The following is a 113,777-nucleotide window of genomic DNA, read 5'->3' as shown; positions in this document are numbered from 1 at the left end:
GTGCAGGATGAAAATGTCGACGTTCTCGCAATGCTTGCAGCCTTCGATGGCCGCCGAACCGGTGTCGCCGGAGGTGGCACCGACGATCACGACCCGCTCGCCACGCTTTTGCAGCACGTAGTCCAGCAGGCGACCGAGCAGTTGCAGGGCGAAGTCCTTGAACGCCAGGGTCGGGCCGTGGAACAGCTCCATGACCCATTCGTTACCGTTGAGCTGACGCAGCGGTGCGATGGCGTTGTGGGAGAAGACGCCATAGGTCTCTTCCAGGATTTTTTTGAAATCGGCGTCCGGGATGCTGCCGGTGACAAACGGGCGCATGACCCGGAACGCCAGCTCGTGATACGGCAGGCCGGCCCAGGAAGCGATTTCTTCCTGGGTGAAACGCGGCAGGTTTTCCGGCACATAGAGGCCGCCGTCCGTGGCCAGGCCGGCCAGGAGGACATCTTCGAAATTCAGGGCCGGTGCCTGGCCGCGGGTGCTGATATAGCGCATAGGGGCAAACCTTCGGTTTGAGCTTCAAGCTGTAAGCCACAAGCTGCAAGTAAAAGCGGGGCTGCTTTTAACTTGTAGCTCGCAGCTTGTAGCTTGTAGCTGCTTTAGTTCAAATGTTCAACGCGGATACGGACCACCGGCCCAACGACACCTTGCAACGCTTCCAGCGCCGCGATCGCGTCGTTGATGCGCTGCTCGACCACACGGTGGGTCAGCAGGATCATCGGCACCAGGCCGTCGTGTTCCTCGACTTCCTTCTGCATGATCGACTCGATGTTGATGCCGCGCTCCGAAAGGATGCTCGCCACTTGGGCCAGCACGCCCGGATGGTCCTTGGCCTGGATGCGCAGGTAGTAGGAGCTTTCGCACGCCTCGATCGGAAGAATCGGGTGGGCCGACAACGAGTCCGGCTGGAAGGCCAGGTGCGGCACACGATTTTCCGGGTCGGAGGTCATGGCGCGAACCACGTCCACCAGGTCGGCAATGACCGAAGAAGCGGTCGGTTCCATGCCCGCGCCAGCGCCGTAAAACAAGGTCGAGCCGGAGGCATCGCCGTTGACCATCACCGCGTTCATCACGCCGTTGACGTTGGCGATCAAGCGGTCAGCCGGGATCAGGGTCGGGTGCACGCGCAGCTCGATGCCATTGGCGGTGCTGCGTGCCACGCCCAGGTGCTTGATGCGGTAGCCCAAGGCTTCGGCGTAGTTCACGTCAGCGGTGGTCAGCTTGGTGATGCCTTCGGTGTACGCTTTGTCGAACTGCAGCGGAATGCCGAACGCAATGGACGCCAGGATCGTCAGCTTGTGCGCGGCGTCGATGCCTTCCACGTCGAACGTCGGATCAGCCTCTGCGTAGCCCAGGGCCTGGGCTTCGGCGAGCACGTCTTCGAAGGTGCGACCCTTCTCGCGCATCTCGGTGAGGATGAAGTTGCCGGTGCCATTGATGATCCCCGCGACCCAGTTGATGCGGTTGGCCGACAGGCCTTCGCGGATCGCCTTGATCACCGGGATACCACCGGCCACGGCGGCTTCAAACGCCACGATCACACCCTTCTCACGGGCCTTGGCGAAAATTTCATTACCGTGAACAGCGATAAGCGCCTTGTTCGCGGTGACCACATGCTTGCCATTCTCGATGGCCTTGAGTACCAGCTCGCGGGCAACGGTGTAGCCGCCCACCAGCTCTATGACGATGTCGATCTCAGGGTTCGTGGCCACTTCGAAGACATCGTTGGTAATCGCAATACCGGTCGTCTGGAACTGAGGCTTTGGCGTGCGCATGGCAATTTGTGCCACTTCGATCCCACGCCCGGCACGACGAGAAATTTCCTCGGCGTTGCGCTGAAGTACGTTGAAGGTGCCGCCACCGACGGTACCTAACCCACAGATGCCTACTTTGACCGGATTCACTCTTGACTCCCCATGAAACGGCCGACGCAAGGTCGGCCGTGAAATACAGCCGCGCAGCAACGCGACTCTGTGTTTAACGGCCCGACGAAAGTTTTCGCCGAGCCGTGATCTTCAAAAGCGGATCGCCCATGATCATTTCGCGCTCAAGGCCAGTTTGGCCACTTGTGGCGCCGGCTGGTAGCCCGGAATTACCTGGCCGTCGGCCAAAACGATGGCCGGCGTGCCGTTCACACCGATGGACTGGCCAAGGGCGAATTGCTTGGAAACCGGATTCTCGCACTGGGCGGCCTTGATTTCCTTGCCGTCGACCATCTTGTCCATGGCCGCTTTCTTGTCCTTGGAGCACCAGACCGCCTGCAACTGCTCATCACCCGGCGAGCCCAGGCCCTGGCGCGGGAACGCCACATAACGCACTTCGATGCCACGCTTGTTCAGCTCAGGCACTTCGGCGTGCAGCTTGTGGCAATACGGGCAGGTGGTGTCGGTGAACACGGTGATGTGGGACTTGGTTTCGCCGATCGCCGGATAGACCACGGTTTCAGCGACCGGAATGCCGTTGATCAACTTGGAAATACCCTGGCGCTCGGTCAGCTCGGTGAGGTTGACCGGCTTGCCGTCCTTGAGCGCGAACAGGTTGCCCTGGACGATGTACTGGCCGTCGGCACTGGCGTAAAGCACGCGGCTGCCCTTGAGCTTGACCTCATACAGGCCGGCCATGGGGCTGGCCGAAATGGTGTCGATCGGCACGTCGAGCTGAAGGTTTTCCAGGCTCTTGCGGATAGCCTTGTCGGCCGCGTCGTCGGCGATGGCAAAGGTACTGGCCAACGCAATGGCGGCGGCGGTGAACATCTGGATCAAACGCATGGGGACTCCTGAGGCGAACAAATGAGACGGGAAACGCCGACCCGCAGATTCGGGTTCCAACCGCCCACTGTGCAAACCGACAAAGCCTACCACATAAGGCTGGCGTGGCCGAATGCCGCTGACGCACGACAACACACAACGAACAGTTATCAAAATCCTGTGGCGAGGGAGCTTGCTCCCGCTCGGCTGCGCAGCAGCCGCAAATGGAACTCTCTTTTTTGGAAAGCAGTGGCGTCTGTAACAGGGGCGCTTCGCGCCCAGCGGGAGCAAGCTCCCTCGCCACAAAAACGGAGCACCGTTCAGCCACGGGGATGATGCTTGGCATGCAAGTCCTGCAACCGTGCCCGAGCCACATGGGTGTAGATTTGGGTGGTGGACAGGTCGCTATGGCCGAGCAGCATCTGCACCACCCGCAGGTCGGCACCGTGGTTGAGCAGGTGCGTGGCGAAGGCGTGGCGCAAGGTGTGGGGCGAGAGGGATTTGTTGATCCCGGCCACCTTGGCCTGGTGCTTGATGCGGTGCCAGAAGGTCTGGCGGGTCATCTGTTCGCCGCGCAGGCTGGGAAACAGCACATCGCTGGGACGCCCGCCCAGCAGTTCATGACGGGCGTCGCGCATGTAGCGCTCGACCCAGACAATCGCCTCCTCGCCCATCGGCACCAGGCGCTCCTTGCTGCCCTTGCCCATCACCCGCAATACGCCCTGGCGCAGGTTCACCTGCTCCAGGGTCAAGCTGATCAACTCGGTGACGCGCAGGCCGCAGGCATACAGGACTTCCAACATGGCCCGGTCGCGCTGACCGATGGCCTCGCTGAGGTCGGGTGCCGCCAGCAGCGCCTCCACATCGGCTTCCGACAGGGACTTGGGCAGCGGACGCCCCAGTTGCGGCATTTCCACGCGCAAGGTCGGGTCTACCGCAATCAATTTTTCCCGCAGCAAATAGCGATAGAAGCCACGCAGACCGGAGAGAAATCGCGCAGTCGAACGTGGTTTGTAGTTCTGCTCCAGGCGCCACGCCAAATGATCGAGGATCAACTCCCGGCCAGCAGTGACCAGTTCCAGGTGGTTTTCCTGCAACCAGCCGTTGAACAACGCCAGGTCGCTGCGGTAGGCACCGCGGGTGTTATCGGACAGCCCCTTCTCCAGCCACAGGGCGTCGAGAAACTGGTCTATCAGCGGATGATCGATGGCTGGCATAAAGACTCTTGAAGGATGCGGGCACACACGGCATCGAAATGGAAAATTAAGCTATGCAGGGTGCTCAAAGCGCAAATCGCAGGCAACAAAAAAGCAGCCCGCAGGCTGCTTTTTTTTGCATCGGAAGCTGGACTTAAGCCAGTTTTTCCTTGATGCGAGCTGCTTTACCCGACAGGTCACGCAGGTAGTACAGCTTGGCTTTACGTACGTCACCGCGACGCTTGACAGCCATGCTGTCGATTTGCGGGCTGTAGGTCTGGAAAGTACGCTCTACGCCAACACCGTTGGAGATTTTACGAACGGTGAATGCACTGTTCACGCCGCGGTTACGCTTGGCGATAACGACGCCTTCGAACGCTTGCAGACGGGAACGGTCGCCTTCCTTCACTTTCACCTGGACGACAATGGTGTCGCCTGGGGCAAAGGTAGGGATTTCTTTGGTCATCTGCTCTGCTTCGAGTGCAAGGATGATTTTGTTAGTCATGCTGTGCTCCTAAGGCAAGTCGTCGGACTCACCATCGATACGTTGTTAACTATCGTCCCGCTCGCGGATGTATTCCTCGAGCAGCTTCTTCTCTTCTCCAGAAAGCGAGCGGCTTTCCAGAAGATCGGCGCGTCGTTCGTAGGTCCGACCAAGGGACTGCTGCAAACGCCAACGCCGGATGTGCGCGTGGTTGCCACTTAGCAACACGTCGGGAACACGCTGATCCGCATACACCTCCGGTCGGGTGTAGTGCGGGCAATCCAGCAGACCATCCGTAAAGGAATCTTCCTCAGCGGAATCTGCATGCCCTAAAGCTCCAGGCAGCAGTCGTGTAACCGCATCGATCAGGACCATCGCCGGCAGCTCGCCGCCAGACAATACATAGTCGCCAATCGACCACTCTTCATCGACATGAGCTTCAATGAAACGCTCGTCAATGCCTTCATAACGGCCGGCAATCAGGATCAATGCATCCGAATTCGCCAGCTCGCGTACCGCCGACTGAGTCAGCTGGCGGCCTTGGGGCGACAGGTAGATCACCTTCGCACCCTCCCCGGCTGCCGTCCTGGCCTGAACCAGCGCATCTTCCAGGGGCTTGATTTTCATCACCATGCCCGGACCACCGCCAAACGGGCGATCGTCCACAGTGTGATGCCGATCCGTGGTGTAGTCCCGCGGATTCCAACAGGTGAGCTGCAACAGCTCCTGTTTCACCGCGCGGCTGGTTATGCCGTACTCGCTGATGGCGGAAAACATCTCGGGAAACAGCGTGATGACTTCAACGCGCAAATTAGCCACGTTTAGAAATCCGCATCCCATTCCACCTTCATCTCGCCTGCGGCAAGGTCGACGGCCAACACGCATTGCTCCGTATAGGGCAACAGGCGTTCGCGATCATCCAGGCTGCCGACGCAAGGCTTGACCACCATGACATCGTTCGAACCGGTCTCGAGCAGGTGATCGATTTTCCCGAGCAATTGCCCGAGGTGGTCAATGACCTTCAGACCCACCAGCTGGTACCAGTAGTACTCGCCGTCGGTCAGTTCAGGGAACAGGTTGCGCGGCACGCAGATCTCATAACCGGCCAGAAGACGCGCTTCTTCACGATCATCGAGACCCTTGAGCTTTGCGACCAGGAACTTGTCGTTCCCGCGTCCGCTGACCAGCTCCACCTGTTTCACGCTACCTTCGCACTTGAGCGTCCAGGTTTTGTAGTCCAACAGGTTCTTGATCGGATCAGTAAAGGAATACACCTTCACTTCGCCGCGAACGCCATGTACAGAATAGATCTTGCCGACAACGATCAAATCACCGGCATCTTTTGGCGTCGCGTTCATATTGCTCAGGCCGCGGCCTTAGCCGATTCCTTCAACAACTGAGCAACGCGCTCAGAAGGTTGTGCACCAACGCTCAGCCAGTAGGCTACGCGCTCTTGGTTCACGGACAGACGAACTTCCTGACCACGGGCAACAGGGTTGAAGAAACCAACCTGCTCCTTGTGGGAACCGTCACGCGGGTTGCGGCTGTCGGTTACGGTCAGGTGGTAAAACGGGCGCTTTTTGGAGCCGCCAAGGGCAAGACGGATTGTTAGCATGTGAACATCGTTCCTGTAGTCGGTGCTGCAAATCTAAATGCACAGCGGGCATAGGTGCCCGAAAGGCCGCATATTCTAAGGAATATCCGGACTTTTGCAAATGTCTTTTTCCGGCGCCTGGCGCCATGCGATCAAGATTTGCCATAGAGCCGTCATGAAAAACGGCAGGTCAGCTCCCGCGTAGCGCGGGTTTGCTGGAGATCCCCGCATCCGTGCGGGGCAACGCCGGCATGACAGCCGGCGCAGATTCTTTACATTTTCGGCATGCCGCCGCCGGGCAACATGCCGCCCATGCCGCGCATCATCTTGGCCATCCCGCCCTTGGCGGAGAATTTCTTCATCATCTTCTGCATCTGCTTGTGCTGCTTGATCAAGCGACCGATGTCCTGCACCTGGGTGCCGGAACCCATGGCGATACGGCGCTTGCGCGAACCGCTGATCAGCTCAGGGTCGCGGCGCTCGGCCGGGGTCATGGAGTTGATGATGGCTTCCATCTGCTTGAACTGCTTTTCAGCCGCGCCCTGGGCGTTGCCCATCTGCGCCAGGTTCACGCCACCGATGTTCGGCAGTTTGTCCATGAGGCCGCCAAGGCCGCCCATGTTCTTCATTTGTTGCAGCTGGTCGCGGAAGTCTTCGAGGTCGAAGCCCTTGCCCTTCTTCAGTTTCTTGGCCAGCTTGTCGGCCTTGTCCTTGTCGAGGGTCTGCTCGGCCTGTTCGATCAGGCTGAGCACGTCGCCCATGCCGAGGATGCGCGAGGCGATACGCTCGGGGTGGAACGGCTCGAGCGCTTCGCTCTTCTCGCCCATGCCGATGAACTTGATCGGCTTGCCAGTGATGGCACGCACCGACAGCGCGGCACCGCCACGGGCGTCACCGTCGACCTTGGTCAGGATCACGCCGGTCAGCGGCAGCGCATCACCAAATGCCTTGGCGGTGTTGGCCGCGTCCTGGCCGGTCATGGCATCGACCACGAACAGGGTTTCCACCGGGTTGATCGCGGCATGCAGCGCCTTGATCTCACCCATCATCTCTTCATCGATGTGCAGGCGACCGGCGGTATCGACGATGACCACGTCGATGAATTTCAGTTTTGCTTCTTTAATAGCCGCCTGGGCGATGTCCACCGGCTTCTGGCTCAGGTCGGACGGGAAGAACGTCACGCCGATGTCGTTGGCCAGGGTTTCCAGCTGCTTGATCGCCGCCGGACGGTAGATGTCCGCCGACACCACCATCACCGATTTCTTCTTGCGCTCCTTAAGGAAGCGCGCCAGCTTGCCGGCTGTCGTGGTCTTGCCCGCGCCCTGCAGGCCGGCCATCAGCACCACCGCTGGCGGTACGGCGCTCAGGTTGAGGTCTTCGTTGGCGGCGCCCATCAGGCTTTCGAGCTCGGCCTGGACGATCTTCACGAACGCCTGGCCCGGCGTCAGGCTGCGCGACACTTCGGTGCCGACGGCGCGTTCCTTGACCGAATTGACGAAGTCCTTGACCACCGGCAGGGCGACGTCGGCTTCGAGCAACGCCATGCGCACTTCGCGCAGGGTGTCTTTGATGTTGTCCTCGGTCAGTTTCGCCTTGCCGGTGACATGGCGCAGCGTCTGCGAGAGACGGTCGGTTAGGTTTTCAAACATGCGCGATCCTTTCAGGCCCAGATGAGACCGGGATAATGGCGGCCCAGACCGTGAAAAATGTGCTCGGCGAGCCTGCGGCGTGGGCAGGTCGCGGATTATAGCGAAGAAGCGTGCGGCGTACACCTTGCAGTAGTCTTTCGTGTAGAGGGGGTTCTATGCCAAACTCAGCGCCTTTCGGGCTTGCCTAACAGGATTTATGCTCCCCTTGTCACCCAGCTTGCTTGCCACCCTCGCCGCCGCTTGCCTTTATGCCGCTGCGACCCTCTATCAAGGCACCCGCCTGGCCACTGGCGCCAAGGCGAACAAACGCCTGCTGGTCACGCTTGGCGTGCTGGCCGTGCTCGGCCACGCGGCCAGCCTTTATACCCACCTGATGACGCCGATCGGCCTGGGCCTGGACTTTTTCAACGCCGCCAGCCTGATCGCCGTCGCCGTGATCGCCCTGACGCTGCTGGCCTGCTCGCGTATCCCGGTGGAAAACCTGCTGGTGCTGCTGTTCCCGCTGGGGCTGGCCACGGTGCTGCTGGCGCAGTTCGCGCCGTCGGGCACGGTGCAAATCATCGACGAAGAGCCGGGCATCCTCGCCCACATCCTGCTATCGATCCTCGCCTACGGCCTGTTCACCATCGCGGTGTTCCAGGCCCTGTTGCTGCTGGTGCAGGATCACCAGCTCAAGCACAAGCACCCGTCCGGGCTGATCCGCAACTTCCCGCCGCTGCAAACCATGGAGAGCCTGCTGTTCGGTTTCCTCTGGGCCGGCTGGACCCTGCTGTCGCTGTCGCTGATCTCCGGCTGGTTGTTCGTCGAGAACCTGTTCGCCCAGCACCTGGTGCACAAGACCCTGCTGGCCTGCCTGGCATGGGTCGTGTTCAGCGTGCTGTTGTGGGGCCGCAACCGCCTCGGCTGGCGTGGGCACAAAGCGATTCGCTGGACCCTGGCCGGTTTCTGCCTGCTGATGCTGGCGTACTTCGGCAGCAAGCTGGTCCGTGAATACATCCTGCATATCTGACGGACGGCCCTGATGGATACGTTGCCTGTAGCGCCGTTGTTCGCCGTGCTGGTGGTGCTGATCCTCTGGTCGGCCCTGTTCACGGCCATCGAAGCCGCCCAGCAGCACCTGCTGGCCCAGCGCACAGCCTCGCGCGCCAACGACAAACCGCTGGCGGCGCTGACCTTCCCGTTGCCCAGCCTGATCCTGTGCAATACCCTCTGTCGCGCCCTGGCCGTGGTCATCGGCACGTTGCTGGCGATTTTTACCTGGCTGGAAAACGGCCCGTGGGTCGCCTGGCTCGGCACCAGCGCCGCCCTGCTGGTGTTTGCCGACTACCTGCCGCGCACTTTGGCCAGCCGCCAGCCCGACGCGGTGCTGGCACTGGGCAATACCTTGCTAGGCATACCGCTGAAGATCCTCTATCCGTTTGCCTGGTTGTTGAATGGCGCCAGCCAGTTGTTGCTGCGCCCTTTCGCTCGCAAGCCCGGCATGGTGCAGCAGAGCGACGACGAAATGCCCGCGCCATCGCGTAGCGAGCAGGAATCCGAGCACGGCAGCGGCCGGCTGCATCCGATTTCCGGCATTCACGCCCTGGACAACATCACCGTCAACGATATCCTCGTGCCCCGCAGCGAGGTCGATGGGATCAACCTCGACGACCCCATTGGCGAGATCATCGAACAGTTGCGCCTGAACCGGCGTACCCGCCTGCCGGTATTCCACAGTGACATCAACCAGGTCGAAGCGGTGCTCAACACCCGCCAGATCCGTCATTTGCTGGCGGACGCGAGCCTGACCCAGGAAGCGCTGCTGACGGCCTCCCACGAGCCTTACTTCGTGCCCGAAAGCACGCCACTGCAACTGCAATTGCTGAATTTCCACAAGCAGCAGCGGCGCCTGGGCATGGTGGTGGACGAATACGGCGAAGTGCTGGGCATCGTCACCCTGGAAGACATCCTCGAAGAAATCGTCGGCGAATTCGAGAGCGAGCACAGCCTCGACAATCCCCACGTCCATCCCCAGCCCGATGGCCGCCTGATGATCGATGGCGCGGCGTCGATTCGTGAATTGAACAGGACCCTGGGTTGGCATCTGCCTTGCGACGGCCCCAAGACCCTCAACGGTCTGGTGACCGAAGCCCTGGAAACCATCCCCGAAAGCCCGGTATGCCTGAAAATCGGCCGTTACCGGCTGGAAATCATCGAGACCGTGGACAACCGCGTCAGCCAGGTGCTGGCGTGGCATAACAGCTCGGTGCCCACGGTTTCCTGAGTCCCCCGCTTGGACCAGGTACAGGTTGCCCCTGTGGCGAGGGAGCTTGCTCCCGCTGGGCTGCGTGTAGGAGCTGCCGAAGGCTGCGATCTTTTGATCTTGATCTTTCACTCCCGACTCAATTGTCTGGGACAAGATCGCAGCCTCGTTGCACTCGACAGCTCCTACACAGCTCCGACAGCGCAGCCCAGCGGGAGCAAGCTCCCTCGCCACAAAAAGCTCATCGCAAGCGCAGATATTGTGTGCCAGCGCTCTTGTTGATTCGTTAGCCCCCTTCCTATACTCAACCCGCTTACCCAGCCCCGCCCGAACCCCGTGCCTACCCCGCATCCGGCCGGTTCCGGCCAGACCATCGGCAAAATCCGCATCAGCCCTGGGACTGTTCCTACCCGAAACAGCGACGGGATACCCGCCCACATCCCTGGGGGTTCGACCATAATAATTCGCTCCAACGGAGCACATGACTGTCAGGGATAATCGCATGACGACCGCTACCTGCAACGAGGCTGTGCCTGCCCAGCCGACCAACTCGGCCACCCGCGTGGCGACCGCGAGTTTCATCGGCACCGCCATCGAGTTCTACGATTTCTACGTCTACGCCACCGCGGCGGCCTTGGTGATCGGGCCGGTGTTCTTCCCGCAAACCTCAGGCACGGCACAAATGCTGTCGTCCTTCCTGACGTTCGGCATCGCCTTCCTCGCCCGCCCGCTGGGTTCGGCGCTGTTCGGCCATTTCGGCGACCGGATCGGGCGCAAGTCCACGCTGGTGGCATCCTTGCTGCTGATGGGCGTGTGCACCACGCTCATTGGCGTGCTGCCCGGCTACGCCAGCATTGGCGCCTGGGCGCCGATATTGCTGTGCGTGCTGCGTTTCGGCCAGGGCCTGGGGTTGGGTGGCGAATGGGGCGGCGCGGCGCTGCTTGCCACCGAGAATGCGCCCAAGGGCAAACGCGCGTGGTTCGGCATGTTCCCCCAACTGGGGCCCTCCATCGGCTTCCTGGCGGCCAACGGGCTGTTCCTGACCCTGGCCATGAGCCTGGACGACGAGCAGTTCCGTGACTGGGGCTGGCGGATTCCGTTCCTGCTCAGTGCCGTACTGGTGATCGTCGGCCTCTATGTGCGGCTCAAGCTCCATGAAACCCCGGTGTTCGCCAATGCCGTGGCTCGCCAGGAGCGGGTCAAGGTGCCGTTGGTCGAGCTGTTCAGCCAATACTGGGCGCCGACGCTGCTGGGCGCGGCGGCGATGGTGGTGTGTTACGCGCTGTTCTACATCTCGACGGTGTTTTCCCTGAGCTACGGCGTGTCCACCCTCGGCTACAGCCGCGAGACGTTCCTGGGCCTGCTGTGCTTTGCCGTGCTGTTCATGGCCGCTGCTACTCCATTGTCCGCCTGGGCCAGCGACCGCTACGGCCGCAAACCGATCCTGATCATCGGCGGCCTGATGGCGATTGCCTCGGGCTTCCTCATGGAACCCTTGCTGACCCACGGTTCCACGGGCGGCGTGGCGCTGTTCCTGTGCATCGAGCTGTTCCTGATGGGGGTGACCTTCGCCCCGATGGGCGCCTTGTTGCCGGAGCTGTTTCCGACCCACGTACGGTATACCGGCGCCTCGGCGGCCTACAACCTGGGCGGCATCGTCGGCGCCTCGGCCGCGCCATTCTTCGCCCAGAAACTGGTGGCGATGGGCGGCTTGAGTTATGTCGGGGGCTATGTTTCAGCGGCGGCGCTGCTCAGCGTCATCGCCGTGTTGTGCTTGAAGGAAACGCGTCATAACGACTTGAACCGGGTCGCCTGACGCGCCTCCCGCAGGAGCTGCCGCAGGCTGCGATCTTTTGATCTTTCGCTTGAGACTCAAGCGTCAGGGGAAAGATCGCAGCCTCGCTTCGCTCGGCAGCTCCTACAGGGCAAAACCAGCCAATGAAATAACCGTTAACAATCCCCCACCATTGAAACCACCCCCCACCTGCCCCATCTAAGACCCATACCCCATTGCGCAGGTGCCCCATGAGCGACCAGCACTCTACTGAAGCCACTCACGAATACGCTGACTCCGAACACATCGAACACACCTCCTCCGGTACTGGCCTGGCCCTGCCCGGCCAGAACCTGCCGGACAAGGTCTACATCATCCCCATCCACAATCGCCCGTTCTTCCCGGCTCAAGTATTGCCGGTCATCGTCAATGAAGAACCGTGGGCCGAGACCTTGGAGCTGGTGGCCAAGTCCGAACATCATTCCCTGGCGCTGTTCTTCATGGACACGCCCCAGGAGGACCCGCGCCATTTCGATACGTCGAAACTGCCGCTGTACGGCACGCTGGTGAAGGTGCACCACGCCAGCCGGGAAGGCGGCAAACTGCAATTCGTCGCCCAGGGCCTGACCCGCGTACGCATCCGCACCTGGCTCAAGCACCATCGCCCACCGTACCTGGTGGAAGTCGAATACCCGCACCAGCCGAGCGAGCCGACCGACGAGGTCAAGGCCTACGGCATGGCGCTGATCAACGCGATCAAGGAACTGCTGCCGCTCAATCCGCTGTACAGCGAAGAGCTGAAGAACTACCTCAACCGCTTCAGCCCCAACGATCCTTCGCCGCTCACCGACTTTGCCGCCGCGCTCACCTCTGCCACCGGCAATGAGCTGCAGGAAGTGCTCGACTGCGTGCCCATGCTCAAGCGCATGGAGAAAGTGCTGCCGATGCTGCGCAAGGAAGTCGAAGTGGCGCGGTTGCAGAAAGAGATTTCCGCCGAGGTCAATAACAAGATCGGCGAACATCAGCGCCAGTTCTTCCTCAAGGAGCAGCTCAAGGTCATCCAGCAGGAACTGGGGCTGACCAAGGACGACCGCAGCGCCGACCTCGAACAGTTCGAGCAGCGACTGGAAGGCAAAGTGTTGCCTGCCCAAGCACAGAAGCGTATCGAAGAGGAGATGAACAAACTCTCGATCCTGGAAACCGGCTCGCCGGAATACGCCGTCACCCGCAATTACCTGGACTGGGCGACCTCGGTGCCATGGGGCGTGTATGGCCAGGACAAGCTCGACCTCAAGCATGCGCGCAAGGTGCTCGACCAGCACCACGCCGGCCTGGACGACATCAAGGACCGCATCCTCGAATTCCTCGCCGTCGGCGCCTACAAAGGCGAGATCAGCGGTTCCATCGTGCTGCTGGTGGGCCCGCCGGGTGTGGGCAAGACCAGTGTCGGCAAGTCCATCGCCGAATCCCTGGGCCGGCCGTTCTACCGCTTCAGCGTTGGCGGCATGCGCGATGAAGCCGAGATCAAGGGCCATCGGCGCACCTACATCGGCGCCCAGCCGGGCAAGCTGGTGCAGGCGCTCAAGGATGTCGAAGTGATGAACCCGGTGATCATGCTCGACGAAATCGACAAGATGGGCCAGAGCTACCAGGGCGACCCGGCCTCGGCCTTGCTGGAAACCCTCGACCCGGAACAGAACGTCGAATTCCTCGACCACTACCTGGACCTGCGCCTGGACCTGTCGAAAGTGCTCTTCGTGTGCACTGCCAACACCCTGGACTCGATCCCCGGCCCGCTGCTGGATCGGATGGAAGTAATCCGCCTGTCGGGCTACATCACCGAAGAAAAAGTCGCCATCGCCAAGCGCCACCTGTGGCCCAAGCAATTGGCCAAGGCCGGTGTGTCCAAGGGCAGCCTGAGCATCAACGACAGCGCCCTCAAGGCCCTGATCGACGGTTACGCCCGTGAGGCCGGGGTGCGACAGCTGGAGAAACAGCTGGGCAAACTGGTGCGCAAGGCGGTGATGAAGCTGATCGAAGAGCCGAAAGCGGTGATCAAGCTCGGGCCGAAGGATCTGGAGGCGTCCCTGGGCAAACCGGTGTTCCGCAACGAACAGGTGTTGTCCGGCGTCGGGGTGATCACCGGCCTGGCCTGGACCAGCATGGGCGGCGCGACCTTGCCGATCGAAGCGACGCGCATCCACACCCTCAATCGCGGCTTCAAGCTGACCGGGCAACTCGGTGAAGTGATGAAGGAGTCGGCGGAGATCGCCCACAGCTACGTCAGTTCGCACCTGAAGCAATTTGGCGGTGATCCGAAGTTCTTTGACGAAGCCTTCGTTCACCTGCACGTACCGGAAGGCGCCACGCCCAAGGACGGCCCGAGCGCCGGCGTCACCATGGCCAGCGCCTTGCTGTCCCTGGCCCGCAACCAGTCGCCGAAAAAAGGCGTGGCCATGACCGGCGAACTGACCCTCACCGGGCACGTCCTGCCGATTGGCGGCGTGCGCGAGAAGGTCATTGCGGCGCGCCGGCAGAAAATCAACGAACTGATCCTGCCGGAAGCCAACCGGGGCAACTTCGAAGAGCTGCCGGACTACCTCAAGGAAGGGGTCACGGTGCACTTTGCCAAGCGGTTTGCGGATGTGGCGAAGGTGTTGTTCTGATAGTCCTGTAGCGCCTGTGCTGCCGCCATCGCGAGCAGGCTCGCTCCCACAGAGGATTTGTGTTGTTCACAACATTTGTGATCCACACCACATCCCTGTGGGAGCGAGCCTGCTCGCGATGAGGCCCTCACAAACAACACATGCCCGCCTGACACACCCAGTAGCATCTTCGGTTATGCTCGCCGTTCGTCGTAAATGCCGGAGCCCTTATGTCCCTCACTCGCCTGCTCGTCCCCCTCAGCCTCGCCCTGCTGGGCGCCTGCGCCACGCAAACCAGCAACAACGTGACCGTGGAAAAACTGAGCCAGTGTCCGGTCAGGCTCAATAACGGACAGAACCTGATCCTGAGCTTGCCCAGCAACCCCAGCACCGGTTATCGCTGGGCGATCCAGGACTCGGCCGGCGGTGTGTTGAAAGGCTTGGGGCCGGAGGTCTATCGCAACCCGGAAGACGCCGGCATCGTTGGCGCAGCCGGTGTCTCGACCTGGCGCTTCCAGGCGTTCAACGCCGGCACCGGGCGCTTGCGCCTGACGTATCAACAGCCCTGGGCACCGGAAGTGCCGCCGGTGGAAACCTTCGACTGCGCCATCGCGGTGAACTGACCGTGGGTTGGCTGATCCTCGCACTGATGGGTGCGGCCACCTACCTGTACGGCCTGGCCATGCACGCCACGCTGCTGTGCCTGCTGGTCAAGCCCATGCCAGTGCTGGCCCTGCTCGGCTGGCTGCACGATGCGCCGCCCAGCGACTATCGGCGCTGGATCAGCCTCGGGCTGATTTTTTCCTTGGTGGGCGATGTATTGCTGGCCTGGCCGGGGGACCTGTTCGTGTTCGGCCTTGGCGCGTTTCTGCTGGCACACCTGGCCTACCTGAAAGCCTACCTCAGCGACTGCCGCCGCCCGGCGCAGCTCCCATTGGCCCTGGCCTTGGGCATCGGCGCGGTGCTGCTGGGGATTCTGGTCTCGAACGGTCTAGGACCATTGCTGGTGCCGGTGGTGATTTATGGCCTGGCCATCAGCGCCATGCTCTGGCGGGCGTTGGCGCGGCTGGGCACCGACGTGCCCAAGCGTTCGGCCTGGCTGGCCGCCGCCGGGGCGCTGGCGTTTGTGTTTTCCGACAGCCTGATCGGCATCAACCGGTTCGTGCAGCCTTTCCATGCCGCGCCCTACCTGATCATCATCAGTTACTGGCTGGGCCAATGGGGCATTACAGCGTCGGCGTTCCCGCAAAAGCAGCGCTAAACAGAGATTAAATGTGGGAGCGAGCTTGCTCGCGATAGCGGTGCGTCAGTCAGCATCTGCATCAACTGACGGACCGCTATCGCGAGCAAGCTCGCTCCCACAGGTTTTTTGGTTAAAATGCCGGCCTTTTCACCACCCATGCCGCTGGAACCGCCGTGAGCAAAGACCCTGATCGCCTATTCGCCCAACCCCTGGCCCAAGTGCCGGACTTCGCCTTCAACGAGGACGTGGTGCGGGTGTTTCCGGACATGATCAAGCGTTCGGTGCCGGGTTACCCGACCATCGTCGAAAACCTCGGCGTGCTCGCCGCGCAATTCGCCCAGCCCAATAGCGTGCTCTACGACCTGGGCTCATCCCTGGGCGCCGTGACCCAGGCCCTGCGCCGGCATGTGCGCACCGACGGTTGCCGGGTGATCGCGGTGGATAACTCGGCGGCCATGGTCGAGCGCTGCCGTGAATACCTCAACGGCCAGGACTCGATGTTCCAGGAGTTGCTGCCGGTGGAAGTGATCGAAGGCGACATCCTCGCCCTGGCGTTTCAGCCAGCCTCGGTGGTGGCACTGAATTTCACCCTGCAATTCATCGCGCCGGACCAGCGCACCGCACTGTTGAGTCGCATTCGCCAGTCCCTGCTGCCGGGCGGCGCCCTGATCCTGTCGGAGAAGTTACGCTTCAACGATGCCGAGGAACACGCCCTGCTGACCGACCTGCACGTGGCGTTCAAGCGCGCCAACGGCTACAGCGAGTTGGAAATTGCCCAGAAACGCAGCGCCATCGAAAACGTCATGAAGCCCGACAGCCTCGAAGAACACCGCGAGCGCCTGTTGGCGGCCGGGTTCTCGAAAGTCGTGCCGTGGTTCCAGTGTCTTAACTTCGCCTCGTTGATTGCCCTGCCATGATCGATCTGTCCCCCCTCGCCCGCCATCTGGCCGGCACGCCCCTGGCCAATTGGGCCGCGACGCTGCAGACGCAACTCGATAGCAAGATGGAAAAGGGCCACGGCGACCTGGAGCGCTGGCAAAGCGCGCTCGATGCGCTGCCGGTTTTGCAGCCCACCACGATTGACCTGCTGAACGGGCTGACGCTCGACGCCGATTGTTCCGACGAAACCCGGGCGCAAATGCGTACCGCGTTGATGGGCCTGTCGCCCTGGCGAAAAGGGCCTTTCGACCTGTTTGGCGTGCACGTGGACACCGAATGGCGCTCGGACTGGAAGTGGTCGCGGGTGGCCCCGCACCTGGATCTCAAGGGCAAGCGCATCCTCGACGTGGGCTGCGGCAACGGCTACTACATGTGGCGCATGCTCGGTGCCGGGGCGGACACGGTGATCGGCGTCGACCCCAATTGGCTGTTCTTCTGCCAGTTCCAGGCGGTACAGCGCTACCTGTCGCAGCCCAACGCCTGGCATTTGCCATTCCCCTTCGAGGCCCTGCCACCAGAGCTGGAAGGCTTCGACACAGTGTTTTCCATGGGCGTCTTCTACCACCGTCGCTCGCCGATCGAACACTTGCTCGCCTTGAAGGATTGTTTGGTCAAGGGCGGCGAACTGGTGCTGGAAACCCTGGTGATCGAAGGCGACGAACACCAGGTGCTGGTGCCCGAGGACCGCTACGCGCAGATGCGCAATGTGTGGTTCCTGCCGTCGGTCCCGGCCCTGGAACGCTGGCTGCGCCGCGCCGGGTTCAGCGACGTGCGTTGCGTGGACGTGAGCCTGACGACCGTGGAAGAACAGCGCAGCACCGAGTGGATGAAATATCAGTCCCTGAGCGACTTCCTCGACCCCGCCGATCACAGCAAGACAGTCGAAGGACTGCCGGCGCCGATGCGGGCGGTGATCGTGGCGCGCAAATAAACAGCCCAAGCCCTCTGTGGGAGAGCAACCTGCTCACTTAAGGGCTGCCAATCATTGTGGCGAGGGCGCTTGCTCCCGCTCGGCTCTGTAGGAGCTGGCGAAGCCTGCGATCTTTTGATCTTTGGCTTGAGACTCAAGTGCCTGGGGAAAGATCGCAGCCTCGCTTCGCTCGACAGCTCCTACAGGCGCAGCCCAGCGGGAGCAAGCTCCCTCGCCACAAGGGTATGTGTTCAACCTTGCGATTTGGCTCTTCGGGCCTTGAAGAACTCACTCAACACGGTGCTGCATTCCTCCGCCAGCACCCCACCCTCGAACAGCACCCGATGGTTCAGGAAACCCTGGCTGAAAAACTGCCCCTGGCTCTGCACGATGCCGGCCTTGGGCTCCAGGGCGCCGTAGACGACCCGGGCGATGCGCGAGTGGACGATGAGGCCGGCGCACATGCTGCACGGTTCCAGCGTCACATACAGCGTGCTGCCGGGCAGGCGATAGTTGCTCACGGCCTGGGCGGCGGCGCGGATGGCGACCATTTCCGCGTGGGCGCTGGGGTCGTGGCCGCTGATCGGGCAGTTGAAGCCGCGCCCGATGATCTCCCCGTCTTGCACCAGCACCGCGCCCACCGGCACTTCGCCCAGGGCGGCGCCTTGGGCGGCGAGGGCCAGGGCTTCGCGCATGAAATCCTGGTCACGGCTGCGGTCGATGATCCTGGCGGGGCGAATCTGGCGCATCACGCCACCTCGATGGCGGCCATCAGGCCGGTTTCCATATGGTCGATCACATGGCAGTGGAACATCCACACGCCAGGATTATCCGCCACCAGCGCCACCTGCGCCCGCTCGTTCTTGCCCAGCAAATAAGTGTCGGTGAAATACGGCACGACCTTGTGCCGGTTCGACGCGATCACCTTGAAGCTCATGCCGTGCAAATGGATCGGATGCTGGTACTGGGTCATGTTCTTCAATTCGAAAATGTAGCTCTGGCCTTTCTTCAGCGTGGCGATCGGCCGGTCGGCGCAGGTCTTGTCAGTGATGTCCCAGGCCTTGCCGTTGATCTGCCACAGGCTCGGCGGCTTGCCGTTGTCGACATTGACCGACACCGAGCCGACCCATTCGAAATTGAAGTTGAGTTTCTCGGCATTGGCCAGGTCCGGCTCGGACACCGGGTTGGCTGGCAGTGCCGGTGGCCACTGGGTCGGTGCGTCAGTGTTGGGCACCGAACGCAAGGTCCCCAGGCGCACCGGGCCATTGCGCAACGACAACTCTTCACCGGCCGGCGGCGCCTTGATCGCCAGGCAAATGCGCATGCCCGGGCCAAGCCAGTATTCCTTGCCCAACGGGCGCGGCTCGATGGGGTTGCCGTCCAGTGCATAGATCTGCGCTTCAACGCCGGGGATGTTGATGCGATAAGTCAGGGTGTTGTCGAGGTTGAGCAAGCGCACCCGGGTGATCTGTCCGGCCGGCAGGTCAATCACCGCCTGTGGCACACCGTTGATGGTCGCCAGTCGCCCGGCCGTACCGCCACGCGCCGCCTCGCGAGGAATGCTGAACGCGACGAACTCACCCTGCTCATCCACATGCCAGCTCTTGAGGCTCAGGGTCTGCTCGTATTTGAAACCGGTGGGCTCACGCTCTTCGATGATCAACGGCCCCACCAGCCCACGCCCGAGCTCTTCGCTGCTGTTGACGTGGGGGTGATACCAATAGCTGCCAGCGTCCGGCACGCGGAATTTGTAATCGAAATACTCGCCCGGCAGCACCGGCAGTTGCGAGACGTACGGCACGCCGTCCATCTCCAGCGGCAAACGGATCCCGTGCCAGTGAATGGTGGTGGCGACCGGCAGGTGATTGATGAAGCGAACCCGCAACCATTCGCCCTGGCGCACCCGCAGCTCGGTGCCCGGCGCCGAGGGGCCGAACGCCCAGGCCTGGGTCTTGTACCCGGCCACCAACTCGACATCCAGGGGCGCGGCGATCAATTCATAGTCGTGACCGGCCTCGGCGTCGGCCCTCTTGCCCAGCCAGTACCGCGACGCGCCGCCAGCCCCCACACCAACGACAACAAGACCGGCCAGGCCACCGAGTATTTGGCGACGGGTAAAGGACATGAACGCAACCACCTATTGAATCCGCGCGAACCGTTGGGCCCGCAAAAGGCGAATACGATACACCCGCAGATGAGAAACGGTAAGGAAACCAAGATGAAAAAAACGTGTGGTGATCATTTCCCGACAAAAGAATGAATCGAGCGGTCAGCCCTGCAAGCCGGTGATCAGATGCACCACCCCGTTGTCCAGCGTCATCACCCCCGTCACACCGGCGACGCTCAGCCCGGCCCGATCGATCCGCGCCATATCCAGCAGCTCCACCCGCAGTCGCGTCAACGCGACGGGCTGATGAGACTTGAGGTTTTCCGCGCCGCCCAACGCAGCAATGATCGCCGGCGCCAGCCCATCGAACGTTGCCGGCCGCTTGGGTTCTTCCGGTACCAGGTCCGGGGTCAGGGATTTCCAGAAGGCCTGTTGTAGTTTGTCGAACATGTTCAAAGCTCCATGACTAGGGTGGCCGGGTTGGCTGTGGATGAGTGAGTACGCAGGAGGTCACGCACCTGCTCCGCGCTGTCCTGGCCCAAGGCCTCTTGAGCCAGCGTGCGGCACTCGCTCAGGTTCCATTGACGCACGCAGGCCTTGATCGCCGGAATCAGCGGCACACTGACCGAGAGTTCATCCACGCCCAACCCCAGCAACAACGGCACCGCCAGCGGTTCCGATGCCAGCGCGCCACACACCCCGACCCATTTGCCGTGAACGCGAGCGGCTTCAACCGTACGGGCTATCAGGCGCAATACCGAGGGATGCAGGCTGTCGGCCTGGCTGGCCAGACGCGGGTGGTCACGGTCCATGGCCAGGGTGTATTGGGTCAGGTCGTTGGTGCCGATGGAGAAGAAATCCACCTCTGGGGCAAACAGGTCGGCCATCAGCGCTGCCGCGGGCACTTCGATCATGATGCCCAGCTTCGGCGCCTGCTTGAGTCCCAGGTGGCGGACCTCTTCGTCCAGCATCTGCCGCGCCAGGCGCAGCTCCGCCAGTTGCGTGACCATGGGCAACATGATGTGCAGCCGCGCCAGCTCCGAACAGACGAGAATGGCCCGGAACTGTTCACGCAACAACTGCGGTCGCTCCAGGCACAGGCGAATGCCGCGCATGCCGAGGAATGGATTGGCCTCATGAGCCATCGGTACATAGGCCAGCGGCTTGTCGCCGCCCACGTCCAGGGTGCGAACCACCAGATTGCGCTCAGGCCCCAGTACTCGGGCGACGGCGCTGTACAGGGCTGCTTGCTCGTCGTGGCCAGGTGGGTGCGTGCGATCCAGGTAGAGCAGTTCGGAGCGCAACAGTCCCACGCCTTCACCTCCCAGGGTCATGGCCTGCTCCACGTCCCGCAGCGACCCGACATTGGCACTGACTTCGACGCGATGGCCATCCAGGGTCCTAGCCGCCAGGGCCGACTGTTCGAGGTCACGCTGATGTCGCTGGCGCTGCCGGTCACCCGCGGCCTGGCGTTGCTCGATCAGGGTTTGATCCGGATTCACGTGCAGTTCGCCGCTGTCGGCGTCCAGCAACACCCGGGTGCCGTTATCCAGGGTCAGCACGGCTTGCGCCACGCCACACAACGAGGGCAGGCCCAGCGCACGGGCCAGGATCGCGACATGGCTGGTGGCACCGCCGCCCACGGTGACGAAACCGGCGATGCGTGAGGTGTCGAGGTTGGCGGTCTGGGACGGCGTCAGTTGCTCGGCCACCAGGATCGCCTGTTCGGGCAGGCTCCAGGCGTTGTCCTGCACGCCCAGGATCAGCTTGAGCACCCGCTGCCCGACATCGGCCAGGTCCGTTGCGCGTTCGGCCAGCAAAGCGCTGCCCAACTGTTGGAACAGCGTAGCGCTCGCCTCGGTGGCGGTTCTCCACGCGAATGCGGCGCTCTTGCCCTCGGCGATCAAGGCTTGGGCCTGCTCCAGCAAGGTGGGGTCTTCCAGCAACTCTTGATGGGCGCGAAAAATCTGTGCCTGGACACTGCCCGTCGCCTCGTCCTGCAATGCTTTCAAGGCTTGGATCGCCTGCTCCAGCGCTTGATCGAGGGTCGCCTGCTCGGCCTCGATGCCGACGCCCGCCTCCTCGATGTCCAAGACCTGGGAGGCGATCTGGACCACTTCGCCAAACGCCGAGCCGGGCGACGCGCAGACACCCCGCAGCAGGCCAGGCAGCGACGGTTCGACGGCGATGGCCGGCTCCGGCGCCAGCGACGCTTGTACCGTTTCGCCGCATCCCGATAGCAGCAAGTGTTCCAACGCCTCGATGGCCTGCCCGGCCTGGGGGCCGGCGGCGCTGATTTGCACGCTGTCGCCCTTGGCCGTCTGCAACGCCATGATTGCGACCAGGGATTTGGCGTTGGCGCTGGCTTGCTGCTTATGCAGTTGGACAGTGGCCTCGAACCCCTTGGCCGCCTGGGCAAACATCGCGGCAGGACGGGCATGCAGGCCACTTTCATTGGGCACGATCAGCGGCCGGGAAAACAGCACCGAGCCCTGCTGCGCCTCATCGACCGCCCCCTGTTCACCTGAGCGCACCTGCAACAACGGCGCGCCGTTCTCGATGCAAGTGGCCTCGTCCACGAGCAGGCTGAAAGGTTCGCCACTGACCACCAGCATCAGCGTCAACAGACTGCGCGCATGCAGGGCGATGTAGTCGGCATCGAAATCGATCAGCGGCTGGCCGGCCTCGACCCGCTGCCCCAGGGTCACCCGCGAGGTGAAGCCCTTGCCCGCCAGATTGACCGTGTCCAAGCCAATGTGCATCAGCACCTGGACGCCGTTGTCAGCGGTGACACTCACCGCATGGGCGCTGTCCTGAAGCGTGCCGATGACACCGGACAGCGGTGCACAAAGGGTCTGCGAGGTCGGATCGATGCAAATGCCATCCCCCACTACTCGGCTGGAGAAGACCGGATCCGGCACGCTGTCCAAGGGCATCAAGACCCCGGACAGCGGTGCGAGCAATTGCAAAGGTTGCGTTGTGTTCATGAGACTTCACCTGCTGCTGTCTGTTCTTTTTGGCATCGCGGGCACGCAGAGATCAGCGACCCGCGCTACACGGGTCATTTCCACCAGTATTCGACCTGCAGACCCACGTTGGAGCCATGTCGCGCACCGCCAAATGCACCGGTGTCCGACAGCGCCGAGCCGGCGGCCAGTTCATTGGCGGCACGCTTGGCCGCCGCGTTCCAACTGGCGTAGGTGTAATAAAGCCGTACTTCCGGACGTGCCCAGAATTCCGGTCCCTTGGGCGACCAAGTGGGGGCAAAGGTGAATTTGCTCAGCTTGCGTGTTCCATCGCTGGCCTGCACCTGGTCGTGGCCCAGTTCGGCCACCAACTTGAATTGATCAGTGATGGCATACGCCGGGCGAACCCCCAACGACAGCCAGTCCTGGTCGGCGCCATCGGGGCGGATGTCCTTCTGGTACACCGCCTGCACCTGCCCGCCGAAACGCGGCGTGACCTGCCAATCGAAAAACTCCACCAGACGATAGCTCTTGTTGCTGTCGTCCAGCCCGGTGTCGCCGGTATAACCCAGCCCGGTGCCGGGGCCCTCGCCATACTGCAAGGCCAGTTTATTCTTGCCGCCCAGGAAGTCCTGCTGCACATGCTGGGCGGTCAGGGCCCAACCGCGATGGGCGTCACGACGGTTCGCCCGGTCGATGAAACTCAGGCCAAATTCCAACTCGCCGCCAGGGTTGGTCCTGAAACCGGCGACGTTGAAGTCATGCCGGTTGACCGGGTCTTTCTGGTAGAGGTTGTCCTTGCGCGAGAAGGCGTAGCTGTATTTCAAGCCGCCGATCAGCACGTCCTCGATCCCGCCACCGGTAGCACTCTGGTTCCAGTAGTAGAAATCCGAAATATGGATGTCGTTACGTTTGTAGTAACGCCGACCGGCCCACAACGATCCGCCGTTCAGGCTGGGCATGTTCGACCATTGGGCATACATCTGCGGCATGCGCGCCGCGCCGTTTTCATCCTGGAAAGTCGGTGTGCGGTCATAGCGGTTGTACAGCGATGCCATGCCATCCACGCTCAACACCGAGCCATCGTCGAGGGTGAACAGATCCTGGCGCAGCTCCAATTCCCCGTACTGCTCGCATTCATTGCCCAACCTATATTTGGTCTGCGCCCCCGGCAACTGGAAGCAGGATTGGGAACGGCCATTGGTCGCACTGCCGACGCCGCTGCGCAGATAACCGGAAAACTCCAGCGCCTGAACCGGGAACGGCAGCGCCAGGCAGATACAGGACGCGGCCAGGCCACGGTTTATTATTGTTTTCATACGCCTCTCCATTGTTTCTTATTGTTGTTTGCTCCATGAACTCCCCCTTGGTTGCCGTTTGGCTGACGACAAAGGGCCCACGATGCGTCTGGCGCAACGTGTTCGCTGTCAGGCATTGCCTGGGGCAGGGGAAGTTTTTTCTTCAGTCGCTCAGGTGCAGCACGAACGACTCGTAGGGCCGCAGATGCAGCCGTCGGTATCGGTGTTCGCCAGCCTCGTAGTTGCCGATCACCCAGCGTTGTTTCGTGTCATGGGTGAGGATCCCTTCAGGCAGCTCCACCTCGCAGTCGCCCCCATAAAAATGGCTGACCACCAGCAGCCGCTCCCCCTGCCCTTCGCGCAAGTACGCCCACACGTGCGGGTGTTCGGGCAATAGCAGGCGGTAGACACCGTCCTGGATCAGGGCTTCGCTGCGGCGCAGAGCGATCAGTTGACGGTAGTAATGCAGCACCGAGGTCGCGTCTTTTTGTTGTTGCTCGACATTGATGAAAGCGGCGTTGGCCGGCACGCCAATCCAGGGCTCGACCCGGCTGAAACCCGCGTTCGGCCCGGCACTCCATTGCATCGGCGTGCGCCCGTTGTCACGGGACTTCTGCATGATCGGCGCCATGGCCTCGGCTTCAGATATTCCGGCGTTGCGCTTGAGGCGATAGATATTCAGGGTTTCCACATCACGGTATTGCTCGATGTGCTCGAAGCCCGGATTGGTCATACCCAGTTCCTCGCCCTGGTACACGAATGGCGTGCCCTGGAGAAAGTGCAACGCCGTGGCGAGCATCTTCGCCGAAGGCACGCGGTACTCACCGTCATCACCGAACCGCGACACCACCCGCGGCTGGTCATGGTTACACCAGAACAGCGCATTCCAACCGTCACCGGCCTGCATGCCGACTTGCCAGTCGGACAGGATGCGTTTGAGTTCGAAAAAATCGAAGTCGGCCCGCACCCACTTTTGCAGGTTCGGATAATCCACCTTCAGGTGATGGAAATTGAAGGTCATCGACAGCTCGCGGGAAGCCGGGCACGAATAGCGAACACAGTGCTCAAGGCTGGTGGACGACATCTCGCCGACGTTGATCAGGTCGAAACCCTCGAAGACTTCCCGGTGCATTTCCTGCAAGTAGCGGTGCACGTTGGGACCGTCGGTATAGAAACGCCGTCCGTCCGTGTGATCGTCAGGGAAGTCGGCCGGCTTGGAGATCAGGTTGATCACATCGAGACGAAAGCCCCCAACCCCCATGTCCCGCCAGAAACGCATCATCTGGAACACTTCGGCGCGGACCTGGGGGTTGTCCCAGTTCAGGTCGGCCTGGGTATGGTCGAACAGATGCAGGTAATACTGGCCGGTCTGCGCTTCGTACTCCCAGGCCGAGCCGCCGAACTTGGACTCCCAGGTGTTCGGCTGGTCCCGCCAGATATAGAAATCGCGGTACGGGTTGTCGAGGCTGCTGCGGGCGGCCTGGAACCAGGGGTGCTCGATGGAGGTGTGATTGACCACGATATCGAGCATCAGCTTGATGCCGCGCTTGCGCGCCTCGGTGATCAACAATTCGCAATCGGCCATGGTGCCGTAGCTGGGGTCTATGGCGTAGTAATCGCTGATGTCGTAGCCATTGTCCCGTTGCGGCGAACGCAGGAACGGTGTCAGCCACAGGTAATCCACACCCAGCCAGTGCAAGTAGTCGAGCTTGTCCACCACCCCCAGCAGATCACCGGTGGCCTGGCCGCCATGGCTGTAGAAACTCTTGGGATAGATCTGGTAGATCACCGAGCGTTGCCAGTCTTGCATGTGCGTTTCCTTCAATCTGTTTTGTACCGGCCTCACAGGCCTCATCGCGGGCGAGCCCGGCTCCCACAGGGCTTAGGCCACCCGATACCCCGGTCGGACGATCTTCATGCTCAACGCGCAGGTCAGGGCAAAGGGCACGCTCATGGCGATGACCATGCCGATCACGAACATCGGTATGTAGTCCGGCACAATGGAAATGAAACCCGGCAGCCCGCCCACGCCAATCGCCGAGGCCTTGATCTTGTTCAGCGACAGGAAAATGCAACCCAGGGCCGAGCCGGCCAGGGCGCAATAGAAGGGGAATTTGTAGCGCAGGTTGACCCCGAACATTGCCGGTTCGGTGATGCCGAAATAAGCGGAAATCGCAGAGGTGGACGCCATGCTCTTGTCCCGCGCATTGCGGGTCATGTAGAACACCGCCAGCGCCGCGCTGCCCTGGGCCAGGTTGGACATGACGATCATTGGCCAGATGAAGGTGCCGCCCTGGGTCGAGATCAACTGCAGGTCCACCGCCAGGAACATGTGGTGCATGCCGGTCACCACCAGCGGCGCATAGAGCAGGCCGAAAATCGCCCCGCCAATCACCGGTGCCAGGTCGAACAGCGCCACCATGCCTTCGGTGATCAGAATGCCCAGGTGCCGGGTGACCGGACCGATGATGGCGAGGGCCAGCACACCGGTGATCACAATGGTGGTGATGGGAATCACCAGCAGTTGGATGGCGTTGGGCACCCGGGCCCGCAACCATCGCTCGATCACACTCATGACATAGGCCGCCAGCAGGATCGGCAGGATCTGCCCCTGATAGCCGACTTTCTCGATCCGGAACCAGCCGAAGATGTCGAAGTACGGCAGGCTCTGGCCTTCCAGCCCCGCCACGGCCTTGCCGTAGTTCCAGGCGTTGAGCAGGTCCGGGTGGACGAGCATCAGGCCCAGCACGATGCCGAGGATTTCACTGCCGCCGAAACGCTTGGCCGCCGACCAGCCCACCAGGGCCGGGAGAAAGACGAAGGAAGTATTGGCCATCAGGTTGATCAGGCTCCAGACGCCGTCCAGGTTCGGATAGGCATCGAGCAACGTCTGCCCGGCAATGAACATGCCCTTGGCGCCCAGCAGGTTGTTGACGCCCATCAGCAGGCCGGCGATCACCAGCGCGGGCAGGATGGGCATGAACACATCGGAGAGCACCCGCACCAGGCGCTGCATGCCGTTGCCCTTCTGCGCGCCCTGGCGCTTGACGTCGGCGATGGTCGCGGCGGCCAGGCCGGTCAGTTCGCGCAGGGCGGCATAGACCTTTTCCACCTCGCCCGGGCCAATGACCACCTGGAACAGGCCACCGGTGAAAAACGAACCCTTGACCAGGTCGATCTGGTTCAGCGTGGCACTGTCCACCCGAGCCGCGTCCTTGAGGGACAGGCGCAGGCGCGTCACGCAGTGGGCGGCCTGCTCGATATTGTCGACGCCACCCAAGCTTTGCAGCAGCTCGCTGGCGATTCTGGAGTAATCGTGGCTCATGCTTTTTTCTTCCGCGTCATTCTTGTTATTGAGAGTCGACAGCACGTGGAAGAGAAAGTACTCGTCTGTACGAGTTAAATCAACAACTCGTACAGACGAGTTATGTTTTTGTTTATGATGAGCCCCCGAAATACCGGGAAACGTCCTACGCTCCTGTCGTCAAACGATGACAGCCGAATGGACAATCTCCCACTTGGCCCGTAAGGTTCCGCCCCGGTGAACAGCGCGGTACAGAGCCCTATCCATGAGTAAATACAACCAGATCTACAACGATCTGCTGACCAGCATTACCACCGAACGCCTGGAGCGAGGCGCCCGCCTGCCCTCCGAAACCGAACTGATGGACAGCTACCAGGCCAGTCGTGGCACGGTGCGCAAGGCCATCGAACAACTCCAGGAGCGCGGCTTCGCCCAGAAGATCCACGGCAAGGGCACCTTCGTCCTGTCCACCCAACCCATCGAATTCCAGCTCGGCGGCATCGTCAGCTTCCAGGAGACCTACCCGCGCCTGGGCAACGATGTCAGTACCGAAGTGGTCGAGTTCAGCCAGTTACCGTTGGAAGGTGCCTTGCTCGAGCACATCAAGGCCCCCGCCGGCAGCCAGGTCACTCGCATCAAGCGGGTCCGACGAATCGATGGCAAGCGCGTGATCCTGGACATCAACTATTTCGTCAGCGACGTGATCCCCGGCCTGACCCGCGACATCGCCGTGCAGTCGATCTACGCCTTCATCGAACAGACCCTGCAACTGCAAATCGCCTACGCCCAGCGCACCATCGAAGCGGTCCGCTGCGGCAAGGACGACCTGCAGCACCTGGACCTCGACCGCCAGAGCCACGTCATCGTCGTCAGCAACCAGACCTTTCTCCAGGACGGCCGGCAGTTCGAGTACACCGAATCGCGGCATACCCTGGATAAGTTTTATTTTTCGGATGTGGCGCGGCGTTGAATACAGAAAGCCGTGTGGATACATTTCGGCCCATCCCCCTACCTGTTGCAGCGCGGGCATTCCAGAAATGATGTCGTGCATCTGATCTTGTAGCTAACGGTTAAGGTTGTAAAAAAACGATTAGATAACAAGAGTCGCGCACAAAAACGATTACTCCTGCCAACCGGCTCGTCAAACTGAGGAGAGGCTGAGCATGACTATCACCCAACCAAAGCGTCCAACTCTTCGGAAGCCATGCCAGGTAACCGTCGACCTTCTTTCGCAACGTTGACCTGCAGCGCCACCTGGGCCACATCCAACACATTCTTGGTAAGCGAATAGCTGCCCTTGGCCTGCAGCCAGGTCAGCACGTCCGCCAAATGCCAGATAGAAGCACTCCCCTCGTGCACCGGTGTCGGGAAGCTACCTGGATGGGCCAACATCAGCTTGCGCATGTTCTGCCGGGACACACCTACGATCTCGGCGACATCGGTCAGCCCAACCAAATCAGGCGCAACCTCGATCAATTTGGCCGACGGCACCGCGCGATGGACGTCGGCCAGAGCGCTAAGCACTGCCTTGACCGCATCAGGAGCCTCGCGCGTGAACTCAAGCGCCAGCCGTCCCGGTTGCCCGATACCCACCAAGGCATCGTCGCAACCCGCTTCTCCCAGCCGCTCGACCAGTTCATCCATGGCACAGCCATCGTCAGCGAGCTGATATTTCAAGGTAAAAATATATTCCATAGTTCTATTCCTCAGCATCGTCATCAGCATCGCGCTGGTTGCGATGCGCAGTGCAATTGTCCACGACGCGTCGCAATGCTCGCGCATGGTTGCCAGGGTTCTTCGGCGTGCTCCATATCGAGGTGATGCAGAACTCGCCACACCGGCATTCCACCTCTTTGTACGGGCAATAAACCCGCCCCCAGGCGTGACTGCCGCCAACGTCTACGCGCCACCCCTGCCCTTCGGCATACCTAAGCGTTTCTTCGATTTCTTTCTTCGGGTGCGTTGGACGAATCATCCGTGATCTCCAGTATTCGCATAACCAGCCAGGTTGTCAAATGACAACCTTACTCTTTCTTTCAAACGACGCTCTGCCCAGCGGGGTCACGTTTGCCCGGTCGCAGCATGGATACAGGGGGCACGAGGCGCATTACTTGGCACGCGACAGCATTTCGCGAGGCATGCCGGCGAAATTCCCGCAGGGCTTCGCCGTCCGATGATAAGCATTTCTCGGTGCCCGTTGAGGCGAGGAATCGTAGCGAAAGGTGACTGAACCGCCAGGCGACATTCACTAGCAGGGAGCGAAGGACAAACGTGGGCAAGCCAGGGACAACGATAGGGAATTGGCGAGTCGCAGACGGGCACAGACCGCTTGGAGCCGCCCCTACCCCTGTGGCGAGGGAGCTTGCTCCCGCTGGGATGCGCAGCAGCCCCAACCCCTCATCGCGGAGTGTCAGGTTGATCCTGCCCGCTTGGATTGGGGGCGCTTCGCACCCCAGCGGGAGCAAGCTTCCTCGCCACGGTTTTGTGTTTGGCTGGCAATGACGCGAGCCTTTCAAGTCTCATCACGTCAGTGACAAAGTGCTGATCCAGCAATTGAAGGGTCTGGAAGCCAATCGCGTGCGGGCGCGGACCGACTATAAGGAGGTGCCAGCACGCTTGGATTACGCATTGGCCCCGCTCGGTCGCAGTTTGGCCGAGGCAATCGTCCCGCTGTGCGCCTGGTAAGCCGAGAACGCGGCACAAATGGCAAGCATCTTCGCCAAACGCGATGCTTTTCCCTAGAAATCGCCAGACCCAAAAAGCAAAAAGAAAAAAGCCCGCAATTAAGCGGGCTTCAGGGTGTCTTGCTAGTGGCTACCGGTCAGCGCCGGACGCCCCATCACTCCCACTCAATCGTCGCCGGCGGCTTGCTCGACACGTCATACGTGACGCGGGAGATGCCTTCGATTTCGTTGATGATCCGCCCGGAAACGGTTTCCAGCAGCTCGTACGGCAGGTGTGCCCAGCGAGCGGTCATGAAGTCGATGGTTTCCACGGCACGCAGGGCCACGACCCAGGCGTAACGACGGCCATCGCCGACCACGCCCACCGATTTCACCGGTTGGAACACCACGAAGGCCTGGCTGACCTTGTGGTACCAGTCGGCCTTGCGCAGTTCTTCGATGAAGATGTGGTCGGCGCGACGCAGCAGGTCGGCGTATTCCTTCTTCACTTCGCCGAGGATCCGCACGCCCAGGCCCGGGCCCGGGAATGGGTGGCGGTAGACCATGTCGTAGGGCAGGCCCAGTTCCAGGCCGAGGCGACGCACTTCGTCCTTGAACAATTCGCGCAGCGGTTCGACCAGCTTGAGGTTCATTTCCTCCGGCAGGCCACCGACGTTGTGGTGGGACTTGATCACGTGGGCCTTGCCGCTCTTGGCGCCGGCCGACTCGATCACGTCGGGGTAGATGGTGCCCTGGGCCAGGTACTTGATGTTGTCCAGCTTGCAGGATTCGGCATCGAACACGTCGATGAAGGTGCGGCCGATGATCTTGCGCTTCTTCTCCGGGTCGGACTCGCCAGCCAGGTTGTTCAGGAACTGCTCTTCGGCGTTGGCGCGGATCACCTTGACGCCCATGTTCTCGGCGAACATGGCCATCACTTGCTCGCCTTCGTGCAGGCGCAGCAGGCCGTTGTCGACGAAGACGCAGGTCAACTGGTCGCCGATGGCCTTGTGCAGCAATGCGGCAACCACCGAGGAGTCAACGCCGCCAGACAGGCCCAGCAGCACGTTGTCGGTGCCAACCTGGGCGCGGACCTGGGCGATGGCATCTTCGGCGATTTTCGACGGGGTCCACAGGGCTTCGCACCCGCAGATGTCGAGGATGAAGCGCGACAGGATGCGGCCGCCCTGCTTGGTGTGGGTCACTTCAGGGTGGAACTGCACGCCGTAGTAGCGGCGATCGTCGTTGAACATGCCGGCGATCGGGCAGCTCGGGGTGCTGGCCAGGATGTGGAAGTCTTCCGGCATCTTGGTGACCTTGTCACCGTGGCTCATCCACACGTCCAGGCCGAACAGGCCGTCGGCGTCGACGTGGTCCTCGATGCCGTCCAACAGGCGGCTCTTGCCGACCACGTCGACGCGGGCGTAACCGAACTCACGCAGGTCCGAACCTTCGACCTTGCCGCCCAGCTGTTCAGCCATGGTCTGCATGCCGTAGCAGATACCGAAGACCGGCACACCCAGGTCGAACACGGCTTGCGGGCAGCGCGGGCTGTCGGCTTCGTGCACGGACTCGGGGCCGCCGGCGAGGATGACGCCTTTCGGAGCGAATTCGCGAATCGCTTCGTCATCCATGTCGAACGGATGCAGTTCGCAGTACACGCCGATTTCACGCACGCGGCGGGCGATCAGCTGGGTGTACTGGGAACCGAAGTCGAGGATCAGGATGCGGTGAGCGTGAATGTCGAGGGCCATGACTCATTCTCATGTAGGGAATCAGAAACAACTCGGGGCTGAATGAACAGCCCCGGTGATTTAACGTTTTGCTGGAGGCCTTAACCTACGCGGTAGTTCGGCGCTTCCTTGGTGATCTGCACGTCGTGGACATGGGACTCGGCCATGCCGGCGCCGGTGATCCGCACGAATTCCGGCTTGGTGCGCATCTCTTCGATGTCAGCGCTGCCGGTGTAGCCCATGGAAGAACGCAGGCCGCCCATCAGTTGATGGATGATGGCGCTCAGGGTGCCTTTGTACGGCACGCGACCTTCGATGCCTTCCGGCACCAGCTTCTCGGCACCCGCGGAGGAGTCCTGGAAGTAACGGTCGGAAGAGCCCTGGGCCTGGGACATGGCGCCCAGCGAACCCATGCCGCGGTAAGCCTTGTAGCTACGGCCCTGGAACAGCTCGATCTCGCCCGGCGCTTCTTCGGTACCGGCGAACATCGAACCCATCATCACGCAGTAGGCACCGGCGACGATGGCCTTGGACAGGTCACCGGAGAAACGGATACCGCCGTCGGCGATCAACGGCACGCCAGTGCCTTCAAGGGCGGCGGCGACGTTGGCGATGGCGCTGATCTGCGGCACGCCGACACCGGCGACGATGCGGGTGGTGCAGATCGAGCCAGGACCGATACCGACCTTGACCGCGTCGGCGCCGGCGTCGGCCAGGGCCTTGGCGGCTTCGCCGGTGGCGATGTTGCCGCCGATCACCTGCACGTCTGGGAAGTTCTGCTTGACCCAGCGAACGCGGTCGATCACGCCTTTGGAGTGACCGTGGGCGGTGTCGACCACCACCACGTCAACGCCGGCATTGACCAGGGCGGCGACGCGGTCGCCGGTGTCCTTGCCGGTGCCGACCGCTGCGCCGACGCGCAGACGACCTTGGTCATCCTTGCTCGCCAGTGGGTAGGCCTTGGCTTTTTCGATATCGTTGACGGTCATCATGCCCTTGAGGGCGAATTTGTCGTCGACGATCAGCACGCGCTCGATGCGGTGCTTGTGCAGCAACTCACGGACGTCGTCCTTGCTGGTGCCTTCCTTGACCGTGACCAGGCGCTCTTTAGGCGTCATCACTTGCCGGACGGAAGCATCCAGGCGGTTCTCGAAACGCACGTCGCGGGAGGTGACGATGCCGACCAGGTCGCCATCGTGCAGCACCGGAACGCCGGAGATGTTGTGCATGCGGGTCAGTTCGAACAGATCCCGGACCGTGGCGTCAGCCTCGATGGTGATCGGATCCTTGACCACGCCAGCCTCGAACCGCTTGACCTTGCGCACTTCGGCGGCCTGCTGTTCGATGGTCATGTTCTTGTGGATGATACCGATACCGCCTTCCTGGGCCATGGCAATGGCCAGACGGGCTTCGGTCACGGTGTCCATGGCGGCGGAAACCAGGGGGATATTCAGTTCGATGCCACGGGTGAGACGGGTTTTGAGACTGACTTCGTTAGGCAGTACCTCGGAATAACCGGGCACTAGGAGAATGTCGTCGAAGGTCAGAGCTTCTTGGCTGATACGCAGCATCGCGGGGGCTCCCGAGCGGGAAAATGGAAGCGCGCCATTATACTCATGCACCCCGTCTGGCTCAATGTAAAACTCTGTCTATTATTGGCGGGGTGATTGACGGGCTAAATCACTCCACGCCCATCTAAGCTCAGAACCTGTTTAGAGCTGGGACAGGCTGGCTTTTGTGGCGAGGGAGCTTGCTCCCGCTGGGCTGCGAAGCGGCCCCGGCTTTTTGGCGATTGCTGCGCAACCGAGCGGGAGCAAGCTCCCTCGCCACCGGGGTGTGTTCCTCTCTACAGCGGCTGTTTCTCGCTACAATTCCACCTTCACCCAACTCACCGGCTGATCGAGCCAATCGGCGAATTCGTCAAGAAAGTCCTGCTTGAACCCCGCCTCCAGCCAGTTATTGAAGATGAACCCCAGGTTGGAAAAACCGCAGGGCTGCAGGAACAGGAAACCGTTGATGTCATCTTCATGACCGCATTCGGGGCAGGTGAAGTTGTCGGTGCGCGCCGGCATCCAGTCTTCCAGGCTTTCGAACAGCGCCTCGCCAACCTCCCTGCGACACTCGGCGCAACCGGCTTCTTCGAGAAAGCCCTTGGCCGGCGTATAGATGCAGCGCTTGGTGATGATCTCCAGGCCATTGATCGATTCGCCGAACGGCAAGGCTTCGGGGTGCATGACCACCGCGCGGGCACCGGGGGCAATGGCGTGGGCCATGCGATTGCCGGTGCGTCCGCAGGTGGTCAGTTGTTCTTCGACGATATTCTTGCGCACCAACCAGCGCACGATCGCCCGGGCCCGAGGCTCGTGGACCGGCAAGGTGGAAATTTTCGGGACGATGATGCTTTGCGAGTTCATGGCGAGGCCTGGAGGTTTCCCTGGCGGATCTTATAAAGGGCCGGCAGCTTAATCCCTGGCTGGGCCAGGTCAAGCACTCAGGTAGCGTCCGATCAACGCGAGGCCACTGGCGAGCACCAGCCAGGTGACCAACCGCACGAACGCCTCGCGCGACAACCTCATGGTCAGGCGACGCCCCACCCACAACCCCAGCGCCATGGCCGGCAACAAACACAGCGCCAGTACCAACAAGGGTAGCTCGGCATACACGCCGGCGATGATAAACAGGCTCAAGCGCACCACGGTGCTGCAACTGATCAAGGCACTTTGCGTGGCCCGGGCCGGGTCCTTGGGCAAGCGGCTGTTCAGGTAGATGGCATATAAAAAGCCGCCACTGCCAAACAACGCGCCGAACATCCCGCCCACGGTGCCCATCGGAAACGCCCACAACGAAGACAGCTGCGTCGGCCGGGTCTTTATCAACAGGCTATAGATGGCATAGCTGCTGATGAACAGCCCCATCAACAGCAACAACAGGTCGGACTTGAGGTTGAGCAGGAAAATCACCCCCAGGGTGCAGCCCACTGCCATGCACGGCAGCAACCGCAGCAGTTCCGGCCGGGACACGTCCCGACGCGATGGCAACAGGTTGCCAAACGCCGCGACGAAATCGAGCAAGACCAGCAGCGGGACGATTTTCGACAGTGGCATGAACAGCAGCAGGATAGGCGCGGCCACCAACGCTGTGCCGAACCCGGCGATGCCGAACACGATGTAGGCCAGGGCAATGGCCAGGCCGATCACCAGCCAATCCAGGGGAGCAAATGCCCACTGGCCCAACCACGACAGAAGATTCATCCAGCACTTCCTTGATGAGGAGAGCGGGGACTTTAGCCAGATGCCGGGGGTTACATCCAGCACTTATGGTGACTGATCCACCGCTATCGCGAGCAGGCAACTCGGTCTAATTATTTGCACACATGGAGATTCACCAACAAATGCCCTTATCATGCCGCCCATGATTAAAGATCCCTTTGCCCGACTGGGCCTGGACCGCGAGGTCCTGACTGTCAGCCAGCTCAACGGCCGTGCGCGGGTGTTGCTCGAAGACGTGTTCAGCAACATCTGGGTCGAGGGCGAGATCTCCAACCTCGCCCGCCCCGCCTCCGGCCATGTGTATTTCACCCTCAAGGACAGCGGCGCCCAGGTGCGTTGCGCGCTGTTCCGGCAGAACGCCGCGCGGGTGCGCCAAGCCTTGAAGGACGGGCTGGCCGTGAAAGTGCGCGGCAAGGTCTCGCTGTTCGAAGGCCGTGGCGACTATCAACTGATCCTCGACACCGTGGAACCGGCCGGCGATGGCGCCCTGCGCCTGGCCTTCGATGCCCTGAAGGAAAAACTCAGCGCCGAAGGCCTGTTCAGTGCCGAGCGCAAGGTGCCGCTGCCAGCCCATCCGCAACGCATCGGCATCATCAGCTCGCCCACCGGCGCGGTGATCCGCGACATCATCAGCGTGTTCCGCCGCCGCGCGCCGCAGATATCCCTGACCTTGATTCCCACCGCCGTGCAAGGCCGCGAAGCCACCGCGCAAATCGTCCGCGCCCTGAAACTGGCCGATGCCCGTGGCTTCGATGCGCTGATCCTGGCCCGGGGCGGCGGTTCGTTGGAGGACCTGTGGTGCTTCAACGAAGAGGCCGTGGCCCGGGCAGTGGATGCCTGCGTCACGCCGATCGTCAGCGCCGTGGGCCATGAAACCGACGTGTCCATCAGCGATTTCGTCGCCGACGTCCGCGCCCCGACTCCGTCCGCCGCCGCCGAGCTGCTGGCGCCGGATGTCGGCGACCTGGTGCGCCGGGTCGAAAGCCTGCACCGGCGACTGGTGATGCGCATGCGCGACCGGCTGATGCGCGATCAACTGCGCCTCGAAGGTCTGACCCGGCGCCTGCGTCATCCCGGCGAACGCCTGCGCCAGCAAGCCCAGCGCCTCGACGACCTGGACATGCGCATGCGCCGGGCCTTCGAACGCAGCCTCAACACCCGCCGCGAACGCCTGATCCGCCTGGAAACCCGCCTGGCCGGGCAGCATCCGGGCCGCCAACTGGCGATGTTGCGCCAGCGCCTGGACAGCCTGGCCGAGCGCTTGCCCCGAGCCATGCGCGAAGGGCTCAAGACGCGACGTGTGCAATTGCACAACCAGATGCAGACGCTGCACATTGTCAGCCCCCTGGCGACCCTCGGTCGCGGCTACAGCATTTTGCTCGACGAACGCGGCCATGCGATTCGCAGCGCCGGGCAAACCCAGACCGGCCAGCGCCTGACCGCCAAGCTCGGCGAAGGCGAACTGCTGGTGCGGGTCGAAGACAATCACCTGACGCCGGTCACCCTTTCTTTACTGGATTGATTCATGCCGCGATTTCTCGCTCCCCTTCTGTTGCTGTGCCTGACCTTCAATGCCCACGCCGACAGCTACATCACCCGCCTGTTGAACAAACCCGTGCCCGGCGGCGTGGCCGTGGTGGACCTCGGCAGCGCGGCCCAGGCGCCGAAAGCCAGCTACCAGGGCAAACCGGTGCTGGTGGTCAAGGAACAGCAAAACTGGCTGGCGATTGTTGGCATCCCGCTGACGGTCCAGCCCGGCACCCAGCAGATCAGCAGCGGCGGCAGCACCCAGCCCTTCGTGGTCGGCTACAAGAAGTACCCCGAGCAACACATCACCCTGAAGAACAAACGCCAGGTCAATCCGAACCCGGCGGACCTCAAGCGCATCGACGCCGAGCTGGCGGTGCAACTGAAGGCCTACCGCAGCTTCAGCCCGAACATCCCCAGCAACCTGTTGCTGGACAAACCGGTCGACGGCCCGCTGTCGAGCAAGTTCGGCGTGCGCCGCTTCTTCAACGGCGAAGAGCGCAACCCCCACGCCGGCCTGGACTTCGCCGTGCCCGCCGGCACGCCGATCAAGACCCCGGCCGCCGGCAAGGTGATCCTCACCGGCAGTTACTTTTTCAACGGCAATACCGTGTTCGTCGACCATGGCCAGGGCTTTATCAGCATGTTCTGCCACATGTCGAAGATCGACGTGAAGGTCGGCCAGCAACTGGCCCGGGGCACCGTGGTAGGCAAGGTCGGCGCCACCGGTCGCGCGACCGGGCCGCACATGCACTGGAATATCAGCTTGAATGATGCGCGGGTGGATCCGGCGATTTTCATCGGGGCGTTTCAACCCTGAGTTTTTGTGGTGAGGCTACTGGCCTCATCGCGAGCAGGCTCGCTCCCACATGGGGATCCGTTGTGAAAACAACAGTTGCAACCACCGGAGATCCCCTGTGGGAGCGAGCTTGCTCGCGATGACGGCAGTCGCATCACCACCTCCTGCGGATTGCCAAGCTAAAAACATCGACGCAATTTCCAGGAACCTAATCTCGAACATGCGCGATTAAATCCCGCAAATCATTTCCAAAACAGAACTTCTCCCAATTTTTTCCGACTGCTTGCAACCCCCCGTCCACGCGGTTAGGGTTGAATCATGAAAACCTCTCACACCCTCATCCAGCTTCGCCAGCACCGCAGCCTGTGCCTCGTCAGTGCACGACTGCCGGGCTGAATCGCGGCACCTCGTCCCGGCTGTGAAGCCACCCCATTCGAACCACCGGCAGGCCGCCTTTTTCCGGCCACGACAATAAGGATTTCCTCATGAGCATGCTCAAAGACCCGTCTTCGAAATACCGCGCCTTCCCGACCATCAACCTGCCGGATCGCACCTGGCCGTCGAAGACCATCACCGCCGCGCCGATCTGGTGCAGCTCCGACCTGCGCGACGGTAACCAGTCGCTGATCGAGCCGATGGACGCGGTCAAGAAGCTGCGTTTCTGGAAAACCCTCGTTGCAGTGGGCGTGAAAGAAATCGAAGCCTCGTTCCCAGCCGCTTCCCAGACCGACTTCGACTTCGTACGCACCCTCATCGAGGAAGGCCACATCCCGGACGACACCACCATCCAGGTGCTGACCCAGGCCCGTGAAGACCTGATCGCCCGCACGTTCGAATCCCTGCGTGGCGCGAAAAAGGCCATCGTCCACCTGTACAACGCCACCTGCCCGTCGTTCCGCCGCATCGTGTTCAACCAGGACAAGGAAGGCGTGAAGGAAATCGCGGTGAACGCGGCCAAGCTGTTCGTCAAATACGCCGCCCAGCAGCCGGAAACCCAGTGGCAGTTCGAATACTCGCCAGAAACCTTCAGCGCCACTGAGCTGGAATTCGCCAAGGAAGTCTGCGACGCCGTGATCGAGGTCTGGAACCCGACGCCTGAGCGCAAGGTGATCCTCAACCTGCCCGCCACCGTGGAAGTTGCCACCCCGAACATCTACGCCGACCAGATCGAGTGGTTCCACCGCAACATCACCCGTCGTGACAGCGTGCTCATCAGCCTGCACACCCACAACGACCGTGGCACCGGCGTGGCCGCCACCGAGCTGGGCCTGATGGCCGGCGCCGACCGTGTCGAAGGCTGCCTGTTCGGCAACGGCGAACGCACCGGTAACGTCGACCTGGTGACCGTTGCATTGAACCTCTACACCCAGGGCATCAACCCTGAACTGGACTTCTCCGACATCGACGGCGTGCGCAAAGTGGTCGAGGAATGCAACCAGATCCCGGTGCACCCGCGTCATCCGTACGTCGGCGACCTGGTTCACACCGCGTTCTCCGGATCGCACCAGGATGCGATCCGCAAAGGTTTCGCCCAGCAGAAATCGGACACCCTGTGGGAAGTGCCGTACCTGCCGATCGACCCGGCCGATATCGGTCGCAGCTACGAGGCGGTGATTCGCGTGAACAGCCAGTCGGGCAAGGGCGGTATCGCCTACCTGCTGGAACAGGAATACGGCATCAGCCTGCCGCGTCGCATGCAGATCGAGTTCAGCCAGGTGGTGCAGCGCGAAACCGATCGCCTGGGCCTGGAAATGACTGCTCAACAGATCCACGCCCTGCTCCAGCGTGAATACCTGCAAGCCAACACCCCGTATGCGCTGGTCAGCCATCGCCTGCAGGAAGAAAACGGCAACAGCGCCGTGGAAGTGGAAGTGGCGAGCAAGGGCCAGGGCGAGACCAACCTGCACTGGCGCGGCAGAGGCAACGGCGCCCTAGAAGCGCTGGTGGCCGGGCTGCCGATTCCGGTGGAGATCATGGACTACAACGAACACGCCATCGGCGCCGGCACCAATGCCAAGGCGGCGGCGTACATCGAACTGCGGGTCAATGGCGAGCGTGCGGTGCATGGCGTGGGTATCGATGAAAACATCACCACCGCCAGCTTCAAGGCGCTGTTCAGTGCGCTGAACCGGTCGCTGAGCCAGCCGGAAGCCAAGGCAGCCTGATCCCAGGCTGAAATGCAAAAAGGCCCTGGGGTGTGAACCCTGGGGCCTTTTTGTTTGGCGGATGATTTTGTGTTGCCTGGCTGGGCCTCATCGCGAGCAGGCTCGCTCCCACACTGGTCGGCATGATGCAAAACCCTGTGGGAGCGCGCTTGCTCGCGATAGCGGCCTGTCAGGCAACCAAAATGTCAGGCATGGGTATCGATCGAAACAGTGATCGCCTGCAACAGCGCGGCCTGCAAGGTCTGCAAAGTCGCCTGGGTCGCCATGATCTGAATCTGGATCGCCGTCGTTTCCTGGGCTTTCTGCTCCTCATCGGCCCGGCTTTGCTGGACCTGGGCCAACTGGGCTTGCTGTTCGGCCAGCAGCTTCTCGGTCCGCTCGATCTGTTTCTTCAACTGTTCGATGACGTCGCTGCCGCTGCTACCTCCCACGCCAGCGATACTCGCGCCGCCGGTGTCGGCTTCCAGTTTCTTGTCCTTGTCTTCGCCGGTCTCGGTCGATGTCACTGGACTGACCGCTTTTTCTTCTTCAGCTCCCCGGATGGAGACTTTAGGGGCTGACGACAGGTAAGGGTTTATGGTCGTTGCGCTGATGCTGGTCATAGGGACTCCTCCTTGGCTGACCCGTTATCGGCACGCAACACCATTTCTTAAGGGCTGAATCGTTTCAATTAGTGAATTCGAAGCGGTCGGCGTCCAGGTTCGCCGGAAACCGCGTGCGATAGGCCGCCAGGTCCGCCGCGCTCAAACACACCTTGAACACACCATCGGCTTCGCCGGCGCTGAGCAAGGTTTCACCCTGGAAGTCCAGCACCTGGCTGTCACCGGTGTAGGCGAAGCCCTTGCCATCGGTGCCGACGCGGTTGACCGCCGCCACGTAGCATAGATTTTCGATGGCCCTGGCCGGCAGCAGCCGATTCCAGTGCTGACGCCGCGCCCCGGGCCAGTTGGCGGTATACAGCAGCAGGTCGGTGTCCTCGGCATCGCGGCTCCACACAGGGAAGCGCAGGTCGTAGCAAATCAACGGGCGAATCCGCCAGCCCTTGAGCTCGAACAGTACTTGTCGTTCGCCCGGCGTGAAGTGGTTGTGTTCACCGGCCATGCGAAACAGGTGACGCTTGTCGTAATGCAGCACTTCACCGTCCGGGCGCGCCCACAGCAGGCGATTGCGATGGCTGCCGTCGCCGGCCTGGACGATCACGCTACCCGTGATGACCGCGTCCAGCTTCGCTGCCTGGGCCTTGAGCCATTGGCGCGTCGGGCCGTTCTCCGGCTCCGCCAGGGTTTCGGACTCCATGGAAAAACCGGTGGTGAACATTTCCGGGAGGATGATCAAGTCAGCCCCCCGCGCCTGTTCGAGCAGCGCTTCGAAATGTTCCAGGTTGGCCTCGCGGTCGTGCCAGGCCAGGGTGGTCTGGACCAGGGCAATGTCGAGGTCCGGTAATGTGCTCAAATCACGCATAGTTTTTCCGCCGCTTCGCGCAGCGTCTCCTCGCGTTTGGCAAAGCACAGGCGCACCAGGCGCTGGCCTCGTGGTGGGTCCTGGTAGAACACCGAGATCGGAATCGTCGCCACGCCATGCTCGCGGGTCATCCACAGCGCCATGTCGACGTCGTTCAGGTCCGGGCGAATCTGCGAGTAATCCACCAGCTGGAAATACGTGCCGGTCACGCGCTTGAAGCTGAACCGCGACGGGGCCAGCAGATCGCAGAACAGGTCGCGCTTGGCCTGGTAGAAGTCCGGCAGTTCGTCGACGTGTTCCGGATGCTCGGCCATGAAGTCGGCCAGGGCGTACTGCAACGGCGTCACGCCGCAGAAGCTGACGTACTGGTGCACCTTGCGCAGCTCTGCCGTCAGGGCCGCTGGCGCCACTACGTAGCCGGTTTTCCAGCCGGTGACGTGGTAGGTCTTGCCGAACGAGCTGACGACGAAGGCACGACGGTACAGCTCCTCATGGGCGAGGACGCTGGCATGAGCGACGCCGTCGAATACCAGGTGCTCGTAGACCTCATCGCTGACCAGGTAGATGTCACGGTCGCGAATCAGCGCCGCCAACTGGTCCAGTTCGGCGCGGCTGATCAGGGCGCCGCTGGGGTTGTGCGGCGAGTTGAGGATGATCATGCGCGTGCGCGGGCTCAGGGCTTCGCCGAGCTTCTCGAAGTCGATGGCGAAATCATCCAGGCCCAATGGCACGTGCACGCAACGCCCACCGGCCAATTGCACGGAAGGCTCGTAGCTGTCGTAGCTGGGGTCGAAGACGATCACTTCGTCGCCGCTGTGGACCACCGCCGCGATGGCGCAGAAAATCGCTTGGGTCGCGCCAGGGGTCACGGTGACTTCCTGGTCGGCATCAACGTGGGCGCCGTAGCAGCGGGCGATCTTCGCCGCGATCTGCTGGCGCAGCGCCGGCAGGCCGGTCATGGGCGAGTACTGGTTATGACCTTGGGCGATGTGCCGGCCGACCGCATCGCGCAGGGCCTGCGGGCCATCGAAATCGGGAAAGCCCTGGGACAGGTTCAACGCGCCCGTCTGCGCGGCGAGGCGGGACATCTGGGTGAAAATCGTGATGCCGACGTTCGGCAACTTGCTGGTGATCATGGAGGGTCCCTGCTCTGCACCCGGCTCTGGTGCGGCGCGGGAGAGTTCGAGGATAGCCCAATCGCCGGGCATGAAAAAGGGTGCCACAAGGGCACCCTTTTCTTGTCACCGAATCGCCACAAAAGCTCTTCCGGACAGCAGGCCCGATCAGCGCTTGTCGCGGCGCTTCTTGTCGGCCTTCTTGTGGTGCGACATCAAGCGGCGCTTCTTGTTGACCTGGCGGTCGGTGAGCGTGTTCTTGTTGCCTTCGTACGGGTTCTCGCCGCCCTTGAACTCGATGCGGATCGGCGTGCCGACCAGCTTCAGGACGCGACGGTAGGTGTTCTCCAGGTAGCGAACGTACGACTTGGGCACCTTCTCGATCTGGTTACCGTGGATCACGATAATCGGCGGGTTGGCGCCGCCCAAGTGGGCGTAGCGCAGCTTGATCCGGCGGTTGTTGACCATCGGCGGCGCGTGCTCGCCCACCGCATCTTCGAGGATCTGGGTCAGGCGGTTGGTCGGCCAGCGGGTCACCGCCGACTTGAACGAGTTTTGCACCGAAGCGTAGAGGTTGCCCACGCCTGTGCCGTGCAAGGCCGAGATGAAGTGGATGTCGGCGAAGTCGACGAAGAACAGCCGGCGCTGCAATTCAACCTTGACGAAATCCCGCTCGCTCGGCGTCATGCCGTCCCACTTGTTGATCGCGATGACCAGCGCTCGACCGGCTTCCAGGGCAAAGCCCAGCAGGTTCAGGTCGTGGTCGACCACACCCTCGCGGGCGTCCATCACGAAGATCACCACGTTGGCGTCTTTGATCGCCTGCAAGGTCTTGACCACGGAGAACTTTTCAACTTCTTCGTGGATCTTGCCGCGCTTGCGCACACCGGCGGTGTCGATCAGCGTGTACTTCTCTTCGTTACGCTCGAAGGGAATGTAGATGCTGTCGCGGGTGGTGCCAGGCTGGTCGTAGACGATGACCCGGTCTTCGCCGAGCATGCGGTTGACCAGGGTCGACTTGCCCACGTTCGGGCGGCCGATGATGGCGATCTTGATCCCGTCTTTTTCGCTCGGGCCCGGAATGCGCTTGGCTTCCTCGCCTTCGGCAACAATCTCTTCCTCGCCCTCTTCCGGCTCTTCCGCGTCGTCCTTGGGGAAACTCTCCAGAGCAATTTCCAGCATCTGGGTGATGCCACGCCCGTGAGCACCGGCGATCGGGATCGCCTGGCCCATGCCCAACGGCGCGAACTCGGCGCGGGCCATGTCCGGGTCGATGTTGTCGACCTTGTTGGCGACCACGTAGGAGCGCTTGTTACGCTTGCGCAAATGCTCGGCGATCATCTGGTCGGCGGCGGTAAAACCGGCCTTGGCGTCTACCAGGAACAGCACCACATCGGCTTCTTCAATGGCGAGCAGCGACTGCTCGGCCATTTTTTCATCCATGCCGTGTTCATCACCGGAGATGCCGCCGGTGTCGACCAGAATATAGGTACGCCCTTGCCACTTGGCCTCACCGTATTGGCGATCACGGGTCAGACCGGACAAGTCGCCGACAATGGCGTCGCGAGTCCTGGTCAGGCGGTTGAACAAGGTGGACTTGCCGACGTTCGGTCGGCCCACCAGGGCGATTACGGGAACCATGCGGCTCTCCACTTCGTTATTTCAGAAAATACAAAAGCCGCTGCGAGGCAGCGGCTGGTGCTCGGGGGCCATTCTGTAGGAGTGAGCTTGCTCGCGATAGCGGTAGTCCAGTGACATGGATATCGACTGATCCAACGCTTTCGCGAGCAAGCTCGCTCCCACATGAATGAAGCCGCTTGGGAATTAACCCAAGCATAGTCTTACTTGATGGTCAGGGCTTCCAGTTTGCCGCTGTTGCCATACACATAGATCATGTTGCCCACCACCAGCGGACGGGCACGCAGGCCGTCGCTGTCGATGCGCTCACGGCCGACGAAACGACCGTCCACCTGACTGAGCAGGTGCAGGTAACCTTCCAGGTCACCCACTGCGACGTAGCTGGAGAACACCTCCGGGGCCGACAGTTGACGACGGGCCAGGGAATCGTTGCTCCACAATGCGGTGGTGGAACGCTCGTCAACGCCTTCGACGGTACCCGAGGACAGGCTCACGTAGACGCTGCCAAAACCCTGGGCGACACCGGCGTAGCTGGACGCATCGCGCTGCCACAGCGGACGACCGCTTTCCAGGTCCAGTGCCGCGACGCGGCCTTGGTAGCTGGCGACGTACAGCGTACCGCCGGACAGCAGCAAGCCGCCGTCGATGTCGACCACACGCTCCAGTTCCGAACGACCTTGCGGGATCGCTACGCGCTGCTCCCACACCGGCACGCCGTTGGAAATATCCAAGGCGACCACTTTACCGGTCGACAAGCCAGCCACCGCCAGGCGGTTGGTGACGATCGGCGCGCTGGTGCCGCGCAGGGTCAGGACCGCCGGGGTGCTGTCGTACAGCCAGCGCTGGTTGCCGGTGGCGGCATCCAGGCCAATCAGACGGTCGTCCTGGGTCTGCACCACCACCACGTCACCGTTGGTAGCGGGCGGTGCGAGCACTTCGCTGGTCACGCGGGCGCGCCATTTTTCTTCACCGCTGCTCGCGTCCAGGGCGACGATCTCGCCCTTGAGCGTGCCGATCATGACCAGTCCGTAACCCACGCCAACGGCGCCGGAAACCGGCAGTTCAAGATCCTTTTCCCATTTGACGTCGCCGTTGGTGCGGTCCATCGCCATCACCACGCCGGTAACGTCGCCTGCATAGATGGTGTCGCCATCGATGGCCGGCACCAGCATATTGTAGGTTTCACCCTGGCCATCGCCGATGGAACGGCTCCACTGCTTCTGCAGCACGACTTCTTCTTTGAAGTCGGTCAGTTCGGCCGGCGGCAGTTCTTTCTTGCTGTTGCTGCTGCAACCCGCGGCCAGAATGGCCAGGGCCAGCAATGCTGCATGTTTCCAACGGATCACGTCACGCATCCCCTTTGGCCAGGTCGTCCAGCTTGATTTGCAGGCCACCGACTGCGGCTTCATCCGACAGCGCAGCCTTGGCTTTTTGGTAGGCCGCATGGGCCTCATCGGCACGGCCCAGCTGTACCAGCAGGTCGCCCTTGAGTTCTTCGCGGGTCGCCAGGAACGCCTTGTCGGCATCACCGTCGAGCAGCTTCAAGGCGTCTTCGGCCTTGTTCTGTGCAGCCAGCACCTGGGCCAGGCGCTGACGCGCCACTTCGCCCAGGGTCGGGTTGACCGGTTTGTCGACGATGCCTTTGAGCTCGGCGGCCGCGTCGTCCAGCTTGCCGCTGTCCACCGCCACCTTGGCCACGAACAGGCGACCGTACTGCGCGTAGGCAGTGCCGGCGAATTCCTTGTCGAGCTTGCCGGCCAGGTCCGCCACGCGGGCCGCGTCAGGCTTGCCGTCCGGGGTCAGGGTGGTTTCCAGCAATTGCTGGTAGAGCACCGAGGCGCCTTGCGACTGGTTGCTCTGGTATTTCTGGTAGGCCTGCCAGCCGAACACGATGACCAGCGCCAACAGGCCGCCAGTGACCAGCGGCTTGCCGTTGCGCGTCCACCAGTCCTTCAAATCCGCCAGCTGTTCATCTTCGGTACTCGACACCCCAATACTCCTTAATCGCTAAATCGGCTGTTTGACAGCTTCAACCCTGCACGACGCAGGTGGCCAGGTGTGCAGCAAGCGCATCCCAGGCAATGCTTTGTTGTTCGCCCTGGCCACGCAGGGGTTTGAAACCTACCACTTGTTGGGCCAGTTCGTCGTCACCGAGGATCAATGCGTACAGCGCACCGCTCTTGTCGGCCTTCTTGAATTGGCTCTTGAAGCTGCCGGCGCCGGCGTTGATCTGCAGGCGCAGGTTGGGCAACTGGTCACGGATCCGCTCGCTCAACGACAGGGCTGCCAGCTCGGCGGCCTCGCCAAAGGCGCACAGGTAGACGTCGACCTGACGGGACAGCTCTTCGGGAACCTTGTCCAAGGCTTCAAGCATCAGCACCAGGCGCTCGATGCCCATGGCAAAACCCACGCCCGGGGTCGGCTTGCCGCCCATCTGCTCAACCAGCCCGTCGTAGCGGCCGCCGGCACACACGGTGCCCTGGGCGCCGAGTTTGTCGGTGACCCACTCGAAGACGGTCTTGCTGTAGTAATCCAGGCCGCGCACCAACTTGGGGTTGATCACGTAAGGAATGCCCACGGCGTCGAGGCGCGCCTTCAGCCCTTCGAAGTGGGCACGGGATTCGTCGTCGAGGTAGTCGGCCATTTTCGGCGCGTCCACCAGGACCGCTTGGGTCTCGGCATTCTTGGTGTCGAGCACGCGCAGCGGGTTGGTCTTCAGGCGGCGCTGGCTGTCTTCGTCGAGCTTGTCCAGGTGGGCGGACAGAAACTCCACCAACGCTTCACGGTAGCGGCCACGGGACTCGCTGGTGCCCAGGCTGTTGAGCTCGAGCTTGACCGCATCACGCAGCCCCAACTCGCCCCACAGACGCCAGGTCATGACGATCAGTTCGGCGTCGATGTCCGGGCCGTCGAGGTTGAACACTTCCAGGCCAATCTGGTGGAACTGGCGATAACGGCCTTTCTGCGGGCGTTCGTGACGGAACATCGGGCCGATGTACCAGAGTTTCTGCACCTGGCCGCCGCCGGTGATGCCGTGTTCGAGCACCGCACGGACGCAAGCCGCCGTGCCTTCGGGGCGCAGGGTCAGGGAATCGCCGTTGCGGTCGTCGAAGGTGTACATCTCTTTTTCGACGATGTCGGTCACTTCGCCGATGGAGCGCTTGAACAGCTCGGTGAACTCGACGATCGGCATGCGGATCTGCCGGTAGCCGTAGTTATCCAGCAGACGCGCCACGGTGCCCTCGAAATAACGCCACAGGGGCGTCTGGTCGGGCAGGATGTCGTTCATGCCACGAATGGCTTGCAGAGACTTGCTCACGTGTATTCCTTAATCTTTCGACTTAACCGCGCGCGATGACCGCTGCGTCGGCTTCGACCTTTTCGGCCGCTTTCTGGCGAATCAGCCGTTCCAGCTCATCCACCAGATTGTCATTCGTCAGTTTCTGCGACGGCTTGCCGTCGATGTAAATCAGGTTCGGTGTACCGCCAGTCAGGCCGATATGGGCCTCCTTGGCTTCGCCTGGCCCGTTGACCACGCAACCGATCACCGCGACATCCAGCGGCACCAGCAGGTCTTCGAGGCGCCCTTCCAGTTCGTTCATGGTCTTGACCACATCGAAGTTCTGCCGCGAGCAGCTCGGGCAGGCGATGAAGTTGATGCCACGGGAACGCAGGTGCAGGGACTTGAGAATGTCGTAGCCGACTTTCACTTCCTCGACCGGGTCAGCCGCCAACGAGATGCGGATGGTATCGCCAATCCCTTCGGCGAGCAGCATACCGAGGCCGACGGCGGATTTCACCGTGCCCGAACGCAACCCACCGGCTTCGGTAATGCCCAGGTGCAGCGGCTGGACGATTTCCTTGGCCAGCAAGCGGTAGGCTTCGACGGCCATGAACACGTCGGAGGCCTTCACGCTGACCTTGAAGTCCTGGAAATTCAGGCGTTCGAGGTGCTCCACATGGCGCAGGGCCGACTCCACCAGCGCCGCCGGGGTCGGTTCGCCGTATTTCTTTTGCAGGTCTTTTTCCAGGGAACCGGCGTTCACGCCGATGCGGATCGGGATACCCCGGTCGCGAGCGGCATCCACCACGGCACGTACACGGTCTTCGCGACCGATGTTGCCCGGGTTGATGCGCAGGCAATCCACACCCAACTCGGCCACGCGCAGGGCGATGCGGTAGTCGAAGTGGATGTCGGCGACCAAGGGGACCTTGACCAGTTGCTTGATCTTGCCGAACGCCTCGGCGGCGTCCATGTCCGGCACCGATACCCGCACGATGTCGACACCGGCGGCTTCCAGGCGGTTGATCTGCGCGACCGTGGCGGCCACGTCATTGGTGTCGCTGTTGGTCATGCTCTGCACAGCGATTGGCGCATCGCCGCCCACGGGCACGTTACCGACCCAGATTTTCCGGGATTCGCGACGCTTGATTGGAGATTCGCCGTGCATGACTTATTGACCCAACTTCAGGCGAGCGGTCTCGCCACTGGTGAACGGAGCGATGTCGACCGGTTGGCCGTTGTAGCTGACCTGCGCGCCACGGGCATAACCCAGGCGTACGGCAAACGGTGGCTTGCCGTTGATGGAGGCGCTGTCGCCCTTGCGCTTGAGGCCGCTGAACAACACTTTGCCGTTGCCGTCGGTGATCTGCGTCCAGCAATCGGCGACAAACTGGATCTGGACCTGGCCTTCACCCGCGACGGGCGCCGGGGCCGGAGCGGTCGGGACGACTGGAGCGGTTGGCGCGGCGTGGGTCGCAGGCGCGGCCACGGTCGGTGCCGGCGTGCTCGGTGCGGCCGGTGCCGTGGCAATCGGTGCGCTGCCGGTGTTCGGGGCAGCCGGAGCGGTCGGGGCTGGGGCGGGAACAGCCGGCTCGGCACCCGCCTGGGCATCGGCGGCGTCCGGGCTTTGTGGCAACGCCAGGGCGGTTTCGCCTTCGGCCTGACCTTCGACGACGGCCTGGTCTTCCGGCTCGTCCAGCGGATGGATCTGGGTGGTGCCGTCGGCGCCCTCGACCTCCACGTGCTCAGGGTTCATGGCGACCGGCTCCTTGTTGCGCAAGGAAGCCTGATCCTGCCACCAGACAAAACCGCCACCAATCACCGCGATGAGTAGCAACAGGCTGACGATTCGCAAAATGGTGTGGGACACGCGAACCGGCTCCTCGATGCGCCCCAGGCTGTGCACGTTGCTGCCCTGGGCATCGGAGCCGGTGTATTGATCGAATTGCTGAACCAGCACGGTCTGGTCCATGCCAAGCAACTTGGCATAGGCGCGGATGTAGCCGCGGGCGAAGGTGTGCCCAGGCAGCTTGTCGAACGCGCCCGCTTCCAGGTTACCCAGGGAAGCCACGGTGAGATTGAGCTTGAGGGCCACTTCGGCCAGCGACCAACCATTGCTTTCGCGGGCTTGACGCAGGGTCTCACCGGGATTTACGCGAGTCGCTGCTACAACTTCGGGATGCGCCGCTTTCATCATTGCTCCGACAGGTATTGCTGATATTCCGGCGTACCGGGATAGAGTCTTTTGAGTTGCAAGCCGTAGCTTGCAGCTTTGTCGCGATCTTCAAACACATGTGCCAGCCGAACGCCGAGCAATAGACTACGTGCATTTTGCTCACTCAGCAGGCTAAAACGCTCGTAGTAGTCACGCGCGGGCACATAATGCCTGTCTTCGTACGACAACTCAGCCATTTCCAGCAGCGCCCGCGGTTGCTGGCGGTTGAGCCGCAGCGCCTTTTCCAGTTGCTGGCGGGCCAGGTCACGCTGGCCGAGCTGCGCGGCCGTCATGCCGAGGTTTTCGAAAACCCGCGAACGCTCAGGGTAAAGGGTATCGGCGGCAGCCTGCTCGAAGCGCTCGTAGGCTTCCTTGTAGCGTTTCTGCTCGAAAAGAAAGCTGCCGTAGTTGTTCAGGATCCGTGCGTCCTGGGGCCGACCAGACAGCGCCTTGCGAAAATGCTGGTCGGCCAGCTCAGGCTCCATCTCGGCCTGGAACACCAAGGCCAGGGCCGCGTTGGCATCCGGGTCGGAATCGTCCAGCTCCAGGGCTTTCTTGAGCGGCACCTTGGCCCGCTCGGTCATGCCCTGCTGCAGGTAGCCGATGCCCAGTTGCACATAGGCCACACGTGCCTCGTCGCGCCCTTTGCTGGTCTTCATCGGGTTGTAGTCACCCGACAGGACACAACCGGAACAAAGGCCGGCCAACAGCAAAACGAGCGCGAAGCGCAGGGACATAGAGTTCCTCTCTTAGTGACTGTTCGCAGCGTTCTGCACCGCATCGTCCGCGGCGTTCAACTCACGCACGGCAATGTAGCGTTCGCTGCGACGGGTGCGATCCAGCACCTGTCCTACCAATTGGCCACAGGCGGCGTCGATGTCTTCGCCGCGGGTGGTGCGCACGGTGACGTTGAAGCCAGCGTGGTGAAGCTGATCCTGGAAGCGACGAATCGCGTTGTTGCTCGGACGCTCGTAACCGGAATGCGGGAACGGGTTGAACGGGATCAGGTTGATCTTGCACGGGATGTTCTTGAGCAGCTCGATCATCTCGACCGCGTGCTCGACCTTGTCGTTCACATCCTTGAGCAGCGTGTACTCGATGGTCAGCACGCGCTTTTCGCCCAGGGACGACATGTAGCGCTGGCACGACTCGAGCAGCATCTTAAGCGGATATTTCTTGTTGATCGGCACCAATTGGTTACGCAATGCGTCATTGGGTGCGTGCAGCGACAACGCCAGGGAGACGTCGATGTGCTTGGCCAGCTCATCGATCATCGGCACCACGCCGGAGGTGGACAGGGTCACGCGGCGCTTGGAGATGCCGTAGCCCAGGTCATCCATCATCAGGTGCATGGCGGAGACGACGTTGTCGAAGTTCAGCAGCGGCTCGCCCATGCCCATCATCACCACGTTGGTGATGGCACGGTCGACGGTCGCCGGGACGCTGCCAAAGGATTTGTTGGCAATCCACACCTGGCCGATCACTTCGGCGGCGGTGAGGTTGCTATTGAAGCCTTGCTTGCCGGTGGAGCAGAAACTGCAATCCAGGGCACAGCCTGCCTGGGACGAAACGCACAAGGTGCCGCGCTTGCCCTGGGGAATGTAGACGGTCTCGACGCAACTGCCGGACGCCACGCGCACCACCCATTTGCGGGTGCCGTCGCTGGAAATGTCCTGGCTGACCACTTCGGGGCCGCGAATCTCGGCAACAGCCTTGAGCTTTTCGCGCAGGGCCTTGCCGACATTCGTCATGGCATCGAAGTCGTCGACGCCAAAGTGGTGAATCCATTTCATCACCTGGCCGGCACGGAAACGCTTCTCCCCGATCGAGTCGAAGAATTTCTCCATTTCCGGCTGGGTCAGGCCCAACAGGTTGGTTTTGCCGTTCGATGTAGTCATGGATTCACCTTCACTCAAAAGCCTGGGCTTAGCGAGTGGTTACTTCAGTAGCGGAGAAAAAGTAAGCGATTTCGCGAGCAGCGGCGGCTTCGGAGTCCGAACCGTGGACGGCGTTGGCGTCGATGGATTCAGCGAAGTCAGCACGGATGGTGCCGGCAGCAGCTTCTTTAGGGTTGGTAGCGCCCATCAGCTCACGGTTGCGAGCGATGGCGTTTTCGCCTTCCAGCACCTGAACGACAACCGGACCGGAAGTCATGAAGGCAACCAGCTCACCGAAGAAACCGCGCTCGCTGTGCTCAGCGTAGAAGCCTTCGGCTTCGGCTTTGGACAGTTGCTTCATTTTCGAAGCTACAACGCGCAGGCCAGCGTCTTCGAAGCGGGTAACGATCTTGCCGATCACGTTTTTAGCAACGGCGTCAGGCTTGATGATGGAGAAAGTACGTTGAACAGCCATGGTGTAACTCCAGAAACGGTAATTTGCGAAAAATTAAACCCGCGAATTATACGCGGGTTCTTGGGTATTGCCTAACTGCGTAAGGGAGGCTTCAGTCCTGCTCTTCTTTCCAGGCAGTCTGGATCGCTTCAAGGACCTTTTCACCGCCGCGATCCCGCTCGTCGTCAAACCCCGGCAAAGCCATGACCAGGTCACGCAATGCCACAAAGTTCACCGAATAGGGATCCACATCCGGATGACCGTCGGCCAACAGGATAGCGATTTCTTGTACATCAACCCATTTAAGGCCCATGACAGTTCCTTGAATCAGTGCGGCGCTTCAGCCGCATGGTTAAGCGAATATTTCGGGATTTCGACGGTCAGGTCTTCAGTGCCGACGATGGCTTGGCAACCCAGGCGCGATTGCGCTTCCAGGCCCCAGGCGCGATCGAGGAAATCTTCCTCCAGATCGTCCGCTTCTTCCAGCGAATCAAACCCTTCACGAATGATGCAATGGCACGTCGTGCAAGCGCAGACGCCGCCACAGGCACTTTCCATCTCGATATGGTGTTCATGGGCCAGTTCGAGAATGGAAATTCCGGGCTCGGCCTCCACGACCATGCCCTCCGGACAGAACTTCTCGTGGGGCAGAAAAATCACCTGCGGCATCAGTTATTCCTCGATTTCATTCAGGTTGCGCCCCGCCAGGGCGGCTTTCACCGTCGAGTCCAGGCGGCGGGCAGCAAAGGCATCGGTGACCTGCGACAGACGCTTGGTCTGCTGCTCGATGGCATAGCCATCGGTGCCTTTGATCAATTCGGACAATTCCTGCATCTGCAGCTCGATGACCATGCGCTCTTCAGCGTCGAGCAAACGCTCGCCGTCGGCCTCAAGGGCCCCTTCCACGGCTTCGATCAGGCGCTGGGCGTCGACCTGTTGCTCGCGCAGCACCCGCGCGACCTTGTCGTCGCTGGCGTGCTGGAAGGAATCCTTGAGCATCTTGGCGATTTCGCCGTCGGTCAGGCCATAGGACGGCTTGACCTGGATGCTCGCCTCCACGCCCGAACCCAGTTCGCGGGCGGAAACGTTGAGCAAACCGTCGGCATCGACCTGGAAGGTCACGCGGATCTTCGCCGCACCGGCAACCATGGCCGGGATGCCGCGCAATTCGAAGCGGGCCAGGGAACGGCAGTCGCTGATCAGTTCACGCTCGCCTTGCAGCACGTGGATCATCATGGCCGACTGGCCGTCTTTATAGGTGGTGAAGTCCTGGGCGCGGGCAACCGGGATGGTGGTGTTGCGCGGAATCACCTTCTCCATCAGGCCGCCCATGGTTTCCAGCCCCAGGGACAACGGAATCACGTCGAGCAACAGCAGTTCGCCGCCGTCGCGCTTGTTGCCGGCCAGGGTATCGGCCTGGATCGCGGCACCGATGGCGACCACCTGGTCGGGGTCGATTTCGGTCAGCGGCTGACGGCCAAAGGCCTCGGCAACGGCTTCGCGAACCCGCGGCACCCGGGTCGAACCACCGACCATGACCACAGCCTTGACGTCTTCCAGCTCCACGCCGGAATCACGCACGGCGCGGCGGCAGGCCTTGAGGCTGCGGGCGACCATGGGTTCGATCAGGGCGTCGAAGGCTTCGCGAGTCAGCGCGGCTTTCCACTCGCCATAAGCGACGTCAACCGTGGCGGCGTCGGTCAAGGCTTCCTTGGCGGCGCAGGCGGTTTGCAGCAGATGGCGTTGAGCACCGGGGTCGAGGTCGGCGCAGAGGCCGGCCTGCTCGATGATCCAGCCGGCGATGGCGTGGTCGAAGTCATCGCCGCCCAGGGCGCTGTCGCCACCGGTGGCCAGGACTTCGAAGACGCCGCCGGTCAGGCGCAGGATCGAAATATCGAAGGTGCCGCCACCCAGGTCGTAGATGGCGACGAGGCCTTCGGCATGCTGGTCCAGGCCATATGCAACCGCCGCGGCGGTCGGCTCGTTGAGCAGGCGCAGCACGTTCAGACCGGCGAGCTTGGCCGCGTCCTTGGTGGCTTGGCGCTGGGCGTCGTCGAAATAGGCCGGGACGGTGATGACCGCACCCACCAGTTCACCGCCCAACGCCGCTTCGGCACGTTGGCGCAGGACCTTGAGGATGTCGGCGGAAACCTCGACCGGGCTTTTCGGGCCCTGCACGGTTTCGATGAACGGCATGTGGGATTCGCCACCGACGAAGCGGTACGGCAGTTGCTCGCCCAATTGCTTGACGTCGGACAGACCACGACCCATCAAGCGCTTGACCGAGACAATGGTGTTAAACGGATCGGTGGCGGCGGCCAGCTTGGCCGACTCGCCCACTTCGACGCGATCGGCGTGATAACGCACGGCGGACGGCAGGATCACCCGTCCCTGCTCGTCGGCCAGCGGTTCGGAAAGACCGCTGCGCAAGGCAGCGACCAGGGAATTGGTGGTACCCAAGTCGATCCCGACAGCCAGGCGACGCTGGTGCGGTTGTGGACTTTGGCCGGGTTCGGCGATCTGCAGTAGGGCCATCGTAATCAGGTCTTATCTGTAATCAGGCGTGCGACCGGAGCGGCACTGGGTTAATCGTCGAGGCGCTCTTCTAGCTGGCGCACTTCGTAGGTGAGCTTGTCGAGGAACTGCATGCGCCGCATCAGGCGTTCGGCCTGTTCGCGTTGCGCGGCATCGTTCCAGCAGGCTGCGAAGCTTTCGTTCAGTGTTTGCTGGGCGTCCTTCAAGCGGCGCTTGAATACCGCGACACCGGCCAGGTCGGCGCTGTCCTGCAGGTCTTCGAGTTCTTCGCGCCATTGCATCTGCTGCAACAGAAACTCGGGATCGTGGACCGTGACCTCCAGCGGCAACTCATGGCCGCTGATCGCGAGCAGGTAACGCGCGCGCTTGGCCGGGTGCTTGAGCGTCTGGTAAGCCTCGTTGAGGTTCGCCGACTGCTCGAGCGCCCGCCGCTGCTCCGCCTCGGAGGCATCGGCAAAGCGGTCGGGATGGACGCCACGGGCCAGCTCAAGGTAACGCGCGGACAACTGCTCGAGATCCAGCTGGAAAGCAGGCTGCAACTGGAACAACGCAAAATGACAAGGAGTACCCACGAGCCGCCTCAGATGTTGAAGCTTTCGCCGCAGCCACATTCACCGCGCACGTTGGGGTTGTTGAACTTGAAGCCTTCGTTCAACCCTTCCTTGACGAAATCCAGCTCGGTGCCGTCCAGGTACGTCAGGCTCTTCGGGTCGATGATCACTTTCTGACCATGACTTTCGAATACCTGATCGTCTTCGCCCACTTCGTCGACGAATTCCAGTACATAGGCGAGGCCAGAACAGCCCGTGGTGCGAACACCCAGGCGGATACCCTCGCCCTTGCCGCGCCCCGCAAGGGAGCGCTGGATATGGTTAGCTGCCGCTTCTGTCATCTGGATAGCCATGGAAAACTCCTTACCGTAACGCGGATCAGATCAAGCCTTTCTTCTGCTTGTAATCGCGAACGGCGGCCTTGATGGCGTCTTCGGCGAGTACCGAGCAGTGGATCTTCACTGGCGGCAGGGCCAGTTCTTCGGCCAGCTGGGTGTTCTTGATGGTTTCGGCTTCATCAAGGGTCTTGCCCTTCATCCACTCGGTGGCCAGGGAGCTGGACGCAATGGCCGAACCGCAGCCGTAGGTCTTGAACTTGGCGTCTTCGATGATGCCCTGCTCGTTGACCTTGATTTGCAGGCGCATGACGTCGCCGCACGCCGGGGCGCCGACCATGCCGGTGCCGACATCAGGATCCTGCGCGTCCATCTTGCCGACGTTGCGCGGGTTCTCGTAGTGGTCGATGACCTTTTCGCTATATGCCATTTGCTTCAATCCTCATCAGTGGAGCCGCTCTGGTGGCGACTTCTCAGTGCGCCGCCCATTCGATTTTCGAAATGTCGACGCCGTCTTTGTACATGTCCCACAGCGGCGAAAGAGCGCGCAGCTTGGTAACGGCCTCGCAGACTTTCTGCGCGGCGTAATCGATTTCTTCTTCGGTGGTGAAACGGCCGAAGGTGAAGCGGATCGAGCTGTGGGCCAGTTCGTCGTTGCGGCCCAGGGCGCGCAGTACGTACGAAGGCTCCAGGGACGCCGAAGTGCACGCCGAACCGGACGACACGGCCAGATCCTTGAGCGCCATGATCAGCGACTCGCCTTCAACGTAGTTGAAGCTCAGGTTCAGGTTGTGCGGTACGCGGGCGGTCAGGCTGCCGTTGACGTAGAGTTCTTCCAGGTGCTCGACCTGCTTGAAGAAGCGGTCGCTCAGGGCCTTGATGCGCACGTTCTCGGCAGCCATGTCTTCCTTGGCTACACGGAAAGCCTCACCCATGCCGACGATCTGGTGGGTCGCCAGGGTACCGGAACGCATGCCACGCTCGTGACCACCGCCGTGCATGGTCGCTTCGATGCGAACACGCGGCTTGCGGCTGACGTACAGCGCGCCGATGCCTTTAGGACCGTAGGTCTTGTGGGCGGAGAACGACATCAGGTCGACTTTCAGCTTGGACAGGTCGATGTCGACCTTGCCAGTGGACTGCGCGCCGTCGACGTGGAACAGGACGCCCTTGGAGCGGGTCAGTTCGCCGATGGCGGCGATGTCGTTGACGGTGCCGATTTCGTTGTTCACGTGCATGATCGAGACCAGGATGGTGTCGTCGCGCAGGGCGGCTTCGACCATGGCCGGGGTGATGATGCCGTCTTCACCGGGCTCGATGTAGGTGACTTCGAAGCCTTCACGCTCCAGTTGGCGCATGGTGTCCAGGACAGCCTTGTGCTCGATCTTGGAGGTGATCAGGTGTTTGCCCTTGGTGTGGTAGAAATGCGCGACACCCTTGATTGCCAGGTTGTCGGATTCGGTGGCACCGGAGGTCCAGACGATTTCACGCGGGTCGGCGTTGACCAGGTCGGCGACTTGGCGACGGGCGTTTTCCACCGACTCTTCGGCCTTCCAGCCGAACACGTGGGAACGGGACGCCGGGTTGCCGAAGTTTCCGTCGACCAGCAGGCATTCACTCATTTTCTGCGCAACACGCGGATCAACCGGGGTGGTCGCTGAGTAATCAAGGTAAATCGGCAATTTCATGGACTCTCTCCTAAATCAGGCTGGCTGGCGTTCCGCGTGCTCTGCGGCGGTCATTCGACGGCGGACGCTTCAATCTTGTCGAGGTGCAGCGACTTGCTGTTGCAACGGCGCTGGTCCTGACGCTGGGCTACTTCTTGCACCTCACGGCGAGTTACAAGGTCAGCCAAGCTGATACCGCTTAGAAATTCGTGGATCTGCAGGCTGAGGTCGCACCACAAATGGTGGGTCAGGCAAGTATCGCCGCCATGGCAGTCGCCAAGGCCCTGGCATTTGGTCGCATCGACCGATTCGTTCACTGCATCGATCACCTGGGCGACCTGGATGCCCTGCATGTCGCGCGACAGCTGGTAGCCGCCGCCGGGACCGCGAACGCTGGAAACCAGGTTGCTGCGGCGCAGCTTGGCGAACAGCTGTTCAAGGTAGGACAGGGAAATGCCCTGGCGCTCGGAGATATCGGCCAGGGACACCGGCCCGTGCTGCGCATGCAATGCCAGATCCAGCATTGCGGTCACGGCGTATCGGCCTTTTGTAGTCAGTCGCATGGACAATTACCACGGAGTTCGGAATGGGGGCGAGTATGCAATTCCCGAGTATTTAAGTCAAGTATAAGACCTAGTGCTTTACTCAGGTTTACCCGCGAAAGAGCGCGCGCATGATAGCAAAGGCTGGTCGGCGGCGACCAGCTATACCGCGTTATCGTTTATCGCGAGCAAGCTCGCTCCCACAGGGGGCCATGGGTGAACACATAATGGTGTACGACACAAATCCCCTGTGGGAGCGAGCTTGCTCGCGATGAGGCCATCCGGGTGTCAGCTGGCCTGGGTCTCATCCTTGTCCTTCACACACGCAAAGTCTTCCTCGCGCAGTTCAGGCAGGTCCTTGGCGCAGTAATTACTGCCCAGGTCCTTCAGGGCGCCGCACATTCCCTCCAGGCGCCCATCCACTGCTTGCAGATGATCGAGCAACTGGTTGATGGCGCGGGCGACCGGGTCAGGCATGTCTTCGCCGACACCGTAGGCGTCGAAGCCGATCTTCTCGGCCATGGCCTTGCGACGGGCGTCCTGCTCGTCATCGGACTTGACGATGATCCGCCCCGGAATACCCACCACGGTCGCACCCGGCGGCACAGCCTTGGTCACCACGGCGTTGGAGCCGACTTTCGCCCCCGCCCCGACCGTGAACGGCCCGAGCACCTTGGCGCCGGCGCCGACCACCACGCCGTCTTCCAGCGTCGGGTGGCGCTTGCCTTTGTTCCAACTGGTGCCGCCGAGGGTCACGCCCTGGTACAGGGTCACGTCGTCGCCGATCTCGGCGGTTTCACCGATGACGATGCCCATGCCGTGGTCGATGAAGAACCGCCGACCGACCTTGGCGCCTGGGTGGATCTCGATGCCGGTCAACCAGCGCCCGAAGTTCGAGACCAGCCGCGCCAGCCACTTCCAGCCCATGTTCCACAAGGCGCCGGACAGGCGATGGATCCAGATGGCATGCATGCCCGGGTAGCAGGTCAGCACTTCAAAGGCATTGCGCGCCGCCGGGTCACGATGAAAAACACTTTGGATATCTTCACGCAAACGTTCGAACATTTTATTTCTTCCGCTTAATCAGCTCGCCACGGGCCGCCTTCTGGGTTTCCGTGAGGATGCCGCGCAATATATTCATCTCCGCCCGGCTCACCGAGCTTCGTCCGTACAACCGACGCAGGCGCGCCATCAAGTGTCGCGGCTTTTCCGGGTCGAGGAACTCGATGTCCACCAGGGTCTGTTCCAGGTGCTCAAAGAATCGTTCCAACTCGTCCATGGTCGCCAGTGTCTCACTGCGCGGCGACGTAACCTCGGTTTTTTCGACTTTGCTGGGCTTGCCTTCGGCTGCCAGCCAAGCCATGCGCACTTCATAGCTCAACACCTGCACCGCCGCCCCCAGGTTCAAGGAACTGAACTCGGGGTCGGAAGGGATATGCACGTGAAAGTGACATCGCTGCAGCTCATCATTGGTCAGGCCGGAGTCTTCACGGCCGAACACCAGGGCGATTTCAAAGCCTTGCGCAGCTTCCTCGACCACTTTGGTGCCGCATTCGCGGGGATCGAGCAGCGGCCAGGGGATACGCCGGTCGCGGGCGCTGGTGCCGAGCACCAGGTTGCAGCCCACCAAGGCATCTTCGAGGGTGGCGACGACCTGGGCGTTGGCGAGGATGTCGCCAGCGCCGGAGGCCCGGGCGTCGGCTTCGTGATGGGGAAACAAGCGCGGCTCGACCAGCACCAGGCGCGACAGGCCCATGTTCTTCATGGCCCGCGCAGCTCCGCCGATGTTACCCGGATGGCTGGTATTGACCAGGACGACACGAATGTTCTGCAACAAGGGAGGCGCTCTCGAACACGATAAAGGGAGCAAATCTTACATAAGCACCTACCGTTAAGCTATGAAAGCGAACACCAACCTTCTCCTGAGAAAACTTTCTGATAGAATGCGCGGCTTTCTTTAACAACCTTAGGTGACACATCCATGCAGCCCATGCTGAATATCGCGCTGCGCGCCGCCCGCAGCGCCAGTGAACTGATCTTCCGCTCCATCGAGCGCCTGGATACCATCAAGGTCGATGAAAAAGACGCCAAGGACTACGTGTCCGAGGTCGATCGCGCCGCCGAACAGAAGATCGTCGACGCCCTGCGCAAGGCTTACCCGAACCACTCCATCCTCGGTGAAGAGACTGGCATGCACGCCGGTACTGGCATCGAAGGCGAAGAGTACCTGTGGATCATCGATCCGCTGGACGGCACCACCAACTTCCTGCGCGGCATTCCTCACTTCGCGGTCAGCATCGCCTGCAAATACCGTGGCCGCCTGGAACACGCCGTCGTGCTGGACCCGGTTCGCCAGGAAGAATTCACTGCCAGCCGTGGCCGTGGCGCCCAACTGAACGGTCGTCGCCTGCGCGTCAGCGGCCGCACCAGCCTGGACGGCGCCCTGCTGGGCACCGGCTTCCCGTTCCGTGACGACCAGATGGACAACCTGGATAACTATTTGGGCATGTTCCGCGCCCTGGTCGGCCAGACCGCCGGCATCCGCCGCGCCGGTGCTGCGAGCCTGGACCTGGCTTATGTGGCTGCTGGCCGTTTCGATGCGTTCTGGGAGTCGGGCCTGTCCGAGTGGGACATGGCGGCGGGCGCCCTGTTGATCCAGGAAGCCGGTGGTTTGGTGAGCGACTTCACCGGTGGCCATGATTTCCTTGAAAAGGGCCACATCGTTGCCGGCAACACCAAATGCTTCAAGGCTGTGCTGACAGCTATCCAGCCGCACTTGCCGGCTTCGCTGAAGCGTTAAGCAGTTCGGCTACAGAAAAAGCACCTTTCGGGGTGCTTTTTTTATGCCTGTTTCACACCACTCAGCTCAGAGGTGGACACTGTGGCGAGGGAGCTTGCTCCCGCTCGGTTGCGCAGCGACCGCAAGATTTTGGGGCTGCTGCGCAGCCAGCGGGAGCAAGCTCCCTCGCCACAATGGATTGCACCCTGGACATGGATGCAGGCTGAACCAGCGCTATCGCGAGCAGGCTGCTCCCACAGGGGATTTGAGGAGGGGCGCAGGTTTTGTATCCACAGGGGATTGGCGTGGGCTTGGAAATGCGGGCATAAAAAAAGCACCCCGAAGGGTGCTTCTTTCATAGCGGTTGGATTACTGGGCTGGTTCGTTCTGACCCAGGATCAGTTGGCCTTCCTTGCTCACCGGAATCTGGTTGCCCGGGTCGCGGTCCATGCGGACTTTGCCTTCTTTGCCGTCGAGCATGTAGCGAACGTCGTAGCCCACCACCTTGTCGCTGATGTCATTGACCGTATTGCAGCGAGTCTGGGTGGTGGTGTAGGTGTCGCGTTCCTGCATGCCTTCCTGAATCTTGTTACCGGCATAACCACCACCGGCCGCACCCGCCACGGTGGCGATTTTCTTGCCGGTGCCGCCGCCGATCTGGTTGCCCAACAGGCCACCGGCCACGGCGCCGAGCACGGTGCCGGCGATCTGGTGTTGGTCCTGGACAGGCTTCTGCCGAGTCACGGTGACGTCCTTGCAGACTTCACGCGGGGTCTTGATCTGGGTCTTGACCGGTTCCACGGCCAATACTTGCGCATACTCAGGGCCACTTTTTACCAAGCTGTAGGTGGCGACCGCACCACCGGCTGTTACACCGACAGCACCCAATACCGCACCAACCAGCATCGATTTGTTCACTTGAACCTCCTGACCATCACAAGCGGAATAATCCGCGCTTCTCCCAGCCTTGGAGCATAAAAAAAGGCGCGAGTTCAACTCGCGCCTTTTCAGCGGTGACGGACGGAAACCGAGCCTTACGGGCGGTCATCCACCTCGGTGTCAGTGGCCGCTGGAGGAATCAGGTCCTCGGTGCTCAGGTTCAGCCAGATCAACACCACGTTGGCGATGTAGATCGACGAGTAAGTACCCGCCATCACACCGATGAACAGCGCGATGGAGAAACCGAACAGGTTGTCGCCGCCAAAGAACAGCAGCGCGGCAATCGCCAGCAAGGTGGAGATCGACGTTGCCATGGTCCGCAACAGGGTCTGGGTAGTCGAGATGTTGATGTTCTCGATCAAGGACGCCTTGCGCAGCACACGGAAGTTTTCACGCACCCGGTCGAACACCACGATGGTGTCGTTGAGCGAGTAACCGATGATCGCCAGCACCGCCGCCAGCACCGTCAAATCGAAGGTGATCTGGAAGAACGACAGGATGCCCACGGTCACGATCACGTCGTGGATCAGCGAGACAATGGCGCCCACCGCGAACTTCCACTGGAAGCGGAAAGCCAGGTAGAGCATCACGCCGCCCAGCGCCAACAGCATGCCGAGGCCGCCCTGGTCGCGCAGCTCTTCACCCACTTGCGGGCCAACGAACTCGACGCGCTTGACCTGGGCCGGGTTGTCGCCGCCGGCCTTCTGCAAGGCTTCGGCTACCTGGTGACCCAATTGCGGGTCTTCACCCGGCATGCGCACCAACAGGTCCGTCGTCGCACCGAAGCTCTGCACGATGGCATCGTTGTATCCCGAGCTCGCCAGCTGCTCACGCACCTTGGTGACGTCGGCCGGACGCTCGTAGGTCAGCTCGATGAGCGTACCGCCGGTGAAGTCCAGGCCGTAGTTCAAGCCCTTGGTGGCCCAGCTGAACAACGCCAGGACCGTAAGAAACAATGTGACGCCGAACGCAATATTGCGAACGCCCATGAAGTTGATTGTACGTAACATGGCAGCCCCTTAAATCCACAACTTCTTGAAGTCACGACCGCCAAAGATCAGGTTGACCATTGCGCGGGTCACCATGATGGCTGTGAACATCGAGGTAAAGATCCCGAGGGACATGGTCACTGCAAAGCCCTTGACCGGGCCGGTGCCCATGGCAAAGAGAATCCCGCCGACCAGCAACGTGGTCAGGTTGGAGTCGAGAATCGCGGTGAATGCCCGGCCGAAGCCTTCGTTGATTGCCCGCTGGATCGACATGCCCGCGGCGATCTCTTCACGTATCCGCGAGAAGATCAGCACGTTGGCGTCCACCGCCATGCCCATGGTCAACACGATACCGGCGATACCCGGCAGGGTCAGCGTGGCGCCCAGCAAGGACATCAGGGCCAGCAGCAGCACCATGTTCACCGCCAGCGCGACGGTGGCGATGAGGCCGAAGAAGCGGTAGATGGCGATGATGAACAGCGACACGAACAGCATGCCCCACAGGGATGCATCGACACCCTTGGTGATGTTGTCGGCACCCAGGCTCGGGCCAATGGTGCGCTCTTCCGCGAAGTACATCGGCGCGGCCAGGCCACCGGCACGCAGCAGCAGGGCCAGTTCCGAGGATTCACCCTGGCCGGTAAGGCCGGTGATGCGGAACTGGCTGCCCAGCGGCGACTGGATGGTCGCCAGGCTGATGATCTTCTTCTCTTCCTTGAAGGTCTGGACCGGTACGTCTTTCTCGACACCGTTGACCACTTGCTTGGTGTAGGTGGTAGTCGGCTTCTGCTCGATGAAGATCACCGCCATGCTGCGACCGACGTTGCTGCGCGTGGCGCGGCTCATCAGTTCGCCGCCGTGGCCGTCGAGGCGAATGTTCACCTGTGGGCGACCCTGCTCGTCGAAGCCCGCCTGGGCGTCGGTCACCTGGTCACCGGTGATGATCAAGCCACGCTCGATCTGCGCCGCCGGACGACCGCCCTCACGGAACTCGAAGCTCTCGGACGTGGCCTTGGAAGCACCCGGCTCAGCGGCCAGGCGGAATTCCAGGTTGGCCGTCTTGCCGAGGATACGCTTGGCTTCGGCCGTGTCCTGCACGCCAGGCAGCTCAACCACGATGCGGTTGGCGCCCTGGCGCTGCACGATCGGCTCGGCCACACCCAGCTCGTTGACGCGGTTACGCACCGTGGTCAAGTTCTGCTTGATGGAGTATTCGCGGATTTCCGCCAGCTTGGCCGGGGTCATCGCCAGACGCAGCACCGCCTGACCATTGAGGTCGGCCGGCACAATGTCGAAATCGTTGAAGTTCTTGCGGATCAGCGCACGGGCCTGCTCGCGGGTATCTTCATCGCTGAAGCCCAACTGAATGGCACCGTCGAGTGGCGGCAGGCTGCGATAACGCAGGCGCTCTTTGCGCAACAGGCTCTTGACGTCGCCTTCGTAGACTTTCATCCGCGCGTCGAGGGCTTTTTCCATGTCCACTTCCAGCAGGAAGTGCACACCGCCGGACAAGTCCAGGCCCAGCTTCATCGGGTGCGCGCCAAGCTTGCGCAGCCATTGCGGGGTGGTCTGGGCCAGGTTCAGGGCTACAACGTAATCGTCGCCCAACGCCTTGCGCACCACGTCCTTGGCTGGCAGTTGGTCTTCCGCCTTGACCAGGCGCAACAGGCCGCCCTTGCCGTTTTCGGCGATGGACGCAGCCTTGACCTCGATATTGGACGCCTTGAGCGCAGCGCTCGCACGGTCCAGATCGGCCTGGGTGACCTGCAGCGCAGTGCTTGCGCCACTGACCTGAATGGCCGGGTCATCCGGGTATAGATTGGGAGCGGAATAAATCAGACCGACCGCCAGCACCGCCAGGATCAGTACATATTTCCACAGAGGGTATTTGTTCAGCATCACGCCGCCCGCTTATGACGCGGGGCGCCTTGCGCGCCCCGTCGATTGAAGAGAAGTTGTTACTTAGATCGCTTTCAGCGTGCCTTTTGGCAGCGTGGCCGCGATGGCGCCCTTCTGGAACTTCATTTCAACAGTGTCGGACACTTCCAGTACCACGAAGTCATCAGCCACTTTGGTGATCTTGCCAGCGATGCCGCCGGTGGTGACCACTTCGTCGCCTTTCTGCAAGCTGCTCAGCAGGTTCTTCTGCTCTTTGGCGCGCTTGGCCTGTGGACGCCAGATCATCAGGTAGAAGATGACCAGGAAGCCGACCAGGAAAATCCACTCGAAACCACCGCCCATAGGGCCAGCAGCCGGTGCAGCCGCGTCAGCCATGGCATTAGAGATAAAAAAGCTCATTTAGCACTCCAGTTGCAAGTATTGAATCTAGGGATCGGAAAACTCAGTCCAAAGGCGGAACAGGCAACCCGCGCTTGGCATAGAAGGCCTCGACAAAGGCGGCCAATGTACCCTGTTGGATAGCCTCGCGCAAACCAGCCATAAGCACCTGATAATGGCGCAAATTGTGGATGGTATTGAGCATACTGCCGAGCATTTCGCCGCACTTGTCCAAATGATGCAGATAAGCGCGAGAGAAGTTCTGGCAGGTGTAGCAATCGCACGTCGGATCGAGCGGCGAATCATCATGGCGATGGAACGCGTTACGGATCTTCAGCACACCCGTGTCGATGAACAGATGCCCATTGCGGGCATTACGGGTTGGCATCACGCAATCGAACATGTCCACCCCGCGGCGCACACCCTCAACCAGATCTTCCGGTTTGCCAACGCCCATAAGGTAACGAGGTTTGTCAGCTGGCATTTCGCCCGGCAGGTAATCGAGCACTTTGATCATCTCGTGCTTCGGCTCGCCCACCGACAGGCCGCCAATCGCCAGGCCGTCGAAGCCGATCTTGTCCAGGCCTTCGAGGGAGCGCATGCGCAGGTCGCGGTGCATGCCGCCCTGAACGATGCCGAACAGCGCCGCGGTGTTCTCGCCATGGGCGTTCTTCGAACGCTGGGCCCAACGCAACGACAGCTCCATGGACACCCGCGCCACATCTTCATCCGCCGGGTACGGCGTGCATTCGTCGAAGATCATCACGATGTCCGAGCCCAGGTCGCGTTGCACCTGCATCGACTCTTCCGGGCCCATGAACACCTTGGAACCGTCCACCGGAGAAGCGAAGGTCACGCCCTCCTCCTTGATCTTGCGCATCGCACCGAGGCTGAACACCTGGAAACCGCCGGAGTCGGTCAGGATCGGGCCCTTCCACTGCATGAAATCGTGCAAGTCACCGTGGGCCTTGATCACTTCCATGCCCGGGCGCAGCCACAGGTGGAAGGTGTTGCCCAGGATGATCTCCGCGCCAATCGCCTCGATGTCACGCGGCAGCATGCCCTTGACCGTGCCGTAGGTGCCCACCGGCATGAACGCTGGGGTTTCCACGGTACCGCGGGGGAAGGTCAGACGACCGCGACGAGCCTTGCCATCGGTGGCAAGCAACTCGAAGGACATGCGACAGGTGCGACTCATACTGTTTCCTCGGGTCCGCGTGGCGCGGGGTTACGGGTGATGAACATCGCATCACCGTAGCTGAAAAAGCGGTATCCATGCTCGACGGCGGCCTTGTAGGCGGCCATGGCTTCGGGATAACCGGCGAACGCCGAAACCAGCATCAACAGCGTGGATTCGGGCAAATGAAAATTGGTGACCAGGGCATCGACCACATGAAACGGCCGGCCCGGGTAGATAAAGATGTCGGTGTCGCCACTGAACGGCTTGAGCACGCCATCGCGAGCGGCGCTTTCCAGGGACCGCACACTGGTGGTCCCCACCGCCACCACCCGACCACCGCGGGCACGACAGGCCGCCACGGCATCGACCACTTCCTGGCTCACTTCCAGCCATTCGTTGTGCATGTGGTGGTCTTCGATACGCTCCACACGCACCGGCTGAAACGTACCGGCGCCGACGTGCAGCGTCACGAACGCCGTTTCCACGCCCTTGGCGGCAATCGCCTCCAGCAACGGCTGATCAAAATGCAGCCCCGCCGTCGGCGCCGCCACCGCCCCCAGGCGCTCGGCATACACGGTCTGATAACGCTCGCGGTCCGAACCTTCGTCCGGGCGGTCTATATAAGGAGGCAACGGCATGTGCCCGACACGGTCGAGCAGCGGCAACACCTCTTCGGCAAATTCCAGCTCGAACAACGCGTCATGCCGCGCCACCATCACCGCCTCACCGCCGCCGTCGATCAAAATCGACGAACCCGGCTTGGGCGACTTGCTCGACCGCACATGGGCCAGCACGCGATGGCTGTCCAGCACCCGCTCCACCAGAATCTCCAGCTTGCCGCCGGAGGCCTTCTGGCCAAACAAACGCGCGGGAATGACGCGGGTATTGTTGAACACCATCAAATCGCCCGGGCGCAAATGCTCAAGCAAATCAGTGAATTGACGGTGAGCCATGGCACCGCTGACCCCGTCCAGGGTCAACAGTCGACTGGCGCGACGCTCGGCCAGAGGATGGCGAGCGATCAGCGAATCCGGGAGTTCGAAGGTAAAGTCAGCAACACGCATGATGGGGTTCGTCTAGCAGGGCCGGAAAGTCTAGCGGAATTATCAAAAATTCACCATGAAACGTGATTGACCAACGGTAGGCACCTCTCTATACTTCGCCGCCATTGAGCCCTGATGGCGGAATTGGTAGACGCGGCGGATTCAAAATCCGTTTTCGAAAGGAGTGGGAGTTCGAGTCTCCCTCGGGGCACCATCTTAAAGAAAGACCTTGAAATTTAAGGTCTTTTTTTTCGTCTGTAGGAAAGTGGTTTTCTGCGGGTAATGCAGAGTTCAGCCAATCCTCTACCCGCTTTTGTGGTGAGGGGATTTATCCCCGCTGGGCTGCAAAGCAGCCCCCAAATACCCAACCTATGGCGAGGAATAACCTGTGGCGAGGGAGCTTGCTCCCGCTTGAGCGCGAAGCGCTCACAAAAATGTCACTGCACCCACCGATGCTTCGAGTGGCCCCACCCTCCCCACCCAGTCACAAAGGATTTCACCCCATGGAATTGCTGCTGGAAACGGTCGCTCTTTACTCCCTCAAGCTGGCCTATGAGACAGAAGGCCACAGCCCGATCCTGCGGGATGATCCATTGATGGGCAGTTGCGACCGGGAGATTTTTGAGTTGCTGATACGGCGGGGCGATGTGGCCGGGATTCAGGGCGAAATCAGCCGATGCCTGGATTTAGCGTTGGGGGCGATTGGTGGGGTGGATACAGTGCTGGGCCGAGAGCTGAATCGTTTGGCTGCGGACTTCAACGCAGTGCAGAAAATGGACGATCTTTACGCTCCGCTCATCGCGCTTAACGGTTACGTGAAAGATATTCTATAAACCCCAGCGCTCGTTCCGTTGAGTTCCTGATCGCAAACCTTAAACGCTATTGAGGTTCGAACGATGACCCGCCAACAGCTTGTACACATTGATCTAAACGAAGTGATGAGTGCCGACGAACTCCACTCCACCCTGAGGGATGCCCTCGGCTTCCCCGGCTGGTATGGCTGTAACTGGGATGCCTTCTGGGACGCAATTACAGGACTGGTGGAAATGCCCGTGCACCTGAAAATTTCCGGGTGGGATGCGTTATCCAGGCGCTTACCCAAAGATGCTGAGCTCATGCAAAAGTGCCTCGAAGACCTGAGCCTTGAGTATCCATCGTTCGCGTCAAATGTAGAGTTCGACTGAACGCAAGAACGCGGCGACGGCTGGCGGTGCGACACCCAAGGTCATCGACCCACAGTTGTACTGCCAGCAACAAAAATATTTGCTGGACTGCCACCGCGCGGAGATGAATAGCACATTTGCAATGGCCACCCCTGCCCCACCTTCTGGCCCATCAGGCAACAAGCGCTTCAAATAACCAAGGAATGTTCACAACATTGAAGGACTCAGATTGATGTCAATTTCCATAGGATCTTTCTTCTACCCTTACCTAAAGTTTCTCCACGGCGCGGCCTACAACCTGCACCAGATCCTGGAGGGGCTTGGCGTCGTCTCATCGACCTTCACCGGGCGTAACGACGCCGGGCAAATCATCGGAACCTACTGGTCGCCCGACGAAGCAATGGTGAACACGCTTGGCTGTCTGATGATGCTGTCGCTGCTGCTGATACCCTTGCTGGCAGCAGCCGCCTATACGGTAGGCAAGAAGCGTGGCGTGCTCATCTTCTTCGCGCTCTTGCTCCTACCGGGAGCATTGAACTGCCTGGGCCTTTTCCCCAACATCAATTACCTGCCCATCCGTTACGCCATCAATGGCGTTGGAAAACTGGGCAGCGAGATCGGGCTGATCCCCTTGTTGATGCTTTGCGCCATCACCGGATGGGCCGTCATGGTGCTTATCTATGACAACCTCAACCTGACCGAACGCTTCCGTCAGATATACGATCACTTTTGGTTTCCACTGGCATTGGTCGCCGCGGTGTTCTTCGTGGCGGACAACGGTGCCAATGAAGACACCGCAATGCTGAAGGAGGCGACAGCGAGCATCCAGGAGGCCAGCGCGTTCCTGCTGAGCCAGATCAAGCGCTACGATGATTACTGCAGGGCGAATGGCCTGGATAGTCTGAAATCGTGCCAGTGGAGCAGCGATTCACAGTGGACCTTCACCCATATCAAGGAAGGTGAAGCCAGCTACTTCATGGATTTCGCACCGAACGACTCCAAAGGGTTCTACGCCGCGACGAGAAGAACCATAAGCGACGAGGATGTGATCGCCATCCGCAAAGAGATCAACGACTACAACCTACGGTTGTGCCCCGTGAAGCACTTTTCCAATGGCATGTCGCGCTCATCGCCACTCTCCAGCACCTGCGAGTACGTCCCCCGTGGCTTTTGCTTGAACAATCCTGATGGCCCACCCGGCCTTGTGGACAACAATATCAGCAGTCACACCGTAGCCTTGGCCAGCGAATGCATCGTTCCCTGGCTTGCTGGTGTCAAGCCCTCCTTGAAGCAGCAGTTGGCGCTGGTCGGCCAGCATGACAAAGCCAAGAATCACCGTTGGTTGTATTTCCTTGCTGTTGCTGTGGCGGTCGGGGCGAAGGTGGCCTTGGCGACTACCAAGCTATGCTTGATTGATGCACGGCCTGCGGTCGATAGGCGTCGGGTTCGTAGGGTTACACGGCAGAGACTGGGGCAGTGCGTTCGTGTACTGAGGCGCATGCTGGTCGGTTTCGGCCAATTAGCGTGGTTCGCCGCTCTCCGGGTATCGAAGCTGCTTAAACGGGAATAGCACGGAGGGACTAGCTTCTACCGGTAGATACACTGGAGGCTGGGCATTTTGTGCCAGGGTCAATCTAGGAGACAAAGGAGACGGACAGCCAAAGAAAATAAATCCGTCCCTTTTTCGAGGCGGTTTGGCACTTTGAGAAAAATAGACAAATTATTTCTGCCTGAGTCATGAATCAGTATCCGAATTCTTAGGCGACACTTTGTTGAGCTTCAACTTGTTATTGATCTTGTGACCGCTTCGAGCGTCGCCGTTCCCTGGCTATTGTTCTCTCCTCATGGGCACGATCTAAGGCACTGTAGATGTCGACGTTCAAATGCGTCCGGGAAATATCGGCTAAATTTTTCTCCATCCCTTTAAGATGACGAGCCACATCAATCGCCGGATCATTTCCAAGCCAGCTAACACCGTCGTAATCGGACATGCTCAACGTGTAGGAGTTACCCTCCCGTTTCTTGTTCGAGTTGCTTCGAAGCCAAGATATGTCCACATCGAACGCTTTCCCTTTTAAAGGGACGTAATCGGAGAAGTAGCTGCAAAGACCCACGCCAGGTTTCAGAACACTCACGTCTCGAAAGGAATCTTCGCGCCAACGCCCCTAGCTTCTCCGTTTTGGAGCGACGGATTGAAGGAAACCTTTACGTCATAGGCAGTGGCATTACCCGTATTATCAATGAGTAGATCAAAGTGTCGTGGAGACCATCGATTGGGGCGGAGAGTCACTACCACATGAGGCTGTGCGGATGCCTCAGCCATTCGAGCTGTCTCGCGTGCAAGAACCAGCGTTACTCGCCAGAGGAAAAAGGTCGCTACCGCTGTGGCGATAGTGCCCAGCAAGCCACTGATGATCCCCAGTACCAAACTCTGCCAAGGCTGTAGGTCTGGCATAACTTTCTCCTATCCGTGGTTGTGAAAAGCATTAGGCATCGAGCGTAAATCGCTCTGCGTAGTTCTGCCGTAAACAGAAAACTTTAAGTGTATTGAGTGTTAGGCCACGAAATCCCATGTTCAATACAGCAAACAGTCGACACCTGTGGCAACGCCACGAAACACAGAAGAACGAAGGGGTGGTTCTATTCGGAAAGGGCCCCGCCGAGCAAGACCCTGTGGGTTTCAAGATAGCGGTTCACCCTCCAAACCTACCTCACTTCAACAATATCCAAAGCCCGATTCGCCAACAGCTCATTCACCTCGATCACCTGCAAAATCCCCAACGCAACACGCCGTCGCGAGCCATTAAGGTCGAATTCCAGATCATTGATCATGGCATTCGCCGAATTTACCGGTGCAGTCAAACGCCTGGACGAGCCCAAGGCCGAACAACTCCGGACGGTTTTACATGAACCTTTAGTTTCCCTCGTAGAGAACGAACACTAACGAGAGGAAAAATTTGAGGATCTGCCTCACGTACGCTTGGTGAATGTCGCCGGAGAGTGAAAAAAGCTTTGGGTAGAGCTGTATTTCTCCCTCCACCCAGGCCATTACGGGACCGCGCCATGACAATATTTAAATTTTATACCGCTTCCACAATTACAAGGTTCATTTCTTCCTTGATTAAGTAGATTGCGTACGTGAGTGCTAGATGATATCGAAGGACGTAAAGTAGGTGATGAACGAGAGCTACCACTTCCAACATGCAGAAAATCCATGGTTACGAATCTGCACATACGTCCGACGGAAAGAACGCCGTTATCTAATTCGATAATACCGTCACAATCGAAAACGCCTCCCTGTACCCTGAGAATGGCGCCATCATTCTCTATTGTCGTATCTACACCTTCTCGGCATATTATCGACAAACCTTTATAAACCATATCTAAACGCTCTATGACCAATCGATGCGGCGGCTCAGATCGAATCACAAGATCGAAGACGCCTAATTGACTTCGAATTTCTATGCGATTCCCTACTACTTCTATATCCCAATTTGTAACGGCCGCACGCATTTCATTGTCAATAACTTCTAAGGTCAACTCACCACTCTTATCATAGAACCTCGCATTCACCCTAAACGGTTGATTTTCACCTTCAGGTGGTGAGATAGAAAAGACTTCCTCTCCATCCACGCTTATCAACGTCATTGCCGATTTAGCTGTAATAGAGCCTAAAACAACTTCTGGCGTTGTAACCCCAACATCAAACGCGCCCCAAGAGAACTCTTTCTCACGACACTTGGGCGCTTCGGCATGACGCGCAATAGTTTCAGTCGACAATGCTCCCCGCGTTTTACGGTCATGGCACGACCCGCACAACAAAACAATTTTTTCAGGCTCATGTAGGTCAGCATCTACGAACTCCACTCCTAAGTGATCATATTGGTAGAAAGCGGAACCACATATGATGCAACCGAAACCATCACGCTGACGTACTTGCCGCCGTACATCTGCCGGAATGTATCGCCCTAGCCCCTGTTTATTTCTTTTGGCGACCGCCATAACTAAATCCCTCTAGAAGACTGCGTAGAATGGCACAGCCCTACCAAAAATCCACTTGGGATTCGGCACCGTTGACTGACCTTCAAATGAGCACGACGAACGTAATTCGTGCCCGAATGGGTTTCTGATTAGGTCATCGCGTATGTCAGTCTGTGAAATAGGTTAAACCGTCCCGAAGTCTTGAAAGATAAGGGTTACGGGGCGATTGGCATTACTGCGGTAAATTGCTCAACGTCCCTCGTAGACATGTTCCAGAAAACGAAAACCGCCAAGAAAAGACGTTTTCAATGGCGAAACCCTTGTGAGCCGGGACCTCCGTCTTTCGCTTCTCGGTGAAGGACTGCCTCTCCGCGGCGCAACCACACTGCATTTCTTTGCAAACCTTGCACAAAATGAAATTTCCGATCGCCTGCGGTGCTTTAACAGCCAAAAAAGTTATTATCTGCAACGTAGATTACATTCAAACCATCGCCCTTTTTTCGTCTTAGGAGTTTGATGGCGGCTGAATGTACATCACTTGTTTATCTCGACCAACCAACAAACCGACGATGAGAAAAATCACCCCCAGGAAGAAGCCAACAAACCCTAGGAAGCCACTCACCAAGGTGCCGCCAATTGCGGCTCCTGCGGTTTCCGCGCCTGAATGAGCACCGCTAATATTCGTTGCGATATGGCTACCGGTAAAAACAATACCAGCTAACGGAAGCATGAACGCAGCGATTCCTGAGGTAACCAAAAGTCGACGCCATGCCTTGCCAGCAGTGGGAGCGGAGACAGCTATTACTAATGCAATAATCCATATTACGAAGAAAACAATCGCGCCAGTCCCTCCAGCGGCTCTCGGAGATGCCGCTCCGGCGATTGCTACAACTGTCGAAACAAGAATGGCTAATATCAATCCCGCGACCAACCCTGCAAGAATCTTCATCCTGAACTCCCGTTTGCACCGCGCCGTATATGCTCGACTCAGGTATAGCAGCAAAAAGCCACTGCTGCCCTGCGAAAATTTGTCACACCTCGGCTGGCAGAAGAAAATCTCGCACGGATGAAGAATGGGGACCTCTGGCGCCTCGGGCTTGCTGGAGCGCTCAGCCTCCCTCGGGTACAAAAAAGGCCCTGCTGGGCAAGACCTTTTTTCAAATCCAGGCGGCACGTAGTGCTGCAGCCCTACCTCACCTCAACAATATCCAAAGCCCGATTCGCCAACAGCTCACTCACCTCAATTACCTGCAAAATCCCCATCGCAACACGCCGCCGCGATCCATCCAGATCAAACGCCAGATCACTGATCATTGCGTTCGCCGAAGCCAGGTTCTCACTGAGATTCGCAAGCAAACACTCAGAATCCACACTCGGATCAATCCGTAAAATGGAGTCGGTCTTGTCAGACGTTTCGCTCTTAGCCTTGGGTTTCAGGTAAAAATCCAACGCTCGCGTGGCAGCGTCATCGATTTTCTTGTTGCGGGCAGACTGAGCACGGGAGACGTGTTCGTTCGTATCAGGGGGATTCGGAGTATCTTTCGCCATTATCTTGTTTCCTGTAGTTGGAGCCATCACCCGCTCGCGACTAAACGATGGGAGGCAGCTGTGCGCAGGTTAGTCGACCGGGGAAACAAGAAACCGGCGCGTCCGAGGACGCCCTGCGCACAGCCACCATCGAGTGCAGGATAGGAATCCCGACTGGATGACGCCTTGCACAACCTGTTTCACCCTGGGCGACTAAACCCGATCACTGATGAGCAGTGACAGGTACCAAACTACCGACGCAATCCAAGGCGAACAAGCCGGCGGATTCTGGCGTAGTTGTAGGCAAAGGCGCAAGGCGACGTCGGCTGGCGAGTTGCGGTTGCCCAGTGACTGACAGCCCCATCTGACGCTTCAGATTGTTCCGCTCCTCAATAGCCAGCCCTACCTGTTTTGAGGAAAGCGGAACGACCACTTCAAGAATCCTCCTACATCGCGCCCCGCTCTTCCCGCGTTAGCGTCTGTCCTGCATTTCAGCGGACGAGATTCACTACGTGGCGACACGCAAAAAAGACATCCCCCAGGTTCGAAACCCGCCCGGCGGCGACGGGCATCACGTCACTTATCGGGACATGAGCGCCAGCGAACTGGCCGAGCGCGACGCCCTGCAGCAGGCTTATGAAGCCATGCTTGCCCGGCAATCCGCCTACGAACAAGCGCGCTGGGCCACGGTGGATAACAAGCCGTTATCCAGCGTAACCGGGAGCGTGTTCGCCAAGAGCTGCAAGCTCCCCAACGGCATCATCGATTACAGCAACCCCAGCGGCTACGTCCCGGCGGACCTGGTCAAGCAGTACGGTGATCTCATGTGGCTCGGCGGTCGGATCGCCGAGCCATCCGGCACGATCCCCCTCAAGCGGATCGGCGCTGGCACGGTTCCCGTTACCTTGGGCAGGCTCGCGCTGGGTGGTTCGGCAACTTCCGCGGCTACCGCTACCGGCGGCACCGTCGGCGCCGCGCTGCTGACAGGCATTGTCGCCCTGCTCTGGCCGTCCAATCTGGGCGATAGCGCGCTTTACAGCGAAGACCAGCTACGCGACCTCAAGCAGGCCCGCAGCCGCATGCGCTTGAGCGTCGAGCAGCAGGCCGACGGCAGTCTCAAGGGGTATGGCTTCTATACCGGCCAGCATCCCGATTGGGAGATGGTTGATGTTGTTCAGTTCACGCCGCGAGCCGATCAGTTCATTGCCGACCTGGGTGATGGCATCGAACTGATCTGGACGCCGGCTACCAATCCGGCTGACACCCTCGGCATTCCTGCCCTGGAAGCTGCGCCACAGGCACCACCTATTTGGATCTACCCGCCGACGCCGATGGCCGACAGCATCATCGTCGACCCGATCTATCCGCCGGAGTACAAGGATTTCATTCTGGTGTTTCCGGCGGATTCGGGGGTTCGGCCGGTTTATGCTGTGGTCTCTGTCAGGCGAAGCGGTAACCCCGATCATGACTACTACCCTGCCCCCTCTTCACTTCCAGCGTTCCCAGACGCAAAGTCTGCTCCATTAAAAACAGCTGTACGTGGGGGAGGTAAAAAACGCCGACGATGGAAAGATCGCTCAGGAAAGATCTATGAGTGGGACTCGCGGCATGGCGCTGTAGAGATGTACACAAAACAAGGTCAACACCTTGGCGAATTCGATTCGGAAACGGGTGAACAAACAAAACCCGCAGACCCATCAAGGAGGGTAGAAAAATGAAACACGTTATTGAAATTTTCGATGCGACGTCCGAGGAATTGTTACAGAGCGTAGAAATTCCACAGTCGTATTCAGAGCAACTAGCCGAGCTGATGGGATGGACGCAACCTGAAGATCCATATGACGGCTATGATCTTTTGCCGGACCAGGTAGAAACGTTAGAGAAATGGACCCGCTGCACATTAAATGGCGATAACCGCATCATTCAAATCGTTTGCCTTGAATAAAGCCGAGGCAAATCCGCCACTGTTATGGGCGCCCAAACCAGCGCCCCCAACGAGGCTGATAGAACCATGAAGCATAAAATAATGGGCGTAATAGACGGCGACGACCTTGCCTCATACGAAAACTCGCTCTGCATTGGCACTCAGGCTCTAGCAAAAATAATGAACTGGACCAAAGAAGAAAGCTATTTTTATGATTACGCATTGAACACATCTCAAATTGCAGCGCTGGAAAAAGCATGTTCAATAGAGCTACCACGAAATCTGTTGCTTTTTTTAAGCAGCAGCAATTAACTCATTAAAAACCATCAAAACGAGGGACACCATGCGTTACCTCTCAATAACAGGCTTCTATCCAGACGACAAGAAAGACGATTCACTGCAGTTCAAGACCTGCATTAAAAACGCCGAGCAAAACGAAGCGCTCGCCCAGATAACTGAAGCAAAAGCATTCAACGCTGTTGAACCAGGAGAGTTTCAGATAACAGAAGAGCAACTCAAAAAAATAGAAAAAACTCTCGATATAAAACTCCCTGCCGGACTGGAATATTTCATCGGGACTCGCGCCTACTAACCCTCAACAAAAACCAGATCAAAAAGCTGAACGAGCCAAATGGGACTAAAACTAAGACTTGAATGGTATAACAAGCAAACCGAATCCTACGAGGGTGAGGATTATTCCGAAGACTTGGGTGATGACGGCTCTGTCATTGAAGCCCTAGGGATTCCAATCGAAAACAACATAAATAACGGAGGCTTTAATGTCCCACAAGAATGGATAAAAATTCTCCAACCTTATTTTCAGCATTCAATTGATTCGCCCACCTACATCTATCAGGTCTCCTTCGATTATCGAGACAGCTGGTAGCCACGGGGCGAGTGTTCGATAAAAGGGGAATGCAAATTCACGCCACATACCGGGCCCGGCTAAAAAACAGTGCCGCGCCGATACCAATAGCACTGGTTGAGGCGATCCCCAGATCAAAACCGGAGATGAAAGACGGCAGCATAAAAATACTCGCAAATCCCAGGACAACCAGGGCAATGCCTAGCCATTTCCTGAGGCCGTAGGATTTCATATAGAAGAACAACAACAGAAACACTGCGTATGCCAAGGCGTACAGGCCATATTCGTTCATAGTCTTAGCCACCTTGAGCCTTGATGATCATGGAGGATCCAGAGTGTTGCGGACCTATGCCACCACTTACCTGTGCATCGAAGCTCACGATGACATCACCGGCGTGATAGGTCGGCAATTTGCCCAACGTGAACTCGCGGACTGCCCATCCCACAGGGATGACCGCTCCGGGAACGAACTTGCCGGCCGCTGCCGCGAAAACTCCGCTGGTGAGGTTGGCGATACTCGTTCGTTGAGCGTTGAGTAGATCACCCTGTTGCCGGGTCAAGGGTTTTGAAATCCCGACCATCATTTGGCAGGGTAGATCCTTGGCGAGCATTTTGTCGTAAAGCTCCACTACCCGGTTGCTCACTTCGTAGTGGGCGGTTTTCGCTTCGCCAAAGTGCAGTGTTCTGAGGCTACCCCGCTCATCGGCTGACAGGGTGAAGCGCGATACGCTGAAGACAATTCCATGGCTGCCAGAAAACTGACCGTTTTCAAACTTCAATGCTCGCATCCTTATCGAGTCTGGGAAGGCGGGGATTTTGTCTTAGCTGGTGCGCTTTTCGCAAATGGTAAACACGGGGCGCCGCTCAATGGCCCGGATCAGCTACGTGGCTACGAACGAGAGAGGTCTCGTTGCCAAGACCTCTCTGGAGCGGAGGGCAAACGCCTCGCCTACCTCACCTCAACAATATCCAAAGCCCGATTCGCCAACAGCTCACTCACCTCAATCACCTGCAAAATCCCCATCGCAACCCGCCGCCGCGACCCATCCAGGTCAAACGCCAAATCACTGATCATGGCGTTCGCCGAAGCCAGATTCTCACTGAGATTCGCCAGCAAACACTCAGAATCCACACTCGGATCAATCCGAAAAATGGAGTCGGACTTGTCAGACGTTTCGCCCTTAGGCTTGGGTTTCAGGTAAAAATCCAACGCCCGCGCGGCAGCGTCATCGATTTTTTTGTTGCGGGCAGACTGAGCACGGGAGACATGCTCGTTCGTATCAGGAGGATTCGGAGTCTCTTTTACCATCGTCTTGCTTCCTGTCATTGGAGCCATCACCCGCTCGCTGCTAAACGATGGGAGGCAGCTGTACGCAGGTTAGCAGACCGGGGAAACAAGAAACCGGCGCGTCCGGGGACGCCCTGCGCACAGCCACCATCAAGTGCAGGAAGGAGATTCCTGACTGGATGACGCCTTGCACAACCTGTTTCACCACGAGCTGCTAAACCCGATCACTGATGAGCAGTGACAGGTCCCAAACTACCGACGCAACCCCAGGCGCACAAGCCGGCGGATTCTGGCGTAGTTGTAGGCAAAGGCGCAAGGCGCTGTGGCTTGGCGGGCCTTGTCGCTAGTGTCTGTCGGTCTTTACTGACAGGACGTCACTCGACTGGTCCGAGCAGGTGTCCGATGCCGTTCAATTGAGGCTGTCGAAAGACCTGTGGCAAGGCGCTCATGGGAGGGGGCTGCTGCGCAGCCCAGCGGGAGCAAGCTCCCTCGCCACGGGGTTTGGTGTTTACCCAATGAGCAACGTGGTGCTACGCGTCTTCGCCCTTCTCCGCCGATTCGGCGCTGTGCACCACCACCAGCAACTGCGCCTGAACATCACCCACCGAACGCAGGCGATGGGGTTTCTGGGCATTGAAATGCAAGGCGTCACCGCGATTGAGCAGCACGCGCTCGTTCATGAAATCCACTTCCACCTGGCCTTCATGAACGAACAGGAATTCCTCGCCCGTGTGTTCCTTGAACGCATGGTGCGCCGCGAATTCGGTCGGGGGATAGAGGATGAAGGGCAGCAAGGTTCGCTCGGAAACCTGGTGAGCCAACACCGCGTATTCAGAGCTGCCAGGGTTTGCCGCCAGGGATTGGCGGTCTTCACAGCGCACCAGGCTGTAGCTGTCGAGCGAGACGTTTTCCTCGGAGAACAACTCCTCGACTTTCACGTTCAACGCCTTGGACAGCTTGAGCGCCGTGGCGATGGAGGGCGTGCTCAGACCCCGTTCCACCTTGGACAGGTAGCTCTTGGTCATCCCGGTTTTTTCAGCCAGGACGTCCAGCGTCACACCGAGTTTTTTTCTGAGCAATTTCAAGCGAATGGACATAGGTAACCCACATTTCCAGGGAAACGGACAATCTGCGATTGCAAATGACACTTTGTGTCATATAGTCTATTTAGTGTCATTAGCACCTCCATCCCACAGCTTCCATGACGCGGATCAAGAACGGTCAAAGAACGAATCAGGAGAACTGACATGAGCAAGACACTGGCGACGCCCAAGGACCAATTGGTCCAACATGCTGTAGACCAGATGCAGAAATCACTGCCGGATAATACGTGGACTGTGCGACAAAAGCTGGCCCTGACCTGTCGCATCTTGTTCGAGAACGGTCACGACTCAGGCCTCGCCGGGCAGATTACCGCGCGCGGGCTGCAGCCTGGCACTTACTACACTCAGCAACTGGGCCTGGGGTTTGACGAGATCACCGCCGGCAACTTGCTGTTGATCAACGAAGACCTCGAGGTCCTGGAGGGACACGGCATCCCCAACCCGGCCAATCGGTTTCACACCTGGGTCTACCGCGCCCGGCCGGATGTGAATTGCATCATCCACACCCACCCGACCCACATCGCCGCGCTGTCGATGCTGGAAGTGCCGCTGCAGATTTCCCACATGGACCTCTGCCCGTTGTACGAAGACTGCGCGTTCCTGGAAGGCTGGCCGGGCGTGCCCGTGGGCAACGAGGAAGGCGAATTGATCGCCGGCGCCCTGGGTGACAAGCGAGCGATTCTGCTTTCCCACCACGGTCAATTGTCGACCGGCGAGACCGTGGAAGAAGCCTGCAACATCGCCCAATTGATCGAGCGCGCCGCGAAGCTGCAACTGCTCGCCATGGCCGCCGGAGAGGTGAAGCCGATCCTGCCGCACCTGGGCCGCGAAGCGCACGACTGGATCGCCCGTCCCAAGCGTCACGCGGCCGCCTTCAACTATTACGCCCGGCAGAACCTGCGCCAACACGCCGATTGCCTGAACTGAACCCAATAGGAGCGAAGCCATGTCTACCCCGAACATCCACGGCATCATCGGTTACACCATCACGCCCTTCTCCGCAGACGGCCAGGGCTTGGACCTGGACGCCTTGGGCCGATCCATCGACCGCCTGATCGACAGCGGCGTGCATGCCATCGCGCCTTTGGGCAGCACAGGCGAAGGCGCCTACCTGAGCGACGCGGAGTGGGACCAGGTCAGCGAATTCAGCATCGCCCGCGTTGCCGGCCGGGTGCCGACCGTGGTCAGCGTGTCCGACCTGACCACCGCCAAAGCGGTACGCCGCGCGCGTTTTGCCCAAGATCACGGCGCCGATGTGGTGATGGTGCTGCCGGCCTCCTACTGGAAACTGAGCGAGGCGGAAATCCTCAGGCACTACCAGACCATCGGTGCCAGCATCGATGTGCCCATCATGCTGTACAACAACCCGGCCACCAGCGGCATCGACATGTCCGTGGATCTTATCCTGCGGATCTTCAACGCGGTGGATAACGTCACCATGGTCAAGGAAAGCACCGGCGACATCCAGCGCATGCACAAGCTGCAACTGCTGGGCGAAGGCCAAGTGCCGTTCTACAACGGCTGCAATCCGCTGGCGCTGGAAGCCTTCGCGGCGGGCGCCAAGGGCTGGTGCACCGCCGCGCCGAACCTCATCCCGCAACTCAATCTCGACCTGTACGCAGCCGTGATGGCCAACGACCTGGGCAAAGCTCGGGCGCTGTTCTACCGTCAATTGCCGCTGCTGGATTTCATCCTCAAGGGAGGCTTGCCCGCCACCATCAAGGCCGGTTTGCGCACCCTCGGCCTGGAGGTCGGCGACCCGCGCTTGCCGGTCTTCCCGCTCGACGATGCGGGCAATAGGCGATTGCACGTCATGTTGAACGAACTGCTCTGAGCCTTCCGACCCTGGCGACCCGGCGGGTAGCGCCTGAAAACAACTACCTGTTCGGTCGTCTTTGAACGAGAGAAACTTCAATGACCATCAAAGTCTATGACACGCACGTACGCACCCAAGACGGACGATACTTGCACTTCGACGTGCTGATCGACCGCAACGACCAGGAGTTCGCCCAATCCTGCGCCCGGCGCTTCCTGGCCGAACAGGGCATCGAAGACCAGGACATCACCTTGAACGACTGCCGTTTCTGCCACGTCGAGCCGAGCAACCCCGAGGTAGTCGAGGCCATCGCCCGGCAAGGTTTTTTCATCCTGAAACTGCAAGGCTGCGAGGTTTGAAATGCATACCTATAAACCGTTGCACTGCGACCTGCACGACTACCTGGAGATCGCCTGTCTGTGCGGCTACACGCTGGACATCGAGTTGACCGATGGCCAGCGCCTGACAGCCCGGGCGATTACCACGCGGACCTCCAATACGCAGGAAGAATTTCTCGAAGTCGAAACTGCCGATGGCCGCCAAGAGATTCGCCTCGATCGCTTATTCGCGATTACGCCACAGGATAAGCACGCCAGGTTTGGCCGCGTTGTGCTGGCGATGGGTGATCGGACAGACCGCTAGCGTGATGCATAAAGTTGTGGGCAGTTGGGGAACTGACTGGTCAAATAAATCCGTCCCCTTTAACACGTCCCCTTTAACACTAGACGTGAGCGGTTGCCCGATGGATGAAGAGGGGCTGCTGCGCAGCCCAGCGGGAGCAAGCTCCCTCGCCACGGGGTTCAGCGTTTACTCAACTGAGCAACGTAGTAATAAATAGATCTGTCCTCTTTCAGACACGGGGCGGGTTTCGCTCTGTGAGGTTGGGTCCGCTTGAATACTCGTTGACTGACGCACCGCTATCGCGAGCAAGCTCGCTCCCACAACGAGAGCGTTGTGCCTGGATTCATTGGACATCCGGTTATCCCGTGGTGAGGGAGCTTGCTCCCGCTGGGCTGCGCAGCAGCCCCAATCAGCCAGTGGCCGGGTCTGGGTCGTCGGCGGGGCTTGTCGTTCGACATCCAGCACTCAAATGCCTGTTGGCAACCTCACCGGCTTGCTCCAGCGCCAACCGATGCAAGGTGACAGCGGCCAGTTCCAAACCATCACCCCAGCGCACATCAAAGCCCCACTCGCCCGCTTGGGCGGTGCCGAACAAGGACGGATCGACCAAGGGTTTCAACACCGGGAATTGTCGGATATGTGCCTGCAGGTCAACGTCATAGCGCTTGCCGTTGGCAAACTCCACTTGCAACGCACGTTGGCCCGGGACAGGCTTCACGCTGTTGATTCTGGCTTCGCAGGTCATGGGCAACGTCTCAGATTCTGTTCATTCCACACGCGTTGCGGATCGACCTTGTGATTCGTTGCCAAGGCTACACAAAATATCTTTCCACTCCATCCCTTCCCGCAAAGCCCCCATCCGCTCCAGCAAAGTCCCCGCCCGTTCCGCGCCTCGATAATCCCCCGCCTCACACACCCCAAGCGCTACAACCGAGCACCGCGTCCCCCCCATGAACCTACGCACCTTCATTCGCAGCTACTGCCTCAACGCCAGGCTCGCCACGAATGCCCTGACCCGCCTGCACCGAGCGCTGTCATCCCTGGCCGGCTACCTGGCCCAGCAAGGCTTCGATTCCAACCTATGGCCCGCCACCCGTGACGACGCCGCCCTGGACCGTCGCCTCAACACCCTCTGCCCAGAACTAGCCGCCACCGTATTCAGCCACGCCCGCGAAGGCATCATCCTGGTCGACCCCTTCGGCCGGGTCATCGCCGTAAACGAAGCCTTCACCCGTCTCACCGGTTACGGCCAGGAAGAGATCAAGGGCCGCGAGCTGAACGCCCACCGCATGGTCCGCCGCCTCACCGCTTTTTACACGCCAATGAAAAACGCCCTGGATTTCCACGGCCACTGGTCCGGCGAAATCCAAAGCAACCACAAGGACGGTCGTGAAATGACCTCGCGGATCAGCATCAGCGCCGTTCATGACCGTCACGGCAACGTTCAGCATTACGTGGCGCTGCTCGGCGATATGACGCAGATGAAGCAGCGCCTGCAGTTGCTGGAGCGTGACGCCCGGTATGACGCGCTCACGCAGTTGCCCAATCGGTTGTTGTTGGCCGAGCGCATGCGTCAGGCGTTGGGCAAGGCGCGGATTCATCAGCAGAAGGTGGCGATTGCGTTTATTGACCTGGATGGGTTCAAGGCGCTGAACGACAGTTATGGCCATGACTGGGGGGATCGGGTGTTGCAGATTGTCGCGGCGCGGATCAATGCGACGTTGCGTGAGGGCGATACGTTGGCGCGGCTGGGGGGTGATGAGTTTGTCGCGGGGCTGGTGGGGTTGCAGGCGGTGGAGGACAGCGAGCCGTTGCTCAAGCGGATGCTGGCGGCGGCGAATGCGCCGATTTTGATCGGGGCGCAGACGGTGGAGATTGCGGCGAGTATCGGGGTGGCGTTTTTTCCTGAGCATGGGCAGGAGATCGATGGGCTGATCAGTAAGGCGGATCAGGCGATGTATCTGTCGAAGAAGGCCGGTGGTAATCGCTTGGCGTTTTGTCCGACGCGGTTTATTTCGCTCAATAGCGAAGCCTGACGGTGGTGCCGACGGTGCGTTCGCTGCCGGTCATGACGCCGTAGTCGCCGGCGCCGAGCAGTGAGTAGACGGCGGTGATGTAGTTGCGGTCGAAGACGTTGCGCACCCAGCCTTCGACTTCCCAGGCGCGGTCCTGGCTACGCAGGCCCAGGCGCAGGTTGGTGAGGCCGTAGCTGGGTTGATAGCTGCCTTCGCCGCCTTCGAGGGTGCCGTAATAGCCGGTGCGGAAGCTGTAGTCGATGCCGCTGAAGGCCTCCAGGCCGTAGGGCAGCGGGTGGGTGTGGTCGAGGCCGCTGCTGAGATTCCATTCCGGGGCGTTGTAGAGGCGCTCGCCGCTGAGGTCGCAGGTCCATTGGCCCGAGGCTGGCGGGCACGGGGCGTTGGGGAAGCTGCGATAGCGCGCGTCGCTCCAGGCCAGGCCCAGGCGGCCGGTGAGTCGGGGGGTGAGTTGCCAGACGGAATCGAGTTCGATGCCGCGCAGGCGGACTTTGCCGACGTTGATCAGGTTGTCCCGCAGTGGGGGCGCGAACACGGAGGTGGGCGGGCTGTAGGTGAGCGCTTGGTAGTCGTCGACGTCGGTCTGGTAGACGGCGATGTCGAGCAAGGCGCGCTGATCCCAGAAGCGGGTTTTCATGCCGACTTCCAAGGACGTGGCGCGTTCCGGCTCGAAGGTCGGCGCGGTGAACGGGCCGATCACGTCGAAGTTGATGCCGCCGGCCTTGTAGCCCCGCGACCAACTGACGTAGGCCATTACCGCATCGTTGAAGCGGTAGCTGGCGCTGAGCAGGCCGGAGACGTTGTGTTCTTTTATCGAGTCTTCGCGGTAATAAGCACGGCCGAGGGCGATGTCACGCAGCAGTTGCCCACCGGCCTGGAACACCTGGGGTAAGCCGGTCAGCGGGGCGAGGTTGCTGACGTCGCGGGAGATCCAGCCGTCCTTGCGCTCCTGGCTGTAGCGAAGGCCGCCGGTGAGCTCCAACGGATCAATCGGGCGCCAGGAGAGCTGGCCGAAAATGGCGCGGCTGTCGCCGCTCTGCTCGCCGTCGTAGCGTTGCCGCGCACCGTCCAGCAACAGGGCCGGGACCTGGCTCGGATCGGTGATGTTGATGCCCAGTTTCTTCAGCTGTTCCAGTTGATCGCCGACGAACCAGGACGCGGCGTCCTTGCCGTATTCGACGTCGATCTGGCGGTCGAGCTGTTGGCGCAGGTAATACAGGCCGGCGACGTAATCGACGGACGAGCCGGCCGTGCCGGACAGGCGCCATTCCTGGCTGAACTGTCGGTGGTCCAATGCGGCTTCGGATTGCATCACCGAGCGTGCGGTGCTGTCGGCGTCGCGGTCGGCGCGGTAATCCCAGTCGCGGTAGGCGGTGATGCTGGTCAAGCGCATGGCCTCGTCGAGGTCCCAGTTCAATTCCAGTGAAACGCCATTTTGCAGGGTTTGCGGATGTCCCGGCGCGTCGATGCGGGACTCGCGTTTGTAGGGGTCGGGCTCGGCCAGCGGATAGCCGAGGAATTTGGCGCGCTTGCGGGTTTGCTCGCCGTAGTGATTGACCAGCAGCACGTTGCCGGCTTCGTTCTGCTCGGCGTAGTCGGCGATCAGGCGGGCGCTGAAGTCGCTGTTCGGCGTCCACAGCAATTGGCCGCGCAGGCCGTGGCTGTCAGCATCGCCGAGGCGGCTGCCGTCTTGCAGGTTTTCCACGGCGCCATCGGAGGCGCTGTCGAACACATTGAGTCGCCCGGCGAGCACGTCGTCTTGCAACGGCCCGGAAAGCGTCCCGCGGTATTCCCGCCAACCGCGCTCGCCGTAGCTGGCTTCGAGGTTGGCTTCGGGCTGGAACGTCGGTTGTTTGGTGATGATGTTCAGCGCGCCGGCGGTGGTGTTCTTGCCGAACAAGGTGCCTTGCGGCCCGCGCAAGACTTCGATGCGCTCGATGTCCATCAATTCGGTGAAGGCCATGCCCTGGCGCGCCTGGTAGACGCCATCGACGTAGGTGCCGACGCTGCCTTCCAGGCCATCGTTGTAGGCGGTCGCGCCGAAGCCGCGCAGGCCGAAGCCGGCGTAGCGGGCGTCGTGGCCGGACACGATCAGGCCGGGCACGCGTTGTTGGATGTCTTGAAGGCGGTGCAGGCCGGCTTCGTCCAGTTGATCGCCGTAGAGGACGCTGATCGGGATGGGCACGTCTTGCGGGTCTTCCTCGCGGCGGCGGGCGGTGACGGTGGTTTCGTCGAGCGTGAGGGCGGTGGGCGCCGCTTGTTCGGCCTGGACCGACGCCCAGGGCAACGTGCAAAGGCTGCCGAGCAAGAACAGCCGATAACCCAAACCCGACATGCTAGAACTCCCGAGCCATCGCGCGACGCGCCGTGTCCGGGCAGACCAGTGCCTTGACGCAGGCCAGCAGTTCGCGGCTGTCGGCGGGCTTGAGCAAGACCGCGTCGAAGGCCAGGTCCTTTGGATAATCCTCCGGTCTGCGCGGCGGCACTGCGGAATAAAGCACCACCGGTAGATCGCGCCCACTGTCGCGCACGTGGCGCAGCAGTTCCCAGCCGTCCATGCCGGGCATCATCTGGTCGCTGATCAGCAGGTCGATGGATTGTTCGGCGATGCAGGCCAAGGCGTCTTCGCCGTTCGCCGCCATGCTCACGTCGAAACCGTAACCGGCCAGCAGGTCGTAGAGCCATTCACTGTTCTGTTCGACGTCGTCTACCAGCAGGACGTGTTTGCCCTGGCCGTCGAGCGGCGTGACGTTGTTGTCGACGATGCCGTTTTCCAGGTCGTGTTCCTCGGCGTATTTCAGTTGCAGGCGAAAACTGAGGTGGCTGCCCTGCCCCGTGGCTTGGGGTTCGAGGCGGCTGTCCATGCGTTCCAGCAGTTGCGTGACGATGGACAGGCCCAGCCCGCTGCCCTCGAAGCGCTGGGCATTGCGGCCGCGGCGGAACGGTTGCAGGAGTTGTTCGAATTCTTGCGGATCGATGCCAATGCCGGTGTCGACCACGCTGAAGCGCAGTTCCACAGTTTGCGGAGTTGACGCGGCGCCAGCACTCACTTCGAAACGGATCTGGCCGTTGCGGGTGAATTTCGCCGCGTTCGCCAGGAGGTTCATGAGCACCTGTCGAAGGCGTTTGAAGTCGGCTTCTACCAGTGGCGGGAGGTCATCGGCGAAAACAGCTTCGAAGGTATTGCCCTGGCGTGCGGCGAGAAAGCCTGCCTCGTCTGCGACCTCCTTGAGGAAGCCGTACAAATAACCCGGCGCGAGGGTCAGTTGCATCTGCTCCAGCTCGCCACGGGAAAACTCGAGCATCTCGTCGATCAGCTCCAGTTGCTGGCGGGCGTTGCGCTCGATGGTGGCTTGATAGTCGCGGTTGGGGCCGGCGTGCAGCAGGCGCGCGTAGTCGATGATGCGCACCAGCGGCGAGCGCAGGTCATGGCTGATCCGCGCCATCAACGCACTGCGCGCCGCCAGGGATTCGCGCAACTGCGAGGTGCGCAGCGCCACGGTGCTTTCCAGGCGTTCCTGTTCGGCCTGGCGTTGCTGTTCGAGGGTGGACAGGGCGTGCTTCTCGCGGTTGCGGCTGCGGGCGACTTCCATGATCAATGTGCACACCAGCAACACCACGCCCGCCAGGGTGGACGATAGGCTGTATTTACTTTGCGGCGATTGCCAGGGCAATTGTTCTTGCGGGAAGAAAATCCGCATCAGCAATTGCCCAAGCAATAACGTCGGCACCAGCCAGGCCATCCAGTTGTAGGCCAGCCGCGCACGCCAGGCCATGAGCAGCGTAGCGACCAACACGCCGTAGAAACTGAACAAGGAAATCTGGACGATTTGCGCACCCTGGACCGGATCGATCTTCAGCCACCAGAGTCGGCCGAAGACACAGCCCAACAGCGGCACCCAATAGCTCCAGCCAATGATTCTGGGCAGCCGGGAAACCTGCAAGAGCACGCGGAAGTAAGCCAGGAACAGCACGAACGAGAATGCGCTGGCGCAGGTCAGCAACTCGCGCGTCCAGCCCAGCGCGCTGGGCCAGTAGATGAGGTAGCCATTGAGGATGCAGGTCAGCAGGATGTAGCTGAGGACCGCGCCGGCATTCACGCTCAGCAATCGGGAGCGCAGAATCCAACCGACGATGAAGCCGAACGGCACGACCAGCAGGACGATGCCGAGGGTGAGTCCGTCACTCAGGTACGTCTGTTGCTGGCTGCGCAGCAGCGCCGGTTCGGACCACAGTTCCGGTTCCAGCAACATCTGGAAGTTGCTCGCCACGCGGACGAATACGGTGGCGCTCTCCCCCGCCGCCAGCGAGACCGGGAACGCCGGTTGACGCGCCGCCGGCCGGGGCCATTCGGCCAAGGGATAGGCAGCTCCGCCGTGGGCAACACGTCCCGGTTGGTAGACACGGAGGTCTTCCAGGCGCGGTGCGCCGATCACCAACAGGCGCGAACACGCCGCAGTGCTTGCGTTAGTCAGTTGTAATTTCAGCCAGAAGGCGGAGCGGCTGTAGCCTTGGGTCGGCCAGTCTGGGGTGGCGGGGTTGAAACGTTCTTCGGGCAGTTGAGTGACGTCTTCCAGGTTCATGCGGGCCTGGGTGTCTTCGAAAATCTGTATCGCGGGCATCAAGTCGAGGTGATCAGCCCGGCAGATACCCACAGGCGCCGCGTGCAACAGCCCTGTGGATAACAACACTATCGTCAGCATTAAAAGCTGTAGAAGCCGCATCAGGCGCGCCCGGCCGACTCGGTTTCAGCGATACCCAGGGCTTGCTGGCGAAACTGGCTGGGCGTCATGCCGATTCGCTGGCGGAAAGCGGTGGTGAAGTTGCAGGCGTTGCGAAAACCCACCAGTTCGGCGACGTCCTGCACGCTCATGGCGCTTTCGCAGAGCAGATCCTGGCCGCGTCGCAGCCGGGCGTCGCGAATGTAGGCGAACACGGTCATTCCCAGGTGTTCGCGAAAAATCGCGGTGAGGCGTTTTTCATGAGTACCGACTTTTTGCGCGAGCATGCCCAGGGACGGTATGTCGTCCAGCTGGTTTTCTATCAATCGCATCGCCGCGCGCAGCACGATCTCATCGCCTTGCGGCTCAGGGTCGGCCTGGCTTTCATGGACGGCCGGTGGCGCTCGCCAGGTCAATTGCAGGTGAATCTTGATACGTGCCAGGACTTCTTCGGGGGCGCAGGATTTGGGGATGTAGTCCACCGCGCCCACGGTCAGCCCTTCCAGGCGCTCCAACGACGTGTTGGCGGAGGACAGGAACAGGATCGGGACATGCCGGGTGGCCGGTGCCTCGCGCAATAGTCGGCACAGGCTGAAACCGTCCATTTGCGGCATGTGCACATCCAGGACGATGAGGTCCGGGCGCAGGGCCAGTGCCCGTTGATAGCCCTGGTAGGCGTCGCTGGCCAGGGAAATGCGCCAGGGTTGGGTCTTCAACAGAATGAGCGTGGCGCGGATGTCTTCAGGCACATCGTCGATCAGCAGAATATGCGGCAACAGCTCGGACGCCGCCGCTCCCCCCGCCGTCGCTGACTGCCTTTCGTATCGTCCGTCGTCCATTCGCCAGGTCTCTTGTTGTGTTTAGCCAGGTCACTGTCGCGAAATTGCCGGGCGAGGAAACACGTATCGGGCCGGCAACAAGTCGATATAGCGGCAGGTAAGGCGAGAACTGAAGCTATCAAATTTTTAATGGGCGATAAACGGTCATGCCGACCGTGGCGTCCACTGATGCGGGACGATGCTATTCATCGTGGCGAGGGAGCTTGCTCCCTCGCCACAGGTGGGTGGGCATGTGGCGGGGATGGGAACAAGCGGTGGCTGCGCCTGGAAAAACCCAGGCGGGTGACCAATGCGGTTGATGCTGACGACCGTGGCGAGGGAGCTTGCTCCCGCGGGGCTGCGAAGCGGCCCCAAAGCAGCGCACTCAATATGACTGGTACACCGAGTTGCCTGGTTTGGGGGGCTGCTGCGCAGCCCAGCGGGAGCAAGCTCCCTCGCCACGGGTTTGTTGAGTTCCTTGAATGAGCAGCAGTCGGTTAGAACTGGTAACCGATCTGAGCGAGCAACTGCGGGTTCTCCTGACGCGTATCGCTCTGGGCTTCACCGCCGGAGTGACGCCACGCCACCGTTGCATCGAACGAAATCTGGCCGTATTGAGCGCGCAAACCCACACCGCCGCCGGAAATGCTGCGGGTGTTTTGCTCATCGGCCCACTCGTTGTGGTTGATGCGCACCTTGCCGGCATCCCAGAACAGGTAAGGCGTGAGCTTGTCGATCGGGTAGCGAAGTTCGATCTGGGTCAGCATGCCTTCGTCACCCGAGGCTTCGCTTTGAGGATAGGCCCGCACGCCATCGATGCCGCCGAGGCTGAAGTCTTCGGAAGAGTCGAGGTTGTCCTGGCTCCACTGCCCGAGGACACGGGCAAACAGCGTGAAGTTGGCGGGCAGCGCTTGCAGGCGGGCGAGATCGACGTTCACTTTGCTGAATTGGCCCTCGGTCCGGGCGGTCTGGCGGTCGCCCTCGCGCAGGGCCGAGTCCAGCTTCAGGTCACCGTAGGTCAGCGTCGCGCCACCGTAGGTGATGCCGCCGCCGAACAAGGTGTCCCGTACGTCGAATTGCAAGCTGATGGGCAGCGAGTTGCTGCTTTTTTCAAAGCTCAGGCCCAGCACTTCGTACTTATCCTCAAGCTCTTTGTGCTGATACTGCCCGGCCAACATGAGGTTCGCCTGGTTGCTGCGAATGAGCGGATAACTCAAGCCAATGCTGCTGACCTCGGCGGTACCGGTCGCCCCCAGGTCGGCGAATTCCTCGCCCAGGTCGTAAGCGCTCTGGGCATAACCGACGTTGCCACGCAGGCCGGATGTGCCCAATGGCATCGAGTAGCCGAGGCTGCCGAAATACAGCTCCTCATCGGTGGCCATCACGGCGGCGCTGAGCTTGTCGCCGAGCATCATCGGGCTGTTCCAGTCACCTTGGACCGTCAGGCGATTGCGCCCCGAGTAGCGGTTGCCGTGGTTGTCCAGCGTGGCCTTGCCTTCGAAGGCCTTGGTTTTGCTCACTTGGGCATTGAGGTCTCCCGTACCGAGTTCGTCACCCGGGCGGATGACCGGACGAACCGCCACACCCGGCAAGTCGGAGAGCACCAGGATGCTGCGCTCCAGGCGGTCACGCTCGATCACGTCGCCCGGCTTCAGGTCGCCCAGGAAAGGCTGCGCCTGTGCGGCCAGTTTCGCATCGTCGTTGAGGGCGGTGACTTTGCCATAACGCCCTTCGATCACCGCGATGGTCAGCTCGCCGTTGGCCATGCGCTGGGCCGGCAGATAGGCGCGTGCAAATGGGTAGCCCTGCTCGCGGTAGTAAAGCGTGACCTGCCGGGCCACTTCCCGCAGCTCGTCCAGATCAAGGGCCTGACCGATGGCTGGGGCGACGACGCGTTGCAGGCTGGCGTCGTCGATGCGGGTGTTGTCGGTGAACCGGACGGCGTTGAGCTGGACTTTGGCGCCGCCGACTTTTTCCTGGGCCGGTTGTGGTGCTTCTACATCCAGGCGAATGCTTTGCGGCAGTTCCTGTTGGGGAATCGGCAGTTCCTGCAGGATACGGCCGGCATCGGGGATCGGGCGTGTCGGCAGGGTCGCCGCCCAGGCCTGGGTGGTGGATAGCAACGCCAGACCAGCGGCGCAGGACATCAGTTTGTTATGCATTGAATAAGTCTCGAAAAATGCGGGTAGCCTGAGCCCATGGCCACGTCCGGGGGACGCGGCCAAGGGGCTCCTTCAAATGGAAAAAAGGGATGTCAGGGCATCAGGGACGCATGGCCAGACCTGGACCTGGCAAGCGCACACCGCCGCGCACGACAAACACGGTCTGTGGCGGGTAGGCCGCACAGGCCCCTCCGCTGGATACACCGCCATCGGCGCAGACGTTCCCGGCCAGCTCCCGCTCGCTGTCGGCGCTCTCGGCCTGGGCAGCCGCATCGCCGTCGCCATTGCCTGCGCCGTTGGCACGCGTGCCGCCCTGGTCCACCAGCAACAGACCACCGTCCTCGACCCCGGCGCCGGACCAGTCAGCCGGTTTCGGCTGGGCCGGATTGAGCTCTGGAGCATGGGGCGAAGTCACCTGCGCGCCGACGCGTGTTGCATCGGCGACGCTCTGCCGGACAGCTTCATAGTCAATGGACGGCGTCACGGTCAGATTGGCGTTGGCCGGATTGCTCACGATCAGGTAACCGAGGTCAGCCAGCCCGCCGATGTTGATCAGGTGCGAGCCCGGGCCTTGCGTCCCTACCGAGTACAGTGGGTTGCCAAGCATCGGCTTGGTGTCGCCGTTCCACAGACCGTTGGCGTCATAACCGGCTATACCGCCGCCATTGAACGTGGTTTGGCCATCGAACGGCTTGGTCTGGGTGGTCGAACCGTTTGTGGACACCACCAGGACGGGTTGCTCGCGGTACACGGCATGAACGCCCGTGTTGCCCAACGCCCTGCCGAAATTGCTCTGCTGCTCGTCACTGTTGTAGCGGAAATTGCCGCTGCCACTGCCGACCACATCCACCACGCGGGTGCTGCCAGCGAGGCTACCGGTGTAGATCACTGCCCGGCCGCCAACACCGGTGGACACCGTCACGCCCGCGTCGGCCTTCACGTCGCCACCCGCAGCCACGCCCGCCGAAGCGGATTGACCGGCGTTGAGTACGATCGCATCGGAGGCATTGCTGGTGGTGCTGACGTTTTCGGTCAAGGTGATGTTGCCGGTGGTGGTCACCACTTGGACTTTGCCGGTGTTGCCGATGCCGACGATCTGATCCAGTTGGGTGCCGTCCAGTGCGGTCTCGGTCAGCCTGCCGACAGTGACGTCGCTGCGGTTGACGAAGCTGACATCCTTCGCGCGGCTGGCGATGTCGCCGACCCAGTTGCTGGCGTTGCGCAGATCGAAATCACCGCCCTTGAGCGCCAGGCCAGCGGCGGTGATATTTCCCTTGGCGTTTTGGGTGGTCTTGCCATCGACGTTGAGGAACACGTTGCCGCTGGTGGCCAGCCCTTCGTTGATCGCCAGGTTGCCGACGGTGCCAATGCTCACGTTGCCGGTATTGTTCACGCCGGTGGTGGTCTTGACCACGTTGCCGTTGCCATCGGTTTCGCTCAGCGTGCCGACCTTCAGATTGCCGGTGTTGTTGAAGGCGACCTTGCCCGCCTTGCTGGCGATGTCACCCACCACGTTGCCGTTGTTGCGCAACTCGAAGTCGCCGCCGTTGAGGGCCAAGCCGTCAGCCGTGATGTTGCCTTTGGCGTTTTGGGTGGTTTTGCCATCGACGTTGAGGAACACGTTGCCGCTGGTGGCCAGCCCTTCGTTGATCGCCAGGTTGCCATTGGTGCCGATGCTGACGTCGCCCATGTTTTTCACGCCGGTGGTGGTCTTGACCACGTTGCCGTTGCCATCGGTTTCAGTCAGCGTGCCGACCTTCAGATTACCGGTGTTGTTGAACGCAACCTTGCCTGCCTCGCTGGCGATGTCGCCGACCACGTTGCCTTTGTTGCGCAACTCGAAGTCGCCACCGTTGAGGGCCAAACCGTCAGCCGTGATGTTGCCTTTGGCGTTTTGAGTGGTCTTGCCATCGACGTTGAGGAACACGTTGCCGCTGGTGGCCAGGCCTTCATTGATCGCCAGATCACCGTTGGTGCCAATACTCACGTCGCCGGTATTGTTCACGCCGGTAATGGTCGTCTGCGTGCCGTCGGCATGGGTCGCGGTGAGCGAACCCACCTTGAGGTTCCCGTTGTTGTTGAACTGAACCTTGCCCGCCTCGCTGGCGATATCGCCGATCACGTTGCCAGTGTTGCCCAGCGCGTAATTGCCACCCAGCAGCACCAGACCGCTGGCATCGAGCTTGGCCCCGGCGTCGCCGGCCTGGGTGGTGTTGCCCGCCACCTCCAGGGTGATGATGTCGTCGGCACGGGTCTGGCCCTGATTGGCGTCATCCCGTGGACCATTTTCGATGGTGATGCCTTTCGCCAATGTCAGGTCGTGATCGGTTTTCAGGGTGACCGCTTCATCGGAGGTAATCCCCACGGTGCCGTCCACGACGCCCACCGTCAGGTTGCCGTTGCCGGCGAATGCCAGGCTGCCGACATCGGCGGCGATGACACCCACGTCATGGCCCTTGCCCAGGTTGAAATCACCTTCGCCGCGCAGGGCCAATTCGTCTGCGGTAATGGTCGCGCCCGTTGCCTGGGTCGCACCTTTGCCCACGTCGACGCTCAGCGTCAGGCCCTTGCCGGTGGCGCCGTCTTCGTCATTGCCTTCAGGATCCTTGAGCGTTAGATCGCCCAGCAGGTCCAGGACGCCGTTTGCGACCAGGGCCAGATCGTCCTTGAACGTTGCGCCTTCATCGTCGACGGTGATGTTGCGCGTCTTGTCGTTACCGATGGCGACCTTGTCGAAGCCATCCTGGATATTCGCCAGGTCAGCATCAGACAGTACCAACGGATCGTTAGGCCCGGTCACTTCCGGGTCATCGCTGCCGCCCAGGTGAATATCCAGGCCATCGGTCTTCTGTTGCAGGGTGAGACTGCCGCTACCGGCAACGCTCGCGGCGAGATCGATTTCATCGGCGGCCAGGCTGGTATCGCCTTGGGTGAGCAGGGCCTGGCCGACCGTGAGTTTATCAGCGACCAGGTTCAGGTCACCGGTCTGGGTCATACCGGCGACCGGCACGCCTTGCGGGTTGGTCGGGGTCTGGCTGTCGGGAATGGTCACGATGCCGGTGGTCAGGTCGTCGACATCGGCAAAGCTGACCGTGCCGGTGTCACTGGCGATCGTGTTGACGTCGTTGGCCGCGTTGTCGAGGTCATGAACGGCGCCATCTCCCAGCAGCACCAGACCATCGGCGACGATGGCGCCGCCAGCGGTCTGGTCGATCTTGCCGCCATTGCTTTGCAACGCCAGGACCGGGGCCGGTTTGTTGTCGTCGTTACCGGTGCCCGGTGCGTCCGCCACCGTCAACTGGTCATTGATGTGGATGTTGCCGGTACCGGCATCGAGGATAAGGTTGTCGTTGATGCGGGTCGCTTCGATGATGCTGATATCACCGGTCATGTCCGCGCCGCCGATCTTGACCGAGGAGAACCCATCGCCCAAGGCGCTGATGTCGGTGCCGGTCAGTTCCAACGAGCCGGGGGCATCGCCGGTGCTGCCGCCCACGGCAATGTTTTTGCTCGGGGTGTTGGTCTCGAGGGCGATCTTGCCGTTGCCGGTGACGCTGCCGGCGCCGCCGTTGAAGTTGATGTCGTCGGCCTTGATGGCCAGGTTGTTGTCGGTGCTGTTGAGGCTGCCGTTGAAGGTGATGGAACTGCCTTGCAGGCCCTTGCTGCCCGAGGTGTTGGTCTTGATGTTGTCGACGTACAGCGAGCCGCCGACCTGCTTGCCCGCGGTCTGGTCGAAACTGCCCGAGACGAACACGAACTTGTACGTGCCGGCCTTGTCAGCCGTCGCCGTATGGTTTTTCCAATCCACCGCGCCGGTGCCGTTACCCGTTTCGTTCAGGATGATCTGGTATTCGCCAGTGTTGACGTTCAGCAGATAGCCGAAGACATCGTAGGTGTCGCCGCCCGCGACCGGCTTGTAATCGAAACTGACGGCCTCCCCTGCAGCCAGGGAAACCGTGCCCTCGCTGACGACCGAAGGACCACGCATGATGCAGCCGGCGGGAGCGTTCTGGCAGTTGGAGTTGTTCTCGGTACCCAGCAGCAGCGCCGCGCCGCCGTCCTTGCCCTGGCCAGCCGCGGCGACCGGAGTGAGGGGTTTGTAGTCCATGTCGCCTTGGTCGCCAGGCGAGACACTCGGCGTACCGCCGCCCGTTGGCGAGGTGGTCGGCAACGTCGGGTCATCCGGCGAGACCACGCCATCCACCACGGTGACGCCGGTGAAGAACTGGGCGATGGAGGTCTGCCACCCGACCAGGCCGTTTTCGAAGTCGGCGTTCAGGAACTGCGAAGTGCCCAGCTCAACGGCCCCGGTGTAGACCTGCTCGCCGCTGGTGAAGACTTTCGCGCCGTTGATAAAGGTCTTGCCGGCACCGCTGGTGGTCGCGTAAAGCGCGCCCAGCGCGCTGTTACCGCCGACCATGTCGCTGAAGATGATCGAGCCCGAACCGGCGTCGACGCGCAGTTGGCGGTTGTTGGCCACCGCATCGGAATCCACCACGCCGGCAAACACGACGTTGCCACCGTTGCTCTTCAAACTGACGTCGGTGTTCAGGGCGATCTTGCCGTTGAGGATCAAGGCCAGGCTGTTGCCATTGCCTGCGCCACTGGCGTCGATATCACCGTTGAGGAAAATATTGCCGAAGACGTAGCGGCCTGTTCCGCTGTCGTCGTGTCCGGATTGCAAGGTCAGCGTCCGGTCGCCGCTGATGCTCGACGGGGTGTAGTCGCCATTCCAGTGGATGCTGTTGTCGGCCTTGATCGCGACATCGGTGCCGCCGGCCAGGGCGGTGTCGATTGCGTTGAAGCCAACCGTGGCGTCTGTCCCGTTGGCGCCGCCGGTCAACCCGCCGTTACCCGGCCCCACCGTGACGCTGTCCGGATCGAGCAACCACAAGCCGCCCTTGCCGTTTTTAGCCGAAGCGTCGGCGGCTTTGCTCACCGCCAGTTTCGCGCCGCTGGTCTCGATCTTGCCGCCGTCGCCGCCCTTGGCGCCGCCGGTGGCTTTCAGCGTGCCGTCGACGCGGGTCACGCTGCCCGGTTTCTTGACGTCGGACCAGGCCACTACGGTACCGCCCTTGCCGTTGGCGGTCGCCGATGCGTCGAGCACGGCACCTGCGGCGACGGTGGTCTGGCTGGCTTGTTTGATCGCCGGGTCCTTGCCTTGCCAGCTACCGCCCACATAAATCTCGCCACCGCCCTTGGCCCCGGTGGCGTCCAGCTCAGCGCCACCCTTGATCGCCACGCGATCGCCGGTCACGACGATCTTGCCGCCTTTGGCAGTGTCGGAGGATACATCGATGCGCCCGGCGACCTGCACATCGCCGTGGTCGCCCAACAGCGTGACGAGGCCGTTTTCACCGACATCCAGGGAACGGGCTTCGATCAGCCCAGTGTTATTGATGACGGTGCTCGCCAGGGCTTCCGCCGCACGGGCGGTCAGCAGGATTCTGCCGGCATCGGCACGAATGGCCCCGCCGTTTTCGATCAACGCCTGCAACGCGCCTTCTTGCACCTCCAGTTGCACCGGCCCGCCCAAGTCGAGGGTCACGACACGGCCGGCGCCCAGCAGTACATTGCCCTTGTGGGCGGTGATGTTGCCGTCGTTGACGATTTTTGCCGCGATCAGGGCAATGGTGCCGCCTTGTGCCGCGTTGATGTTGCCCTGGTTGACCACCGATGCGGCGCTGTCGCCGCTGAAACGGTAGTTGCCGGCGAGGAAATCTTCTGTGGATAAGTTGAGCGTGGAGGCCACCAGGCCGCCGACATCAACCTGCGCGCCGGGGGTAAACAGTACGCCGTTGGGGTTGACCAGGAAGACTTGGCCGTTGGCTTTCAGTGCGCCCTGGATCACCGACACATCCGAGCCCAGTACGCGGTTCAGAGCGACGGAATTGGCGCCAGGCTGGAAGAATTGAACGGTGTTGCCTTTGCCGATGGAAAAGCTCTGCCAGTCAATGGCGAGCTTGTCGCTGCCCTGATGAATGGCCATGTTGTTGCCATTCTGCTGAACGCTGCCGCTACCCGCCACGATATGGCCGCCGGAAGGCAACCCTGCCGCCGCCGCGACCGAGGCGAAGACACCGCCACCCACGCCGATGACGAGGCTTAGGGATGTGCGGCTTTTGTCTTTGCCATGGCTCTTGACCAACTCGGATGCCACCTGCCACGCGCCCATCACGGCATTCCAGACGACTCGGTAAGCTCTATTCATTTTTGTTCACTCATCCTTAATACGGCGGGTCGCGCCATGACGACCAGGCGGTTCGCTGTCGACAAATCAAATGGAAAAGCGCATCCGGACGGATTGCGGCTCGAAAATCCCACAGTGCTCCGCGCCATCATGTCGGCGGTTTGCAGAGCGCGCTTTTGCTTGAGCGCCCAGGGCTTTTGATTGAAGGGATCCGATGATTTTTTTTAAGATGGGTGGGTGAAGGGCGGCGGACGGCCTTGGTCACCTCGTCGTGGGCGACCTATGCTGGGACAGTCCAACTTCGACAGGCGACCCCTGATGATCCAGTGCAAACGCGCCTATGAAACAGCCAGCGCCGAGGATGGCGTACGGGTTCTGGTCGACCGCTTGTGGCCGCGCAATTGCCGCAAGGATGCGCTGGCGATTGCCGAGTGGCTGCCGGAGGTAGGGCCTTCCCATGAGTTGCGCAAGGCGTTCAAGGCGGGGGCGGTTTCGTTTGCCGAGTTCAGCGTGGCGTATCGGCGAGAGCTGGCGGCGCGGCCGGAGCATTGGTGGAAGTTGGTGGATGTGGCGCGGGGTGGGACGCTGACGTTGGTGTATGCGGCCAAGTCGACGGTTGAGAACAATGCGGTGGTGTTGGCGCAGTGGCTGGAGGATGAGGAGGAAAAGCGGGCGGAGGGGAGTTCGTCGGTTTGTTATTTATCTGAGTTTCCGGAGTTTTGAAATAGGCTTGCTGTAACCCGTGGCGAGGGAGCTTGCTCCCGCTCGGCTGCGCAGCAGTCGTAAAACCTTCCGACTGTTTTTTCCTGTAGTACCGAGTTTAATGGTTTGGGGCCGCTGCGCAGCCCAGCGGGAGCAAGCTCCCTCGCCACGGGTTATTGATTTGCCTAAGATCGGCGCAGAGAAATCACAAGGAAGACCACCGTAATGCAATCGCCATTTGATCCGTTGGTTCATATCGATTGGAAAACACCGGGCAGCGACTTGCTTGGACTGCTGCAGCATTACTATCCCGATATCGGAGTGTTTACCGGGCCGGGGTTCGAGCTGTTGTTGGATGAGCTGTCCAACGAGATGCCCGAGGTCTGCTTCGAAGCGCTGGCGGCGGTGTTGGCGGGTCAGGGTTATGACTTGTGGAACCTGGATGCCGGTGGCGATGATTATCGGCCGGTGATTGTCCCTTCCAATCAGCGCGAGGCGTTTGCCAGGCATTGGCAAAGCTCGCATGGGGAGCCAAGGTTCACGGCAACGTTGATCGCCCCCCCTGCGGTGAAAGCGCGCAAACCGGCCAAACCCAAGCGCGGCAAAGTGAGGTGGTTGCAGGACGTCCATGACTATCCCGGCGCCACCTACGTGCATGAGTACAACTACCGCAACGGTTGGGCCGCCATCACCGAGCAGGACGATGACCAGTGGTTGTGCTTTCTGATCGATTACAACCAATGGCCGCCCGCCGAGCAGGACATGCTCGAACACCGCACCGATGGCGTGGACGGCGCGGACTTGCAGCTCATCGATGCCGATGCCCAGCGCAGCCTGTGGAAACGTCGGGTCGTGCGCGGCGATTACAGCGCGGACGACCGCTATCAATACGAAATTCGTCAAGGCGATGAGATCGCGGCGTTCGGACCTGCCGGGGTGCAGTGGCCGGAATTCGAACCGCCCTGCGTGGTGGTGGGTTCAGAGATATTCGAACGGCAGCGCATCTACGAACCCGAGCATTTGACGCGGATCTGGCGGATCACGGCGGACAGCAGCGAGGTGATTTTCGAATACTCGGATGAGCTGACGATCCTGCCCATCGGCCCTCGCCGCTTGCTGTTCATGCAGCACAACGGCCCGAAGTGCTGGGTCTGGCATCAAGACCCGCCGCACCAGACGATCGTTGCCAAACGGATGCCCGCTGAGGCCTACAAGTTGCGGGCGGCAACCGCATACCTGGGGGGCGACGAGGTCCTGCTATTCAGCGAAGGCGGACGGCAGAACGCTGAGCATGCGGGTTATCAGGACACCGTGCTGCTGGCGTGGCGCTTCAATTTCATGACCGGCGCGAAGACCAAGGCGATGCTCGACGGTTTTGGCAGTGAACTGCGCCAGGACACGCGCCTACTCGTCACCCAGCCCAAACAGGTCATTACGTTGCGCACGTTTCATGGGCAGCTTCATGTGTCCCGGGGGCATGGGGATTGGTGGGTGTGGAATTACAGCAGCAATACGTTTGGCACACACAGCCTGGCCTGGTTCTGGAATCAGCGCAGCCATGAGGTGGTGAAGCTGTCTTCCAAGGATATTGCGCGGGTGAAGCCGGAGATTCGTTACTTGGCGGCGCAGGATCGGTATCTGGCGTTCGAGACGGAGTTTGTCGCGCGGTTGCCGGTGTTCAGTGAGATGGTTGAGGCCAAGGGGGGTGAGGTTTTGGTTTTTGAGTGAGGGGCTTCTGCCGCATTTCCTTCGACCGTACGCTATCACCGTGGCGAGGGAGCTTGCTCCCGCTCGGCTGCGCAGCAGTCGTAAAACCTGCTGATGCCGCTCTTCCTGGCACACCGTGGTGGATGGCTTTGGGGCTGCTACGCAGCCCAGCGGGAGCAAGCTCCCTCGCCACGGGGTTAGCGGTGTTTTTGAGGGCTCAAACCCGCAGCAATCCGCGAAACCCTCGCGCCGCGTAATACGACTGCACGCCATTGTGGTAAACGAACACCCGGCCATAACGAAAGTCACCGAAAATCGCCCCGCCGAGGGCGCGAAGCTCAGGGGGGGTTGCCAGCCAGCTGGAAGTCTTGGCATCGAATTCCCCCAGTTCCTGCAGCGCTCGGTACTGGTCTTCCGTCAACAGGGCGATGCCCATCGCTTCGGCCATTTCAACCGCGCTGCCCGTTGGCTTGTTCTCCTTGCGAGCGTCCAGGGCCGCGCGGTCGTAGCAGAGGCTTCTGCGACCGGTCGGGCTTTCTTTGGCGCAATCGCAGAAGGTGACAACGCCGGTCTTCGGGTCGAGACCGATCACGTCTGGCTCGCCGCCGGTGGCTTCCATGGCCTGAAGGGATTTCAGGACGTTAAGGCTGCCTTCCAACCTGGCCTGGACGTCGGCCCATGGGATACCTGGGTGGCGATGGGGGTTTTGTTCGAAGCGGGCTTTCAAAGTTTGGAGAAGGTTTTCCTGGTGTTGTTTTTTCATGGTTTTGGGTCCGTTGGTGGCCGGTTCCAAATCTTGGCAGTACCAGCGTAGCAACCCCATTGAGGCGTGAGGTCAGAAACCAATATCCATCTAGAAAGATCAAGAATTTTACACGCTATCAAAACATCTGATACCGTGCTGAAATCCTGATACGGAAGAATGACTATGCCCGCCCCCCACCAAGACCACGATCTCCCCGAAAGGCGTGATCTGATCGAGCTCAAAGTCTACGTAGAGAACGTGCTGGGCCTGAAGCTGCGCTTAAAACCGTGGGAGCACGTCAAGATCCTTCCGTATGCGTTGCGTGACCGCTACGAATTTTTCGTCACGGAAATCTTCGGGTCCGGCTGCCTCATTCTCAAGGAACGTCCACAGCGTGAAGCCAGCGTTGCGGATGTCGCCAAGCATATTCAGGCCATCCACAACTTTCAGGCATATAAAAAGCTGCCCGAGACCGGCGACTTGATGATTTTCGTCACAGACACGCTTCCGAGTTATGACCGCAAGCGGCTGGTGGAGAAAGGCGTCCAGTTCATCGTGCCGGGCAATCAGCTTTTCCTTCCGGCCTTTGGCATGGACTTGCGTGAGTATTACCGCCAGCGCCTGGAAAAACCTCAGGTCCTGAGCCCCGCCACCCAAGCCATGCTGATTCAATTCCTGATCAAGGGATGGCACCACCAGCTCCTGACCTCTCGCGCTACCTTCGAGAAGTCCTTTACCTACGCGAAAATGACCGTCAGCAGAGCAATCAAGGAACTGACCGACTTGGACATTGTTAAGCCTGGAAAGGAAATGGGTGAGGCCGCGATCCTGTTTCACTTGTCCCCCAAGCAGACTTGGGAGATGGCCAAGGAATCCATGCGCACGCCGGTCAAAAAAGCACTTTGGCTCAATGCAATTCCCCAGGTTTTTGACGACACCCCAATGTTGCTGGCCGGAGAAACGGCCCTGGCTGAAATGAGTCTTCTCGCCGGCCCAAAAGTCCCTTGCTTTGCAATGACCGCAGCGCAGTTCGAGCATGTCCGGGAGCTTGCTCAAACTGAAAAGAATGCAGCCTACGGGGAAGAATTCGGTGCTTGGGGCTCAACGTCGAAAACAGCCAAGTCGAAACTCGAGACCACCGCGCCCTACCTCGAAGTACCGCCAAACCACGCCGCATGCTGCATTCAGTTTTGGAGTTATGAACCACCACGCAGCAACATCGCCACGAGGACGGTAGACCCCTTTTCGCTCTATCTGAGCCTCAAGGATGACCATGACGAGCGCGTGCAAATGTGTCTCGATGAAATGATGGAGAACGTGAAATGGTAGTGGGTGTAGACCGGTTTCGAGAATATTTCAGGGACTTCCAGGACAGCTACGTTCTGATCGGCGGGGTGGCCGCTTCAATTGCCATGGAGGAACTGGGCGCAGAGTTTCGACTGACCAAGGATCTGGATATCGTCCTGGTCGTCGAGGCACTGGATCGTGCGTTCGTCGGGCAGTTCTGGAAGTTCATCAAGGACGGCGGCTATGCCATCCGCCAGAATGGTGACAGCAGTGGGGACTCGCCGGTTTTTTATCGTTTCCAGAATCCTGAGGACAAATCCTTTCCCGTTCAGGTCGAGCTGTTTTCCCGAGTGCCGGATGGCCTGGAGCATGAAGAAGCGGCCAGAATGACCAAGGTCCCCGTTGAGGAGCAAGCCGCCAGCCTGTCTGCGATCATTCTTGATGATGAGTACTACGCCTTTCTCCTGGCCGGCGTCGATCACACCCAGGAGATCAGCCACATCGGTGCTGATCGGCTCGTTCCCCTCAAGGCCCATGCGTGGCTGAACAAGAAGGCGCTACTTGAACAAGGCATTGCCGTGGACAGTCGCGATATCAAAAAGCACTTCAGGGATGTGATCGTACTGGCTGTCGGTCTGACTGAAGGAATGGCCCAGCTACCTGAACGATTGGCGCTCGATTTGAAGGCGTTTCTAAATCAAGTACCCGCTGAGCTCGCGTCAAATCCCCAAGCCTACAAAGGTGTGAACGGCGACCGTTTGATCAAGACCATTCAAGAAGCTTTCAGTCTCGCTTGAATCAGATTTTTCGCACGCTATCAGACATATTGATAGCGTGCAAAAAACCTGTTAGAAGCCATTAAATACTGACGTTAGCCCTTTATGGCACCTTGGCGGAGTCGCCGTATCTGCAATATGAAGGGTCTTGTTTAAATGAGGGGTCTTTCACACCTTGCTCCACGAGCATGGCTCTATACGTTGGCCAAGTTACGTTCGGATCCGACGGTTTCAAGTACCGTTCAGGTACCACCCGTGGCAGGTTCGCCTTTCGCTCTTTCGCATTGTCATTCCAGGGGCCACCCCCACCAAGGTTGACCCCTTGATAGACCAGAAACTCATCGAACTGTCCGACCTTACTTTCCTTCATGGCGAGAACCAGTAACCTGTCAGCTTGTTCGCGCTTGCAGCCTTGAGACCAATAAAGATAATCATGGATCAGAGCCGCACGGCTGTATTGGCCATGTTGCGAGAGCCCTAATGACCACAGCGTTTGCGGGATTGACGCATAGTCAGTGACGAAGCCCTTGGGCACGACAATGCGCTCCTTCGTACTCCCGATGACGTAAGGCATGTCCTCGAGCGTCATCCAAAACTTGTTGTCACCAAAGGCCCGAACGGCGGGTGAAGGAGGCGCTACACACCCAGCGACCATGCACGTTACAAGACCGACCAGAAGAACTCGCTTTTTGGGCATGGTGCTGACTCCAAACCTGATGAAACGCTGAACATCTACGTCAGAGGGCAAAACGCCATCTCGTGGATGGAAAGTAGACGCTCCTCCCCATCTGTGCACGTTCCGACTGAAATTAACGTGCGATACCCTGCCCTAGCGAACACTCTTGAGCAGTCCGTTGCGAACTCGTCTTCCTTGCCCTGTAAAGCATCAATGCCTTTGGTGACGCCAGCCGGTGCCGCGAATGAATCAACGGCAGGCTGTGTTGAGCCAGATGGTGGCATCATCGAAGTAATGGCGGGCTCGAACATCGCGAGCACGGCAATGCTCGATGCCTGCTTGAGCGCCAGGTCGATCATGGCTTCGTTCGGCTTGAGTGCGGGGATGGCAACCTCAGGTTTAACCAGATCGATGACCTCGCCAAACGCCGTGAGCTTCTGTGACAAATCAGTTCTGCGGGAAGGCGTGATCACCTCCCGGATCCCCCTTCTTCCACCGTTGTTCCTGAATGGGTAATAAGCACTCGGTGAGCCTGGGGCAGATTGCCAATGCTGAAGCGAATCTTGCCATCACCATGCGGCACGCGCTGACGCACCACTTCGCCAGGTATCCGGTAATAAAGGTATGGGTCGGTCATCCCTTCGGGACGCAGCACACTTGCAGGGCCAAGAATGATGATGAGTTCATCGTAGGTACCGGGATCACCGCAATCGACGGTTGTGCTGCGACCACCGCTATATTTGACTTGGACTTTCTTGTTGCCGATGTAACCATCGTAACCTTCTTGACGCTGGCTTTCAGCGAGCGCCATACCAAATGCTGACATAGCCAGGAACTCGGCGATGTCGCCGAGATACTTGTCCGAGCGCACGATGTTCTGGTTTTTCAGCTCGTCAACCGACGCATAAAATCGCCCGATTGCATTTGCCTGTTCTTCGGTAATTGGCATCTCTACGTCCTTGATTGGCAACTCTGCCTAACCAACCCACTGGAGATTCGGCCGGGCGCTTTATTCTGAAGTGCTTGTCGACCCTACGCTTGCTTAGGCACAACTACCGCATCAGGCAATATCACGACATCACTGCGCTGGGTGAGGATGCAGGCATGTGAATGTTCCGGCCATTCGCCCAATCGTTTGCCACTCAAACCACTGGGGCAAAGCAGCAGGACGTCACCAAGCGAGAAGAGCGGAAAGCCTTTCACAACCGGAAGATCCCGGCTCACCTCCACCTCTCCCCAGCTCGCCAGATCAAAGTCTTTGGCCTCGAAGTTCTTCAACAACCGATATTTGACCGGGTTCGTCTCGCGCACGCCCATCATCCCGGCGGCCTTGAACACTACGGTAGAACTTGCGCCCGGATACGTGGCGACAACGGCCAAGGTCACCAGCAACGCCGATCCGACCGACAATAGTCCCCGCGTAACGATGTGTTTTTTGCTCACAAAAAAGATCAGGGCCGGCAAGAACAAGAGGACCACCGCCACCATGGAAATGATCATCAGTGTCGTGATGGCTTCCGGGGTGTCTTTGCCGGTGTAGGACTTCAGCAAGATCAACATCGGGTAGACGGCAGCGAAAACGGCAACCATCAAAACGAAGTAGGCAAACAGGAACACGCCAGCCTGATGCCACCAAACCCCAAGCCCTTTCAGGTTATTGAAGAGGGACACCAATTCCAGGGCCATTCGGAATTTTTTCGATTTCAACGCCCCCCCCATGACAGCGCTCATGCCTAGAACAATCACGCAAGCGACAATGCGATGGTCAACCTTGGGGCCCTGAAACGCGAAGGTGACGATGATCAATGATCCAACCACCGCCGCCCAGAAAAAGAACCTGGCAACCGTCGGTCTGAGGTTCGGCGTTTGGTTGAACATAGACACGGCTAATGCGTAAAACATCGTGGTGACGCCCATCACCACCATGTAAAGAAACAGGACAAAGGCCACCATCCCCATCCACGGAAGCAATGCGGAGAGCTGTTTGTCGAACACCAAGGGTAAAAGGTCGATGCGGTTGATCGCCTTTGCATAGGTCATCAAGATCCCGAAGCTGACCACCGCACTGAGTAAGGCCCCCAAACTTCCTATCAGACCCCAGTGCTCGGCCATCAATTTGAGAGCCGCGTAGATATCCTGTTGGAATGAGACAGGTTTCTGTTTCCCTTCCGTTGTACCGACTCCTTGCTCCATTGCCCTATCCCTGTCATTCCAAATTAAACAATAACGAGAGACACTGATGGGTGCGCACTCTTTCAGAAAGACACTATCGACTTCATGTCGGTTAACTTTAACCAGCAGGATACCGACCACGGGTCGACAGGCGCGGTGAATTCTGCGATGACATTCCAGCACGGTTAGCTAAGGTGAAGTAACCCTTAGCGTCCATCACTGAGCACACGAGGCCTGTATGCGGAACTTCACGATCCAACGTATCGACCACATCGTCCTGCGCGTAAAAGACATCGAGCGCAGCCTCGCTTTCTACACGTCGGTGCTTGGTTGCGAGCTCAAGAAGCGCCGTGACGATCTTGGCATGATTCATCTGGGCACCGGTGTTTCGATGATTGACCTGGTAGCCGTCGACGGGCCTCTCGGTCGCCAGGGCGGGCCGGCGGCCGGGAAGCAAGGGCACAACGTCGATCACCTTTGCCTGCGTATCGAGCCGTTTGATGAACAAGCCCTCCTCGCGCATCTGGCTTCAGCTGGCCTGGAGGTTGGGAAAGCGCAGAAGCGCTATGGCGCGGAGGGTAAGGGTTGGTCGATTTACTGCTTCGATCCGGACGGCAACCAGATCGAGTTGAAGGGGCCGGCGTTGGAGCCTTGAGCAGCAACTGGCGAGCGTCCCACAGGGGGTTGGCGGTGGACACTGAGTTTGCCGATCAGGTCAGGAGGTGTTTGGAGATTACCTTGGATATTTCCACAATGCCGGTCTTGCCGGTGAATTCGAATTTCACTTTGCCCAGGGATGAAAAGTAGATCTCCAGTTCAGAGTCCAGGTCGAAGGTGCCGGAGGTTTCGACCGAGTAGGCGACGATGTTTTTGTAGGGCAAGGAAGTGAAATCTTTTTTGCTGCCGGTGATGCCTTGCACGTTCACCGCGATGATGCGTTTGTTGGTGAAGACCACACCGTCGCGCATCGATTTGTAAGCGTCGATAACCTGTTCACCGTCCAGCAGCAGGGCCGTGACGCGCTCAGCATATTCGTCGTTTTGCTTGAGCTTGAAGAAGCCTTTGTTGTTGAAGTCGATCATCGATAAATCCTTGTCGAGAAGAAAATGGTGTTGCCTACAGCCCAGCGGCAGGTGATAGACACAATAGTGGCACTTCAGTAGCATCCGCCAACTTTATCGATCCTTCAAGGATGACTATGCTCGCCCTGCCTCGCTGTCCCGCCCCGTTGTTAGCATTGTCCGCGTTGTTCGTATTGCTCGGCGGTTGCAGCGTCAACGGCAGTTACCCCGATGCCATCGAACCGGACGCCGCCAAGTTGCGGTTCGTCGCCAATACCAGCAACGCCACGCTGGATTATTTCGACGCAGCCCATTGCGACGGGCAAACCACTGGCATTCTCAACAATATGCTGCTGAGCGATACCGCGCGGCGGGTGGGGATGAGCGTTCCGGCGCCCAAGGATGCCAGGGGTTATTTGGAGGTCAAGCTCAAGCCCGGTGAGCAGATTCACCTGCGCACCAACATGAACAGCGGTTATGCCGTGTGCGGCAAGGGCTTCAACTTTACGCCCGAGGCCAATGCCGAATACGAGGTGACGTTCAAGTCCGAGAAGAACTTCTGCCTGACTCAGTTGCAACGCTTGCAACGGGTCGACGGCAAGGACGTGCGCACACCGATCCCGATCCTGAAAAAAGACTTTCCCGCCTGCGCCGGCCGCAATGCGCTGTTCCCCAAGACCTACCCGGACACGCCCCATCGCCTGGAGCTGATGAGCCGGGTCATCGATAAAAGCCTGGTCGTCACGGTGAAGACCGATCCGGCCAAGGAAAAAGTCGAGAGTTATTCGCCAGAGAAGCTGGACACCCTGATCAGCGAACGCAAGGCCAAGCTCGGCTTCGACCTGCCGGTTGACTACTGGACGCTGTACCGGGAAAACCTGAAGACGTTTGGCGATGATATGGCGCAGAACAAGGCGCACTCGATGGAACGCTTCAAGGACGAATACCAGACGCGTCTGCGGCAGTTGAAGGATGAGCAGTTGGAGCAGTGGGCATCGCCGAAAACCGCCAATGCCAAGCCGGAGAAAGCCGAGATCGACCTGGACGTCGCGATGATGGTGGAGTACTTCCGGATCGGGAATGGGGTGACGGTCGAAGCTGTAGGTCATCACCTGGAGAGGATGGCGCAGATGGATGAGCGTTACGGGGTATGTGCGCGGTTTGCGGAGTGCTGGAAGCGCAACTAGCAAGCGAATGGGCCACCGTCATCGCGAGCAGGCTCGCTCCCACAGGGTTCTGCGGTGGGAGGTTATTGCGCCGTCGACTCGACCACACCCTGGACCCGCTGCTGCATGTTGATCAAATGCAACCGCATCGACGCCCGCGCCGCGTCCCCATCATGCCGTGCCAACGCCGCGTAGACCTGCTCCCGCTCACGCACCACCAACGCCCGGTTTTCCCCCGTCACCGCCGGCCCGGCCTGTTGCACGACCGTGATCAACGTATTGCCCACATGGGCCATGGCGTCGATGAAAAAGCTGTTGCCGGTGCACTGGGCGATCTGCAAATGAAATTCGAAATCGACCCGGGCGTTTTCGTCATCCGTTGGGTCAACAGCATTCGCCGCGTCGAGCGCTTCACGCATCGCCTGCAACTGCTCCGGCGTGGCGCGTTGGGCGGCAATGCCGGCGGCTTCCACCTCCAGGCTCAGGCGCAGTTCGATCACAGCCAGCGCATCGTAGGCGCCACCCTTGACGTGTTTGCTGCCCTGGAAATCACCGGGGCGGGCGGTGTCCACTACGAAGGTACCGATGCCGTGACGGGTTTCCACCAAGCCTTCGGCCTGGAGTCGCGACATGGCTTCGCGCACGACTGTCCGGCTGACGCCGCGCTCCTTGATGATGACTTGTTCGGTGGGTAACTTGCTGCCCGCAGGCAGTTCGCCGGCCAGTATCTGCTGCGTCAGGTCGACCACCAGTTGCTGGGTCATGCTCAGGCGTCGATCGGGTGTGACACGGTCCATTGCACCTATCCATTAAAGCCAGACGATCGCGGCATTATAGCCGCGACCTTGCGCCAAAACTCACTATAATGCCCGCTGATCACACTAGAGCACGCCGATGACGGATCAAGCGTTATCTCCACTGAACAAGCCACGCCGCCTCGCCGAAACCCTGGTCGACCGTTTTGCCCAGCGCATGCGCGACGGCGTCCTCAAGTGCGGGGAAAAGCTCCCCACCGAAGTGCATATCATGGAGGCCGAAGGCGTCAGTCGTTCGGTGGTGCGTGAAGCGCTGTCGCGCTTGCAGGCGGCGGGGCTGGTGGAAACGCGCCATGGCGTCGGCACTTTTGTCCTCGACATGCCGGCACCGGAGGGCTTCACCTTGGGGCCGGCGACGATTGCCACGTTGTCGGATGTGCTCAACCTGTTGGAGTTTCGCCTGAGCCTGGAAGTCCAGGCTGCGGGCATGGCGGCGCAACGCGCGACCCCCGAAGCCCTGGCCGAGCTGGCCCAGGCGCTGGAGGCATTGCTGCAGGGGCCGGAAAAATCCGGTACCACCATCAATGCCGATTTTCAGTTCCATCTGAAAATCGCCAAGGCCGCCGGCAATTACTACCTGATCGACATCATGAAGCACCTGGGCACGAAGCTGATCCCGCGTACGCGCATGAACTCCGCCTATTCCGGACAAAGTGACCGCAGTGCTTACCTGCAAGGAATCAATGCCGAACACCAGCAGATCTTCGACGCCATCGCCAGCGGCAATGTCGACGCGGCGCGGGCGGCCATGTACCTGCACTTGAGCAACAGCCGCATGCGCCTGTGTGAAACGCAACAACGTCAGGCGTTCTACAACGAATAAGCGCCCATAGGCCCCTGTGGCGAGGGAGCTTGCTCCCGCTTGGGCGCGAAGCGCCCACAAAGAAGGACTGCTGCGCAGCCCAGCGGGAGCAAGCTCCCTCGCCACAGGTTCATCTATTCCTTAAATTAGCAGTGCTGCCTGTAGGGCCCGCTCTGCAACTCAGAAAAAGTTGTATTGAATACCGACCCGCAGGCGCAGTTGACGATCGTTGTCGACGGAGTTGACTTTGATATCCCCCACTTCAAAAAACGGCGCCCAGCGCTTATCCCACTTGTACTTGACCACGGCATTCTGCTCATAGTCGTCGGTGCCGCCGTTATAACGGATGTAGTTGGCATCGAAGTACGTCAGTTGATATTCATACGCCCACGGCCCCTGATTCGCGTAGTTGATGTACACGTCGTAGCGATGGATCTTCTGGTCGTCCTGGCCGTTGTCCGGCACGTCACGGTCGATCTGGTCGCGGTCGAGCTTGGAGGAATCGTAACGGTAGCGTCCGGCGATGCTCAGCTCCTTGGTGATCTTGTAGCCCAGGCGCATGCCCATCTTGTAGGTGGTGGATTCCTCATCGCTTTCCATGGCGAACGAGGGCGTCAATGTCCAGCGATCATTGATCTTGTGCTGGTAGTTGACGGTGAATTCATGGCCGCTGCCGACGGTGTTGTCGAAGGCGACGTCTTCGCGATCACCGGCGGTCTTGTATTTGAGTTCACCTTCCAGCCCCACGCCGTTGTCCAGGCGCATGCCGAACTTGGCGCGGTCGGCGTGCATGCGGGTCTGTTCCGCATACTGGTGGCGTACGTTGATATAACCGGTGTCGGCCACGGCAACAAGGGAAGTGAACAAGGAAGCGAGGGACAGCACGACGAGTGTCTTTTTCATGTTTTTTATTCTTGTTAGTTGAATGATTTAGTTGGGTTGAACGCCAAATCACAGGCGAGCGCGTGCGCGGCATTGAAACCTGCGGTTCAACGTCTTCTTCGGGTTAAAACACGTGCAACGAAACAGTTACCTCAGACAGCGATCGGTATTCGCTGTATGTCGCGGCTGGCTTGCACCAGCAAACGGGTGTACGCATGGGTGGCGCCATCGCTCGCCAGCAGATGACTGTCGAGCGTCTCCACCACCCGGCCCTGCTGCATCACCGCCAGCCGATCACACAGATGCGCCACCACCGCCAGATCGTGGGTGACCATCAGGTAGGTCAGCCCTTCCTGGCGGCGCAAGTCGGCCAGCAGGTTGAGGATTTCCGCCTGCACCGAGACGTCCAGCGCCGAGGTCGGCTCGTCCAGCAACAGCACCCGAGGACGCAGGATCAGCGCCCGGGCAATCGCCACGCGTTGGCGCTGGCCGCCGGACAACTGGTGCGGATAACGGAAGCGGAAGCTGTCGTTCAAGCCGACCTTGCGCAGGATCTCGCTGACCTTCTGGGCACGCCCGTCGATGCCATGGATGCGCAGCGGTTCTTGCAGCGCAGCATCGATGGTGTAGCGCGGATGCAACGAGGCATACGGATCCTGGAACACCATCTGCACCGTGCGGTAATGGTTCAGCGGCAGCTTTCGCGTCACGGCTTGCCCGGCGACCCGCAGTTGTCCGCTCCAATGCTGATACTGCCCGGCCAGGCAGCGCAGCACGGTGGTCTTGCCCGAACCGGACTCCCCCACCAGGCCGAATGCCTCGCCTTCGGCCACGCGCAAATCGACGTCATGCAGTACCGCGTTCAGTGCCGCGCCGGTGCCAAAACTGAGGTTCAGGCCGGCGATTTCAATCATGCTCATGACAGGCTCCTCAAGCATTCAACCAGTGGGGGTCACGCTGCAACACCGGTAGCGTGGCGCGCGGATGGTCCAGGCTCGGCAGTGCGGCCAACAGGCCTTGGGTGTAGGGATGGGTGGCGTGATCCAGGTCGGCGGCGGCAATCGACTCGACCACGCGCCCGGCGTACATCACCAGCACACGATCACAGAAATGCCGCACCAGGTTCAGGTCGTGGCTGATGAAAATCAGCCCCAGGTCACGCTCGCTGACCAGCTCTTCCAGCACGTTGAGCACCTGTCGGCGCACCGACACGTCCAGCGCCGAAGTGGGTTCGTCGGCGATGATCACCTGGGGATCGGTGATTACCATCATGGCGATCATGATCCGCTGGCCCATGCCGCCCGAGACCTCGTGCGGATATAGGTCATAGACCCGCCGAGGATCGCGAATGTGCACCTTGGCGAGCATGTCCAGGGCACGTTCGCGGGCTTCGCGATGGGGCACCTTGTGATGGGCCAGGTAGGCCTCGGCGATTTGTTCGCCGACCCGCACCACCGGGTTCAGCGAGTACTTGGGGTCTTGCATGATCATCGACATGCGCGCGCCGCGAATCGCCTGGATCTGCTTTTCGCTGGCGGCCAACAGGTCGATATCGGCGAAGCGCAAGGTCTTGGCGGTGACCCGCGCCGTCGGTGGATGCAGGCGTAAAAGGCTGCGGCCGACGGTGGATTTGCCCGAGCCGGACTCGCCGACAATGGCGAGTTTTTCCCGCCCCAGGGTGAACGACACATCACGCACTGCCTGCGAGGTTTTGCCGGCGTTGCGAAACTCAACGCACAAGTCCTGTACCGCAAGTTTTATCTCAGTCATGGCCGTTCCTCAGGATTGGCTGCGGGGGTCGAGGACGTCGCGCAAACCGTCGCCCAACAGGTTGAAGGCCAGGCTGACCAGCATGATCGCCGCACCCGGCGCCGCCACCAGCCACCAGCTTTCGAGCATGTAGCGCCGCCCGGTGGAGATCATCGCGCCCCACTCCGGCAACGGTGCCTGGGCGCCGAGGCCGAGAAAGCCCAGGGCGGCGGCGGTGAGGATGATGCTCGCCATGTTCATGGTCAGGCGGATGATCACCGACGACAGGCACATCGGGATGATGTGGCGCAGGATGATCCGGGTGCTCGACGCGCCTTGAAGCTGCACCGCGACAACGAAGTCGGCGTTGCGCAATGGCAGAGTTTCGGCGCGGGCGAGCCGGGCAATCGGCGGCCAGGCGGTGAGTGCGATGGCGATCACCGCGTGCTCCAGCCCCGGGCCGAGAGCGGCGATGAAGGCCAGCGCCAGGACCAGGCTGGGGAACGAGATGAAGATGTCGGTGATGCGCATGAACAGGCTGTCGACCCAACCGCCGAAGTAGCCGGACACCGTCCCGACCAGCAGGCCAATGGGGCCGACGATCACCGTCACCAGCAAGACGATGTACAGGGTGATGCGCGAGCCATACACCAGCCGCGCGAAGACATCGCGACCGTATTCGTCAGTACCGAACCAGTGCGCGCCGCTGGGTGCCTGCAAGGCTCCGGCGAGGTTCTGCAGCAGCGGATCGTGGCCGGCGATCCAGGGCGCGAAGACCGCGACTAGCATCAAGGTCGCAACGACGATCAGGCCAGCGAAGGTCATCGGGTTGCGCAGCAAAAAACGCAACAGGCGCAAGGTGCTGGCGACCATCGCCGCCGTACTGGACGCCGGCAACGTGGCGCTGCCAGGGGCGCTGGAAGCAAGGGGCAGGTTCATTAGCGAGTCCTCGGGTCGAAGATCTTGTACAGCGCATCGCTGATCAGGTTCAGCGTCACGAAGATGAGGCCGATCAGCAGCACGCAAGCCATCACCGCGTTCATGTCACCGAGCAGCAAACTGCTGGTCAGGTACTGGCCGAAGCCCGGCCAGGCGAACACGGTTTCGATCAGCACCGCGCCTTCCAGCAGGCCGCCGTAGGCCAGCGCGACGATGGTCAACAGCTGCACGCGGATGTTGCCGAAGGCATGGCCCCAGACGATGCGGCGCTGGGACAAGCCCTTGACCCGGGCGGTGATGATGTACTCCTGGGACAGTTGCTCGAGCATGAAACTGCGGGTCATGCGGCTGATGTAGGCGACCGAGTTGAAGCTGAGGATCACCGCCGGCAACAGGATGTGTCGCAGTGCGCTGCGAAAGGCCTCCCACTCGCCAGACCAGGCGGTGTCGATCAACAGCAACCCTGTGTGTTTCGGGATCAGCCCGTCGTAGGCCAGACCGATGCGTCCGACGCCGCCGGCCCAACCCAGCCAGGCGTAGAACACCAGGAAGGCCATCATGCCGATCCAGAAAATCGGCGTGGAGTAACCGAACAGCGTGATCAGCCGCGCGACATGGTCACCGGCACGGCCCTGATGCGTCGCCGCGTAGACGCCCAACGGTAGGCCCGCCAACACGCCGAACAAAATGGCGAGGGTGGCCAGTTCCAAGGTGGCCGGGAAGACCCGGGCGATGTCAGTGATGACCGGGTTGCCGGTCAGCAAGGCCATGCCGAAGTCACCGTGCAGCAGGTCGCCGAGGTAGATCGCGAACTGGGTCCACAACGGTTTGTCCAGGCCCAGTTCTTTGTACACCTGGGCGTAGGCCGAGGCGTCGGCGTCCGGGCCGACGATGGCCAGCACCGGGTCCAGGGGCATCACCCGTCCGATGAAAAAGGTCAGCAGCAGCAACCCCAGCAGCGTCACCGCCACCGAGCCGCCGCGCCGGGTCGCCGAAGCGGCCCGGGTGGTCCAGATTGAAAAGGATGCAGTCGACATGTTCATTCCTGCCTTGGCCCTGTGGCCGTCGATTTCAGCGCTGCTTGTAGACGTCCCGAAGACGCGTGGTGGCGGCGGTGTGGCCGATGTAGTTACGCACGTCGGCGTGGATTACCACTTCGTCCACCATCTGTGAGACCGGCATGATCGCCCCGGCCTGTTGGTCGTAGAGGGTCTGGATCTGCGCATAGATTTCCCGCTGGCGCTCGGGGTCACGCTCGCGTTCGGCTTGCTCGATCAGTTGATTGAGCTGCGGGTTGAAGAACGAGGTGCGCCAGCCCTGGAAGTTGCTCAGCTTGGCTTCGGTGCGGTTGTCCGGGTTGTACACCAGGGCCCGCAGGCTCGAATGCGGATGACGCTCCGCCCCGCCACCGCCACGACCGACGAGGATGTCGAACTGGCGGTCGCGCATCGCCCCATAGATCTGGTTGCCGGTGCCGGTGATGATCGTCGCCTGGATACCCGCCTGGGCCAGCGTCGCCTGGAGGCTGGTGGCGATGTTGATGAACGGCGGATCGGTCAGCGAACGGATGGTCACCTTGAAGCCTTCGGCATGCCCGGCCGCCGCCAACAGGCGCTTGGCTTCGGCCACGTCAAGGCGATAGCCCGGATCGTCCAGGCGTGCCGGCAGACCCAACTGCAAGGGCCGCTGATTGATCACGCCGTAGTGCGGCATGACCACGTCGTTGATGCCCTGGTAGTCGATCAGCAGGCGGATGGCCTGGCGCACGCGGATGTCCTGGAACAACGGTTGCTGCATGCTCATCGCCACGTAGTACAGCGTGCCCCGGGCGATGCTCTGGATGCGCACTTCATCGACCTTGCCCAGCGCCTGGATGTCGGTGGCGGCCATGCCCCGGGCGACGTCCAGGTCACCGCGCTCGACCATCAGCCGCAGGGCCTGAGACTCGGTCATGT

At 60.5% G+C, this 113,777-nt stretch carries 109 protein-coding genes, 1 tRNA gene and 2 pseudogenes (2 of these 112 only partly in view); 35 read left to right on the top strand and 77 right to left on the bottom strand.

Going from position 1 to position 113,777, the window contains the following annotated elements:
• The 9 genes from thrC to ffh form a co-directional block, all read right to left on the bottom strand.
• Positions 1-492, bottom strand: the start of a protein-coding gene (gene thrC, locus AD659_RS04465) for a threonine synthase (RefSeq protein WP_053118701.1). The gene continues 918 nt to the left of window position 1, outside the view; the window shows 492 of its 1,410 coding nt (coding positions 1-492); the start codon lies at positions 490-492; its stop codon lies beyond the left edge, outside the window.
• 104 nt (positions 493-596) lie between these two features.
• The gene (locus AD659_RS04460) at positions 597-1,901 is read right to left on the bottom strand and encodes a homoserine dehydrogenase (protein ID WP_053118698.1); all 1,305 of its coding nucleotides are present in this window, start codon (positions 1,899-1,901) and stop codon (positions 597-599) included.
• 132 nt (positions 1,902-2,033) lie between these two features.
• Positions 2,034-2,765, bottom strand: a complete 732-nt coding sequence (locus AD659_RS04455; protein WP_053118696.1) for a DsbC family protein — start codon at positions 2,763-2,765, stop codon at positions 2,034-2,036.
• A 299-nt stretch (positions 2,766-3,064) separates the two neighbouring features.
• Positions 3,065-3,961, bottom strand: a complete 897-nt coding sequence (gene xerD, locus AD659_RS04450) for a site-specific tyrosine recombinase XerD (protein ID WP_053118694.1) — start codon at positions 3,959-3,961, stop codon at positions 3,065-3,067.
• Between the two features lie 133 nt (positions 3,962-4,094).
• On the bottom strand, positions 4,095-4,445 hold the full coding sequence (gene rplS / locus AD659_RS04445) for a 50S ribosomal protein L19 (RefSeq protein WP_003175895.1): 351 nt from the start codon (positions 4,443-4,445) through the stop codon (positions 4,095-4,097).
• A 45-nt stretch (positions 4,446-4,490) separates the two neighbouring features.
• On the bottom strand, positions 4,491-5,264 hold the full coding sequence (gene trmD / locus AD659_RS04440) for a tRNA (guanosine(37)-N1)-methyltransferase TrmD (RefSeq protein WP_170845966.1): 774 nt from the start codon (positions 5,262-5,264) through the stop codon (positions 4,491-4,493).
• Positions 5,246-5,782: a ribosome maturation factor RimM gene (rimM, locus tag AD659_RS04435; RefSeq protein WP_053118692.1), complete on the bottom strand. Its 537-nt coding sequence runs from the start codon at positions 5,780-5,782 to the stop codon at positions 5,246-5,248. The genes trmD and rimM overlap by 19 nt, the downstream gene beginning before the upstream one ends.
• 5 nt (positions 5,783-5,787) lie before the next feature.
• The gene (gene rpsP / locus AD659_RS04430) at positions 5,788-6,039 is read right to left on the bottom strand and encodes a 30S ribosomal protein S16 (protein WP_003198088.1); all 252 of its coding nucleotides are present in this window, start codon (positions 6,037-6,039) and stop codon (positions 5,788-5,790) included.
• Positions 6,040-6,290: 251 nt separating this feature from the next.
• Positions 6,291-7,667, bottom strand: coding sequence for a signal recognition particle protein (gene ffh / locus AD659_RS04425; RefSeq protein ID WP_003198085.1), 1,377 nt, complete (start codon positions 7,665-7,667; stop codon positions 6,291-6,293).
• A 196-nt stretch (positions 7,668-7,863) separates the two neighbouring features.
• Between ffh and AD659_RS04420 the strand changes: the two genes are divergently transcribed.
• The 8 genes from AD659_RS04420 (at position 7,864) to cmoB (ending at position 17,441) form a co-directional block, all read left to right on the top strand.
• On the top strand, positions 7,864-8,676 hold the full coding sequence (locus AD659_RS04420) for a cytochrome C assembly family protein (RefSeq protein WP_053118690.1): 813 nt from the start codon (positions 7,864-7,866) through the stop codon (positions 8,674-8,676).
• A 12-nt stretch (positions 8,677-8,688) separates the two neighbouring features.
• Positions 8,689-9,930, top strand: a complete 1,242-nt coding sequence (locus AD659_RS04415; RefSeq protein WP_053118688.1) for an HlyC/CorC family transporter — start codon at positions 8,689-8,691, stop codon at positions 9,928-9,930.
• A 481-nt stretch (positions 9,931-10,411) separates the two neighbouring features.
• Positions 10,412-11,725 (top strand): MFS transporter, encoded by a 1,314-nt coding sequence (locus AD659_RS04410; RefSeq protein ID WP_053118686.1) that lies wholly within the window; start codon positions 10,412-10,414, stop codon positions 11,723-11,725.
• Positions 11,726-11,934: 209 nt separating this feature from the next.
• Complete coding sequence (gene lon / locus AD659_RS04405) at positions 11,935-14,349, top strand: endopeptidase La (RefSeq protein WP_053118684.1); 2,415 nt, start codon at positions 11,935-11,937, stop codon at positions 14,347-14,349.
• Positions 14,350-14,558: 209 nt separating this feature from the next.
• Positions 14,559-14,951: a protease inhibitor I42 family protein gene (locus tag AD659_RS04400; protein WP_053118682.1), complete on the top strand. Its 393-nt coding sequence runs from the start codon at positions 14,559-14,561 to the stop codon at positions 14,949-14,951.
• A 2-nt stretch (positions 14,952-14,953) separates the two neighbouring features.
• The gene (locus AD659_RS04395) at positions 14,954-15,589 is read left to right on the top strand and encodes a lysoplasmalogenase (RefSeq protein ID WP_053118680.1); all 636 of its coding nucleotides are present in this window, start codon (positions 14,954-14,956) and stop codon (positions 15,587-15,589) included.
• Positions 15,590-15,744: 155 nt separating this feature from the next.
• Positions 15,745-16,488 (top strand): carboxy-S-adenosyl-L-methionine synthase CmoA, encoded by a 744-nt coding sequence (gene cmoA, locus AD659_RS04390; protein WP_053118678.1) that lies wholly within the window; start codon positions 15,745-15,747, stop codon positions 16,486-16,488.
• Positions 16,485-17,441, top strand: a complete 957-nt coding sequence (gene cmoB, locus AD659_RS04385) for a tRNA 5-methoxyuridine(34)/uridine 5-oxyacetic acid(34) synthase CmoB (RefSeq protein WP_053118676.1) — start codon at positions 16,485-16,487, stop codon at positions 17,439-17,441. The genes cmoA and cmoB overlap by 4 nt, the downstream gene beginning before the upstream one ends.
• 230 nt (positions 17,442-17,671) lie before the next feature.
• Here the strand turns inward: cmoB and tadA are convergent, their stop codons facing one another.
• The 7 genes from tadA to treP form a co-directional block, all read right to left on the bottom strand.
• Positions 17,672-18,169, bottom strand: coding sequence for a tRNA adenosine(34) deaminase TadA (gene tadA / locus AD659_RS04380; RefSeq protein ID WP_053118674.1), 498 nt, complete (start codon positions 18,167-18,169; stop codon positions 17,672-17,674).
• Positions 18,169-19,545, bottom strand: a complete 1,377-nt coding sequence (locus AD659_RS04375) for a multicopper oxidase family protein (RefSeq protein WP_053118672.1) — start codon at positions 19,543-19,545, stop codon at positions 18,169-18,171. Before AD659_RS04375 ends, tadA begins: the two co-directional genes overlap by 1 nt.
• A gap of 144 nt (positions 19,546-19,689) precedes the next feature.
• Complete coding sequence (locus AD659_RS04370; protein ID WP_053118670.1) at positions 19,690-19,977, bottom strand: PTS sugar transporter subunit IIB; 288 nt, start codon at positions 19,975-19,977, stop codon at positions 19,690-19,692.
• A gap of 2 nt (positions 19,978-19,979) precedes the next feature.
• The gene (ptsP, locus tag AD659_RS04365; RefSeq protein WP_053118667.1) at positions 19,980-22,514 is read right to left on the bottom strand and encodes a phosphoenolpyruvate--protein phosphotransferase; all 2,535 of its coding nucleotides are present in this window, start codon (positions 22,512-22,514) and stop codon (positions 19,980-19,982) included.
• Positions 22,515-22,588: 74 nt separating this feature from the next.
• Entirely contained in the window at positions 22,589-23,812 is a 1,224-nt protein-coding gene (locus tag AD659_RS04360; protein WP_053118665.1) for a maltoporin, read from the bottom strand.
• Between the two features lie 142 nt (positions 23,813-23,954).
• The gene (gene treC, locus AD659_RS04355; protein WP_053118663.1) at positions 23,955-25,601 is read right to left on the bottom strand and encodes an alpha,alpha-phosphotrehalase; all 1,647 of its coding nucleotides are present in this window, start codon (positions 25,599-25,601) and stop codon (positions 23,955-23,957) included.
• A 72-nt stretch (positions 25,602-25,673) separates the two neighbouring features.
• On the bottom strand, positions 25,674-27,116 hold the full coding sequence (gene treP, locus AD659_RS04350) for a PTS system trehalose-specific EIIBC component (RefSeq protein ID WP_053118661.1): 1,443 nt from the start codon (positions 27,114-27,116) through the stop codon (positions 25,674-25,676).
• Between the two features lie 244 nt (positions 27,117-27,360).
• On the opposite strand from treP, the gene treR reads away from it, so the two are divergent.
• Complete coding sequence (treR, locus tag AD659_RS04345) at positions 27,361-28,065, top strand: trehalose operon repressor (RefSeq protein WP_053118659.1); 705 nt, start codon at positions 27,361-27,363, stop codon at positions 28,063-28,065.
• 200 nt (positions 28,066-28,265) lie between these two features.
• Here treR and AD659_RS04340 read toward each other — a convergent pair whose 3' ends face one another.
• Positions 28,266-28,790 carry a helix-turn-helix transcriptional regulator gene (locus AD659_RS04340; protein WP_053118657.1) on the bottom strand — a complete coding sequence of 175 codons (525 nt, stop codon included), beginning with the start codon at positions 28,788-28,790 and terminating at the stop codon, positions 28,266-28,268.
• 4 nt (positions 28,791-28,794) lie between these two features.
• The gene (locus tag AD659_RS04335) at positions 28,795-29,070 is read right to left on the bottom strand and encodes a hypothetical protein (protein ID WP_053118655.1); all 276 of its coding nucleotides are present in this window, start codon (positions 29,068-29,070) and stop codon (positions 28,795-28,797) included.
• A 551-nt stretch (positions 29,071-29,621) separates the two neighbouring features.
• Here AD659_RS04335 and AD659_RS04330 point away from each other — a divergent pair.
• Positions 29,622-29,780 (top strand): annotated as a pseudogene (locus AD659_RS04330) (winged helix-turn-helix transcriptional regulator); the annotation flags it as partial.
• A gap of 154 nt (positions 29,781-29,934) precedes the next feature.
• On the opposite strand, the gene guaA reads toward AD659_RS04330, so the two are convergent.
• The 4 genes from guaA to AD659_RS04310 form a co-directional block, all read right to left on the bottom strand.
• A complete protein-coding gene (guaA, locus tag AD659_RS04325; protein WP_045155136.1) occupies positions 29,935-31,512 on the bottom strand; it encodes a glutamine-hydrolyzing GMP synthase in 1,578 nt (525 codons plus the stop codon).
• An 80-nt stretch (positions 31,513-31,592) separates the two neighbouring features.
• The gene (gene guaB / locus AD659_RS04320) at positions 31,593-33,062 is read right to left on the bottom strand and encodes an IMP dehydrogenase (RefSeq protein WP_053118653.1); all 1,470 of its coding nucleotides are present in this window, start codon (positions 33,060-33,062) and stop codon (positions 31,593-31,595) included.
• 294 nt (positions 33,063-33,356) lie between these two features.
• Complete coding sequence (locus tag AD659_RS04315; protein WP_053118651.1) at positions 33,357-33,905, bottom strand: hypothetical protein; 549 nt, start codon at positions 33,903-33,905, stop codon at positions 33,357-33,359.
• Positions 33,906-33,974: 69 nt separating this feature from the next.
• A complete protein-coding gene (locus AD659_RS04310; RefSeq protein WP_053118649.1) occupies positions 33,975-34,742 on the bottom strand; it encodes a sulfite exporter TauE/SafE family protein in 768 nt (255 codons plus the stop codon).
• A 160-nt stretch (positions 34,743-34,902) separates the two neighbouring features.
• Here AD659_RS04310 and xseA point away from each other — a divergent pair, with 160 nt between their 5' ends.
• The 3 genes from xseA to leuA all read left to right on the top strand — a co-directional run bounded on the left by xseA (position 34,903) and on the right by leuA (position 39,251).
• Positions 34,903-36,282, top strand: a complete 1,380-nt coding sequence (gene xseA / locus AD659_RS04305; protein ID WP_053118647.1) for an exodeoxyribonuclease VII large subunit — start codon at positions 34,903-34,905, stop codon at positions 36,280-36,282.
• A 3-nt stretch (positions 36,283-36,285) separates the two neighbouring features.
• Positions 36,286-37,107, top strand: coding sequence for a peptidoglycan DD-metalloendopeptidase family protein (locus AD659_RS04300; RefSeq protein ID WP_053118645.1), 822 nt, complete (start codon positions 36,286-36,288; stop codon positions 37,105-37,107).
• Positions 37,108-37,571: 464 nt separating this feature from the next.
• Entirely contained in the window at positions 37,572-39,251 is a 1,680-nt protein-coding gene (gene leuA / locus AD659_RS04295; protein ID WP_053118643.1) for a 2-isopropylmalate synthase, read from the top strand.
• Between the two features lie 185 nt (positions 39,252-39,436).
• Here the strand turns inward: leuA and AD659_RS04290 are convergent, their stop codons facing one another.
• The 22 genes from AD659_RS04290 to trmJ form a co-directional block, all read right to left on the bottom strand.
• Positions 39,437-39,853 (bottom strand): hypothetical protein, encoded by a 417-nt coding sequence (locus tag AD659_RS04290; RefSeq protein ID WP_053118641.1) that lies wholly within the window; start codon positions 39,851-39,853, stop codon positions 39,437-39,439.
• A 64-nt stretch (positions 39,854-39,917) separates the two neighbouring features.
• Positions 39,918-40,712, bottom strand: coding sequence for an amidohydrolase (locus tag AD659_RS04285; RefSeq protein ID WP_053118776.1), 795 nt, complete (start codon positions 40,710-40,712; stop codon positions 39,918-39,920).
• Complete coding sequence (locus AD659_RS04280; RefSeq protein WP_053118639.1) at positions 40,700-41,848, bottom strand: pyridoxal phosphate-dependent aminotransferase; 1,149 nt, start codon at positions 41,846-41,848, stop codon at positions 40,700-40,702. Before AD659_RS04280 ends, AD659_RS04285 begins: the two co-directional genes overlap by 13 nt.
• A 147-nt stretch (positions 41,849-41,995) precedes the next feature.
• Positions 41,996-43,468: a ribosome biogenesis GTPase Der gene (gene der, locus AD659_RS04275; RefSeq protein WP_053118638.1), complete on the bottom strand. Its 1,473-nt coding sequence runs from the start codon at positions 43,466-43,468 to the stop codon at positions 41,996-41,998.
• A gap of 200 nt (positions 43,469-43,668) precedes the next feature.
• Positions 43,669-44,820 carry an outer membrane protein assembly factor BamB gene (gene bamB / locus AD659_RS04270; RefSeq protein WP_053118636.1) on the bottom strand — a complete coding sequence of 384 codons (1,152 nt, stop codon included), beginning with the start codon at positions 44,818-44,820 and terminating at the stop codon, positions 43,669-43,671.
• Entirely contained in the window at positions 44,813-45,454 is a 642-nt protein-coding gene (locus tag AD659_RS04265; protein WP_053118634.1) for a YfgM family protein, read from the bottom strand. The genes bamB and AD659_RS04265 overlap by 8 nt, the downstream gene beginning before the upstream one ends.
• A 40-nt stretch (positions 45,455-45,494) precedes the next feature.
• Positions 45,495-46,784, bottom strand: a complete 1,290-nt coding sequence (gene hisS / locus AD659_RS04260) for a histidine--tRNA ligase (RefSeq protein ID WP_053118632.1) — start codon at positions 46,782-46,784, stop codon at positions 45,495-45,497.
• Between the two features lie 22 nt (positions 46,785-46,806).
• Positions 46,807-47,916, bottom strand: coding sequence for a flavodoxin-dependent (E)-4-hydroxy-3-methylbut-2-enyl-diphosphate synthase (gene ispG / locus AD659_RS04255; RefSeq protein WP_003185136.1), 1,110 nt, complete (start codon positions 47,914-47,916; stop codon positions 46,807-46,809).
• Between the two features lie 3 nt (positions 47,917-47,919).
• Entirely contained in the window at positions 47,920-48,942 is a 1,023-nt protein-coding gene (locus AD659_RS04250) for a RodZ domain-containing protein (protein ID WP_053118630.1), read from the bottom strand.
• On the bottom strand, positions 48,942-49,700 hold the full coding sequence (pilW, locus tag AD659_RS04245) for a type IV pilus biogenesis/stability protein PilW (RefSeq protein WP_053118628.1): 759 nt from the start codon (positions 49,698-49,700) through the stop codon (positions 48,942-48,944). The genes AD659_RS04250 and pilW overlap by 1 nt, the downstream gene beginning before the upstream one ends.
• Before the next feature lie 12 nt (positions 49,701-49,712).
• Positions 49,713-50,861: a dual-specificity RNA methyltransferase RlmN gene (gene rlmN / locus AD659_RS04240; RefSeq protein ID WP_053118626.1), complete on the bottom strand. Its 1,149-nt coding sequence runs from the start codon at positions 50,859-50,861 to the stop codon at positions 49,713-49,715.
• A gap of 28 nt (positions 50,862-50,889) precedes the next feature.
• On the bottom strand, positions 50,890-51,315 hold the full coding sequence (gene ndk, locus AD659_RS04235; RefSeq protein WP_042727994.1) for a nucleoside-diphosphate kinase: 426 nt from the start codon (positions 51,313-51,315) through the stop codon (positions 50,890-50,892).
• Between the two features lie 91 nt (positions 51,316-51,406).
• Entirely contained in the window at positions 51,407-51,607 is a 201-nt protein-coding gene (iscX, locus tag AD659_RS04230) for a Fe-S cluster assembly protein IscX (RefSeq protein WP_053118624.1), read from the bottom strand.
• Between the two features lie 14 nt (positions 51,608-51,621).
• Positions 51,622-51,963, bottom strand: coding sequence for an ISC system 2Fe-2S type ferredoxin (fdx, locus tag AD659_RS04225; protein WP_018611575.1), 342 nt, complete (start codon positions 51,961-51,963; stop codon positions 51,622-51,624).
• 3 nt (positions 51,964-51,966) lie between these two features.
• Entirely contained in the window at positions 51,967-53,829 is a 1,863-nt protein-coding gene (gene hscA, locus AD659_RS04220) for a Fe-S protein assembly chaperone HscA (RefSeq protein WP_053118622.1), read from the bottom strand.
• 50 nt (positions 53,830-53,879) lie between these two features.
• Positions 53,880-54,401, bottom strand: coding sequence for a co-chaperone HscB (gene hscB, locus AD659_RS04215; protein WP_053118620.1), 522 nt, complete (start codon positions 54,399-54,401; stop codon positions 53,880-53,882).
• A gap of 8 nt (positions 54,402-54,409) precedes the next feature.
• A complete protein-coding gene (gene iscA, locus AD659_RS04210; protein WP_003185155.1) occupies positions 54,410-54,733 on the bottom strand; it encodes an iron-sulfur cluster assembly protein IscA in 324 nt (107 codons plus the stop codon).
• Positions 54,734-54,758: 25 nt separating this feature from the next.
• Positions 54,759-55,145 (bottom strand): Fe-S cluster assembly scaffold IscU, encoded by a 387-nt coding sequence (gene iscU, locus AD659_RS04205; RefSeq protein WP_003185157.1) that lies wholly within the window; start codon positions 55,143-55,145, stop codon positions 54,759-54,761.
• A 43-nt stretch (positions 55,146-55,188) separates the two neighbouring features.
• Positions 55,189-56,403, bottom strand: a complete 1,215-nt coding sequence (locus tag AD659_RS04200) for an IscS subfamily cysteine desulfurase (RefSeq protein WP_024616410.1) — start codon at positions 56,401-56,403, stop codon at positions 55,189-55,191.
• A gap of 50 nt (positions 56,404-56,453) precedes the next feature.
• A complete protein-coding gene (gene iscR, locus AD659_RS04195) occupies positions 56,454-56,945 on the bottom strand; it encodes a Fe-S cluster assembly transcriptional regulator IscR (RefSeq protein WP_041475746.1) in 492 nt (163 codons plus the stop codon).
• A gap of 267 nt (positions 56,946-57,212) precedes the next feature.
• Positions 57,213-57,989 (bottom strand): serine O-acetyltransferase, encoded by a 777-nt coding sequence (gene cysE, locus AD659_RS04190; RefSeq protein WP_003197992.1) that lies wholly within the window; start codon positions 57,987-57,989, stop codon positions 57,213-57,215.
• A gap of 1 nt (position 57,990) precedes the next feature.
• Positions 57,991-58,761, bottom strand: coding sequence for a tRNA (cytosine(32)/uridine(32)-2'-O)-methyltransferase TrmJ (gene trmJ / locus AD659_RS04185; protein ID WP_003185164.1), 771 nt, complete (start codon positions 58,759-58,761; stop codon positions 57,991-57,993).
• A gap of 144 nt (positions 58,762-58,905) precedes the next feature.
• Here trmJ and suhB point away from each other — a divergent pair, with 144 nt between their 5' ends.
• A complete protein-coding gene (gene suhB, locus AD659_RS04180) occupies positions 58,906-59,724 on the top strand; it encodes a type III secretion system regulator SuhB (RefSeq protein ID WP_003185165.1) in 819 nt (272 codons plus the stop codon).
• Positions 59,725-60,072: 348 nt separating this feature from the next.
• Here suhB and AD659_RS04175 read toward each other — a convergent pair whose 3' ends face one another.
• The 6 genes from AD659_RS04175 to queA form a co-directional block, all read right to left on the bottom strand.
• Positions 60,073-60,621, bottom strand: a complete 549-nt coding sequence (locus AD659_RS04175) for a glycine zipper 2TM domain-containing protein (RefSeq protein ID WP_014336691.1) — start codon at positions 60,619-60,621, stop codon at positions 60,073-60,075.
• A gap of 116 nt (positions 60,622-60,737) precedes the next feature.
• Positions 60,738-61,652, bottom strand: coding sequence for a protein translocase subunit SecF (secF, locus tag AD659_RS04170; RefSeq protein ID WP_053118618.1), 915 nt, complete (start codon positions 61,650-61,652; stop codon positions 60,738-60,740).
• 9 nt (positions 61,653-61,661) lie between these two features.
• Positions 61,662-63,530: a protein translocase subunit SecD gene (secD, locus tag AD659_RS04165; RefSeq protein ID WP_053118616.1), complete on the bottom strand. Its 1,869-nt coding sequence runs from the start codon at positions 63,528-63,530 to the stop codon at positions 61,662-61,664.
• 63 nt (positions 63,531-63,593) lie between these two features.
• The gene (gene yajC, locus AD659_RS04160) at positions 63,594-63,929 is read right to left on the bottom strand and encodes a preprotein translocase subunit YajC (RefSeq protein ID WP_007982729.1); all 336 of its coding nucleotides are present in this window, start codon (positions 63,927-63,929) and stop codon (positions 63,594-63,596) included.
• Positions 63,930-63,972: 43 nt separating this feature from the next.
• The gene (tgt, locus tag AD659_RS04155; protein ID WP_161951757.1) at positions 63,973-65,088 is read right to left on the bottom strand and encodes a tRNA guanosine(34) transglycosylase Tgt; all 1,116 of its coding nucleotides are present in this window, start codon (positions 65,086-65,088) and stop codon (positions 63,973-63,975) included.
• A 14-nt stretch (positions 65,089-65,102) separates the two neighbouring features.
• On the bottom strand, positions 65,103-66,152 hold the full coding sequence (gene queA / locus AD659_RS04150; protein ID WP_025211994.1) for a tRNA preQ1(34) S-adenosylmethionine ribosyltransferase-isomerase QueA: 1,050 nt from the start codon (positions 66,150-66,152) through the stop codon (positions 65,103-65,105).
• Between the two features lie 108 nt (positions 66,153-66,260).
• On the opposite strand from queA, the gene AD659_RS04145 reads away from it, so the two are divergent.
• From AD659_RS04145 to AD659_RS04130, 4 genes are all read left to right on the top strand, one after another.
• Positions 66,261-66,345 (top strand) — tRNA-Leu (locus AD659_RS04145).
• A gap of 289 nt (positions 66,346-66,634) precedes the next feature.
• Positions 66,635-66,964 carry a hypothetical protein gene (locus tag AD659_RS04140; protein ID WP_053118614.1) on the top strand — a complete coding sequence of 110 codons (330 nt, stop codon included), beginning with the start codon at positions 66,635-66,637 and terminating at the stop codon, positions 66,962-66,964.
• A 63-nt stretch (positions 66,965-67,027) separates the two neighbouring features.
• Positions 67,028-67,315, top strand: coding sequence for a barstar family protein (locus AD659_RS04135; protein WP_053118612.1), 288 nt, complete (start codon positions 67,028-67,030; stop codon positions 67,313-67,315).
• 211 nt (positions 67,316-67,526) lie between these two features.
• The gene (locus AD659_RS04130; protein WP_053118610.1) at positions 67,527-68,864 is read left to right on the top strand and encodes a hypothetical protein; all 1,338 of its coding nucleotides are present in this window, start codon (positions 67,527-67,529) and stop codon (positions 68,862-68,864) included.
• A gap of 1,136 nt (positions 68,865-70,000) precedes the next feature.
• Here the strand turns inward: AD659_RS04130 and AD659_RS30325 are convergent.
• From AD659_RS30325 to AD659_RS04115, 4 genes and pseudogenes are all read right to left on the bottom strand, one after another.
• Positions 70,001-70,141 (bottom strand): annotated as a pseudogene (locus AD659_RS30325) (DUF6124 family protein); the annotation flags it as partial.
• Between the two features lie 201 nt (positions 70,142-70,342).
• Positions 70,343-71,296, bottom strand: coding sequence for an SEC-C metal-binding domain-containing protein (locus AD659_RS30125; protein ID WP_082343510.1), 954 nt, complete (start codon positions 71,294-71,296; stop codon positions 70,343-70,345).
• A 484-nt stretch (positions 71,297-71,780) separates the two neighbouring features.
• Positions 71,781-72,224 carry a hypothetical protein gene (locus AD659_RS04120; RefSeq protein ID WP_053118773.1) on the bottom strand — a complete coding sequence of 148 codons (444 nt, stop codon included), beginning with the start codon at positions 72,222-72,224 and terminating at the stop codon, positions 71,781-71,783.
• Between the two features lie 239 nt (positions 72,225-72,463).
• Positions 72,464-72,823, bottom strand: a complete 360-nt coding sequence (locus AD659_RS04115; protein WP_053118608.1) for a DUF6124 family protein — start codon at positions 72,821-72,823, stop codon at positions 72,464-72,466.
• Positions 72,824-73,314: 491 nt separating this feature from the next.
• Between AD659_RS04115 and AD659_RS04110 the strand changes: the two genes are divergently transcribed.
• The 5 genes from AD659_RS04110 (at position 73,315) to AD659_RS04090 (ending at position 75,612) form a co-directional block, all read left to right on the top strand.
• On the top strand, positions 73,315-74,520 hold the full coding sequence (locus AD659_RS04110; RefSeq protein ID WP_053118606.1) for a colicin E3/pyocin S6 family cytotoxin: 1,206 nt from the start codon (positions 73,315-73,317) through the stop codon (positions 74,518-74,520).
• Positions 74,517-74,747 carry a DUF7683 domain-containing protein gene (locus AD659_RS04105; RefSeq protein ID WP_053118604.1) on the top strand — a complete coding sequence of 77 codons (231 nt, stop codon included), beginning with the start codon at positions 74,517-74,519 and terminating at the stop codon, positions 74,745-74,747. The genes AD659_RS04110 and AD659_RS04105 overlap by 4 nt, the downstream gene beginning before the upstream one ends.
• A gap of 66 nt (positions 74,748-74,813) precedes the next feature.
• A complete protein-coding gene (locus AD659_RS04100; RefSeq protein ID WP_053118770.1) occupies positions 74,814-75,038 on the top strand; it encodes a hypothetical protein in 225 nt (74 codons plus the stop codon).
• A gap of 31 nt (positions 75,039-75,069) precedes the next feature.
• The gene (locus AD659_RS04095) at positions 75,070-75,318 is read left to right on the top strand and encodes a pyocin S6 family toxin immunity protein (protein ID WP_053118603.1); all 249 of its coding nucleotides are present in this window, start codon (positions 75,070-75,072) and stop codon (positions 75,316-75,318) included.
• Between the two features lie 39 nt (positions 75,319-75,357).
• Positions 75,358-75,612, top strand: coding sequence for a colicin E3-like toxin immunity protein (locus AD659_RS04090; protein ID WP_053118600.1), 255 nt, complete (start codon positions 75,358-75,360; stop codon positions 75,610-75,612).
• Between the two features lie 37 nt (positions 75,613-75,649).
• Here AD659_RS04090 and AD659_RS04085 read toward each other — a convergent pair whose 3' ends face one another.
• The 4 genes from AD659_RS04085 to AD659_RS04070 form a co-directional block, all read right to left on the bottom strand.
• On the bottom strand, positions 75,650-75,883 hold the full coding sequence (locus AD659_RS04085) for a hypothetical protein (RefSeq protein WP_053118599.1): 234 nt from the start codon (positions 75,881-75,883) through the stop codon (positions 75,650-75,652).
• Between the two features lie 4 nt (positions 75,884-75,887).
• The gene (locus AD659_RS04080; RefSeq protein WP_053118597.1) at positions 75,888-76,370 is read right to left on the bottom strand and encodes a hypothetical protein; all 483 of its coding nucleotides are present in this window, start codon (positions 76,368-76,370) and stop codon (positions 75,888-75,890) included.
• A 170-nt stretch (positions 76,371-76,540) separates the two neighbouring features.
• Entirely contained in the window at positions 76,541-76,900 is a 360-nt protein-coding gene (locus tag AD659_RS04075) for a DUF6124 family protein (protein ID WP_053118595.1), read from the bottom strand.
• Positions 76,901-77,409: 509 nt separating this feature from the next.
• Positions 77,410-77,976, bottom strand: coding sequence for a helix-turn-helix domain-containing protein (locus AD659_RS04070; protein WP_053118593.1), 567 nt, complete (start codon positions 77,974-77,976; stop codon positions 77,410-77,412).
• A gap of 150 nt (positions 77,977-78,126) precedes the next feature.
• Between AD659_RS04070 and AD659_RS04065 the strand changes: the two genes are divergently transcribed.
• The 4 genes from AD659_RS04065 to AD659_RS04050 all read left to right on the top strand — a co-directional run bounded on the left by AD659_RS04065 (position 78,127) and on the right by AD659_RS04050 (position 80,440).
• Positions 78,127-78,909 (top strand): aldolase, encoded by a 783-nt coding sequence (locus tag AD659_RS04065; protein ID WP_053118591.1) that lies wholly within the window; start codon positions 78,127-78,129, stop codon positions 78,907-78,909.
• A gap of 19 nt (positions 78,910-78,928) precedes the next feature.
• Positions 78,929-79,816, top strand: coding sequence for a dihydrodipicolinate synthase family protein (locus AD659_RS04060; RefSeq protein WP_053118589.1), 888 nt, complete (start codon positions 78,929-78,931; stop codon positions 79,814-79,816).
• Between the two features lie 80 nt (positions 79,817-79,896).
• Positions 79,897-80,157, top strand: a complete 261-nt coding sequence (locus AD659_RS04055) for a DUF2024 family protein (protein ID WP_053118588.1) — start codon at positions 79,897-79,899, stop codon at positions 80,155-80,157.
• A 1-nt stretch (position 80,158) separates the two neighbouring features.
• Positions 80,159-80,440 carry a Rho-binding antiterminator gene (locus AD659_RS04050; protein WP_053118587.1) on the top strand — a complete coding sequence of 94 codons (282 nt, stop codon included), beginning with the start codon at positions 80,159-80,161 and terminating at the stop codon, positions 80,438-80,440.
• Between the two features lie 388 nt (positions 80,441-80,828).
• Here AD659_RS04050 and AD659_RS04045 read toward each other — a convergent pair whose 3' ends face one another.
• Positions 80,829-81,137, bottom strand: coding sequence for a DUF2442 domain-containing protein (locus AD659_RS04045; protein WP_162277307.1), 309 nt, complete (start codon positions 81,135-81,137; stop codon positions 80,829-80,831).
• A 232-nt stretch (positions 81,138-81,369) separates the two neighbouring features.
• Here AD659_RS04045 and AD659_RS04040 point away from each other — a divergent pair, with 232 nt between their 5' ends.
• Positions 81,370-82,455, top strand: a complete 1,086-nt coding sequence (locus AD659_RS04040) for a sensor domain-containing diguanylate cyclase (RefSeq protein WP_053118584.1) — start codon at positions 81,370-81,372, stop codon at positions 82,453-82,455.
• On the opposite strand, the gene AD659_RS04035 is transcribed toward AD659_RS04040, so the two are convergent.
• From AD659_RS04035 to AD659_RS04015, 5 genes are all read right to left on the bottom strand, one after another.
• On the bottom strand, positions 82,439-84,787 hold the full coding sequence (locus AD659_RS04035; protein WP_053118582.1) for a TonB-dependent receptor: 2,349 nt from the start codon (positions 84,785-84,787) through the stop codon (positions 82,439-82,441). The genes AD659_RS04040 and AD659_RS04035 overlap by 17 nt on opposite strands.
• Position 84,788: 1 nt before the next feature.
• On the bottom strand, positions 84,789-87,155 hold the full coding sequence (locus AD659_RS04030; protein ID WP_248842653.1) for a hybrid sensor histidine kinase/response regulator: 2,367 nt from the start codon (positions 87,153-87,155) through the stop codon (positions 84,789-84,791).
• Between the two features lie 20 nt (positions 87,156-87,175).
• Positions 87,176-88,012 (bottom strand): response regulator transcription factor, encoded by an 837-nt coding sequence (locus AD659_RS04025; protein ID WP_082341865.1) that lies wholly within the window; start codon positions 88,010-88,012, stop codon positions 87,176-87,178.
• Between the two features lie 476 nt (positions 88,013-88,488).
• Positions 88,489-90,153: a ShlB/FhaC/HecB family hemolysin secretion/activation protein gene (locus AD659_RS04020; RefSeq protein WP_053118579.1), complete on the bottom strand. Its 1,665-nt coding sequence runs from the start codon at positions 90,151-90,153 to the stop codon at positions 88,489-88,491.
• A 100-nt stretch (positions 90,154-90,253) separates the two neighbouring features.
• The gene (locus tag AD659_RS04015; RefSeq protein WP_082343515.1) at positions 90,254-96,364 is read right to left on the bottom strand and encodes a two-partner secretion domain-containing protein; all 6,111 of its coding nucleotides are present in this window, start codon (positions 96,362-96,364) and stop codon (positions 90,254-90,256) included.
• A 297-nt stretch (positions 96,365-96,661) separates the two neighbouring features.
• Here AD659_RS04015 and AD659_RS04010 point away from each other — a divergent pair, with 297 nt between their 5' ends.
• Positions 96,662-97,066 carry a DUF488 domain-containing protein gene (locus AD659_RS04010; RefSeq protein WP_053118575.1) on the top strand — a complete coding sequence of 135 codons (405 nt, stop codon included), beginning with the start codon at positions 96,662-96,664 and terminating at the stop codon, positions 97,064-97,066.
• 204 nt (positions 97,067-97,270) lie between these two features.
• Positions 97,271-98,773, top strand: a complete 1,503-nt coding sequence (locus AD659_RS04005) for a DUF6630 family protein (protein WP_053118573.1) — start codon at positions 97,271-97,273, stop codon at positions 98,771-98,773.
• Between the two features lie 196 nt (positions 98,774-98,969).
• Here the strand turns inward: AD659_RS04005 and AD659_RS04000 are convergent, their stop codons facing one another.
• Positions 98,970-99,515 carry a DUF4256 domain-containing protein gene (locus AD659_RS04000; protein ID WP_053118767.1) on the bottom strand — a complete coding sequence of 182 codons (546 nt, stop codon included), beginning with the start codon at positions 99,513-99,515 and terminating at the stop codon, positions 98,970-98,972.
• Between the two features lie 165 nt (positions 99,516-99,680).
• On the opposite strand from AD659_RS04000, the gene AD659_RS03995 reads away from it, so the two are divergent.
• Positions 99,681-100,826: a hypothetical protein gene (locus AD659_RS03995; protein WP_053118571.1), complete on the top strand. Its 1,146-nt coding sequence runs from the start codon at positions 99,681-99,683 to the stop codon at positions 100,824-100,826.
• Positions 100,820-101,581, top strand: a complete 762-nt coding sequence (locus tag AD659_RS03990; protein ID WP_053118569.1) for a hypothetical protein — start codon at positions 100,820-100,822, stop codon at positions 101,579-101,581. The genes AD659_RS03995 and AD659_RS03990 overlap by 7 nt, the downstream gene beginning before the upstream one ends.
• A gap of 82 nt (positions 101,582-101,663) precedes the next feature.
• On the opposite strand, the gene AD659_RS03985 is transcribed toward AD659_RS03990, so the two are convergent.
• From AD659_RS03985 to AD659_RS03970, 4 genes are all read right to left on the bottom strand, one after another.
• Positions 101,664-102,257 carry a DUF1353 domain-containing protein gene (locus AD659_RS03985; protein WP_053118566.1) on the bottom strand — a complete coding sequence of 198 codons (594 nt, stop codon included), beginning with the start codon at positions 102,255-102,257 and terminating at the stop codon, positions 101,664-101,666.
• 35 nt (positions 102,258-102,292) lie between these two features.
• The gene (locus AD659_RS30620; RefSeq protein WP_053118564.1) at positions 102,293-102,709 is read right to left on the bottom strand and encodes a hypothetical protein; all 417 of its coding nucleotides are present in this window, start codon (positions 102,707-102,709) and stop codon (positions 102,293-102,295) included.
• Positions 102,706-103,185 (bottom strand): DUF6998 domain-containing protein, encoded by a 480-nt coding sequence (locus tag AD659_RS03975; protein WP_053118562.1) that lies wholly within the window; start codon positions 103,183-103,185, stop codon positions 102,706-102,708. Before AD659_RS03975 ends, AD659_RS30620 begins: the two co-directional genes overlap by 4 nt.
• 83 nt (positions 103,186-103,268) lie before the next feature.
• Positions 103,269-104,429 carry a hypothetical protein gene (locus tag AD659_RS03970; RefSeq protein WP_053118560.1) on the bottom strand — a complete coding sequence of 387 codons (1,161 nt, stop codon included), beginning with the start codon at positions 104,427-104,429 and terminating at the stop codon, positions 103,269-103,271.
• A 217-nt stretch (positions 104,430-104,646) separates the two neighbouring features.
• Here AD659_RS03970 and AD659_RS03965 point away from each other — a divergent pair, with 217 nt between their 5' ends.
• The gene (locus tag AD659_RS03965) at positions 104,647-105,063 is read left to right on the top strand and encodes a VOC family protein (RefSeq protein WP_053118558.1); all 417 of its coding nucleotides are present in this window, start codon (positions 104,647-104,649) and stop codon (positions 105,061-105,063) included.
• Between the two features lie 55 nt (positions 105,064-105,118).
• Here AD659_RS03965 and AD659_RS03960 read toward each other — a convergent pair whose 3' ends face one another.
• The gene (locus tag AD659_RS03960) at positions 105,119-105,490 is read right to left on the bottom strand and encodes a PH domain-containing protein (RefSeq protein WP_013692294.1); all 372 of its coding nucleotides are present in this window, start codon (positions 105,488-105,490) and stop codon (positions 105,119-105,121) included.
• A gap of 116 nt (positions 105,491-105,606) precedes the next feature.
• Between AD659_RS03960 and AD659_RS03955 the strand changes: the two genes are divergently transcribed.
• Complete coding sequence (locus AD659_RS03955; RefSeq protein ID WP_053118556.1) at positions 105,607-106,656, top strand: hypothetical protein; 1,050 nt, start codon at positions 105,607-105,609, stop codon at positions 106,654-106,656.
• 62 nt (positions 106,657-106,718) lie between these two features.
• Here AD659_RS03955 and AD659_RS03950 read toward each other — a convergent pair whose 3' ends face one another.
• Positions 106,719-107,432, bottom strand: coding sequence for a FadR/GntR family transcriptional regulator (locus AD659_RS03950; protein ID WP_053118554.1), 714 nt, complete (start codon positions 107,430-107,432; stop codon positions 106,719-106,721).
• A gap of 97 nt (positions 107,433-107,529) precedes the next feature.
• On the opposite strand from AD659_RS03950, the gene AD659_RS03945 reads away from it, so the two are divergent.
• A complete protein-coding gene (locus AD659_RS03945; RefSeq protein ID WP_053118552.1) occupies positions 107,530-108,273 on the top strand; it encodes a FadR/GntR family transcriptional regulator in 744 nt (247 codons plus the stop codon).
• A 159-nt stretch (positions 108,274-108,432) separates the two neighbouring features.
• Here the strand turns inward: AD659_RS03945 and AD659_RS03940 are convergent, their stop codons facing one another.
• From AD659_RS03940 to AD659_RS03915, 6 genes are all read right to left on the bottom strand, one after another.
• Positions 108,433-109,155: an oligogalacturonate-specific porin KdgM family protein gene (locus tag AD659_RS03940; protein WP_053118550.1), complete on the bottom strand. Its 723-nt coding sequence runs from the start codon at positions 109,153-109,155 to the stop codon at positions 108,433-108,435.
• 131 nt (positions 109,156-109,286) lie between these two features.
• Positions 109,287-110,054 (bottom strand): ABC transporter ATP-binding protein, encoded by a 768-nt coding sequence (locus AD659_RS03935; RefSeq protein ID WP_053118547.1) that lies wholly within the window; start codon positions 110,052-110,054, stop codon positions 109,287-109,289.
• Between the two features lie 10 nt (positions 110,055-110,064).
• The gene (locus AD659_RS03930; protein ID WP_053118545.1) at positions 110,065-110,904 is read right to left on the bottom strand and encodes an ABC transporter ATP-binding protein; all 840 of its coding nucleotides are present in this window, start codon (positions 110,902-110,904) and stop codon (positions 110,065-110,067) included.
• Between the two features lie 9 nt (positions 110,905-110,913).
• Positions 110,914-111,822: an ABC transporter permease gene (locus tag AD659_RS03925; RefSeq protein WP_053118543.1), complete on the bottom strand. Its 909-nt coding sequence runs from the start codon at positions 111,820-111,822 to the stop codon at positions 110,914-110,916.
• Positions 111,822-112,859 (bottom strand): ABC transporter permease, encoded by a 1,038-nt coding sequence (locus AD659_RS03920; protein WP_018614070.1) that lies wholly within the window; start codon positions 112,857-112,859, stop codon positions 111,822-111,824. The genes AD659_RS03925 and AD659_RS03920 overlap by 1 nt, the downstream gene beginning before the upstream one ends.
• Positions 112,860-112,893: 34 nt before the next feature.
• On the bottom strand, positions 112,894-113,777 hold the 3' portion of the coding sequence (locus AD659_RS03915) for an ABC transporter substrate-binding protein (protein ID WP_053118541.1). It continues 739 nt past the right edge of the window; the window shows 884 of its 1,623 coding nt (coding positions 740-1,623); the start codon falls outside the window, past its right edge; the stop codon is at positions 112,894-112,896.

Source organism: Pseudomonas thivervalensis (genome assembly GCF_001269655.1).
In the GTDB taxonomy this organism is placed as follows: domain Bacteria; phylum Pseudomonadota; class Gammaproteobacteria; order Pseudomonadales; family Pseudomonadaceae; genus Aquipseudomonas; species Aquipseudomonas thivervalensis.
Note: the sequence above shows the minus strand (reverse complement) of the source record. Positions and strands in the feature narration are given on the sequence as shown.

Excerpts from the sequence above, each read along its gene's own strand:
- tgt (WP_161951757.1), bottom strand. The coding sequence starts at position 65,088 with ATGTCCTTCGAGTTGCTTGCCACCGATGGCAAGGCTCGTCGCGGTCGT.
- AD659_RS04200 (WP_024616410.1), bottom strand. The coding sequence starts at position 56,403 with ATGAAATTGCCGATTTACCTTGATTACTCAGCGACCACCCCGGTTGAT.
- AD659_RS04055 (WP_053118588.1), top strand. The coding sequence starts at position 79,897 with ATGACCATCAAAGTCTATGACACGCACGTACGCACCCAAGACGGACGA.
- AD659_RS04375 (WP_053118672.1), bottom strand. The coding sequence starts at position 19,545 with ATGTCCTTTACCCGTCGCCAAATACTCGGTGGCCTGGCCGGTCTTGTT.
- AD659_RS04120 (WP_053118773.1), bottom strand. The coding sequence starts at position 72,224 with ATGAAGATTCTTGCAGGGTTGGTCGCGGGATTGATATTAGCCATTCTT.
- AD659_RS04360 (WP_053118665.1), bottom strand. The coding sequence starts at position 23,812 with ATGAAAACAATAATAAACCGTGGCCTGGCCGCGTCCTGTATCTGCCTG.
- AD659_RS03930 (WP_053118545.1), bottom strand. The coding sequence starts at position 110,904 with ATGACTGAGATAAAACTTGCGGTACAGGACTTGTGCGTTGAGTTTCGC.
- AD659_RS04340 (WP_053118657.1), bottom strand. The coding sequence starts at position 28,790 with ATGGAATATATTTTTACCTTGAAATATCAGCTCGCTGACGATGGCTGT.
- ndk (WP_042727994.1), bottom strand. The coding sequence starts at position 51,315 with ATGGCTGTTCAACGTACTTTCTCCATCATCAAGCCTGACGCCGTTGCT.
- iscR (WP_041475746.1), bottom strand. The coding sequence starts at position 56,945 with ATGCGACTGACTACAAAAGGCCGATACGCCGTGACCGCAATGCTGGAT.
- AD659_RS04065 (WP_053118591.1), top strand. The coding sequence starts at position 78,127 with ATGAGCAAGACACTGGCGACGCCCAAGGACCAATTGGTCCAACATGCT.
- yajC (WP_007982729.1), bottom strand. The coding sequence starts at position 63,929 with ATGAGCTTTTTTATCTCTAATGCCATGGCTGACGCGGCTGCACCGGCT.
- ffh (WP_003198085.1), bottom strand. The coding sequence starts at position 7,667 with ATGTTTGAAAACCTAACCGACCGTCTCTCGCAGACGCTGCGCCATGTC.
- queA (WP_025211994.1), bottom strand. The coding sequence starts at position 66,152 with ATGCGTGTTGCTGACTTTACCTTCGAACTCCCGGATTCGCTGATCGCT.
- AD659_RS03945 (WP_053118552.1), top strand. The coding sequence starts at position 107,530 with ATGACGGATCAAGCGTTATCTCCACTGAACAAGCCACGCCGCCTCGCC.
- treP (WP_053118661.1), bottom strand. The coding sequence starts at position 27,116 with ATGAGCCACGATTACTCCAGAATCGCCAGCGAGCTGCTGCAAAGCTTG.
- AD659_RS03960 (WP_013692294.1), bottom strand. The coding sequence starts at position 105,490 with ATGATCGACTTCAACAACAAAGGCTTCTTCAAGCTCAAGCAAAACGAC.
- pilW (WP_053118628.1), bottom strand. The coding sequence starts at position 49,700 with ATGTCCCTGCGCTTCGCGCTCGTTTTGCTGTTGGCCGGCCTTTGTTCC.
- hscA (WP_053118622.1), bottom strand. The coding sequence starts at position 53,829 with ATGGCCCTACTGCAGATCGCCGAACCCGGCCAAAGTCCACAACCGCAC.
- AD659_RS04020 (WP_053118579.1), bottom strand. The coding sequence starts at position 90,153 with ATGCATAACAAACTGATGTCCTGCGCCGCTGGTCTGGCGTTGCTATCC.
- trmD (WP_170845966.1), bottom strand. The coding sequence starts at position 5,264 with ATGGGATGCGGATTTCTAAACGTGGCTAATTTGCGCGTTGAAGTCATC.
- AD659_RS04370 (WP_053118670.1), bottom strand. The coding sequence starts at position 19,977 with ATGTTCGACAAACTACAACAGGCCTTCTGGAAATCCCTGACCCCGGAC.
- AD659_RS03975 (WP_053118562.1), bottom strand. The coding sequence starts at position 103,185 with ATGCCAATTACCGAAGAACAGGCAAATGCAATCGGGCGATTTTATGCG.
- AD659_RS03995 (WP_053118571.1), top strand. The coding sequence starts at position 99,681 with ATGCCCGCCCCCCACCAAGACCACGATCTCCCCGAAAGGCGTGATCTG.
- suhB (WP_003185165.1), top strand. The coding sequence starts at position 58,906 with ATGCAGCCCATGCTGAATATCGCGCTGCGCGCCGCCCGCAGCGCCAGT.
- leuA (WP_053118643.1), top strand. The coding sequence starts at position 37,572 with ATGAGCATGCTCAAAGACCCGTCTTCGAAATACCGCGCCTTCCCGACC.
- AD659_RS04095 (WP_053118603.1), top strand. The coding sequence starts at position 75,070 with ATGCGTTACCTCTCAATAACAGGCTTCTATCCAGACGACAAGAAAGAC.
- AD659_RS04025 (WP_082341865.1), bottom strand. The coding sequence starts at position 88,012 with ATGGACGACGGACGATACGAAAGGCAGTCAGCGACGGCGGGGGGAGCG.
- AD659_RS04075 (WP_053118595.1), bottom strand. The coding sequence starts at position 76,900 with ATGGTAAAAGAGACTCCGAATCCTCCTGATACGAACGAGCATGTCTCC.
- lon (WP_053118684.1), top strand. The coding sequence starts at position 11,935 with ATGAGCGACCAGCACTCTACTGAAGCCACTCACGAATACGCTGACTCC.
- AD659_RS04285 (WP_053118776.1), bottom strand. The coding sequence starts at position 40,712 with ATGCGTGATTTGAGCACATTACCGGACCTCGACATTGCCCTGGTCCAG.
- AD659_RS04415 (WP_053118688.1), top strand. The coding sequence starts at position 8,689 with ATGGATACGTTGCCTGTAGCGCCGTTGTTCGCCGTGCTGGTGGTGCTG.
- tadA (WP_053118674.1), bottom strand. The coding sequence starts at position 18,169 with ATGCGCCAGATTCGCCCCGCCAGGATCATCGACCGCAGCCGTGACCAG.
- AD659_RS04035 (WP_053118582.1), bottom strand. The coding sequence starts at position 84,787 with ATGTCGGGTTTGGGTTATCGGCTGTTCTTGCTCGGCAGCCTTTGCACG.
- treR (WP_053118659.1), top strand. The coding sequence starts at position 27,361 with ATGAGTAAATACAACCAGATCTACAACGATCTGCTGACCAGCATTACC.
- ptsP (WP_053118667.1), bottom strand. The coding sequence starts at position 22,514 with ATGAACACAACGCAACCTTTGCAATTGCTCGCACCGCTGTCCGGGGTC.
- AD659_RS04040 (WP_053118584.1), top strand. The coding sequence starts at position 81,370 with ATGAACCTACGCACCTTCATTCGCAGCTACTGCCTCAACGCCAGGCTC.
- AD659_RS04015 (WP_082343515.1), bottom strand. The coding sequence starts at position 96,364 with ATGAATAGAGCTTACCGAGTCGTCTGGAATGCCGTGATGGGCGCGTGG.
- AD659_RS04300 (WP_053118645.1), top strand. The coding sequence starts at position 36,286 with ATGCCGCGATTTCTCGCTCCCCTTCTGTTGCTGTGCCTGACCTTCAAT.
- AD659_RS04105 (WP_053118604.1), top strand. The coding sequence starts at position 74,517 with ATGAAACACGTTATTGAAATTTTCGATGCGACGTCCGAGGAATTGTTA.
- AD659_RS04140 (WP_053118614.1), top strand. The coding sequence starts at position 66,635 with ATGGAATTGCTGCTGGAAACGGTCGCTCTTTACTCCCTCAAGCTGGCC.
- AD659_RS04050 (WP_053118587.1), top strand. The coding sequence starts at position 80,159 with ATGCATACCTATAAACCGTTGCACTGCGACCTGCACGACTACCTGGAG.
- AD659_RS04410 (WP_053118686.1), top strand. The coding sequence starts at position 10,412 with ATGACGACCGCTACCTGCAACGAGGCTGTGCCTGCCCAGCCGACCAAC.
- AD659_RS04005 (WP_053118573.1), top strand. The coding sequence starts at position 97,271 with ATGCAATCGCCATTTGATCCGTTGGTTCATATCGATTGGAAAACACCG.
- fdx (WP_018611575.1), bottom strand. The coding sequence starts at position 51,963 with ATGCCGCAGGTGATTTTTCTGCCCCACGAGAAGTTCTGTCCGGAGGGC.
- AD659_RS04070 (WP_053118593.1), bottom strand. The coding sequence starts at position 77,976 with ATGTCCATTCGCTTGAAATTGCTCAGAAAAAAACTCGGTGTGACGCTG.
- iscU (WP_003185157.1), bottom strand. The coding sequence starts at position 55,145 with ATGGCATATAGCGAAAAGGTCATCGACCACTACGAGAACCCGCGCAAC.
- AD659_RS03925 (WP_053118543.1), bottom strand. The coding sequence starts at position 111,822 with ATGAACCTGCCCCTTGCTTCCAGCGCCCCTGGCAGCGCCACGTTGCCG.
- AD659_RS04030 (WP_248842653.1), bottom strand. The coding sequence starts at position 87,155 with ATGCTGACGATAGTGTTGTTATCCACAGGGCTGTTGCACGCGGCGCCT.
- iscX (WP_053118624.1), bottom strand. The coding sequence starts at position 51,607 with ATGGGCCTTAAATGGGTTGATGTACAAGAAATCGCTATCCTGTTGGCC.
- AD659_RS04085 (WP_053118599.1), bottom strand. The coding sequence starts at position 75,883 with ATGAACGAATATGGCCTGTACGCCTTGGCATACGCAGTGTTTCTGTTG.
- AD659_RS04335 (WP_053118655.1), bottom strand. The coding sequence starts at position 29,070 with ATGATTCGTCCAACGCACCCGAAGAAAGAAATCGAAGAAACGCTTAGG.
- AD659_RS04130 (WP_053118610.1), top strand. The coding sequence starts at position 67,527 with ATGTCAATTTCCATAGGATCTTTCTTCTACCCTTACCTAAAGTTTCTC.
- AD659_RS03965 (WP_053118558.1), top strand. The coding sequence starts at position 104,647 with ATGCGGAACTTCACGATCCAACGTATCGACCACATCGTCCTGCGCGTA.
- AD659_RS03935 (WP_053118547.1), bottom strand. The coding sequence starts at position 110,054 with ATGAGCATGATTGAAATCGCCGGCCTGAACCTCAGTTTTGGCACCGGC.
- rlmN (WP_053118626.1), bottom strand. The coding sequence starts at position 50,861 with ATGACTACATCGAACGGCAAAACCAACCTGTTGGGCCTGACCCAGCCG.
- rpsP (WP_003198088.1), bottom strand. The coding sequence starts at position 6,039 with ATGCTAACAATCCGTCTTGCCCTTGGCGGCTCCAAAAAGCGCCCGTTT.
- AD659_RS04000 (WP_053118767.1), bottom strand. The coding sequence starts at position 99,515 with ATGAAAAAACAACACCAGGAAAACCTTCTCCAAACTTTGAAAGCCCGC.
- secF (WP_053118618.1), bottom strand. The coding sequence starts at position 61,652 with ATGTTACGTACAATCAACTTCATGGGCGTTCGCAATATTGCGTTCGGC.
- AD659_RS03920 (WP_018614070.1), bottom strand. The coding sequence starts at position 112,859 with ATGTCGACTGCATCCTTTTCAATCTGGACCACCCGGGCCGCTTCGGCG.
- AD659_RS04455 (WP_053118696.1), bottom strand. The coding sequence starts at position 2,765 with ATGCGTTTGATCCAGATGTTCACCGCCGCCGCCATTGCGTTGGCCAGT.
- AD659_RS04250 (WP_053118630.1), bottom strand. The coding sequence starts at position 48,942 with ATGAAAGCGGCGCATCCCGAAGTTGTAGCAGCGACTCGCGTAAATCCC.
- AD659_RS04010 (WP_053118575.1), top strand. The coding sequence starts at position 96,662 with ATGATCCAGTGCAAACGCGCCTATGAAACAGCCAGCGCCGAGGATGGC.
- rplS (WP_003175895.1), bottom strand. The coding sequence starts at position 4,445 with ATGACTAACAAAATCATCCTTGCACTCGAAGCAGAGCAGATGACCAAA.
- AD659_RS04315 (WP_053118651.1), bottom strand. The coding sequence starts at position 33,905 with ATGAACTCGCAAAGCATCATCGTCCCGAAAATTTCCACCTTGCCGGTC.
- xseA (WP_053118647.1), top strand. The coding sequence starts at position 34,903 with ATGATTAAAGATCCCTTTGCCCGACTGGGCCTGGACCGCGAGGTCCTG.
- xerD (WP_053118694.1), bottom strand. The coding sequence starts at position 3,961 with ATGCCAGCCATCGATCATCCGCTGATAGACCAGTTTCTCGACGCCCTG.
- AD659_RS04290 (WP_053118641.1), bottom strand. The coding sequence starts at position 39,853 with ATGACCAGCATCAGCGCAACGACCATAAACCCTTACCTGTCGTCAGCC.
- cmoB (WP_053118676.1), top strand. The coding sequence starts at position 16,485 with ATGATCGATCTGTCCCCCCTCGCCCGCCATCTGGCCGGCACGCCCCTG.
- AD659_RS04280 (WP_053118639.1), bottom strand. The coding sequence starts at position 41,848 with ATGATCACCAGCAAGTTGCCGAACGTCGGCATCACGATTTTCACCCAG.
- AD659_RS04400 (WP_053118682.1), top strand. The coding sequence starts at position 14,559 with ATGTCCCTCACTCGCCTGCTCGTCCCCCTCAGCCTCGCCCTGCTGGGC.
- AD659_RS04090 (WP_053118600.1), top strand. The coding sequence starts at position 75,358 with ATGGGACTAAAACTAAGACTTGAATGGTATAACAAGCAAACCGAATCC.
- AD659_RS04100 (WP_053118770.1), top strand. The coding sequence starts at position 74,814 with ATGAAGCATAAAATAATGGGCGTAATAGACGGCGACGACCTTGCCTCA.
- AD659_RS03955 (WP_053118556.1), top strand. The coding sequence starts at position 105,607 with ATGCTCGCCCTGCCTCGCTGTCCCGCCCCGTTGTTAGCATTGTCCGCG.
- AD659_RS04310 (WP_053118649.1), bottom strand. The coding sequence starts at position 34,742 with ATGAATCTTCTGTCGTGGTTGGGCCAGTGGGCATTTGCTCCCCTGGAT.
- AD659_RS03985 (WP_053118566.1), bottom strand. The coding sequence starts at position 102,257 with ATGCCCAAAAAGCGAGTTCTTCTGGTCGGTCTTGTAACGTGCATGGTC.
- secD (WP_053118616.1), bottom strand. The coding sequence starts at position 63,530 with ATGCTGAACAAATACCCTCTGTGGAAATATGTACTGATCCTGGCGGTG.
- rimM (WP_053118692.1), bottom strand. The coding sequence starts at position 5,782 with ATGAACGCGACGCCAAAAGATGCCGGTGATTTGATCGTTGTCGGCAAG.
- guaA (WP_045155136.1), bottom strand. The coding sequence starts at position 31,512 with ATGGCCCTCGACATTCACGCTCACCGCATCCTGATCCTCGACTTCGGT.
- AD659_RS03940 (WP_053118550.1), bottom strand. The coding sequence starts at position 109,155 with ATGAAAAAGACACTCGTCGTGCTGTCCCTCGCTTCCTTGTTCACTTCC.
- ispG (WP_003185136.1), bottom strand. The coding sequence starts at position 47,916 with ATGCACGGCGAATCTCCAATCAAGCGTCGCGAATCCCGGAAAATCTGG.
- cysE (WP_003197992.1), bottom strand. The coding sequence starts at position 57,989 with ATGTTCGAACGTTTGCGTGAAGATATCCAAAGTGTTTTTCATCGTGAC.
- AD659_RS04420 (WP_053118690.1), top strand. The coding sequence starts at position 7,864 with ATGCTCCCCTTGTCACCCAGCTTGCTTGCCACCCTCGCCGCCGCTTGC.
- bamB (WP_053118636.1), bottom strand. The coding sequence starts at position 44,820 with ATGCGTGACGTGATCCGTTGGAAACATGCAGCATTGCTGGCCCTGGCC.
- treC (WP_053118663.1), bottom strand. The coding sequence starts at position 25,601 with ATGCAAGACTGGCAACGCTCGGTGATCTACCAGATCTATCCCAAGAGT.
- guaB (WP_053118653.1), bottom strand. The coding sequence starts at position 33,062 with ATGCTGCGTATCAGCCAAGAAGCTCTGACCTTCGACGACATTCTCCTA.
- AD659_RS04060 (WP_053118589.1), top strand. The coding sequence starts at position 78,929 with ATGTCTACCCCGAACATCCACGGCATCATCGGTTACACCATCACGCCC.
- AD659_RS04135 (WP_053118612.1), top strand. The coding sequence starts at position 67,028 with ATGACCCGCCAACAGCTTGTACACATTGATCTAAACGAAGTGATGAGT.
- AD659_RS04115 (WP_053118608.1), bottom strand. The coding sequence starts at position 72,823 with ATGGCGAAAGATACTCCGAATCCCCCTGATACGAACGAACACGTCTCC.
- AD659_RS03950 (WP_053118554.1), bottom strand. The coding sequence starts at position 107,432 with ATGGACCGTGTCACACCCGATCGACGCCTGAGCATGACCCAGCAACTG.
- AD659_RS30125 (WP_082343510.1), bottom strand. The coding sequence starts at position 71,296 with ATGGCGGTCGCCAAAAGAAATAAACAGGGGCTAGGGCGATACATTCCG.
- AD659_RS03990 (WP_053118569.1), top strand. The coding sequence starts at position 100,820 with ATGGTAGTGGGTGTAGACCGGTTTCGAGAATATTTCAGGGACTTCCAG.
- AD659_RS03970 (WP_053118560.1), bottom strand. The coding sequence starts at position 104,429 with ATGGAGCAAGGAGTCGGTACAACGGAAGGGAAACAGAAACCTGTCTCA.
- iscA (WP_003185155.1), bottom strand. The coding sequence starts at position 54,733 with ATGGCTATCCAGATGACAGAAGCGGCAGCTAACCATATCCAGCGCTCC.
- der (WP_053118638.1), bottom strand. The coding sequence starts at position 43,468 with ATGGTTCCCGTAATCGCCCTGGTGGGCCGACCGAACGTCGGCAAGTCC.